The sequence below is a fragment of the Cupriavidus oxalaticus genome (assembly GCF_004768545.1).
GTDB classification, from domain to species: domain Bacteria; phylum Pseudomonadota; class Gammaproteobacteria; order Burkholderiales; family Burkholderiaceae; genus Cupriavidus; species Cupriavidus oxalaticus_A.
In genome coordinates this window covers 57,672-170,111 of sequence record NZ_CP038634.1, presented here as the reverse complement: position 1 = coordinate 170,111, position 112,440 = coordinate 57,672, and the positions used below count along the sequence as shown (strand labels likewise).

General features: G+C 67.4%; 104 protein-coding genes (2 of these 104 running past the window's edge). 57 read left to right on the top strand and 47 right to left on the bottom strand.

The features are described 5' to 3' along the window. The 5 genes from E0W60_RS00755 to E0W60_RS00735 all read right to left on the bottom strand — a co-directional run. A protein-coding gene (locus E0W60_RS00755; RefSeq protein ID WP_135703939.1) for an ABC transporter substrate-binding protein crosses the window boundary here: on the bottom strand, nt 1-1,114 show its 5' portion. 542 nt of this gene lie to the left of the window's left edge; only the first 1,114 of its 1,656 coding nucleotides appear in the window; the start codon lies at nt 1,112-1,114; the stop codon falls past the left edge of the window. Nucleotides 1,115-1,249: 135 nt separating this feature from the next. Beyond that, entirely contained in the window at nt 1,250-2,176 is a 927-nt protein-coding gene (locus tag E0W60_RS00750) for an ABC transporter permease (protein ID WP_135702684.1), read from the bottom strand. Further along, nucleotides 2,176-3,132, bottom strand: coding sequence for an ABC transporter permease (locus tag E0W60_RS00745; protein WP_135702682.1), 957 nt, complete (start codon nt 3,130-3,132; stop codon nt 2,176-2,178). The genes E0W60_RS00750 and E0W60_RS00745 overlap by 1 nt, the downstream gene beginning before the upstream one ends. A gap of 246 nt (nt 3,133-3,378) precedes the next feature. Further along, nucleotides 3,379-4,518 (bottom strand): acyl-CoA dehydrogenase family protein, encoded by a 1,140-nt coding sequence (locus E0W60_RS00740; protein ID WP_135702680.1) that lies wholly within the window; start codon nt 4,516-4,518, stop codon nt 3,379-3,381. A 45-nt stretch (nt 4,519-4,563) separates the two neighbouring features. Continuing rightward, the gene (locus E0W60_RS00735; RefSeq protein WP_135702678.1) at nt 4,564-5,748 is read right to left on the bottom strand and encodes an acyl-CoA dehydrogenase family protein; all 1,185 of its coding nucleotides are present in this window, start codon (nt 5,746-5,748) and stop codon (nt 4,564-4,566) included. Nucleotides 5,749-6,283: 535 nt separating this feature from the next. Here E0W60_RS00735 and E0W60_RS00730 point away from each other — a divergent pair. From E0W60_RS00730 to E0W60_RS00695, 8 genes are all read left to right on the top strand, one after another. After that, entirely contained in the window at nt 6,284-7,636 is a 1,353-nt protein-coding gene (locus tag E0W60_RS00730; RefSeq protein WP_135702676.1) for an MFS transporter, read from the top strand. Nucleotides 7,637-7,687: 51 nt separating this feature from the next. Beyond that, complete coding sequence (locus E0W60_RS00725; protein ID WP_135702674.1) at nt 7,688-9,769, top strand: 3-hydroxyacyl-CoA dehydrogenase NAD-binding domain-containing protein; 2,082 nt, start codon at nt 7,688-7,690, stop codon at nt 9,767-9,769. A gap of 185 nt (nt 9,770-9,954) precedes the next feature. Further along, nucleotides 9,955-10,809, top strand: a complete 855-nt coding sequence (locus tag E0W60_RS00720; RefSeq protein WP_135703938.1) for an STAS domain-containing protein — start codon at nt 9,955-9,957, stop codon at nt 10,807-10,809. Between the two features lie 14 nt (nt 10,810-10,823). Beyond that, nucleotides 10,824-11,192 (top strand): STAS domain-containing protein, encoded by a 369-nt coding sequence (locus E0W60_RS00715; protein ID WP_135702672.1) that lies wholly within the window; start codon nt 10,824-10,826, stop codon nt 11,190-11,192. Beyond that, complete coding sequence (locus tag E0W60_RS00710) at nt 11,189-11,602, top strand: anti-sigma regulatory factor (RefSeq protein WP_063239230.1); 414 nt, start codon at nt 11,189-11,191, stop codon at nt 11,600-11,602. The genes E0W60_RS00715 and E0W60_RS00710 overlap by 4 nt, the downstream gene beginning before the upstream one ends. 28 nt (nt 11,603-11,630) lie before the next feature. Continuing rightward, nucleotides 11,631-12,629: an ATP-binding SpoIIE family protein phosphatase gene (locus E0W60_RS00705; RefSeq protein WP_135702670.1), complete on the top strand. Its 999-nt coding sequence runs from the start codon at nt 11,631-11,633 to the stop codon at nt 12,627-12,629. 2 nt (nt 12,630-12,631) lie between these two features. Next, a complete protein-coding gene (locus E0W60_RS00700) occupies nt 12,632-13,540 on the top strand; it encodes a sensor histidine kinase (RefSeq protein WP_084254608.1) in 909 nt (302 codons plus the stop codon). 2 nt (nt 13,541-13,542) lie between these two features. Further along, a complete protein-coding gene (locus E0W60_RS00695; RefSeq protein ID WP_135702669.1) occupies nt 13,543-15,528 on the top strand; it encodes a hybrid sensor histidine kinase/response regulator in 1,986 nt (661 codons plus the stop codon). A 16-nt stretch (nt 15,529-15,544) separates the two neighbouring features. On the opposite strand, the gene E0W60_RS00690 is transcribed toward E0W60_RS00695, so the two are convergent. Further along, a complete protein-coding gene (locus E0W60_RS00690) occupies nt 15,545-16,075 on the bottom strand; it encodes a hypothetical protein (protein ID WP_135702668.1) in 531 nt (176 codons plus the stop codon). Nucleotides 16,076-16,450: 375 nt separating this feature from the next. Here E0W60_RS00690 and E0W60_RS00685 point away from each other — a divergent pair, with 375 nt between their 5' ends. The 5 genes from E0W60_RS00685 to E0W60_RS00665 all read left to right on the top strand — a co-directional run bounded on the left by E0W60_RS00685 (nt 16,451) and on the right by E0W60_RS00665 (nt 22,222). Next, nucleotides 16,451-16,756 (top strand): DUF485 domain-containing protein, encoded by a 306-nt coding sequence (locus E0W60_RS00685; protein ID WP_133094690.1) that lies wholly within the window; start codon nt 16,451-16,453, stop codon nt 16,754-16,756. Then, nucleotides 16,753-18,414: a cation acetate symporter gene (locus tag E0W60_RS00680; RefSeq protein ID WP_133094691.1), complete on the top strand. Its 1,662-nt coding sequence runs from the start codon at nt 16,753-16,755 to the stop codon at nt 18,412-18,414. Before E0W60_RS00685 ends, E0W60_RS00680 begins: the two co-directional genes overlap by 4 nt. A 302-nt stretch (nt 18,415-18,716) precedes the next feature. Further along, complete coding sequence (locus E0W60_RS00675) at nt 18,717-19,964, top strand: CaiB/BaiF CoA transferase family protein (protein ID WP_135702667.1); 1,248 nt, start codon at nt 18,717-18,719, stop codon at nt 19,962-19,964. Nucleotides 19,965-20,089: 125 nt separating this feature from the next. Next, entirely contained in the window at nt 20,090-21,067 is a 978-nt protein-coding gene (locus E0W60_RS00670) for a Bug family tripartite tricarboxylate transporter substrate binding protein (protein ID WP_133094693.1), read from the top strand. 213 nt (nt 21,068-21,280) lie between these two features. Continuing rightward, nucleotides 21,281-22,222 carry a GntR family transcriptional regulator gene (locus E0W60_RS00665; protein ID WP_135702666.1) on the top strand — a complete coding sequence of 314 codons (942 nt, stop codon included), beginning with the start codon at nt 21,281-21,283 and terminating at the stop codon, nt 22,220-22,222. A gap of 24 nt (nt 22,223-22,246) precedes the next feature. Here the strand turns inward: E0W60_RS00665 and E0W60_RS00660 are convergent, their stop codons facing one another. Then, nucleotides 22,247-23,077, bottom strand: a complete 831-nt coding sequence (locus tag E0W60_RS00660; RefSeq protein WP_135702664.1) for an alpha/beta fold hydrolase — start codon at nt 23,075-23,077, stop codon at nt 22,247-22,249. Between the two features lie 10 nt (nt 23,078-23,087). Then, a complete protein-coding gene (locus tag E0W60_RS00655; protein ID WP_135702662.1) occupies nt 23,088-24,329 on the bottom strand; it encodes an MFS transporter in 1,242 nt (413 codons plus the stop codon). A 102-nt stretch (nt 24,330-24,431) separates the two neighbouring features. On the opposite strand from E0W60_RS00655, the gene E0W60_RS00650 reads away from it, so the two are divergent. Next, the gene (locus tag E0W60_RS00650; protein ID WP_240745791.1) at nt 24,432-26,462 is read left to right on the top strand and encodes a BTAD domain-containing putative transcriptional regulator; all 2,031 of its coding nucleotides are present in this window, start codon (nt 24,432-24,434) and stop codon (nt 26,460-26,462) included. A 33-nt stretch (nt 26,463-26,495) separates the two neighbouring features. Here E0W60_RS00650 and E0W60_RS00645 read toward each other — a convergent pair whose 3' ends face one another. The 4 genes from E0W60_RS00645 to E0W60_RS00630 all read right to left on the bottom strand — a co-directional run bounded on the left by E0W60_RS00645 (nt 26,496) and on the right by E0W60_RS00630 (nt 28,914). Beyond that, a complete protein-coding gene (locus E0W60_RS00645; RefSeq protein ID WP_135702660.1) occupies nt 26,496-27,263 on the bottom strand; it encodes a ParA family protein in 768 nt (255 codons plus the stop codon). A gap of 96 nt (nt 27,264-27,359) precedes the next feature. Continuing rightward, nucleotides 27,360-27,788 (bottom strand): GNAT family N-acetyltransferase, encoded by a 429-nt coding sequence (locus E0W60_RS00640; protein WP_133094698.1) that lies wholly within the window; start codon nt 27,786-27,788, stop codon nt 27,360-27,362. 145 nt (nt 27,789-27,933) lie between these two features. Continuing rightward, nucleotides 27,934-28,305 (bottom strand): PHA-granule associated protein 4, encoded by a 372-nt coding sequence (locus tag E0W60_RS00635; RefSeq protein ID WP_133094699.1) that lies wholly within the window; start codon nt 28,303-28,305, stop codon nt 27,934-27,936. A 342-nt stretch (nt 28,306-28,647) separates the two neighbouring features. Then, a complete protein-coding gene (locus E0W60_RS00630) occupies nt 28,648-28,914 on the bottom strand; it encodes a hypothetical protein (RefSeq protein ID WP_135702658.1) in 267 nt (88 codons plus the stop codon). A gap of 180 nt (nt 28,915-29,094) precedes the next feature. On the opposite strand from E0W60_RS00630, the gene E0W60_RS00625 reads away from it, so the two are divergent. The 3 genes from E0W60_RS00625 (at nt 29,095) to E0W60_RS00615 (ending at nt 32,894) form a co-directional block, all read left to right on the top strand. Beyond that, entirely contained in the window at nt 29,095-29,682 is a 588-nt protein-coding gene (locus E0W60_RS00625; protein ID WP_135702656.1) for a hypothetical protein, read from the top strand. A gap of 217 nt (nt 29,683-29,899) precedes the next feature. After that, complete coding sequence (locus E0W60_RS00620; protein WP_431189861.1) at nt 29,900-31,402, top strand: ISNCY family transposase; 1,503 nt, start codon at nt 29,900-29,902, stop codon at nt 31,400-31,402. A gap of 415 nt (nt 31,403-31,817) precedes the next feature. Beyond that, nucleotides 31,818-32,894 carry a porin gene (locus E0W60_RS00615; protein ID WP_133094702.1) on the top strand — a complete coding sequence of 359 codons (1,077 nt, stop codon included), beginning with the start codon at nt 31,818-31,820 and terminating at the stop codon, nt 32,892-32,894. 53 nt (nt 32,895-32,947) lie between these two features. Here E0W60_RS00615 and E0W60_RS00610 read toward each other — a convergent pair whose 3' ends face one another. From E0W60_RS00610 to E0W60_RS00600, 3 genes are all read right to left on the bottom strand, one after another. Then, on the bottom strand, nt 32,948-33,424 hold the full coding sequence (locus tag E0W60_RS00610; protein WP_133094703.1) for an RES family NAD+ phosphorylase: 477 nt from the start codon (nt 33,422-33,424) through the stop codon (nt 32,948-32,950). Then, nucleotides 33,421-33,876 (bottom strand): antitoxin Xre/MbcA/ParS toxin-binding domain-containing protein, encoded by a 456-nt coding sequence (locus E0W60_RS00605; protein ID WP_135702652.1) that lies wholly within the window; start codon nt 33,874-33,876, stop codon nt 33,421-33,423. Before E0W60_RS00605 ends, E0W60_RS00610 begins: the two co-directional genes overlap by 4 nt. Nucleotides 33,877-33,979: 103 nt before the next feature. Beyond that, complete coding sequence (locus E0W60_RS00600) at nt 33,980-34,786, bottom strand: hypothetical protein (RefSeq protein ID WP_135702650.1); 807 nt, start codon at nt 34,784-34,786, stop codon at nt 33,980-33,982. Between the two features lie 452 nt (nt 34,787-35,238). On the opposite strand from E0W60_RS00600, the gene E0W60_RS00595 reads away from it, so the two are divergent. The 3 genes from E0W60_RS00595 (at nt 35,239) to E0W60_RS00585 (ending at nt 38,728) form a co-directional block, all read left to right on the top strand. Then, a complete protein-coding gene (locus E0W60_RS00595) occupies nt 35,239-36,765 on the top strand; it encodes a Fic family protein (RefSeq protein WP_135702648.1) in 1,527 nt (508 codons plus the stop codon). A gap of 119 nt (nt 36,766-36,884) precedes the next feature. Continuing rightward, nucleotides 36,885-37,328, top strand: coding sequence for a DUF305 domain-containing protein (locus E0W60_RS00590; RefSeq protein WP_135702646.1), 444 nt, complete (start codon nt 36,885-36,887; stop codon nt 37,326-37,328). Nucleotides 37,329-37,339: 11 nt separating this feature from the next. Further along, the gene (locus tag E0W60_RS00585; RefSeq protein WP_135702644.1) at nt 37,340-38,728 is read left to right on the top strand and encodes a hypothetical protein; all 1,389 of its coding nucleotides are present in this window, start codon (nt 37,340-37,342) and stop codon (nt 38,726-38,728) included. Nucleotides 38,729-38,736: 8 nt separating this feature from the next. Here the strand turns inward: E0W60_RS00585 and uraH are convergent, their stop codons facing one another. Genes uraH through E0W60_RS00570 form a run of 3 tightly spaced genes read right to left on the bottom strand, consistent with a single transcriptional unit; the run spans nt 38,737 to nt 40,963 of the window. Continuing rightward, nucleotides 38,737-39,072 carry a hydroxyisourate hydrolase gene (gene uraH / locus E0W60_RS00580; protein ID WP_135702642.1) on the bottom strand — a complete coding sequence of 112 codons (336 nt, stop codon included), beginning with the start codon at nt 39,070-39,072 and terminating at the stop codon, nt 38,737-38,739. Nucleotides 39,073-39,099: 27 nt separating this feature from the next. Beyond that, a complete protein-coding gene (locus E0W60_RS00575; protein ID WP_135702640.1) occupies nt 39,100-39,621 on the bottom strand; it encodes a hydroxyisourate hydrolase in 522 nt (173 codons plus the stop codon). A 1-nt stretch (nt 39,622) separates the two neighbouring features. Continuing rightward, nucleotides 39,623-40,963, bottom strand: a complete 1,341-nt coding sequence (locus tag E0W60_RS00570; protein ID WP_133094711.1) for an MFS transporter — start codon at nt 40,961-40,963, stop codon at nt 39,623-39,625. Nucleotides 40,964-41,374: 411 nt separating this feature from the next. Between E0W60_RS00570 and E0W60_RS00565 the strand changes: the two genes are divergently transcribed. The 3 genes from E0W60_RS00565 (at nt 41,375) to E0W60_RS00555 (ending at nt 44,715) form a co-directional block, all read left to right on the top strand. Next, nucleotides 41,375-42,331, top strand: coding sequence for a LysR family transcriptional regulator (locus E0W60_RS00565; protein ID WP_133094712.1), 957 nt, complete (start codon nt 41,375-41,377; stop codon nt 42,329-42,331). Between the two features lie 130 nt (nt 42,332-42,461). Next, complete coding sequence (gene uraD / locus E0W60_RS00560) at nt 42,462-42,986, top strand: 2-oxo-4-hydroxy-4-carboxy-5-ureidoimidazoline decarboxylase (RefSeq protein ID WP_135702638.1); 525 nt, start codon at nt 42,462-42,464, stop codon at nt 42,984-42,986. A gap of 349 nt (nt 42,987-43,335) precedes the next feature. Further along, nucleotides 43,336-44,715, top strand: coding sequence for an MFS transporter (locus E0W60_RS00555; RefSeq protein ID WP_135702636.1), 1,380 nt, complete (start codon nt 43,336-43,338; stop codon nt 44,713-44,715). Nucleotides 44,716-44,805: 90 nt separating this feature from the next. On the opposite strand, the gene E0W60_RS00550 is transcribed toward E0W60_RS00555, so the two are convergent. After that, entirely contained in the window at nt 44,806-45,198 is a 393-nt protein-coding gene (locus E0W60_RS00550) for a hypothetical protein (RefSeq protein ID WP_135702634.1), read from the bottom strand. A 318-nt stretch (nt 45,199-45,516) separates the two neighbouring features. Between E0W60_RS00550 and E0W60_RS00545 the strand changes: the two genes are divergently transcribed. From E0W60_RS00545 to E0W60_RS00535, 3 genes are all read left to right on the top strand, one after another. Beyond that, nucleotides 45,517-46,032: a MarR family winged helix-turn-helix transcriptional regulator gene (locus E0W60_RS00545; protein ID WP_135702632.1), complete on the top strand. Its 516-nt coding sequence runs from the start codon at nt 45,517-45,519 to the stop codon at nt 46,030-46,032. 201 nt (nt 46,033-46,233) lie between these two features. After that, nucleotides 46,234-47,169 (top strand): AraC family transcriptional regulator, encoded by a 936-nt coding sequence (locus E0W60_RS00540; RefSeq protein WP_135703936.1) that lies wholly within the window; start codon nt 46,234-46,236, stop codon nt 47,167-47,169. Nucleotides 47,170-47,398: 229 nt separating this feature from the next. Continuing rightward, the gene (locus E0W60_RS00535; RefSeq protein WP_135702630.1) at nt 47,399-49,183 is read left to right on the top strand and encodes an acyl-CoA dehydrogenase; all 1,785 of its coding nucleotides are present in this window, start codon (nt 47,399-47,401) and stop codon (nt 49,181-49,183) included. Nucleotides 49,184-49,258: 75 nt separating this feature from the next. Here the strand turns inward: E0W60_RS00535 and ampC are convergent, their stop codons facing one another. Both ampC and E0W60_RS00525 read right to left on the bottom strand, forming a co-directional pair. Beyond that, nucleotides 49,259-50,443 (bottom strand): class C beta-lactamase, encoded by a 1,185-nt coding sequence (ampC, locus tag E0W60_RS00530; RefSeq protein ID WP_135702628.1) that lies wholly within the window; start codon nt 50,441-50,443, stop codon nt 49,259-49,261. A gap of 101 nt (nt 50,444-50,544) precedes the next feature. Next, nucleotides 50,545-51,396, bottom strand: coding sequence for an IclR family transcriptional regulator (locus E0W60_RS00525; protein WP_133093174.1), 852 nt, complete (start codon nt 51,394-51,396; stop codon nt 50,545-50,547). 144 nt (nt 51,397-51,540) lie between these two features. On the opposite strand from E0W60_RS00525, the gene E0W60_RS00520 reads away from it, so the two are divergent. The 3 genes from E0W60_RS00520 to E0W60_RS00510 all read left to right on the top strand — a co-directional run bounded on the left by E0W60_RS00520 (nt 51,541) and on the right by E0W60_RS00510 (nt 55,655). Then, nucleotides 51,541-52,539 (top strand): Bug family tripartite tricarboxylate transporter substrate binding protein, encoded by a 999-nt coding sequence (locus E0W60_RS00520; protein WP_135702626.1) that lies wholly within the window; start codon nt 51,541-51,543, stop codon nt 52,537-52,539. 64 nt (nt 52,540-52,603) lie between these two features. Continuing rightward, a complete protein-coding gene (locus tag E0W60_RS00515) occupies nt 52,604-54,946 on the top strand; it encodes a cytochrome P450/oxidoreductase (protein WP_135702624.1) in 2,343 nt (780 codons plus the stop codon). Nucleotides 54,947-55,094: 148 nt separating this feature from the next. Next, nucleotides 55,095-55,655 carry a hypothetical protein gene (locus E0W60_RS00510; protein WP_135702622.1) on the top strand — a complete coding sequence of 187 codons (561 nt, stop codon included), beginning with the start codon at nt 55,095-55,097 and terminating at the stop codon, nt 55,653-55,655. Nucleotides 55,656-55,683: 28 nt separating this feature from the next. Here E0W60_RS00510 and E0W60_RS00505 read toward each other — a convergent pair whose 3' ends face one another. Beyond that, the gene (locus tag E0W60_RS00505) at nt 55,684-56,589 is read right to left on the bottom strand and encodes a LysR family transcriptional regulator (RefSeq protein WP_135702620.1); all 906 of its coding nucleotides are present in this window, start codon (nt 56,587-56,589) and stop codon (nt 55,684-55,686) included. A gap of 204 nt (nt 56,590-56,793) precedes the next feature. Here E0W60_RS00505 and E0W60_RS00500 point away from each other — a divergent pair, with 204 nt between their 5' ends. The 7 genes from E0W60_RS00500 to E0W60_RS00470 all read left to right on the top strand — a co-directional run bounded on the left by E0W60_RS00500 (nt 56,794) and on the right by E0W60_RS00470 (nt 62,670). Beyond that, nucleotides 56,794-58,773 (top strand): FUSC family protein, encoded by a 1,980-nt coding sequence (locus tag E0W60_RS00500; protein WP_135702618.1) that lies wholly within the window; start codon nt 56,794-56,796, stop codon nt 58,771-58,773. A 28-nt stretch (nt 58,774-58,801) separates the two neighbouring features. Next, nucleotides 58,802-59,020: a DUF1656 domain-containing protein gene (locus E0W60_RS00495; protein ID WP_135702616.1), complete on the top strand. Its 219-nt coding sequence runs from the start codon at nt 58,802-58,804 to the stop codon at nt 59,018-59,020. Then, a complete protein-coding gene (locus E0W60_RS00490; protein ID WP_135702614.1) occupies nt 59,017-59,907 on the top strand; it encodes an efflux RND transporter periplasmic adaptor subunit in 891 nt (296 codons plus the stop codon). The genes E0W60_RS00495 and E0W60_RS00490 overlap by 4 nt, the downstream gene beginning before the upstream one ends. Then, nucleotides 59,904-61,379, top strand: a complete 1,476-nt coding sequence (locus E0W60_RS00485) for an efflux transporter outer membrane subunit (protein ID WP_135702612.1) — start codon at nt 59,904-59,906, stop codon at nt 61,377-61,379. The genes E0W60_RS00490 and E0W60_RS00485 overlap by 4 nt, the downstream gene beginning before the upstream one ends. A 192-nt stretch (nt 61,380-61,571) precedes the next feature. Then, the gene (locus tag E0W60_RS00480; protein WP_135702610.1) at nt 61,572-61,913 is read left to right on the top strand and encodes a hypothetical protein; all 342 of its coding nucleotides are present in this window, start codon (nt 61,572-61,574) and stop codon (nt 61,911-61,913) included. Nucleotides 61,914-62,017: 104 nt separating this feature from the next. Then, complete coding sequence (locus E0W60_RS00475) at nt 62,018-62,212, top strand: hypothetical protein (RefSeq protein ID WP_135702608.1); 195 nt, start codon at nt 62,018-62,020, stop codon at nt 62,210-62,212. A 122-nt stretch (nt 62,213-62,334) separates the two neighbouring features. Further along, nucleotides 62,335-62,670 carry a cupin domain-containing protein gene (locus E0W60_RS00470; RefSeq protein ID WP_133093184.1) on the top strand — a complete coding sequence of 112 codons (336 nt, stop codon included), beginning with the start codon at nt 62,335-62,337 and terminating at the stop codon, nt 62,668-62,670. Between the two features lie 16 nt (nt 62,671-62,686). On the opposite strand, the gene E0W60_RS00465 is transcribed toward E0W60_RS00470, so the two are convergent. The 4 genes from E0W60_RS00465 to E0W60_RS00450 all read right to left on the bottom strand — a co-directional run bounded on the left by E0W60_RS00465 (nt 62,687) and on the right by E0W60_RS00450 (nt 70,682). After that, the gene (locus tag E0W60_RS00465; RefSeq protein WP_135702606.1) at nt 62,687-66,532 is read right to left on the bottom strand and encodes a response regulator; all 3,846 of its coding nucleotides are present in this window, start codon (nt 66,530-66,532) and stop codon (nt 62,687-62,689) included. 5 nt (nt 66,533-66,537) lie between these two features. Next, nucleotides 66,538-67,671, bottom strand: coding sequence for an HD-GYP domain-containing protein (locus E0W60_RS00460; RefSeq protein WP_135702604.1), 1,134 nt, complete (start codon nt 67,669-67,671; stop codon nt 66,538-66,540). Nucleotides 67,672-67,890: 219 nt separating this feature from the next. After that, entirely contained in the window at nt 67,891-68,214 is a 324-nt protein-coding gene (locus E0W60_RS00455; RefSeq protein ID WP_133093187.1) for a thioredoxin family protein, read from the bottom strand. A 146-nt stretch (nt 68,215-68,360) separates the two neighbouring features. After that, nucleotides 68,361-70,682 carry an ATP-dependent DNA helicase gene (locus tag E0W60_RS00450; protein ID WP_135702601.1) on the bottom strand — a complete coding sequence of 774 codons (2,322 nt, stop codon included), beginning with the start codon at nt 70,680-70,682 and terminating at the stop codon, nt 68,361-68,363. Between the two features lie 193 nt (nt 70,683-70,875). Here E0W60_RS00450 and E0W60_RS00445 point away from each other — a divergent pair, with 193 nt between their 5' ends. Then, nucleotides 70,876-72,462 (top strand): fatty acid--CoA ligase, encoded by a 1,587-nt coding sequence (locus tag E0W60_RS00445; protein WP_135702598.1) that lies wholly within the window; start codon nt 70,876-70,878, stop codon nt 72,460-72,462. A gap of 14 nt (nt 72,463-72,476) precedes the next feature. Here E0W60_RS00445 and E0W60_RS00440 read toward each other — a convergent pair whose 3' ends face one another. Next, entirely contained in the window at nt 72,477-73,442 is a 966-nt protein-coding gene (locus E0W60_RS00440; RefSeq protein WP_135702596.1) for a DNA-binding protein, read from the bottom strand. 101 nt (nt 73,443-73,543) lie between these two features. Between E0W60_RS00440 and E0W60_RS00435 the strand changes: the two genes are divergently transcribed. Further along, nucleotides 73,544-74,659: a site-specific integrase gene (locus tag E0W60_RS00435; RefSeq protein ID WP_135702594.1), complete on the top strand. Its 1,116-nt coding sequence runs from the start codon at nt 73,544-73,546 to the stop codon at nt 74,657-74,659. Between the two features lie 233 nt (nt 74,660-74,892). Further along, on the top strand, nt 74,893-75,318 hold the full coding sequence (locus E0W60_RS00430) for a hypothetical protein (protein WP_135702592.1): 426 nt from the start codon (nt 74,893-74,895) through the stop codon (nt 75,316-75,318). 202 nt (nt 75,319-75,520) lie between these two features. Here the strand turns inward: E0W60_RS00430 and E0W60_RS00425 are convergent, their stop codons facing one another. The 3 genes from E0W60_RS00425 to cls all read right to left on the bottom strand — a co-directional run bounded on the left by E0W60_RS00425 (nt 75,521) and on the right by cls (nt 78,362). Then, on the bottom strand, nt 75,521-75,844 hold the full coding sequence (locus E0W60_RS00425; RefSeq protein WP_135702590.1) for a hypothetical protein: 324 nt from the start codon (nt 75,842-75,844) through the stop codon (nt 75,521-75,523). 324 nt (nt 75,845-76,168) lie between these two features. Next, nucleotides 76,169-76,813: a TetR/AcrR family transcriptional regulator gene (locus E0W60_RS00420; RefSeq protein WP_135702588.1), complete on the bottom strand. Its 645-nt coding sequence runs from the start codon at nt 76,811-76,813 to the stop codon at nt 76,169-76,171. A gap of 112 nt (nt 76,814-76,925) precedes the next feature. After that, on the bottom strand, nt 76,926-78,362 hold the full coding sequence (cls, locus tag E0W60_RS00415) for a cardiolipin synthase (RefSeq protein WP_135702586.1): 1,437 nt from the start codon (nt 78,360-78,362) through the stop codon (nt 76,926-76,928). A 438-nt stretch (nt 78,363-78,800) separates the two neighbouring features. Between cls and E0W60_RS00410 the strand changes: the two genes are divergently transcribed. After that, nucleotides 78,801-79,556 (top strand): response regulator transcription factor, encoded by a 756-nt coding sequence (locus E0W60_RS00410; protein WP_133093332.1) that lies wholly within the window; start codon nt 78,801-78,803, stop codon nt 79,554-79,556. On the opposite strand, the gene E0W60_RS00405 is transcribed toward E0W60_RS00410, so the two are convergent. Then, nucleotides 79,553-81,391 carry an EAL domain-containing protein gene (locus E0W60_RS00405; RefSeq protein ID WP_135702584.1) on the bottom strand — a complete coding sequence of 613 codons (1,839 nt, stop codon included), beginning with the start codon at nt 81,389-81,391 and terminating at the stop codon, nt 79,553-79,555. The genes E0W60_RS00410 and E0W60_RS00405 overlap by 4 nt on opposite strands. Before the next feature lie 258 nt (nt 81,392-81,649). On the opposite strand from E0W60_RS00405, the gene E0W60_RS00400 reads away from it, so the two are divergent. The 3 genes from E0W60_RS00400 to E0W60_RS00390 all read left to right on the top strand — a co-directional run bounded on the left by E0W60_RS00400 (nt 81,650) and on the right by E0W60_RS00390 (nt 84,596). Next, nucleotides 81,650-83,269, top strand: coding sequence for a methyl-accepting chemotaxis protein (locus tag E0W60_RS00400; protein WP_135702582.1), 1,620 nt, complete (start codon nt 81,650-81,652; stop codon nt 83,267-83,269). 209 nt (nt 83,270-83,478) lie between these two features. Continuing rightward, nucleotides 83,479-84,075 carry an HAD domain-containing protein gene (locus E0W60_RS00395; RefSeq protein WP_135702580.1) on the top strand — a complete coding sequence of 199 codons (597 nt, stop codon included), beginning with the start codon at nt 83,479-83,481 and terminating at the stop codon, nt 84,073-84,075. A 152-nt stretch (nt 84,076-84,227) separates the two neighbouring features. Beyond that, nucleotides 84,228-84,596 carry a 5-carboxymethyl-2-hydroxymuconate Delta-isomerase gene (locus E0W60_RS00390; protein ID WP_133093198.1) on the top strand — a complete coding sequence of 123 codons (369 nt, stop codon included), beginning with the start codon at nt 84,228-84,230 and terminating at the stop codon, nt 84,594-84,596. Nucleotides 84,597-84,857: 261 nt separating this feature from the next. Here the strand turns inward: E0W60_RS00390 and E0W60_RS00385 are convergent, their stop codons facing one another. Both E0W60_RS00385 and E0W60_RS00380 read right to left on the bottom strand, forming a co-directional pair. Continuing rightward, nucleotides 84,858-85,316, bottom strand: coding sequence for an HU family DNA-binding protein (locus E0W60_RS00385; RefSeq protein ID WP_063241379.1), 459 nt, complete (start codon nt 85,314-85,316; stop codon nt 84,858-84,860). A 272-nt stretch (nt 85,317-85,588) separates the two neighbouring features. Further along, a complete protein-coding gene (locus tag E0W60_RS00380) occupies nt 85,589-85,834 on the bottom strand; it encodes a hypothetical protein (RefSeq protein WP_135702578.1) in 246 nt (81 codons plus the stop codon). Nucleotides 85,835-86,039: 205 nt separating this feature from the next. Between E0W60_RS00380 and E0W60_RS38005 the strand changes: the two genes are divergently transcribed. Both E0W60_RS38005 and E0W60_RS00370 read left to right on the top strand, forming a co-directional pair. After that, nucleotides 86,040-86,264, top strand: a complete 225-nt coding sequence (locus tag E0W60_RS38005; RefSeq protein WP_205751611.1) for a response regulator — start codon at nt 86,040-86,042, stop codon at nt 86,262-86,264. 75 nt (nt 86,265-86,339) lie between these two features. After that, complete coding sequence (locus E0W60_RS00370) at nt 86,340-86,642, top strand: ATP-binding protein (RefSeq protein WP_240745789.1); 303 nt, start codon at nt 86,340-86,342, stop codon at nt 86,640-86,642. 19 nt (nt 86,643-86,661) lie between these two features. On the opposite strand, the gene E0W60_RS00365 is transcribed toward E0W60_RS00370, so the two are convergent. Further along, complete coding sequence (locus E0W60_RS00365; protein ID WP_135702576.1) at nt 86,662-87,159, bottom strand: DUF962 domain-containing protein; 498 nt, start codon at nt 87,157-87,159, stop codon at nt 86,662-86,664. Between the two features lie 180 nt (nt 87,160-87,339). Here E0W60_RS00365 and E0W60_RS00360 point away from each other — a divergent pair, with 180 nt between their 5' ends. From E0W60_RS00360 to E0W60_RS00345, 4 genes are all read left to right on the top strand, one after another. Then, nucleotides 87,340-88,110 carry a Crp/Fnr family transcriptional regulator gene (locus tag E0W60_RS00360; RefSeq protein WP_135702574.1) on the top strand — a complete coding sequence of 257 codons (771 nt, stop codon included), beginning with the start codon at nt 87,340-87,342 and terminating at the stop codon, nt 88,108-88,110. Nucleotides 88,111-88,137: 27 nt separating this feature from the next. Continuing rightward, complete coding sequence (locus tag E0W60_RS00355) at nt 88,138-88,995, top strand: arylamine N-acetyltransferase family protein (RefSeq protein WP_135702572.1); 858 nt, start codon at nt 88,138-88,140, stop codon at nt 88,993-88,995. Nucleotides 88,996-89,263: 268 nt separating this feature from the next. Continuing rightward, complete coding sequence (locus tag E0W60_RS00350; RefSeq protein ID WP_135702570.1) at nt 89,264-90,028, top strand: SDR family oxidoreductase; 765 nt, start codon at nt 89,264-89,266, stop codon at nt 90,026-90,028. Between the two features lie 121 nt (nt 90,029-90,149). After that, the gene (locus E0W60_RS00345) at nt 90,150-91,898 is read left to right on the top strand and encodes a class I adenylate-forming enzyme family protein (RefSeq protein WP_135702568.1); all 1,749 of its coding nucleotides are present in this window, start codon (nt 90,150-90,152) and stop codon (nt 91,896-91,898) included. Nucleotides 91,899-91,931: 33 nt separating this feature from the next. Here E0W60_RS00345 and E0W60_RS00340 read toward each other — a convergent pair whose 3' ends face one another. From E0W60_RS00340 to E0W60_RS00330, 3 genes are all read right to left on the bottom strand, one after another. Continuing rightward, nucleotides 91,932-92,408: a CreA family protein gene (locus E0W60_RS00340; RefSeq protein WP_371702962.1), complete on the bottom strand. Its 477-nt coding sequence runs from the start codon at nt 92,406-92,408 to the stop codon at nt 91,932-91,934. A gap of 16 nt (nt 92,409-92,424) precedes the next feature. Continuing rightward, a complete protein-coding gene (locus E0W60_RS00335; protein WP_133093205.1) occupies nt 92,425-92,910 on the bottom strand; it encodes an acyl-CoA thioesterase in 486 nt (161 codons plus the stop codon). Between the two features lie 181 nt (nt 92,911-93,091). After that, nucleotides 93,092-93,373, bottom strand: a complete 282-nt coding sequence (locus E0W60_RS00330; RefSeq protein ID WP_029047409.1) for an HU family DNA-binding protein — start codon at nt 93,371-93,373, stop codon at nt 93,092-93,094. Nucleotides 93,374-93,866: 493 nt separating this feature from the next. Between E0W60_RS00330 and E0W60_RS00325 the strand changes: the two genes are divergently transcribed. Beyond that, a complete protein-coding gene (locus tag E0W60_RS00325; RefSeq protein WP_133093206.1) occupies nt 93,867-95,069 on the top strand; it encodes an ammonium transporter in 1,203 nt (400 codons plus the stop codon). A 172-nt stretch (nt 95,070-95,241) separates the two neighbouring features. Continuing rightward, the gene (locus tag E0W60_RS00320) at nt 95,242-96,084 is read left to right on the top strand and encodes a mechanosensitive ion channel family protein (RefSeq protein WP_135702566.1); all 843 of its coding nucleotides are present in this window, start codon (nt 95,242-95,244) and stop codon (nt 96,082-96,084) included. A gap of 4 nt (nt 96,085-96,088) precedes the next feature. Here E0W60_RS00320 and E0W60_RS00315 read toward each other — a convergent pair whose 3' ends face one another. Further along, complete coding sequence (locus tag E0W60_RS00315) at nt 96,089-97,306, bottom strand: Bcr/CflA family multidrug efflux MFS transporter (RefSeq protein WP_133093208.1); 1,218 nt, start codon at nt 97,304-97,306, stop codon at nt 96,089-96,091. A 406-nt stretch (nt 97,307-97,712) separates the two neighbouring features. Between E0W60_RS00315 and E0W60_RS00310 the strand changes: the two genes are divergently transcribed. Further along, nucleotides 97,713-98,309 (top strand): hypothetical protein, encoded by a 597-nt coding sequence (locus E0W60_RS00310; RefSeq protein WP_135702564.1) that lies wholly within the window; start codon nt 97,713-97,715, stop codon nt 98,307-98,309. Between the two features lie 152 nt (nt 98,310-98,461). Here the strand turns inward: E0W60_RS00310 and mdoH are convergent, their stop codons facing one another. From mdoH to E0W60_RS00295, 3 genes are all read right to left on the bottom strand, one after another. After that, nucleotides 98,462-101,080 carry a glucans biosynthesis glucosyltransferase MdoH gene (gene mdoH, locus E0W60_RS00305; RefSeq protein ID WP_135702563.1) on the bottom strand — a complete coding sequence of 873 codons (2,619 nt, stop codon included), beginning with the start codon at nt 101,078-101,080 and terminating at the stop codon, nt 98,462-98,464. After that, nucleotides 101,053-102,648 carry a glucan biosynthesis protein G gene (locus E0W60_RS00300; protein WP_133093210.1) on the bottom strand — a complete coding sequence of 532 codons (1,596 nt, stop codon included), beginning with the start codon at nt 102,646-102,648 and terminating at the stop codon, nt 101,053-101,055. Before E0W60_RS00300 ends, mdoH begins: the two co-directional genes overlap by 28 nt. Nucleotides 102,649-103,049: 401 nt before the next feature. Continuing rightward, a complete protein-coding gene (locus tag E0W60_RS00295) occupies nt 103,050-103,415 on the bottom strand; it encodes a hypothetical protein (RefSeq protein ID WP_133093211.1) in 366 nt (121 codons plus the stop codon). Nucleotides 103,416-103,687: 272 nt separating this feature from the next. On the opposite strand from E0W60_RS00295, the gene E0W60_RS00290 reads away from it, so the two are divergent. Next, the gene (locus E0W60_RS00290) at nt 103,688-104,122 is read left to right on the top strand and encodes an RT0821/Lpp0805 family surface protein (protein ID WP_135702561.1); all 435 of its coding nucleotides are present in this window, start codon (nt 103,688-103,690) and stop codon (nt 104,120-104,122) included. 42 nt (nt 104,123-104,164) lie between these two features. Here the strand turns inward: E0W60_RS00290 and E0W60_RS00285 are convergent, their stop codons facing one another. From E0W60_RS00285 to E0W60_RS00275, 3 genes are all read right to left on the bottom strand, one after another. After that, a complete protein-coding gene (locus tag E0W60_RS00285) occupies nt 104,165-105,886 on the bottom strand; it encodes a mechanosensitive ion channel family protein (RefSeq protein ID WP_135702559.1) in 1,722 nt (573 codons plus the stop codon). A 359-nt stretch (nt 105,887-106,245) separates the two neighbouring features. Further along, nucleotides 106,246-106,479, bottom strand: coding sequence for a hypothetical protein (locus tag E0W60_RS00280; RefSeq protein ID WP_135702556.1), 234 nt, complete (start codon nt 106,477-106,479; stop codon nt 106,246-106,248). A gap of 169 nt (nt 106,480-106,648) precedes the next feature. Then, nucleotides 106,649-107,212: a surface-adhesin E family protein gene (locus tag E0W60_RS00275; RefSeq protein WP_135702554.1), complete on the bottom strand. Its 564-nt coding sequence runs from the start codon at nt 107,210-107,212 to the stop codon at nt 106,649-106,651. Between the two features lie 367 nt (nt 107,213-107,579). Here E0W60_RS00275 and E0W60_RS00270 point away from each other — a divergent pair, with 367 nt between their 5' ends. Continuing rightward, nucleotides 107,580-108,128, top strand: a complete 549-nt coding sequence (locus E0W60_RS00270) for an acyloxyacyl hydrolase (protein WP_240745788.1) — start codon at nt 107,580-107,582, stop codon at nt 108,126-108,128. Here the strand turns inward: E0W60_RS00270 and E0W60_RS00265 are convergent. Further along, entirely contained in the window at nt 108,103-109,026 is a 924-nt protein-coding gene (locus E0W60_RS00265) for a helix-turn-helix domain-containing protein (protein ID WP_135702552.1), read from the bottom strand. The genes E0W60_RS00270 and E0W60_RS00265 overlap by 26 nt on opposite strands. Nucleotides 109,027-109,209: 183 nt before the next feature. On the opposite strand from E0W60_RS00265, the gene E0W60_RS00260 reads away from it, so the two are divergent. The 3 genes from E0W60_RS00260 to E0W60_RS00250 all read left to right on the top strand — a co-directional run bounded on the left by E0W60_RS00260 (nt 109,210) and on the right by E0W60_RS00250 (nt 111,622). Continuing rightward, on the top strand, nt 109,210-110,526 hold the full coding sequence (locus tag E0W60_RS00260) for a hemolysin family protein (protein WP_135702550.1): 1,317 nt from the start codon (nt 109,210-109,212) through the stop codon (nt 110,524-110,526). 417 nt (nt 110,527-110,943) lie between these two features. Beyond that, the gene (locus E0W60_RS00255) at nt 110,944-111,474 is read left to right on the top strand and encodes an EAL domain-containing protein (RefSeq protein WP_240745787.1); all 531 of its coding nucleotides are present in this window, start codon (nt 110,944-110,946) and stop codon (nt 111,472-111,474) included. 16 nt (nt 111,475-111,490) lie between these two features. Next, the gene (locus tag E0W60_RS00250) at nt 111,491-111,622 is read left to right on the top strand and encodes an entericidin A/B family lipoprotein (RefSeq protein ID WP_010814145.1); all 132 of its coding nucleotides are present in this window, start codon (nt 111,491-111,493) and stop codon (nt 111,620-111,622) included. A gap of 90 nt (nt 111,623-111,712) precedes the next feature. Here E0W60_RS00250 and E0W60_RS00245 read toward each other — a convergent pair whose 3' ends face one another. Both E0W60_RS00245 and E0W60_RS00240 read right to left on the bottom strand, forming a co-directional pair. After that, complete coding sequence (locus tag E0W60_RS00245) at nt 111,713-112,357, bottom strand: bifunctional 4-hydroxy-2-oxoglutarate aldolase/2-dehydro-3-deoxy-phosphogluconate aldolase (protein ID WP_135702546.1); 645 nt, start codon at nt 112,355-112,357, stop codon at nt 111,713-111,715. Nucleotides 112,358-112,421: 64 nt separating this feature from the next. After that, on the bottom strand, nt 112,422-112,440 hold the 3' portion of the coding sequence (locus tag E0W60_RS00240) for a sugar kinase (protein ID WP_135702544.1). The gene runs 920 nt beyond the window's last position; 19 of the gene's 939 nt are visible here — the last part of the coding sequence; its start codon lies beyond the right edge, outside the window; its stop codon occupies nt 112,422-112,424.

Genomic DNA, 112,440 nt, shown 5'->3' with positions numbered 1-112,440 from the left:
GCTTCTTCGCCTTCTCCGGGTTGTAGGTGAACAGCTCCTTGACCGATTCCGGCATCGCGCTCAGCGGCTCGAAATAGCCGGTGTAGTCCGGGTGCTGCGGATAGGCGAACAACTCGGCATTGCCGCCGTAGTACTGCTTGACGATCTCCTGCTTGTTCACCGCCATGTTCAGCGCGCGGCGCACGCGGATATCGTTGAACGGCCTGGTGTCGACGCGCAGGGCCAGGTACTGCCCGGTGTAGGACAGCCAGCGGGACCACTTGAGTTGCGGCGCGCTCTTCTTCAGTTCATCGACGGCGGTCCAGCGCACCATTTCCAGCACGTCGAGCTTGCCGGTGCGCAGCATGGTGTTGCGGGTGGCCTCGTCCTTGACGGTGCGCAGCACGACCTTGTCGGCAAAGGGCAGCTTGTAGTCCTTGCCACCGATCTTTTCGGTGTCCCAGTACTGCGCGTTTTTCGCATACGTGCTGGAATTGCCCTGCACGAACTGGGTCAGCGTGAACGGGCCGGAGCCGGTGACGTTCTTCCAGTTCGCGGCGCCCGCGGTGGCGACCTCCTTGGGCATGATGCCGGAGTAGTAGCCCCAGCCGAAGCGGTAGTCCCATTCCGCATTGAATTCCTTGAAGCGGAACACGACCGTATGCTTGTCGACGGCCTCGACCTTGCTCAGGTGGTCGAAGTAGGTGGGAATCTTCTTGGCGCTGGCGTTCTGGCGGCTGTAGCTGAACACCACGTCTTCTGCCGTCAGCTCGCGCTCTTCCATCACGCCAGGCTTGGCCGGGAAGCGTACGTTCTTGCGCAGCTTGACCTCGAGCGTAAGCGGGTCGGTCCATTTCCAGCTTTCGGCGAGTTCGCCGCGGATGGCATCCTCGGGCAGCCAGGCGTCGGCCTGGAAGGCGTACTTGCCGCCGTTGCGGCGGGCCTTGGACAGGTCGGCGGCGAAGAGCTGCTCGTAGACCTGGCCGGTGTCGTAGTTCTGCTTCCAGTTCCAGTCGCCCAGGTCCCACGACAATGCCGAGATGGTGGGGTAGACCGAGCCGACTTCAATGGTGCCGCCATATTTCGGCGCTTCCGCCTGCGCGGCCGCCGTGCCGCAGGCGAAGGCCGCGGCCATTGCCGTCGCCATCGCCACCAGGGAAGCCCCCCTCGTCATCCTGTCGTCCGTCTTCACGCTGCGCACCATCGTCTGCTCCTTTGGGGATCATGATGTGCCGGCTCGTCATGCCGGCCGCTCGTCAATCTGCTGTTCTCAGCGGCTGCCCCGCATGCGCGGGTCGAGCAGGTCGCGCAGCGCATCGCCATACACGTTGATCGCATAGACGACGATCGTCAGGCAGGCGCCCGGCGCCAGCGCCAGCCACGGGCCCTGGAACATAAAGGTGCGGCCGTCGCCTGACAGCATGCCGCCCCAGGTCGGGGCCGGCGGCGGCACGCCGAGGCCGAGGAAGGACAGGCCCGACTCCGCCAGGATCGCGGTGCCCACGCGCGTGGTGAACAGCACGATCACCGGCGGCAGCACGTTGGGCAGGATGTGGCGCCACAGGATGCGGCCCGTCGACGCCCCCATCGACTGCGCCGCATGCACGTACATGTTCTCGCGCACCGACACCACCGCGCTGCGCACGATGCGCGAGCCGCCGATGCCGAGCAGCAGGCCCAGCGTGCAGACGATCTGCCAGCTGCCCGGGCCCAGCACCGACACCACCACGATCAGGATCACCAGGTCGGGAAAGCTCATCCAGGCATCGACCATGCGCTGCACCACCAGGTCGAACTTGCCGCCCAGGTAGCCGGTCAGGATGCCCAGCGCGAGCGAGATCGCCGTGGCCAGCGTTGCCGCCGAGAGCCCTATCACTACCGACAGCCGGGCGCCGTACAGGCAGCGCGAGAACATGTCGCGGCCGAGATTGTCGGTGCCGAACGGATGCGCCCACGAGGGCGGCTGCAGCCGCGCCATCATGTTGATCTCGTTCATGCCATATGGCGCCAGCAGGTCGGCGAACACGCCGCAGAACAGGAACACCGCGCAGATCACCGCGCCGGCGGCGCCCAGGGGCTTGTCGCGGAACAGCCGCCGCAGCAGCGCGAAGCGAGGCTGGCGTTGCCGGCCGGAGCGGGGCAGGGCGCCAGGCAGGGTGGCGGAAGCGGCGTGCGGATCGACGGTCGGGGGTGCCATCAGCGGTGCCTCACTTTGGGGTCGAACAGGCCATAGCTCAGGTCGACGAGCAGGTTGATCAGCATCACCGCGACGCCGACCACGAGGAAGATGCCGGTGATCAGCGGATAGTCGCGCTGGTGCACGGCATCGAGCAGCAGCAAGCCCATGCCCGGCACCACGAAGATCTGCTCGATCACCACCGCGCCGCCGATCAGCAGCGGCGCCTGCAGGCCGACCAGCGTCACCACCGGGATCAGCGCATTGCGCAGCGCATGCCGCAGGATCACCAGCGGCTCGTTCAGGCCCTTGGCCCACGCGGTGCGGATATAGTCCTGGCGCAGCACCTCCAGCATCATGGTGCGCGTCATGCGCATGGTGATCGCCGACAGCGCCATGCCGAGCACGATGGCCGGCACCAGCATCTGCCTGACATGCTGCACCGGGTCCTCCAGGAAGGGGACGTAGCGCACTTCGGGCGACCAGCCCCACCAGACCGACGGGAACACCATCACCATCGTGCCCAGCCAGAAGCTGGGCACTGCCAGCATCAGGATCGAGAAGGAACGCGCCACATAGTCCGCCGCGGTGTCCTGGCGGATCGCCGACAGCACGCCGATCGGCAGCGCCACCGTCAGCGCCACGGCCAGTGCCAGCACACCCAGCGAGAAGGTCGCGGGAATGCGCGCCATCACCATCCTCAGCACCGGCTCGCCTTGCCACAGCGACTGCCCCAGGTCGCCATGCAGCACGATATTGCCGACCCAGTGCAGGTACTGCTCCCACATCGGGCGGTCGAGGCCGAGCGCATTGACCAGGTCTTCGCGGGTGCGCGTATCGGCGCTGATGTCGTTCTGGCTCAGCATCAGGTCGACCACGTCGCCCGGCACCAGCCGCACGATGGCGAACACGATGATGCTGGCGAAGACCAGCGTCGGCAGCAGCGCCAGCAGGCGGCGCAGGAGATAGGCGCTCATGGCCGGCCTCCGTGCATGGGCCGGCATGGTGGCGTGCCGCCAGCCATTGCGGTCGCTAGCGTGAATGCGGGGAATGCTGGTGCCCGGGGACTTGCCGACATGCTGCCTCCTTGCTGGCGGTCGGGCCGGTGCGGGCGCGTGGCGCCGCAACCGGGGCGTCCGTTGCCGCCTCAATGTTGCGTGATGTCCTGCAGGCCCCTGCGGATGGGGCCGAATCTCTCAGCTTCTCAGCCGCTCAGTAGCCGCTCAGTAGCCGCGCAGCGTGGCCCAGCGGTCGAGCTGCCAGTTCGCGTCGCCCAGCCATTCCTGCGCGGTGCGGGCGCGCTTCATGAAGAAGCCGATATCGAATTCGTCGGTCATGCCGATGCCGCCGTGCATCTGCACGCCTTCCTGCACCGCCAGCGTGGCGGTATCGCCGGCCTTGGCCTTGGCCACGCAGACCAGCGGCTCGGGACCGTCGGCGTTGCCTTCGTCGAGCCGCTGCTGGCAACGCAGCACCGCGGCGCGCGCCAGTTCGATCTGGGCAAAGAGATGCGCGGCGCGGTGCTGCAGCGCCTGGAATTCGCCGATGGCCTTGCCGAACTGCCTGCGTTCCTTCAGGTACGCCAGCGTGCGCGCGAACGAGGAATCCGCGATGCCGAGCAGTTCCGACGACAGCACCGCGCGGGCGATGTCCAGCACGCGCTCCAGCATTTGCGCCCCGGCACCCTCGTCGCCCAGCAGGGCGTCGGCCGGCACCCGCGCGGCGTCGAAGACGATGCGCGCGGCATTGGTGGCATCGGCCAGCACGGACCGTTCCACCTGTACGCCGGCGTGGTCGCGCGGGACCAGGAACAGCGAGACGCCGTCGCTCGCGCCGGCGGCGCCCGTGCGCGCGGCGACCACCAGCGTATCGGCCACATGGCCATCGACCACGAAGGCCTTGCTGCCATCAAGCACATAGCCGTCCGCGTCGCGCCGCACCTGCGTGGCGATGCGCTCGGGCCGGTGCCGGGCGGTTTCATCCAGCGCCAAAGCCATCAGGTGCCGCCCCGCGGCGAGCGCCGGCAGCAGCGCGCTGCGCTGGCTGTCGTTGCCATACAGGCCGACCAGCGATGCGCCAAGCACGGCGGTGGACAGGAAGGGCAGCGGCGCGAGCGTGGTGCCGATCGCTTCCGCGATCACGCCGGCCTCGACCGCGCCGAGACCGCTGCCGCCGTAGGCCTCGTCGATCATTACCCCGGCAAAGCCCAGCGCGGCGCAGCGCTGCCACAGCTCGCGCGAGAAGCCGACGGGGTCGCGGGTGTCGCGCAGCTTGCGCAGCGCGGAGATCGGGGCGTTCTCTTGCAGGAACGTCATGGCGCTGTCGCGCAGCATCTCCTGCGTGTCGGTCAATACGATGGGCATGGCGGCGTCTGGCAGATGTTGGGTCGTGGAGGATGGCGCGGCGGCTCAGGCGCCGGGCAGGCCGAGCAGGCGCTTGGCGACGATATTGAGCTGGACCTCGCTGGTGCCGCCCTCGATCGAATTCGCCTTGGTGCGCAGCCATGCCCGCGCCAGCGCGCCTTCCTGGCTGCGCGGGCCTTCCCATTCGAGTGCATCGGTGCCGCCGACCGACATCAGCAGCTCGTAGCGCCGCTTGTTCAGTTCCGCGCCGTAGTACTTCAGCACGGACGAGAACGCGGCCATGCCTTCGCCTTGCCGCGCCAGGTCGCGGGCGCGCTCGCCGGCCGCGGCGAAGGCGGCCTCGTCGACCTCGAAGCGGGCGATCTGCGCGCGCAGCACCGGGTCGTCGAGCCGGTGGCGCTCGTCCACGCCAATTGCCTTGGCGGCATGGCGCCCCAGCGGCTGGCGGAAGCCGCGGCTGCCGATCGCGCTGATCATCTCGCGCTCATGCGTCAGCAGGTACTTGGCGATGGCCCAGCCACCGTTGAGCTCGCCGACCAGCTGGTGGCGCGGCACCTTGACGTCGTCGAAGAAGGTCTCGCAGAAGGGCGACTTGCCGGAGATCAGCACGATCGGGCGGGTCGAGACGCCCGGCGACGCCATGTCGAACAGCAGGAAGCTGATGCCGGTGTGCTTCTGCGCCGCGAAATCGGTGCGCACCAGGCAGAAGATCCAGTCGGCCTTGTCGGCATACGAGGTCCAGATCTTCTGGCCGTTGACCACAAAATGGTCGCCGTGCTCTTCGGCGCGCGTCTGCAGCGCGGCCAGGTCGGAGCCGGCGTTGGGTTCGGAATAGCCCTGGCACCAGCGGATTTCGCCGCGCGCAATCCTGGGCAGGTGTTCGCGCTTCTGCGCCTCGGTGCCGTATTTCAGCAGCGCGGGCCCGAGCATGGAGATGCCGAAGCTCTGCAGCGGCACGCGGCAGTGCAGCCGCTGCATCTCGGCGCGCAGCACCCGTGCCTCGGCCGCGCTCAATCCGGCGCCGCCATACTCGCGCGGCCATTCCGGCACGGTCCAGCCCTGTTCAGCCATCCGCTGCAGCCACAGCCGCTGCGCCTCGGACTGGTAGCGGAACTTGCGGCCGCCCCAGCAGATGTCGTCCTCGTCCTGCATCGGCAGGCGCATCTCAGGGGGGCAATTGGCCTCCAGCCAGGCGTGTGCCTGCTGCCGGAACGTTTCCAGTGCGTCCAAGCTCGTCTCCTAGTTGTGCGCCTGTGGGCCCGTGTCCTGCGCTGTTGCCTGGCGGCCGGCAGAATCAGGGGCACTGCAACAGCAGTCTTGGTTTTCGAAAAACGGTCGACAGCTACGCAGCGGCAGGAACTTTTATACAAGCGGCTTCTGGCATCGTCAATACTCCAAAACCTAAAATGGACGGCAGAGCGCTGTCATCAGGAAATGGAGGGAAGAGCCACGATGGGACTGGAAGCAGCCACGGCAAAGGCATCGCCGCGCTAATGCCGTGCAGCAAACGTGCACGAGCATGCGGAATTTTCATGGCATGTATGGCCAAAATCGCGGGACTCGTGCCGCATTGCGACCGCCTTGGAAGGGCTCGCCTCCCCGCTTTCGATGCCAGCTCGCCGCCTCGATTCCCTAGTTTCGAAACTGCTCAAGGTCGCCATGCTCGAAAAACGAACGCATGTGCTAGCATTTATCGCAGCCATACCAAAAATACGAAAAAACATCCGGCATCGACCATTGGGCCGGACCCACAGCGGGAGACAACGTGACAACGCAGGCCGGCATAAGCGGCGCGCTGCTGGGCGAAGCCGCGGAGGCGGAGCAGCAGCGCGCCGAACAGCATTTCCGCGACCATGTCGACCGCCACCTGCCGCGCAACGCGAAGGCGTTCCTGATTCATGGGATGCTTGGCATGACCGGTTTCCGGCTGGTGACCGCGCCCACCTTCGTGCCCGCTTACCTGTACCTGCTGTCGGGTTCGAAACTCACCGTCGGCCTCGTGCTCGCGGCCCAGTATGCCGGCATGGCAGCCTCGTCGATCTGGGGCGCGACGCTGATCGAGCATCGCCAGCGCGTGATGCCGCTGATCTATCTGGTGGGCTGGCTGGTGCGCGGCCAGATCCTGGGGCTGGGGCTGTCGGCGCTGCTGCTGAGCGGGCGCGGCGCGCTGGTGGCCGCGGCGGCTTTCCTGCTGCTGTTCGGGCTGCTCAACGGCGTGCAGAACGTCAGCTTCAACTACCTGACCTCCAAGATCATCCCGCTGGCACGGCGCGGGCGGCTGACTGCGCTGCGCAATTTCTTCGGCGGCCTCACCGCGGCGGCGGTGGCGTGGATGGGCGGGCGCTACCTGGTCGGCAACGATGTGTTCGGCAACGGCTATGCCGCCACCTTCCTGGCCGCCTTCGTGCTGACCAGCCTGGGGATCTCGGCGCTGGCGGGCATGCGCGAGCCGGCGCTGCACGACGTGCGCGTGCGCGCGGGCTTCGGCCGGCGCGTGCGTGAGTTGCCGGCGCTGCTGGCAGCCGACCGGGATTTCGTGCGCTTTTTCCTGGCGCGGGCACTGGTGGCACTGGGCATGATGGCGATGCCGTTCTATGCGATCTACGCCGGCCGGCTGCTGGGGCTGGATGGCGCCACGCTCGGGTACCTGAGCCTGGCCTACCTGCTGGCGCAGACGGGCAGCAATCTCGCCTGGGGCCGCGTCGCAGACAGGCATGGCTACCGGGTGGTGTTCCTGGCCAGTATCGCCACGTGGGTCGCCGCCACGGCGTGGCTGCTGGAGTGCGCCACGCTGCCGGGCTTCCTGCTGGCGTTCTGCGGGCTGGGCGCGGGCTTCGGCGGCCTCTTTATCTCGGCGGACAACCTGGTGATGGAGTTCGGGGCGCGCAAGGACCGGCCGATGCTGCTCGCGGTTTCCGACACGGCCACGTTCAGCATGATGGCCGTCGGTCCGGTGATCGGCGGGCTGCTAGCCCAGTCGGTGCACTTCCCGCTGGTCTTCGTCGTGGCCATCGCGGTCAAGCTGGCCGCCTTCGTACTGGCATTTCGCATTGCCGATCCGCGCTCGCGCCGGAACCGGCCGGACCACACCGACGACGTGGCCGGGCTGCGTGACTGAGGCATGCCTGGCCAGCCGATTCCCCTTTCCCCGAAAGTTCAAGGAGCTTGCATGACCGCCATCAACGCAGTCACCAGCCTGGCCGTGGACGGCAATATCGCCGTGCTGACCGTCGATTCGCCGCCCGTCAACGCGCTGTCCGCCGCGGTGCGCGCCGGCGTCCTGCAGGGAATCGAGCGCTGCATCGCCGATCCGGCTGTGCAGGGCATCGTGCTGGCCTGTGCCGGCAAGACCTTCATTGCCGGCGCCGATATCACCGAGTTCGGCAAGCCGTTCGTGCCGCCCGGGCTGCCCGAGGTGCAGGCTGCCATCGAGAACAGCCCCAAGCCCGTGGTCGCCGCCATCCACGGCACCGCGCTCGGCGGCGGGCTGGAGGTGGCGCTGGTATGCCATTACCGCATTGCCGCGCGCAGCGCGAAATGCGGCCTGCCCGAAGTCCATCTCGGGCTGTTGCCAGGCGCAGGCGGCACGCAGCGGCTGCCCCGGCTGGTCGGCGCGGAAAGGGCGCTGGAAATGGTCGCCTACGGCACCCATGTGCCCGCGCCCGAGGCCGCCGAGATGGGCCTGCTCGACACGCTTGCCGACGATGCCACGCTGCGCGCCGATGCGATCGCCTTCGCGCGCCGGATCGTCGAGGAGCAGCGGCCGCTGCGCAAGGTGCGCGACCTTGACGACAGGATCGCCCCCGCGCGCGGCCAGGGCGAACTGTTCGCCGCCTTCCGCAAGGCCAACGCGCGCCGCTTCCGCGGCTTCGAGGCGCCCGAGGCCAATATCCGCTGCATCGAGGCGGCGGTCGAACTGCCCTTTGACGAAGGGCTGCGGCGCGAGCGCGAGCTGTTCCAGGCGTTGATGGGGGGCACGCAGTCCGCCGCGCAGCGCTACGTCTTCTTTGCCTCGCGCCAGGTCTGGAACGTGCCCGACATCGGCGCCGATGTGCCGGCTACCCCCGTGGCCAGGGTCGGCATCGTCGGCGCAGGCACCATGGGCGGCGGCATCGCCATGAACTTCCTCAACGCAGGCATGCCGGTCACCATCGTCGAGACCACGCAGCAGGCGCTCGACCGCGGGCTGCGCACCATCCGCGCGAACTACGACAACACCATGAAGAAGGGGCGCCTGGGCGCCGCCGAGGTCGAGGCACGCATGGCGCTGCTGACGCCCACGCTGGACCTGCAGCAACTGGCCGAAGCCGACCTGGTGATCGAAGCCGTGTTCGAGAACATGGAAGTCAAGAAGGAGCTGTTCGGCCGGCTCGACCGGATCGTGAAGCCGGGCGCCATCCTGGCCACCAATACCTCGGCGCTGGATGTCGACGAGATCGCCGCGGCCACGTCGCGTCCCGAAGCCGTGATCGGGCTGCATTTCTTCTCGCCGGCCAATGTGATGAAGCTGCTGGAAGTGGTGCGCGGCGAGAAGACCGCGAAGCCCGTGGTGCGCACGTCGATGGAACTGGCCCGCAAGATCTGCAAGGTCGCGGCGCTGGTGGGCGTCTGCCCCGGCTTCGTCGGCAACCGGATGCTGGCGCAGCGGCAGCGCGAGGCGCAACGGCTGGCGCTGGAGGGTGCGCTGCCGTGGGACATCGACCGCGTGCTGTATGACTTCGGCTTCCCGATGGGCCCGTTCGCGATGAGCGACCTGGCGGGACTGGACCTGGGCTGGGTGCGCGAGCGTTCGACCGGATCGACGCTGCGCGAGATCCTTTGCGAGATGGACCGGCGCGGCCAGAAGACCGGCGCGGGCTACTATGACTACGACGCGCAGCGCAACGCGCGGCCGTCGCCGGTGGTGGAGCGGGTGATCCGCGACTTTGCCACGCGCCAGGGCCGCACCCGCCGCGCGGTATCCGACCAGGAAATCCTGGAGCGCTGCGTTTTCCCGATGATCAACGAGGGCGCGAAGATCCTGCAGGAGGGCAAGGCGCTGCGGGCGTCCGATATCGATGTGATCTGGAACAACGGCTATGGCTGGCCGGTATACCGGGGCGGCCCGATGTTCTATGCCGACACCATCGGGCTGGACAAGGTGGTGCGCACGCTGCGGCAGTACGAGGAAATGCTCGGCGAGGAGTTCCGGCCCGCGCCGTTGCTGGCGGACCTGGCGGCGCGCGGCAAGCGGTTTGCCGATCTGAAGTAGCCATCAGCCATCGGGCATAGGACAGGCCCGGACGGGCGCAGCCGTGCACGGCAGTGCACACGGCTGCGCCCGTCTTTGTTTTGCAGGGCGCGATGTAACGTGGAGTGAGCTATCAATCCCTCCTAGAATGCACTGACACCGAGTCCTTTGTCTCCTGTGCATCGCTTACAACTTTCGCCATGCCCATGCGTCCAGAAAACCAGCGCCTTGCCGACCTGTTGCACGCCGAAGCCGAGAACCTGGCCGATAGCTGGGCTACCGAATACCAGTCGTTGTCCGGCGGCCGCGGCTTCACCGGCAATCTTGCCAGCGAGCAGCGCTCCATCCTGCGAAGCCTCCAGGCAGCCTTGCACGCCAATGGCGATGCGGGCGGCTTCGAGCAGGCGCCGTTCGCCGACCTGCGCAAGGCGCTCGCCGACCTGTCGGCCTCGCGTGCCGCGCAAGGCGAGACCGCGGACGTGACCAGCGGCTTCGTGCTGTCGCTCAAACGGCCGATCTTCGAGGCGCTGCAGCGCGACCGCAGCAACCTGGAAGCGCAGATCGAAGTGATCTGGGCAGCGTCCGCCATCGTCGATCGGATGGCGCAGTGGACCATGTCCACCTACCAGCGCAGCCGCGAGGACATGATCCGGCGCCAGCAGCAGGAACTGCTCGAGCTGTCGACGCCGGTGATCAAGCTGTGGGAAGGGGTGCTGGCGATACCGCTGATCGGCACGCTGGACAGCAGCCGTGCCCAGCTGGTGCTGGAAACCCTGCTGCAGCGCATCGTCGAAACCGGCTCCACGCTGGCCATCATCGACATCACCGGCGTGCCGACGGTCGACACGCTGGTGGCCCAGCACCTGCTGAAGACGGTGACCGCGATCCGGCTGATGGGCGCGGAGAGCATCATCAGCGGGATCCGGCCGCAGATTGCGCAGACCATCGTGCATCTGGGCATCGACCTGCAGGACATCGTGACCAAGGCGACGCTGGCCGACGCGCTGGCCACCGCCATGCGGCTGACGGGGCACACCGTGTCCCGCCAGCCGGTCCCCTGACCGGAGGCACACGCATGGAGCGCATTCCGATCCTGCGGATGGGGTCCTACCTGCTGGTCACGATCCAGATCGACATGCAGGACCAGACCGCGCTGCGGCTGCAGGAAGACCTGGCGGCCAGCATCGAGCAGAACACGGCGCGCGGCGTGCTGATCGACGTGTCGGCGCTGGAAATGGTCGATTCGTTTATCGGCCGCATGTTCATCGGCATTTCCGACATCGCCCGCATCCTGGGCGCGGCCACGGTCGTGGTTGGCATCCGCCCGGCCGTGGCGATCACGCTGGTGGAACTGGGACTGCCCCTGAGCGGCGTCAGGACCGCGCTCAACGTCGAGCGCGGCATGGCGTTGCTGGAAAAGGCGCAGCGAGGTGAGCTCAGGTGACGCAATCCGCGCTCGGCACCACCGGAACGATCCCGCTGCGCGACGAGCGCGATGTCGTGCAGGCCCGTTCCGTCGTGCGTACGCTGACCGGCCAGTTGCAGTTCTCGCTGGTCGAGCAGACTAAGATGATTACGGCGGCCAGCGAACTGGCCCGCAATGCCGTGGTGCACGGCCATGGCGGCGAAATGCGCTGGGAATTCATCGACGAAGGCGGTCGCCGCGGCCTGCGGCTGCATTTCGAGGACAAGGGCCCCGGCATCCGTGACGTAGACCTGGCGCTGACCGATGGCTGGACCACCGGCAATGGCCTGGGCATGGGCCTGTCCGGCAGCCGCCGGCTGGTCAACGATTTCTCCATCCGCACCCAAGTCGGGGAGGGAACCTGTGTCAGTGTCACTCGGTGGAAGTAGCGAACAGGGTCCCGCCGCCGTGCTGCCCATGGACGACGCCAGCCGGGTTGGCGAAGCCCGCCGGCTCGCGGCCGACCTGTGCGCGCGGCTGGCCTTCGACAGCGTGCTGGCGGGCCGGATCGCCGTGGTGGCGAACGAGCTTTGCAGCAACCTGGTACGCCATGCCGTCGGCGGCCGGATGTTCATTGGCGCCCGCGCCGCTGGCGACGGCATGCTGATCGAGCTGATCTCGCTGGACAACGGGCCCGGCATGCACGATCCGCAGGCCTGCATGCGCGACGGCTATTCCAGCGCGGGCAGCGCCGGGCAGGGGCTGGGCGCCGTCCAGCGCATGGCCGACGACTTCGATATCGTCAGCCGCTTCGGCCAGGGCAGTGTCATCCTGGCGCGGTTCTACCGCGACCGCGAGCCGGGCGGGTGCCCGGTGCGCGCGGTGCCGGTGGGCGGCTGCATGATCGGGGCGGTGTGCCTGGCCGCACCCGGCGAGCAGGTCAGCGGCGACGGCTGGGCCATCGCACAGCACGATGGCGGCGCCGACGTGGTGCTGGCCGACGGCCTCGGTCATGGCCCGCTGGCCGCCGACGCAGCCAGGGCCGCGCTGGCGGCGTTTGCCGAAATGCCCTGCGCCAGCCCGTCCCAGGTCATCGAACACGCCCACACGGCACTGCGCAGCACGCGCGGCGCGGCGGTCAGCGCGGCGCGGCTGGACCTGCGCGGCAACCAGATCCATTTCGCCGGGGCCGGCAATGTGATGGGCCGCGTTATTTCCGGCACGGCAGACCGCACGCTGCTGCCGCAGCATGGCACCGCCGGAATCCAGGTGCATACCATCCAGGAGCAGGTGCTGGATTGGCCGGCCCATGCACTGGTGATCCTGTTCTCGGATGGCGTGCAGTCGCGCTGGCAACTGGACGATGCCAGCCTGTTGCGGCACGACCCCACGCTGATCGCCGCGTTTATCGTGTGGAAGTTCGGCCGGGGCCGGGATGACGCCACCGTGCTCGTGATCCGCCGCGCCGAGGATTAAGCATGGCCAGCCACGACTACTCCCGCTTGCCGCCGGACACCCCGCTGAGCCCCGACGAACTGCGCGAGGCACTGGACGTCAAGACCCGCGAATGCGAGGGCCTGCGCGCGGAACTGGAGGAAACCAACCGCGGCGTGCTGGCGCTGTATGCGGAACTGGACATCCAGGCGGAACAGCTGCGCCAGGCAACCGAACTGAAAAGCCGCTTCCTGGCCTACATGAGCCATGAGTTCCGCACCCCCATCGTCGCGATCCAGAGCATCACCCGCCTGCTGATCGATCGCGTGGACGGTCCGCTCACCACCGAGCAGGAACGGCAGGTGATGTTCGTGCGCGAGACCGCCGCGGAGTTTGCCGACATGGTCAACGACCTGCTCGACCTGGCCAAGCTCGAAGCGGGCAGGGTCGACGTGTCGCCGGCATGGTTCGACATGGTCGCGCTGTTCGATACGCTGCGCGGCATGTTCAAGCCGGTGCTGACCAATCCCGAGGTGTCGCTGATCTTCGAAGAACCGCACGAGGTGCCGACCCTCTACAGCGACGACCGCAAGCTGTCGCAGATCCTGCGCAACTTCATCTCCAACGCGCTCAAGTTCACGCCGCGCGGCGAAGTCCGCGTTTCCGCGAGGCTGGTGGGCGAGGGCGAGGTCATGTTCTCGGTCAAGGACACCGGCATCGGCATCCCGGCGGCGATGCACGGCGCGGTCTTCCAGGATTTCATCCAGATCGATTCGCCGCTGCAGCGCCGCCTGCGCGGCTCCGGGCTTGGCCTTGCGCTCAGCAAGCGGCTGGCCGAGGTGCTCGGGGGGCGGGTCGGTTTCGAGAGCGAAGTCGATGTGGGCTCGCGCTTCTATGTCACGCTGCCGCTCACCTATCCGGCGGCACCGGCGGCGGGCGCGGCAAAGGCATGATCATGGACCCGCTATCCACGCAGCAGGCAGCACCCTCCGCGTCGCCTCCGCGCGTACTGGTCGTCGACGACAATCCGGTCACTCGCTATTCAACCGTACGCGTGCTCAAGAACGCCGGGTTCCACACAATCGAGGCCGATTGCGGGCTGGACGCATTGCGCCTGGCGCGGACGCCGGGCATTTCCGTGATGGTGCTCGACGTCAACCTGCCCGATATCGACGGCATCCAGGTGTGCGAACAGCTGCGTGCCGACCCGGATACCGCGACGCTGCCGGTGATCCATTTGTCAGCCACCTACGTGCAGGATTACGACAAGGCGCGCGGGCTGAATGCCGGCGCCACGGCCTACCTGATCCATCCCGCCGAGCCGGAGGTGCTGATTGCCACGGTCTCGGCGCTGGCCCGCGCCGCCGCGGCCGAGCGCTCGTTGCGCGAGAGCGAGGCACGCCTGCGCGCGATCTACCAGCAGGCCACCAGCGGCATCTGCGTGCTTGACTCTCGCGGCCAGCTGGTCGACGTCAATCCCGCCATGCTGACGCTCCTGCGCAGGCCCGCCTCTGACCTGCTCGGGCGGCCCGTCACCGCGCTCGCGCCCGGCGACTTCGCCGCGCGCGCCGCCGAAGCCACTGTGTCCGCGGACGAGGGCTGGCAGGGATCGTTCCCGCTGCTCGACGCGGAGGGCGCGCCGGTCCACCTCGACTGGAGCATTTCCCCTACCACGCCATCGGGCGACCGGGTCGCGGTCGTGGCTGATGCTACCGCTCGGCTGCACCTTGAACGCCAGCAGGAGCAGCTGATCGAGCGCGAACAGGCGGCGCGTGCCGGCGTCGAACGCGTGAACCGCATGAAGGACGAGTTCATCGCCATCCTCTCGCACGAGCTGCGCAACCCGCTCAATGTGATCTCCGTCTGGACCCATGTGCTGGGCCGCCACGTGAGCACGGACGAAGGACGCCGCGGGCTGGCCGCGATCGAGCGCAATGTCGCCATCCAGCAGCGGCTGGTGGCCGACCTGGTCGACGTGTCGCTGCTCAATGTCGGCAAGATGAAGCTGGAACGCGAGATGGCGAACCCGGCCACCCTCATCCGCGCCGCACTCGACAGCATGCAACTGATGGCCAGCGAGAAGCTGTTGTCGCTGGAGGCGCAGATCGCCCCGGACCTGGCGCAGGCTGCGTGGCTCGATCCGGCGCGCTTCCAGCAGATCCTGTGGAACCTCATCTCCAACGCGATCAAGTTCTCGCCTGAAGGCGCCACCGTCCGCGTGATCGCGAAGTCCGATGCGGAAACGCTGAGCGTGTCCGTGGTCGACGCGGGCCGCGGCATCGATCCGGAATTCCTGCCGTTCCTGTTCGACCGCTTTACCCAGAGCGACGGCCCCGATCGTCGCGTGCAGGGCGGGCTGGGCCTCGGGCTGGCGATCGTCAAGCGCCTGGCCGAGATGCATGGCGGCATCGTGCAGGCCTGCAGCGAGGGGGTCGGCCGCGGCGCCACCTTTGAAATTGCCATCCCGCTGCTGGCGCCGGGCACCGAGCCAGTGGAGGCAGAAGCTGCCGGCGGCACTGACCACGGCGCACCCGAGAGCGCAACGCGGCTGGACGGACTCGATATCGTGCTGGTGGAAGACGACAGCGATGCGGCCGCCGCCCTCACTGCCATCCTGGCCGGCTTTGGCGCCCATGTCCGCAGCGCGCGCGACAGCGACGACGCCCTGGCGCAGATGGCGAACGCCACGCCGGACCTGATCATCAGCGACATCGGCTTGCCTGGCCGCGACGGCAATGAACTGATCCGCGAAGTGCGCGCGCAGGAGGTGATCGGCTCGCGTGCGCGCGTGCCGGCCATCGCCCTGACTGCCTTCACGCGCCAGCAGGACCGGCGCCTGGCAATGGAAAGCGGCTTCGATGCGGTGTGCGCGAAGCCGCTGCGCCTGCAGGAACTGATCAGCGCAATCGAGATGGCGCTGCCGGGCGGAAAGTACGGCTAGGCCATACTGGCATTGCTTACGCCAATGCCCCATCGGAATAGATGTTGAACTTGCGCGCCGGGTCAGCCGATACACCACTGCGGTCCATGCCTGCCAGTGCACCGTCGGAATAGACGTCGAACTTGCGCGCCGGGTCAGCAGATACACCGCTGCGGTCCATGCCTGCCAGTGCACCGTCGGAATGGACGTCGAACTTGCGCGCCGGGTCAGCAGATACACCGCTGCGGTCCATGCCTGCCAGTGCACCGTCGGAATGGACGTCGAACTTGCGCGCCGGATCAGCAGATACACCGCTGCGGTCCATGCCATAGAGAGACTGCGCATTGGCGGACGGAGCCTCGGTGCTGGCGCCTTCGGCGAACACGTCGAAGCGGCCGGCGCGTGCGCTGTCGCTATATGCATCACGCATGTCGACCCGGAAGGAATAGCCGTACTTGTCGCCGGCGTGCCCGCTGTCGCGCGGCGTGGCGGCATGGGCGATGCTGGCGGTGCAGGCCACTGCGATCGCGGCGGTGGCAAGGAACGTGTGAGCGAACTGTCGAATCATGGCGGTACTCCGATGAACGGTAACAAGAGGGCAGAACGCTGCAGCGTCCGCTTGCATTTACGCAGGAGCCATGCCACCGGATGCAGCGGGAAGAAAATGCCGCCGACGTCCCGCTACCCGGGGAAATGCCGTTCGTCCATGACAAGAGTGTTGGGCGCGGCCCGACTTGCGGCGCATGCTTCGCCCATGCCAACCAACAACCTGCATCGCCACGGAGCCTCCTGTCCCGCGCCTCACTCAGCGTTTACCCGGTGCCGATTTCCGTCCCGTGTAAGAAGCAGGTAAGGGGCGGCCATTACCTTATGCAGCACGGACTCGCGGCGTCCCGCCGCGGGTGCGTCCGGCAAGACCACGCATAGATGGCAGGAGACAGGAATGCATGAAGATCTGGTCAGGCGACTGAAGGCCAATCCCAATTATCTGCAGCTGGTGCGCAGGCGTTCGCGCCTAGGCTGGCTGCTGACCGCGGCAATGCTGGTGATCTACTACGGCTACGTGCTGTTGATCGCCTTCGACAAGGAACTGCTGGCCAGGAAGATGGGCGAGGGCGTGATGACGTGGGGCATGCCGATCGGGCTGTTCGTGATCGTGTTCACGGTGCTCATCACCGGGCTGTATGTGCAGCATGCCAACCGCACCTACGACGAGCTGACCGAACGTATCAAGCGGGAGGTCGCATGAACGCCCGCCACGCAATTCTCGGCGCCGCGGCGCTGCTGCTGTCGGCGGGCGTGTTCGCCGCCGGCGGCGACATGGGGCAGGCCGTGCGCCAGCCGACCAACTGGACCGCCATCGGCATGTTCGTGGTGTTCGTGCTCGGCACGCTGTACATCACCAAGTGGGCCGCGTCCAAGACCAAGTCGGCCGCTGCGTTCTACACGGGCGGCGGCGGCATCACCGGCTTCCAGAACGGCCTGGCGATCGCCGGCGACTTCATGTCGGCGGCGTCGTTCCTGGGCATCTCCGCTGCGGTGTATGCCAACGGCTATGACGGCCTGATCTATTCGATCGGCTTCCTGGTGGGCTGGCCGGTGATTACGTTCCTGATGGCCGAACGGCTGCGCAACCTGGGCCGCTTCACCTTTGCCGACGTCGCCGCATACCGCTTCAAGCAGGCGCCGGTGCGCGCGTTCGCGGCATCGGGCACGCTGGTGGTGGTGGCGTTCTACCTGATCGCGCAGATGGTCGGCGCGGGGCAGCTGATCAAGCTGCTGTTCGGGCTGGAATACTGGGTCGCCGTGGTCATCGTCGGCGCGCTGATGATGGTGTACGTGCTGTTCGGCGGCATGACCGCGACCACCTGGGTGCAGATCATCAAGGCGTGCCTGCTGCTGGGCGGGGCCTCGTTCATGGCATTCATGGTGCTGGCGCAGTATCACTTCAGCCCCGAGGCGCTGTTCGCCAAGGCGGTGGAGGTCCATGCCAAGCAGGAATCGATCATGAGCCCGGGCAACTTTATCAAGGACCCGATCTCCGCGATCTCGTTCGGCATTGCGCTGATGTTCGGCACCGCCGGCCTGCCGCACGTGCTGATGCGCTTCTTTACCGTGCCCAATGCCAAGGAGGCGCGCAAGTCGGTGTTCTGGGCCACCACGTGGATCGGATACTTCTACATCCTGACCTTTATCATCGGCTTCGGCGCGATCGTGCTGGTGGGCACCAACGCGAGCTTCCAGGACGGCAGTGGCAAGTTGCTGGGCGGCATCAACATGGCGGCGGTGCACCTGGCCAGCGCGGTGGGCGGCAACGTGTTCCTCGGCTTCATCTCCGCCGTGGCCTTTGCCACCATCCTCGCGGTGGTCGCGGGCCTGACGCTTGCCGGCGCCTCGGCCGTCTCGCACGATCTCTATGCCACGGTCTTCAAGAAGGGACAGGCAACGAGTTCGGTCGAACTGCGCGTGTCGCGCATCACCACCATCATCCTCGGCCTGGTCGCGGTGGTGCTTGGCATCGTGTTCGAGAAGCAGAACATCGCCTTCATGGTGTCGCTGGCGTTTGCCGTGGCGGCGTCGGCCAACTTCCCGGTGCTGTTCATGTCGGTGCTGTGGAGGGGCTGCACCACGCGCGGCGCCACGGTTGGCGGCTTTATCGGGCTGTTGTCGGCGGTGGTGCTGACCATCCTGTCGCAGGCGGTGTGGGTGGACGTGTTCCACTTCAGCAGCGCGCCGTTCCCGTACACGTCGCCGGCGCTGTTCTCGATGACGGCCGGTTTCCTGGGGATCTGGTTCTTCTCGGTGACCGACAAGTCCACGCGGGCCCGCGTGGACAAGGCCGGCTTCGAGGCGCAGGAGCTGCGCTCCGAGACCGGCATCGGCGCGGTGGAGGGAGCCAGCCACTGAAGCAGGCAGGTAACTACCGGCAAATGTGAAGCAAGCATGGCGCCCGGGCATTCGACCATCGTCGGATGCCCGGGCGCCATGCATTTGGGACCCTGGCTCGGCGCGTTGTCAAATTCCATTGAACATTTTGTCAATGTCGATTGGGATTGTATAGGCTATTTATCCAAGCAAGAATGATGGGCTGACCGCGCCACACCATGGCGCCACACCACGGCCACGCCTGCCATGCGTGCCGCCAGCCCGGCATGGGCTACGATTTCCCAAAGACGGCTCGTACCCCGAAACAGCCCAAGGAGACAGACTTGCAGACGCCCGAATCATCCCAAGGCATCGACTTCCCGCTTGAGGGCGTGCGCGTACTCGATCTGTCGCGTGTGTTCGCCGGCCCGCTGTGCGGCCAGGTCCTGGCCGACTTCGGCGCCGAAGTCGTCAAGGTCGAGCACCCGGGCCGCGGCGACGATACGCGCGACTGGGGCATGCGCATCGGCAAGACCGAGACCACGTACTTCAACAGCATGAACCGCAACAAGCGGTCGATCACGCTGGACCTGCAGAGCAAGGAAGGCGTGCAGATCGTCTATGACCTGTTGCCGCAGTTCGACGTGGTCATCCACAACTTCAAGACCGGCGGCGCCGAGAAGCTGGGCCTGGGCTACGAGCAGCTCAAGGCCATCAAACCCGAGCTGATCTATTGCGCGGTCTCCGGCTACAACAGCAGCGGCCCCGAGGCCAAGCGCCCCGGCTACGACCTGGTGATCCAGGGCGAAGCCGGGCTGATGGCGCTCAACGGCGAAGCGGACACGCCGCCACTGAAGTTTGGCGTGGCCGTGGTGGACCTGATGACCGGCATGTACGCCGCGCAGGCCGTGCTGGCGGCACTGTTCCGCCGCGAACGCAAGGGCAAGGGCCAGCTGATCGAGATGGCGCTCTACGACTGCGGCCTGATGGTGACCGGCTACTACGGCCTGGACGCCATGCTGCTGGGCCGCGATCCGGCCCGCTACGGCAATGCCCACCCGTCGATCGTGCCCTACGGCATGTTCGAGGCCGCCGATGGCCCGCTGATCATTGCGGTCGGCAACAACAGCCAGTTCGACAAGTTCTGCCGCCAGGTGATCGAGCGTCCGGACATCGTCGAGGATCCGCGCTATGCCACCAATGTGGAGCGCGCCAGGAACCGCGAGACGCTGACCCCGCTGATCACGGGCCTGATCCGCAGCTTTGCGCGCGACCTGCTGCTCGAACGCATGAGCGCCTGCGGCATTCCGTGCGGCAAGGTGGCCGGGCTGCACGAGGCCCTCACCAGCGAGCGCACGCGCCAGGGCGGCCTGCTGCGCGAGATGCCGCACCCGGTCGCCGGCACCACCCATGTGTTCGCGCCGCCTTACCGGCTCGATGGCCAGCGCCTGCCGATCCGCAGCGCGCCGCCCACGCTGGGCGAAGGCACGCGTGCCGTGCTGCAAAACCTGCTGCAGATGAGCGATGAGCAGCTGCAGGCGCTGCAGGCCAGCGGCGTGCTGACGCTGCCGGACGCGCCCGCGTCCGCCTGAGCATTCGCGCCGCGCGTCGTGCCATGCAGGCCATGGCCCACGCGCAGCGCGCCCGGCAAGGGGGCTGGATTGCCTTGCGCTGATTCAACTGGAACATGAAAGTGCGTATTCGAGACATTACCCGTATGGTTCACTCCCGCCGCCGCGCGCTCCTGGCGCTGGCCGCCGCACCGCTGCTGGCCAGCGGCGCCTTCGCCCAATCGTGGCCGGCCAAGCCCATCAAGCTGGTCGTGCCGTTCCCGCCGGGCGGGCCCACGGATACCGCATCGCGCATCGTCGGCCAGAAGCTGGGCGAAGCCCTCAAGCAGCCGGTGGTGGTGGAAAACCGCGCCGGCGCGTCGGGCTCCATCGCCGCGGCCCAGGTCGCCAAGAGCGCGCCGGACGGCTACACGCTGATGATGCTGGCCACGCCGACGCTGCTGGCGCCGTTCCTGTACAAGAAGGCGGGATACGACACCACCAAGGATTTCACGCCGGTGGCCACGGTCTATGACCTGCCCATCGTAGTGGTGGTCAACCCGACGCTGCTGCCCAACGTGACCGACCTGTCCAAGCTGATCGCGCAGGCCAAGGCGCAGCCGGGCAAGCTCAACTACACCAGTTCGGGCGCCGGCAGCTTCGGCCACCTGAGCATGGAACTGCTCAAGCAGATGGGCGGCTTCGAGATGCAGCACGTGCCCTATAAGGGCGGCGTGCCGGCGATCAGCGACACCATCGGCGGGCAAGTGCCCATCATGTATGCCGACCTGGTCGCGGCGCTGCCGCACATCCAGGCCGGCAAGCTGCGCGCCATCGCCGTCGGCTCGCCGCAGCGCGTCGCCATGCTGCCCGACGTCAAGACCATTGCGGAGCAGGGCTTCAAGGGTTATGACGCAGTGTCCTGGGGCGGCCTGCTGGCGCCCCCGGGCACGCCCAAGGACGTGGTCGACCGCATCTCCGGCGAAGTCGGCAAGATCCTGGCCGACAAGGACGTGCAGGACAAACTGCTGAAGGCGGGCGCCATCGCCAGCTACCAGGCGCCGGCGCAGATGAGCCAGCGCATCCGCGCGGACTATGCCAAGTGGGGCAAGGTCATCCGCGACAAGGGTATCGCGGTCGAATAACGGCCGGGCAGTGCCCGCAGGCCGGAACCGCCGCGATGGCGCGCCCGGCCTGAATCACCGGTGCCATCCACGCAAAGTGTTCGTACACCCACATGAAAGCCCACGTAGCCAGGCACCATGTGCGCTTGTGCAGCCTTGCGAAAACCGACACTTGTATGACCCACCAACTAGCGACTAGCTTGAAAGCCTTGGGCCGATTCACGATGGGGCAACATGATGGAAAGGATCCTTGGGCGCCTGGTTTCGGTGGTTGCAGCAGGTGTTGCTGCGTGCCTTTTCGGCGTCGGCGGTGCATGGGCCTCCGACATCGCATGCAAGTCGCCGCCGGGCGAATCCACGGTCCGCTGCTTCAATCCGGACGGTTCCGGCGTGCGATGCACGATTGTTGCCACTGACGAGCCCAGGCCGCGCCAGCGCCACGGGCTGATCTGCGATTCGTCCCGGTTGTCCGACCGCTACGAGAAAATCTACGCCGAGCAGCAGCGGATGTTGCGCAAGGGCAGGATCGACGATGGCGACATCTCGGCGTGGCGTGCGCGGCGTGATGCGTGCGACTCGGCGCGCTGCCTGGAAAGCCTGTTCGCAAAGTTCTGGCGGGAACGGGACTCGATGAAAACTGCTTCGGAGCGGCCTGTCCCCACGCCGCCCCGGGCCAAGGTGCCGAAGGCCTCGTCCACACCAGCTACGCCGGCCACCGCAGTCATCTCGCCTATCTCGCCTATCTCGCCTATCCCGCCGACCCCGGTGCCGCCCCAGGCACTGACCGCCGCTCATGAAGAGACGACTGCGCAGCCCGTGCCGGATCCATCACCGGCGGCAGCATTGCCTGCTCCGCAAGCGGTCCTGATCGCGCAGGTGATGGCACAGCCGGCTCCCGCGGCTGCGCCAGCGCCGGCAGCCCGGGAAATGGAATCGCTTCCGTTCATCGAAAGCTTCAACACCACCCCCGCCGTGTCCTACCCGGCCGCACTGACCGCGGAGAGCGTGTTTTCCGGGCTGGCGGTGCTCGGCATGGGGGCAGGTTTCCTGTGGACACGGCGAACGGCGGGACCAGGGCGCGCACGGTCACGCAGCATCTCCGCAGCCATCGCGATCCTTTTCTTCGGCTTGCTGCTGGTGAATGCACTGTTGCTGCCGTTTACGCTCGCCTTGTAGCCGCGATGGATGAACGGACGAGGCTCATTGCCGGTGGCGTTCGAGGAACTCCGCGATCACCGGGTTGACCGTCTCCGGATGCGTCAACGGGCCCATGTGCCCGAGCTGCGCGAACTCCACCACTTCCACCCGCGGCAATGCCGCCGCCAGCAGCCGCGCCACGGCATGCGCTGACCGCGTCGAGCGCTTGCCCACCAGGCAGAGCACCGGTACGTCGAGTGACCGGAATGCCTGCAGCGGCGTGGGCTCGGTGAACAGCGCGTGCGCCCAGCGGCGGACATTCTTCACCGACGCGGCAATCGGTGCCTTGCGTTGCGCGGGGGTCTGCCGCCACGCTCCCGCTCCCATCCAGTAGTCGATAAAGTGTTCGGCGGCGGCGTCCTCGTTGCCGGCGTCGAGCGCGGCCGCCGCGGCGGCGACGGTATGGCGAATGCCATCGGCGTCATTCGGCGCGGGCTGCTGCGCATCGAGCAGCGAGAACAGCGTGGGCTCGTACAGCACGAGCGCGCGCACGCGGCCGGGCTGCGCCAGCGCGGCGACCACTGCCACCGCGGCGCCATACGAATGCCCCACCAGCGCCGGCGATGCGCCAGCCTTGCCAAGCACCGGCTCGATCAGCGCCACCTCGTCGCGCAGCGAAATGACCCGGTCCGAGGGCCAGCGCGGACCCTGGCCCGCGTCATAGGAATCCGGCGCCAGCACGTGGAAGCGCGGAGCGAGCTGTTCCATCAACGCACGCCATTGTCCGGAGGTGCCGGCATTGGCATGGATACAGACGACGCCGGGTCCGGCTCCGGCCTCGCGGCAGAAGGTCTGGGAGGGCACAGGCAAGGATGCCGAGTGGAATGAACGCATGACAGTCTCCTCAGGTGGGTTGGATCTGCGCGGCAGCGAGGGGCAGGGGGCGTGCCTCGCGGATCGGCAGATGCAGCATGGCGGCAAGCAGACAAAGCGCGATGTCGGCGAGCCACATCCAGTCGTAGCCGCCGGTCATCTCGAAGGCCTTGCCACCAAGCCAGGCGCCCAGGAATCCACCAAGCTGGTGCGACAGCATGACGACGCCGAACAGCGTGGCCAGGTAGCGGGCACCTCGCAACCTGGCGACCAGCCCAACGGTCGGCGGGACCGTCGACAGGTACGTGAAGCCGAGTCCGGCAGCGAACAGCGCGAAGGTCACCGGCGTCTTGGGCGCCATGAAGAACGCCAGGATCAGCAGCCCCCGTGCGAAGTAAAGGGCGGTCAGCGCGTATTTCATCGACACGGTCTGGATGGCCTTGCCGATGAACAGGCTCCCCAGGATGTTGCACAGGCCGATCAGCGACAGCGACCACGCGCTGACTGTGGCGGGCATTCCACAAAGCGCCACCACGCCGGGCAGGTGCGTCGAAATGAACGCAATGTGGAAGCCGCAGGCGAAAAAGCCCGCGTTGAGCAGCAGGAAGCTGGGATCGCGCACCGCGCCTTTCAGTGCCGTGCCAACCGAGCCGCCGGCAGCGGTTCCGGTGTGGGCGACGGCATGGGCCGGCGCCGCGCGCGTGATGGCCCGGATTGCCGGGATCGCGGCCAGGCCCGCCGCCCCGAGCAGCACCAGGGCCGGCTGCCAGCCCGCGGAGCCGATCAGCAACTGGGTCAGGGGCAGGATCGTGAACTGGCCGACCGAGCCACCCGCGTTGACAATGCCGCTCGCCAGGGCGCGATGTGCCTCGGGGATCAGCCGGTTCGCCGCCGACATCAGCATGGCCGGCCCGATCGCGCCGGACCCGGCGGCCGCGGCGACCCCGATCAGCAGCATCAGCGCGATGGCACTGTCCGCGGCCGGCGTGGCCGCGACCGCGGCGGCAAACAGCGTGGCGCCGGCGATCATCACCGGCCGCGGCCCCCAGCGGTCCGCGATCGCGCCCGCCACCGGCTGCGCCACCCCCCACATCAGCTGCGACACGCCGAAGGCCAGGCTGACGGTGGCATAGCCGACGCCGGTATGAGAGTTGAGTAAGCTGATGAAGAGCGGCAGCGACTGGCGCAGGCCCAGCCCCAGCGCGAAAACCGCTCCGGCCGCGAGCGCGATGGTGAGATGACCGCGGCTGCGCACATGCACGGTGGTGTCCATGATCCCGTCTCCTTTCCTGTGTTCAGGTCGTTCAGGTCGTTCAGGTGCCGATCTTTTGCCGCGTGCGTGGAAGATGGCGTGGTAGCCGCCGTGGAAATTGCCGTGGAATCGAACCTGCCGCCCGCAGCCGGCGTCCCGCCTGTGCAGATCCAGCTACTTGGTCCGGTCCGCGTCCGGCAGCAGGGCGTTGCGCTATCGCTGCCGGCGTCGAGGAAAGTTCGCGCGCTGCTCGCGTACCTGTCGCTTGCGCCGCGGCCTGTGTTGCGCAGCCAGCTCTGCGAGCTGCTGTGGGAGGTGCCCAACGATCCACGTGGCGAACTGCGCTGGTGCCTGAGCCGGATCCGCAAGCTGGTCGATTCCGCAGCACGGCAGCGGCTGCGCACCAGCGGCGACACGATCTGGCTGGACCTGGCAGACGGGTTTGTCGATGCGCTGGCGGTCTCGCAGGCCATGGAGGCAGGCGTCGCCGCCCTCGCGCCGGAGCGGCAGCGCGCCCTGGCGATGCTGTTCGAAGGGGATTTTCTCGAAGGCCTCGAGCTTGCGCGGTGCCCGGCGTTCAGCACGTGGCTCACCGCGCAACGGCGGCGCTTCCGGGCCTGCCACGCCGCGCTGCTGGAGCAGCTCGCGCAGGGCGCTGCCGAGGAGGAGACGTTCGGCTACCTGGACAAGTGGCGCGAGCTGGCGCCATTCGACCAGCAGGTGCACGCCACCATCCTCGCTGCGCTCGCCCGCCAGGGCCGCCTTCGCGAAGGGGAAGAGCACGTCGCCGCAACCACCAGGCTGTTCGAGGCCGAAGGGTTGGACAGCCGGCCGATCCGCAATGCCTGGCGCGCGGCCATGGCCACGCCGGCGGGCGGGGCAGTGGGGCGCAATGCGGTGGTCGAAGTCACCGCGGTCGCAAGCGCCTCTGAGGCCGCTGAGGCCCCCGAGGCCTCGCCGGCAGGTCCCCGGCACGGCTCCATCGCGGTGATGCCTTTCGTCGACCCGTCCACCGCGGTGCCGGCGCGCGGCGGCGCTGCCGATGCACTGGCGCACGACATCATCACGCGGCTTGCCAAGCTGCGCAGCCTGTTTGTCATCGCGCAGGGCACCGTGTTCGCGCTGCATGAGCGCCATGTCGGCGCGGAAGCCGCAGGCCGGACGCTGAATGTCGACTACGTCGTGGGCGGCACCGTCAGCACGCGGGAAGGGCGCCTGACCGTGACTGTCGAACTGGCCGAGACACGCAGCGCCCGGATCGTCTGGGCGGATACCTTCCACCACAAGCTGGACGATGCCTTCCTTGTGCTGGAGGAAGTCGGCAACCGCATCGTGGCCTCCATCGCCGGCGAGATCGAGACTCTGGAGCGCAACCGCGCCATCCTGAAGCCACCGGGTTCGCTCGATGCGTGGGAAGCCTACCACTGCGGCCTGTGGCACATGTACCGGTATCGCCGCGCCGACAACGAGATGGCCCGGCATTTCTTCCAGGCGGCGCTGCGGCTGGACCCCACCTTCTCGCGCGCCTACGCCGGCCTGTCCTTCACGCATTTCCAGGACGCGTTCCAGAACTGGGAGAAGCGCGGCCCGGAAATCGACAAGGCCTACGAAGCCGCGGTACAGGGCATGATGGCGGATGACCGTGACCCCGCGGTGCACTGGGCGATGGGTCGGGCGCTGTGGCTGCGGGGGCGTCCGGAAGAGTCCGTCGGCGAGCTGGAGCAATCCATCGACCTGAGTCCCAACTTCGCGCTGGGGCACTACAACCTGTCGTTCGTCCGCTCGATCTCCGGCGACCCGCAGGCGGCGATCGATTCATCGGACCTGTCGCGCCAGTTGAGTCCGTTCGACCCGATGCTGTTCGGCATGCTGGCCACGCGGGCGATGGCGCTGGTCCGGCTCGGGCGCTTCGAGGAAGCCGCCGGCTGGGCCGTCAAGGCCGCCACGCGGCCCAACGTCTTCCCGCATATCCACGCCATCGCCGCCTGCACGCTGGCGCTCGCCGACTCGCTGGAGCAGGCGCGGGCCCAGGCCGCGGCGATCTACAAGGTCGCGCCGCGCTACTCGCTCGAGGATTTCCTGCTGACGTTCCCGTTCGATGCCGACGGGGAGGCGCTGTTCCGGGAGGGAGCGCGGCGCATCGGGTTCCGGTGACGGGTTCCGGTGCAGGTGCTGGAATGACGGCCTTCAGCCCGCCAGTTCCCGGTGCAGCGCCAGGTACTCCTGCGACAGCTTGTGCCGCGGGTCAAGGTGGATCATCGGCATGGCGTGCTGATGCGATTCCCGGATCTTTACCGACGAAGACAGCCGCGACTCGAGTACCGGCAGTCCCTCGGTGACCAGTTCTTCCACCAGCTTTGCCGGCAAGCTGGCACGCGGCTGGAACTGGTTGATGACGATGCCCTCGACCTCCAGCGCATCGTTATGGTCTTGCTGGATTTCCTTCACGTTATCGAGCAGCGTGTAAAGCGCTCGCCGCGAAAAATCATCGCAGTCGAACGGGATCAGGCAGCGCTCCACGGCAATCAGCGCCGAACGGGTATAGAAATTCAGGGCTGGCGGAGTATCGATGTAAATCGCGTCGTAGGTTGCCTCCAGCTCGACCAGGGCATCGCGCAGCTTGTAGATCTTGTAGCGGGATTCAAGCTTGCCATGCAGCGCGTCGAGGTCGGCATGCGCGGGCATCACATCGAGATTCTCAAAAGGCGTCGGGTGGATAAATGACGCCAGGTCCACCGGCTTGAAGCTGTAGGTCAGGGACGCCTCGAAGAAGTTTGCCGCGCTCGGGCTTGCGTCGCCGGCGCGCGCGCCCATCAGGTACTGGGTCGAATTGCCCTGGCCATCCAGGTCAACGACCAAAGTGCGCAAGCCTTCGCTGGCGCTGATCGCCGCGAGATTGCATACGATTGTTGACTTGCCAACTCCGCCTTTTTGATTGAATACGACGCGCCGCATTTCTTCCCCTGCCGAAGACCGTTTTGAAGGCGAAAGCATACCTTAGCGAGGGAGGGCGCGGCCACGGCACAGGTGGCGATTTTCACAGCGCTATGTTCACAGCGCGATTTGCATCAGTGTCCCGGCTTCGACCTGGTCGCGGCGCATGGCCGGGGAGGCAAGAACCGCCGGAGCGAGTTCCGCGTAGCTGATAGGCGTAAAGCCCATTCGCGCGAAGTAGCCGGAGGCATTGCTGGTCTGCAGCACGATAGATTCGACGCCGTCGCGACGCACGTCCGCGACAATGGCGGAAATGAGGAGTTCGCCGAGGCCGGATGAGCGGGCGCGCTGTGCAACGGCGAGGCCCCTTAGGACGCCCGTATTCTCATAGCGCTCCAGCCCTGCGCAGCCGAGCAGGCCGGCGTTATCCCGGATTACCATATATTGGCCGATCCGGTCCTGAACCCCCGCCACGGATAATGATGAGGCGTGCAGGAGCGCCTTAATGTCCGGCCAGTCCGCCTCGGTAGCATAGTGAGGACGCATAGCGGAAACCCTCGCATAGTTCGTCCTCTTATCCTACTTTCGAGGGGACATAATGCCTGTAGGGATTGATCCTTAGGTGAATTTGCCTATCGCCACCTCAGGCCACGACGCCACACTGCAGGGCGCAGTGATCCCGCGGATATTACTAGCGCCAGACCAGGGTGGTTTCCCCGAGCAAATGGCCGGGCAAGATGTAGTCGCCATGCTCGATGGCAAGCGACTCGAGTTCGCACAGGATCGTCTCAGGCAGTGCAACCATGTCGAACCTGCAATAGAGGTATCGCTGCCGGAAGGTCCGCTTCTCTTCACGCAGTCCGCGTGTCAGGGCGTCGGCAGATTCGACGCAGATATGCTCGACTGTCCGGTACTGGACATCGACGCCCAGCTTCTGGCCCAGCCGCCCGAGCTCGATCGCATCCTCCCACGCTGTCTCATAGTCCAGCTCGACAGTACCTTTCGCGCAGGCGTTGATGTACGCCACTGCGCTGGCCCGGCTGCGTGCAATGAAGGCGCTCATCGGCAAGTCTCCGCGATGGAGTCATCGCGGGTGACTATACCTATGAGGCGGGGCATGACGCAAGCGGATGCGAAGCGCATGGCGTGGCCATCTTGCCTGGCACCCGACTGGAGACGACATGAGGCCGGGCGTCCCCGTGTCGGTGTCATTTGAAGAGGAGGGCGCTACCGATTATCAATACCGTCAACAGCGCCCCCAGCCACACTGCGTCCAACGCGCTTGCGCGCCGCGCCGCGCGGCAGGCCCCGGATTCGGACTTGTGGAATTCGGCCAGGCCGCCTGAGTAGAGTTTCTCCCAACGCATTTCCATCGTCAGCCTCCCGTGGTCCATGACTGAATTCTTCAGCGCAAACCAGGACTTGGCAACGAGGAGAAGGTATATATGCAGCTAATCCTTTTGGCCGATAGCGGGAAAAATGATTGCGAGTATGCTGTGCGCCGTCCGATGTTTTCACTCCACCCAGCGAAGCTGCAGGTCATGAACCGGCTTTCGCGTCGCGAGACCGCACCGGACCATTTGCAGTACAGCAGGAACCGGTTTCGCAATTGCCAAACGAAACAAGCCAATGCCGCCGCCACCAGAATGGCGGGAAAGAAGGTTGCTTCCATGTCTCCTCCCTTACCGCGCGCTATGTTTGCCGCTGTCCATTAGTCTAGGTGAACAAGACAGCCTGGTAGGGTCCTGTGGCTTCGCGCCCCCAAGTCCAGGTTTGCAGCGCGGCTTGTACTTTGGCGTGGATGAACTAAACCTCACGTAACCGAAAGTTTCTCCGCGCCATGGAGGCGAGCATGCATTTCAACAAGCTACTCGTAGCCTGCGCGCTGGCCGCAGCCAGTGGTGCAACGCCAGCCCAGCCAGAATCCAGCGTGCACGTCGCGTCCGGCGTCGGGGCAATGATGGCGACCGAGACAGTCAAGACCACCGCGACCGTGGTGGCCATCGACAGTGCCACGCGCACAGTCTCGTTAAAGGACAAGCAAGGCAAGGTTACCGAGTTGCAGGTCGGCGACGACGTGCGGAACTTCGACCAGGTCCGCATTGGCGACGTGGTGGTCGTCGAGTACAAGCGAGCGCTGTCCGTCAGCATGACCCGTCAGACCGGCATGCGCTCGGCCATCGAGCGCGAGACGATCGAACGCGCGCCGCCCGGAGCCAAGCCCGGCGGCAGCATAGGCCGCGAGGTGACCGTGACCGCGGATGTCGTGAACGTCGACCGCAAGACCGGCATGGTGACGCTCAAGGGCCCAAAGGGGAAAACGGTCGACGTGCATGTCAGCGATGCGCAGCAGCTCAAGGCCATCCATCGCGGCGACCAGGTGCAGGCGGTCTACACAGAAGCGATTGCCGTGTCGATGGCGCCGAAGACGAGCCGCTGAAGGGCGGACATGGCCGGGAAATCAAGGCACCTGAGGCATGTCAGGCTCACCTGCATTTAACATAAGGTTTATTATGCGAAACCAATCTGTTGGGGATTATTAGTAATGTCACCTTTGGGATGATTAGAGATGTCACCTCATGCTGCGGCCCCGTATTCTCACCGTTCGGCGGTGGATGCTACGGGAGGCAGCCATGCACGACCAAGGATTGGTGACCATGAGCATGCGCGAAGTTGACCGCATGAAGGTGATCCAGGCAGTGGCCGATGGCCATTTGGCGCGTTGGCGCGCCGCGGAGCGGCTTGGCATCAGTGCTCGGCACGTTAGGCGGCTGGTCTTGCGGCTTCAGGAGGACGGGCCAAGCGGCCTGGTCTCGCGCAAACGCGATCGCCCGAGCAACCGCCAGTTGCCGCCCGGTCTGGAGTCGCGGATTCGCGGCCTGATCCGCGACAGCTACGCCGACTTCGGCCCGACCCTGGCCTGCGAGAAGCTGCGCGAGCGCCACGGCATCGAGATTTCCAAGGCCTGCGTGCGCCGGATCATGATCGACGCCGGCTTCTGGATCCCGCGCAAGCTGCGCCCGCCCAAGGTGCACCAGCCGCGCAACCGCCGCGCCTGCCTGGGCGAGCTGGTGCAGATCGACGGCAGCGACCACGCCTGGTTCGAGGACCGGGCGCCGGCGTGCACGCTGCTGGTCTACGTCGATGACGCCACCGGCCAGCTGATGCAACTGCGGTTCGTGCCAACCGAATCGACGCCAGCGTATTTCACCGCCACGCGCGCCTACATTGAGCGCCACGGCAAGCCGATGGCGTTCTATTCGGACAAGGCCGGCATCTTCCGCGTCAACGCCAGGGACAATGCCGAAGGGCGCGGCTACACCCAGTTCGGGCGCGCGCTGTTCGAGCTCAATATCGATAGCCTGTGCGCCAATTCGAGCCCGGCCAAGGGCCGGGTCGAGCGGATGAACGGCACGCTGCAGGACCGGCTGGTGAAGGAGCTGCGCCTGCGCGGAATCTCCAGCATGGACGCCGCCAACGCCTTTGCGCCGCGGTTCATGGCCGACTTCAACACGCGCTTTGCCAAGGTGCCGCGCAGCGACTTCGACGCGCACCGGCCGCTGCGTGGCGACGAGGACCTGGCACGGATCTTCAGCTGGCGCGAATGGCGCAAGGTGTCCCGGAGCCTCACCTTGCAGTACGACAAGGTGATGTACCTGCTCGAGGACCGGCCCGAGCACCGGCGGCTGATCCACCGCTATGTCGAGGTCGCCGAGTACCCGGACGGCAGGATCGAGCTGTGGGCCGATGGCACTGCCCTGCCCTACACCACCTATGACCGGCTCGGCGAGATCGACCAGGGCGCGATCGTCGAGCACAAGCGGCTGGGGCACGTGCTGGCCATCACGGCGCAGGTGCAGGCGCAGCGCGACAGTCGCCAGCAGGCGGGGCCGTCGCGCACGCTGCAGGGCGAACCAGCTCGGCTCCATCGCGCGCCGCTGAACGTCAAGCGGCAGCGGCTGATCAACCGGCTCGATCTGGAGCGCGCGATGACGGCCGCGCCGCTTACACAGAACGCGGACCTTTTAACTGTGCCCACGGTGAATCCACCGCTCCACCCTGAGCTGAACTCAGTCACGTCAGGCCAGCACCACCGCCCCACTACCACCCCACAAAAGCATTCAACCCCGCACAAAAAGCACGCTCGCACCGACATTTGAATTTAGCGGGCGCTGCGACCTTTCAAAACCGGCTGGACACAATCGCGGGGCGCATTATGGTGAAACCGCATAGCGCCTGAGCCCTGAACGCGACTGCACGAGCGGGAGCAATTTTGCTTTTCGGTTCATGTCCCTTCCTTCCCATATTGACCTGTGGCTCCGGGCACTCGGACGATATGTCCATCGAGTGACATGTTTGTGAACTGGCCGTTTATGGCGGGCGTACCGGCCGGGTTCTGCGCCAGCAAGTCGAGGGCGGCCAGTTCGGCGGCGCACCTTCCCTCTTCGACCGTCAGGTCTCGCACCGTGCCCAGGTGCGAGGGCATGGCCTATGCTTGCCTTAGCAGGCCTGCTTCGTTCCGCCTGCCGTCGGGGCGGAGGGACCCGTGAGTAAAAACAGAAAACCGGAGGAGCCATGAAACAGACAATCGCCCTGCTTGCCGCATCCTTGGCTGCCGGCACTGCCCACGCCCAATCCAGCGTGGCCCTGTTTGGCATTGCCGATATTGGCGTCGAATACAACAACCACGTTGGTCCCGAGGGCGACAACCTGTTCAGGCTGAGCTCCGGCAACCAGTCCGGCTCACGCTGGGGCCTGCGCGGCACCGAGGACCTGGGCACGGGCCTGAAGGCAGTCTTCCTGCTGGAAAGCGGTTTCGACCTGGACACCGGCAACTCGGCCCAGGGCGGGCGCCTGTTCGGGCGCAATGCATACGTCGGAGTGGAAAGCCGATATGGCGCACTTCTGTTCGGTCGGCAACAGACCGCCCTGCGCGACTTCAATGCCTTTTATGATCCCGCCGCGACTGCCGACCGCTACGGCATCCTGGGGATCGCGCCGGAGTTTGGCGCGCGCGCGGACAACGCCGTGAAATATGCAGGCACCTTTGGCGCGTTATCCGGCGCAGCCTTTTATTCGTTCCAGAACAATGGCAATGAGGTGGCGGGCAGCAACGTCTTCGGCCGCGATTACGGCGCCTACCTGAGCTACGCCAGCGGTCCCGTTGCGGTGGGCGTGGGCTATGACGATGTGCACGTCGGCACGCCGGCCAACCAGGCGCCCTCGCTGCGGCGCTATGCGATCGCCGGCACGTACACGGCGGGCGCGGCCAAGATCTTTGCCGGGTATCGCCTGGCCAAGGCTTTCGACGGCGCCATGCTGCCAGGTGCGCAAGCTCCCAATGCCGGTGCGAACCTCTACTGGCTTGGCCTGACTTACAAGCTGACCCCCGCTTTCTCGCTGATGGGTGCAACCTATTACCAGGACTTCCGCCACACCGGGTCGGACCCGTGGCAGTTCGTTGTGACGGGCGACTATACGTTCAGCAAGCGCACCGATCTGTACGCGTCCGTGGCCTACGCCCTGAACAAGGACCAGTCGTACCTGGGCGTCAACGGCTACAACAGCGGCAGCGGGTCGACAGCGGTCATTAACGTCCAGCCCGGCCAGAACCAGCTGGGTGCGGTGATGGGCATCCGCCACCGGTTCTGACTCCCTGCCTGTAGTGCCGGGAACCGCCGGGCGCGTTGCTTGTGCCCTGGCTTCTAGCCCTGCGCTTTCGGCTCCGTCAGCAGCGACAGAATCCTGGGATCGTGATCGACGCGCGTGGCCAGGACAATCCTGACGGCGGTCGCATCCGGATGTTCGGGATTGAGGACGTAGTTGGAGGCGTATGGCACCAGCACGCTCGGCACCTTCAGCAGCAAGCTGGTGCGAGCGGCAAGCCATTCCGTGCCGGCGCTTCTGGACCACTGGCTGTCGGTTTTCCAGTCTTCGGGCAATGCCGCAATTTCGGCCACGGCCACCGACTCGGGGACTTCTACCTGGAGCAGCTGGTATTGCTTCGGCAGGTCCTCGATCCTCGCCACCTCGTGATGGACGAGGATCTCCAGGAATGCCAGCGCCGGATGCTCGGCGAGGTAGACGACTGGCTGGCCTGGAAAATGCCACCGGCCGCCCGCCCGAAGTCCGCCCAACCCTTTCAGGTCGGCGTAATTGCTGATCCGCCACAGGTACATCAGGCGAAATACCCTTCATCGATCTGAAGCAGTTCTTCCTCGACCAGGCGTGCGCCCTGTTCCGTGCCCGCCAGTTCAAGCGGCGACTTGCCGGCAAAGCGTTGCTGGCCGGCTCTCAGCCAGGCCAGTGCCCGATCGGCTTCGCCGAAGGTGGAGATGGCTTGCGCGAGAATCCGCGCCAGCCGAATGGCCTTGTCCGATTCGTCCACCGTGAGCGACTCGCCGCGCTCGCGCCTGTGGCTGAGCGTGCGGCGCGGGATAATGAAGCTGATCTCGTCCCACACCAGGCCTGCATGCAGTAAACGCTCCATGGTGTCGGCGGGCAGCCGCTCCACGGCGAGCGCGACAAGATCGGCGCCTGAGCGAATGTCTGCGTTGAGAACGTCACTCAGGCTGTCAAGATAGCGGTTCCGCGGCGCCACGCTACCCGAGGGCTTGAACTCTATCGTCTGCATATCTGTACCTTGGCAATTTGCCATTCGATTATAGGCATTTTGCCAAAGTCGTGCCGCGACACGCAATATCGTCCTTGAGGCACATAGACAGGCGCCCCGCAGGTTACTGCTTGGTGAAGTCGACGATAGGCCTGAGCTGCGTGAAGTCGTTGGGATAGTACGGCGGCACGGCCTGGGGATTTTTCTTGCGCGCGAGATCGATGAACTTGCGGTCCGCTTCCAGGACGAGCATGACTTCGTGCCGGTGGATTCCGTTGGAGTGCGCTCGCTCGAGGTCGCGAACACTCTTGGCCCGATAGGCGATGGTCCGCATCAACAAGTCGTAGAGCGCCTTTGGCCGACGCGCTTCTGCCCTCTGCCGCGCCTCTTCTTCGTTCCGATGCAGGCGCGCCCACAGGGACGACGCGGTCAAGCCTGGTGCGTGCTCCGCCAGGGACGCGAGTTGAGCCTTGGGGGCGTCAGGGTCGAAAGAAATTCCCTCGGCGGCCAGGAATTCCCTGAGCTCGAATATCCTTAGCTCCAGCAGCTTGTCAGAAGTGCTTCGCGTGCCGAGTCTGGCGATTTGATCGACATCGATCCAGTTGGACGGGAAGGACCCCAGCCGCTCGAATGTGTCGCGCCATTCTTCATATTCGCCCCACTTCCACTGGCGGCCCTTGAAGAAGACTTCATAACCTTTCTCGAAGTAGCCTCCGAGATTGAGCCCATCGCTACCCGTCTCCGTCACCAGGTCCCGCAGTTGGGATTTCTCTTCAGCGGAAATGCCCTCGACCGTTTCCATGACTTGCGCGAAAACCCGGTCGTAAGCGCGCACAGGAACAAGCGCTGTCGGCGCAGACGGCATGCGCAGCGCTGCGGGCCGCGGCGCGATTGCCTTTTTCTTGGTGCGGAACAAATCCAGGAAAACCACTTTACTCCCCTACGAACAACGCAGCCCACAGCCTTCAGCTGTGCACTGTCCATCACTGCCTGTCAAAACATCATCATTTTACCGGGACGCGGCGGCATTCGCCGCTGCCCCCCGATTGCCTGCTCGGCCAGCCCGACGAGCGAGCGCTTGTAGTTTCGCCGAAACCAAACGATGCGGTTTCGGCGACCGTGGAGATCGTCCTGCTCGATCTTTTCCCGGGTACTGACGTGCACCGTCAATCGCAAAACGGCCGTTGATTATATGCAAACTGGTAACCATCATCGCGAAGGATAGTTGCATCGGTAAGTCGTATAGGCAAATTCGCAAACCGGGGTGCCCGGCCAGCATAGGCAATTTAGTAAGATGACCCAGCCAAAATAGACGAATCGGTAAGCGGCATATAAACTCTGGTAACCGCCCATGCATCCATTAATTCACACCGCAGTCCGTCTATGGCTCACGCTCCACTCGGCTACAGCGCCCTGATCGCGAAGTTCAGGCTTCGCGTACCGCCCCTGCATTCCACCTCCGAGCTTTCAGACAAGACGGGGGTCCTGAGCACGCATACCGGTGCGGACGGCAGCGTGAAGACGGTCTATCCCAGGAACCGCTACCGCGGCGGCGACACGACAGTTGACCACCTCACCTTTGCGTTGCGCAAGGAGCCGTTGAACCTGACCGTGCTCGCCGCCCTGTTCGAGCACCAGCCGGCGATTGACGAGGTCGCCCAGTGGCTGGCGTCCTCGCCCGGGTCGCGCTATGCACGGCTGGGTGGCTTCTACGCGAAGTGGCTTGCCGGCGCTGAATTCGACTACAAGCTGCCAGCCGGAACCGCGCGGGTTCCAGCGCTTGACGAAGCGGACTATGTAACCGGCACAAGCCAGCTCGACGCACAGTTCGGGATCCTGAACAACCACCTCGGCCCGGCGGCATTCTGCCCCCTGGTACGCCGCACCGAGCGCCTTGAGGCATTGATCGGCGCCGACCTGCCGGGAAAAATCGCCGCCGCGATCAACCGGCTCGAACCGGAAGTGCTCGCCCGCGCGGTGGACTATCTCTATCTCGCTGAAACCCGATCGACGTATTCGATCGAGAAGGAGCTGCCCGACAACCAGCGTGTCGCCAGGTTCAGGCGCCTGCTGGAATTTGCCGGCGCCCCGGTGCGGCTCGACGAGGCGCAGTTCTGCGAATGGCAGAACGAGATCATTGCATCGATCCGGGCGGAGTACGCCTATCGCGACCGCCAGAACTGGCTCTCGCGCGGCGGACGGCTGCGCAACATTGCCGACTACATCCCCCCGCCCCCGCAGCAGGTCGAGCCGATGATGGAAGGCCTGGCACAGGTTGCGGACCTGATCAGGACGAAGGCGGCGCACCCGCTGATCATCGCGGCATGCGTTTCGTTCGGCTTTGTCTATATCCACCCGTTCTATGACGGCAACGGGCGGATCCACCGCTTCCTGATCCACCATCTGTTGCGCCAGGCCGGCGTGACGCCGGAGGGTGTCGTATTGCCGGTTTCGGCGAGCATGCTGAAGAACCTGCAGGTCTATGCCGGCTTGCTCAAGGACTACTCGGCGCCCCGCACGGGGCTGCTGAACTATGTCCTGGACTCGGACAGCGACACCATCCTGATCAAGTCGCCGCAGCCCAACTGGCTGTATGCGTCGTTCGATGCGACTGCCCTTTGCGAGTTTGTCTTTGAATGCATCCAGCAGTGCGTCGAGGAAGACCTCGCGCTGGAGATCCGGTACCTGAAGGCGTTCGACGCCAGCGTGGCGCGGATCGAAGGATGGCTGGACCTGCGCCAGCCGCGCCTCACCAACCTGATCGACCTGGTGGTCCAGAACCACGGCGAGCTGTCGAACCGCAAGCGCGCCAGATTCACGGAATTGTCCGATGAAGAAATCGCGCGGATCGAAGAGGTGGTGCGCGACGAATTCGCCGACTACTTCGAAGCCACGGTGAAGGCGGACTGACCTCGGCTGAGGTGGTGTCTCGACGACGGCGAAAAAAAATCCGGCAACGTGGAATAAAGCCGGCTCCAGGTGTGTTTACTTCAACGTAGCCCGCCCAACGACAACCTGGAGAACGCCACATGAAGCTCCCCCTGCCCGCTTTCATGCTCGCCGCCCTTGCGGCGACGGCCGGATCGAACTGCCTGGCAGGCGGTGTCGAGGTGTCGCATAGTCATGGCCAGACACCAGTGGTGCGGCAGCCGGAACCCTTTGTCGCCAGCACCGCAAAGCCGTTCGCACAACGGATGGACGACGCAATGGCCGTCATGGATGCCGGCATGCGCGCCGCCGCCATGAACGGCGACCCCGACCACGACTTCGTCGCGATGATGATCCCGCATCACCAGGGCGCCATCGACATGGCCAAGGCGTTGCTGCTCGACACCAGGGATCCTGAACTGCGCAACCTGGCGCAGGGCATCATCACCGACCAGCAGAACGAGATCCGCCTGATGCAAGCCTGGCTTGCCCGCCATCCGAAGGCCGCGCCGAGCCTCAACCCGGCACCTGCCCATTCTCACTAAAGGAAGCCCACATGAAGCAGACCTCGCAGCTTGCGCTGGTCCTGGCCACGGCGTCGTCGCTTGCCGCCGCGGCACCGGCCGCCAGCGACCGCGTCTACACGGCGGACCAGAACAGCAACACCGTGTCGGTCATCAACCCTGCCACCAATACGCTGCTCGGCCAGATCCGCCTTGGCAACGCGCGGCCCGATATCCTTTCGCCGCTCTACAAGGGCGAGATCAACGTGCATGGCCTGGGCTTCTCGCCGGATCACAAGACGCTGCTTGTCGTCTCCAACGGCTCGAACTCGGCAACGTTCATCGATACCGCCACGAACCGGGTCAAGGGCGTTGCCTATATCGGCCGCTCGCCGCACGAGGGCTTCTTTACCGCCGACGGCAAGGAAGCGTGGGTGGTCGTGCGCGGCGAGGACTATATCTCGGTGATCGACCCGGCCAGCTACAAGGAGATCCGCCGCATCCCGACCGCACCGGGGCCCGGCATGGTGCTGTTCCATCCCGACGGCAAGCTCGCCTTTGCCGTGTCCAGCTTTACGCCCGAGGTCGATGTGATCGACGTCGCCACGCACCAGGTGGTCAAGCGCATTCCGGTCGCCAGCCCGTTTTCGCCCTTCCTGCAGTTCACCCCGGACTTCAGCGAAGTGTGGATGACGCACAAGGACGTGGGCAAGGTCACCCGCATCGACACGAAAAACCTCAGCGTCAGGGGCGTGTTCGATACCGGCTTTATCACCAACCATCTCGGCTTCGCCAGGACCGCGCGCGGCACGCTCGCCTACGTGACGGTCGGCGGCGAGAATGCGGTCAAGGTCTACACCACCGACGCCGAGCCGCGCCTCGTCGCGACCATCCCCGTCGGCGCGCTGCCGCATGGCATCTGGCCGTCCGATGACGGCAGCCGCATGTATGTCGGCCTGGAAAACGGCGACGGCGTCGACGTGATCGACACCGCCACCCAGCGCGTCATCGCCCGCACCCCGGTGGGACAGGCACCGCAGGCCCTGGTCTATGTCTCCAACGCCGTGCCGGCCGGCGATGGCAAGGCAAACCTCACGCCGCGGGCAAACAGCGATCCCATCAACATTCCGCTCAAGGCTACCGCCGGCTCGGGGCGCGGCTTCGTCGTGGCACGCAACCTCGGCCTGGTCGATGCGCTGGAAGTGTTCCTGTTCCAGCTCAAGCCGCAGACTGTCTACGACGTCTACGTGTCCGGCCACCGGACGCCCGTTGCAAGCTTCAGGACCAATGCCGCAGGCGCCGCCAATGGCACGGCCATCGGGCCGTTGCGCGAGGTGGTGCCCGCCTTGTCCGGGAAGCAGCCCGACGCCGCCACGCTGCTGGTGGTCGAGGGCAACGCGCCGCCGACCACCTCCCATGCGGTGCTGACGGGCACGCAGTAGCTTGCGCTTCAGCTGCCCCGGTAGGTGCCGAAGCTCCACGGCGAGCACAGCAGCGGCACGTGGTAGTGCTGCGCGGCGTCCGCGATGGTGAAGCGCACGGGCACGATGTCGGCGAACGTGTCCGGCGTCTTGAAATAGTCCGCCACCCAGAAACGCAGCTCGAAGTCGCCGGTGCGGGCCTGGGCGGCGGGCAGCATGGGCGAGTCAGTGCGGCCGTCGTTGTTGGTGCGCGCCTTTGCGATCAGTTTCGGGGGCTGCGTGCCGACGTCGAACAGTTCGATGTGCATGCCGGCAATCGGCTTGCCGAGCGATACGTCGAGCACGTGGGTGCTGATGCCTGCCATGGTCTGTCTCCTTTCAGTGCGACGGCATCAGCTGCCGCGGTAGTAGTTGTAACTCCACGGCCCGAACAGCACGGGCAGGTGGATGCGCTGGCTGGCGTCGGTCACGCGCAGGCGCAGCGGGATCTTCGACAGGAACAGCGGCTGCGGCAGGCTGGCCTTGCGGGCCGCGAAATACTCGTCCACGTGCAGCACCAGTTCGTAGGTGCCGGTGCGGTAGGCATCGCCGAGCAGCAACGGCGGTTCGCTGCGGCCGTTGGCGGCGAGCGTCACCGTCTGCAGCAGGCGTGGCTGTCCGTTCTCGACGCGGTACATGTCCACGCGCATGCCGGAGGCGGGCGTGCCGTGCCAGGTGTCGAGCGCGTGCATGGTCAGCCGGGGGCCGAGGCCGCCCTGCTGCACCGGGCCCGCGGTCTGGTTGGGTGCGGGCGCCGTTGCCGGGCCGGTGGCCAGTGCGTTGCCGGCCAGCAGCGCACTGCCTCCCAGCGTGATCGATTGCAGGCCAAAGCGGCGGCGGGCGGCATTGAAGCCGGGATCGTGATCGTCGTGCATGTCAGGCCTCGCGCTTGTGATGGAGACGGCGGATGCCGAACACAACCAGCACCGCAGCCAGGATTTCGATGGCGGCCACCAGGTACAGGCCGCTGCTGACCGTGCCGGTCGCGGTCTTGATCAGGCCCATCACATAGGGCGCGCCAAAGCCGGCGAGGTTAGAGACGGAGTTGATCAGGGCCACGCCCACCGCGGCGGCGCTGCCCGCCAGGTAGCGGTTGGGCAGTTGCCAGAACACGGGGATGGCGCTCATGGTGCCGACCAGCGCGGCGGTCATGGCCAGCAAGGTGATCACCGGCGACAGCGCCTGCGCGCCCAGCATCACGGCCAGCACGGCCATCGCTGCCCCGCCGGTCAGCGCGGCGCCGCTGAAGTGCCAGCGCACCTCGTTGCGGCGGTCGGAGTGGGCGCCGTTGGCGATCATGCCGATCGCGCCGCAGAGGTAGGCCACCGCCGCGATCCAGCCCACCGCCATGGGCGTGGTGAAGCCCACTTCCTTGATGATGGTCGGGATCCAGAAGGTCAGCGTGGAATTGGCGCACAGCAGGCAGAAGAAGATGGCGATCAGCAGCCACACCTTGCGGTTGGTGAACAGCGTGCGCCAGTCGTGCCCACGCTCGCCCATGGCGGCGTTGTCGCGCTTCAGGGCATCGAGCACCACGCGCTTCTCGTGGTCGCTCAGCCAGCTGGCCTGCTCCGGCTTGTCGGTCATGTAGAACCACGCAAAGATGCCGGCCAGCACGGACGGGATGCCTTCGAGGATAAACAGCCATTGCCAGCCATGCATGCCGTGCACGCCGCCCATCGAGGTCATGATCCAGCCGGCCAGCGGGCCGCCGAGCACACCAGCGATGGCCGATGCCGACATGAAGGTGCCGAAGGCGCGGGCGCGCCGCTCGGACGGATACCAGTAGGTCAGGTAGAGGATCACGCCGGGATAGAAGCCCGCCTCGAACGCCCCCAGCAGGAAGCGCAGGATATAGAACTGCGTTGGCGTGGTGACATAGGTCTGCAGCATGCAGATCACGCCCCAGCAGATGGTGATGCGCATGATGGTCTTCTTGGCGCCGATCTTCTGCAGCAGCATGTTCGACGGCACTTCGAAGAAGAAATACCCGAGGAAGAAGATGCCGGCGCCCAGGCCATACACCGCTTCGCTGAATCGCAGCGAATCCAGCATCTGCAGCTTGGCGAAGCCGATGTTGACGCGGTCCAGCCACGCCAGCACCCACAGCACGCCAAGAAATGGCAGCAGGCGCCACGACACCTTGCGGAAGACGCTGGCTTCCGCATCGTCCGCCGTGCCGGCGAACAGCGGAACGCCCTGTTTTGTAATGGACATGGAGTCTCCTGTCTTGTCGGTTTGTGTGGTGCGGCCGCTGCCGCGGGGATGCTGCGGCGTCGGCCTTCCGTCTGGATTGGGTGCAAGTATAGGAACGGGCCCGGAATGCGGAACGGGGGGGCTGGTATAGGCCCTATATCAGCTTGGATATGGCCCGGAAAGCCTTGCCTGGCGCGGGTTTCCGGTCATTTGTCGGGTCCCTTGGCAGACCTATGGATTACCCTAGGGCGCCGGCTTTGCCACCCTGCGCGGGGCACCGGTGGGCAGCACTCCCGCCCGCGTGCGGGTTCGACCGCGTTGCCGTGCGGTGCGCAAAAGGCTACAAAGCCGCCATGGGCAGCACGTAACATGCGACGGTTGCGCCGCCGGCTGCCCACGCCTACTTACCGACCAGAACGCCCGAGACTCCGCATGATCCGCGCCGACGACCCCTTTGATACCTACCTGCTGCGCGTGCTGTGCATCCTGATTGCCGAGCAGAGCGTCTCGCGCACCGCCATCCGCCTGAACCAGTCGCAGCCGGCCATCAGCTCGGCGCTCAAGCGGCTGCGCGCAATCTTCAACGACCCGCTGCTCACGCGTGAGAAGAACGTGATGGTGCCGACCGAGCGCGCCCTGCAGATCGCCCGCAACGCGCAGGCGGCGCTGAGCGCGCTGGACAACCTGCTGGTGTCGGACGACCGCTTCGACCCCGCCACCACCGAGCAGAGCTTTACCGTAGCCATGCCGGACTACCTCGCGCCGCCGTTCTTTGCCCACGTGGTGCGGGAGTTCCGCCGCGTGGCGCCGCACGCGCGGCTCGCGGCGATTCCGCTGACCGCCACTTTCGACTATGAGCAGGCGCTGTCCGAGGGCGCCATCGATATCGTGATCGGCAACTGGCCTAATCCGCCGGAACACCTGCACCTGTCGGTATTGCTGGAAGACGAAGTGGTCTGCATGGTGGCGCGGGACAGCGTGCATAACCAGCCGGGCAAGTTCACCGCGCAGGCCTACCTGGGCGCTGCGCATATCGTGCCCACGCCCTACTCGCGCGACCAGCGCGGGCTGGTCGACACGGGCCTGAGCACAATGCGCGTGCACCGCGACAACCGCGTGAGCTGCCCCTACTTCAACCTCGCGCCGAGCCTGATCCCGGATACTGACCTGATCCTGACCACGGGCCGCCACTTTGCCAACTATCACGCGCAGCACGTGCCGGTGGCGGTGCTCAGGCCGCCGATCGAGTTCCCGTTCATGCGCTTCTACCAGCTGTGGCATCCCGCGCGCCACCGCTCGGCCGCGCATGCGTGGCTGCGCGGCATGCTGACGGCGGCGTCGCAGGCGCTGCGTGACCTGCGTGACCTGGGCGCTGCCGGACGCGCCTAGCGGTATCGGATTCTGTTATGCGTCCTATACGGCCGGGCCCCTCGCCGCGGCCATGCCTGCTTTCTATACTCGGCCCGTATTCGGTTTCCATGCCCGGCCCACTGCGGCGGGCCTTACGGGAGAGCAGTCCATGTCACAGTCACTCGATCTGGCGCCGGTCAATGCGCTGGACCAGTCCGGCTTTACGCAAGCGTTCGGCAGTGTGTTCGAACATTTTCCGCTGGCCGCCGAACGCGCCTGGGCGCAGCGGCCCTTTGCCTCGGCCAGCGCGCTGCACGATGCGATGATGGATGTCATCCGCAAGCTGGATGCGAAAGCCCAGTGCGATTTCCTGAACCTGCACCCGATGCTGTCCGCCGGCAATATCCGCTCCGGCACCATGACGGCGGATTCCAATGCCGAGCAGAAGAGCGCGGGGCTGGACGCGATGTCGGCGCAGCAGGAAGCCACGCTCGACCGCATGAATGCCGCTTACCACGCGCGGCACGGCTTTCCGTTCATCATCTGCGTGCGGCACTACACGCGCGACGGCATCTTCGCCGCGCTGGAACGCCGTATCGACCGCAGCACGCAGCTGGAGCTGGACGAGGCGCTGGCGCAGATCGGCGCGATCACGCGCGGGCGGCTGCAGGCACGGCTCAGTACGCTGGCCTGAATGCCGTGACGGGTGCGGGACGCAGGCCATCAGGCGATCCAGGCCAGCCGCGCGTCCCGGCTTTCAGCGCTGCGCGCCGGGCCCTTGCAGGTGCGCGCATTGCATCAATCGGCGACCGGACCTATTGGCGTCCACCCGCATACCTTGATAAATCAACTTATTGACCGAATAACCGACAATTCCGCACTTTTTTACCGGAATTACCCTAGGTTTTCGTCTATATATAAGTAATGATCTTGACGTATAACCTCGCTTCAACCATATTCCGTCCAGCCCAGGCCGGGAGCCGGCTTCAAGGCCCTCGCCGCTTGTTGAGCATTCAAAAGAAGATTGGTGAAGGAGACATACAATGCAGCACATTGATGTACAAAAGCTGGCCGACAACGCCCGCTTTAACCGATTCCATGCGCGCGTCCTGGCCTGGTGCCTGCTGGTGATCATCATCGACGGCTATGACATCGCCGTTGCGGGTGCCGCGTTGCCTTCGATCATGAAGGAGATGGGCGTCACCGCGTCGACGGCCGGCTTCATGGCGAGCTCGGCGCTGTTCGGCATGATGTTCGGCGCCATCTTCCTGGGCGCCCTGTCAGACCGGATCGGCCGGCGCTGGACGATCTCGCTGTGCGTGTTCCTGTTCAGCGTGTTCACCGCGGCCGCAGGCCTGACCAGCGATCCGGTCACGTTCAGCGTGATGCGGTTTATCGCCGGCCTTGGCATCGGCGGCGTCATGCCGAATATCGTCGCGCAGATGACGGAATACTCGCCGCGCAGGATCCGCAGCTTCATGACCACGGTGATGTTCTCCGGCTACGCCATCGGCGGCATCCTGGCCGCGGTGATCGGCAAGCAGTTCATTGCCGGATTTGGCTGGCAGATCGTGTTCTTCGCGGCCGGCGTGCCGGTGCTCCTGATCCCGTTCATCCTGAAGACGATGCCGGAGTCGCTGTCGTTCCTGGTGTCGCGCCAGAACGAAAAGGACCTGCGCACCCTCGCGCAGCGCATCGACCCGCAACTGCGTCTGGATGCCGGCGCTACCTTCCGCGTACCGCAGCAGGACCGCGCCACCGGTGTGCCGGTGGCCCGCCTGTTCCAGGACGGGCGCGGCTTCAGCACGGTCATGTTCTGGATCGCCTTCTTCACCGGCCTGTTCATGGTCTATGCGCTCAGCACCTGGCTGACCAAGCTGATGGCGATGTCGGGCTACAGCCTGGGCTCGGCGCTCAGCTTCGTGATCGCGCTGAACGTGGGCGCGGTGGTCGGTGCGATCGGCGGCGGCTGGCTGGCCGACCGGTTCCATATCAAGTGGGTGCTGGTGGTGATGTACCTGCTGGGCGGCGGGTTCCTGTACCTGATGACGTTCAAGACCTCGACCGAGATGCTCTACCTGCTGATCGGCGCGGTGGGTGCCTGCACTACCGGCGCGCAAATCGTCGCCTATGCATATAGCGGCCAGTTCTATCCGGTGTCGATCCGTTCGACCGGCGTAGGCATGGCCTCGGGCATCGGACGGCTCGGCGCCATCGCGGCGCCGGTGCTGATCGGGCTGATCGTTTCGCTGCAGCTGCCGCTGGCGCAGAACTTCCTGGTCATCGGCGCCGCGGGGATCGTGGGTGCGCTGGCCCTGGCGTGCATCAACCATCGGCTGTCGGCATCGGCGCAGCATGCCGATGCGGCGGCAAGCGTGGCCCCGGCATCGGTGGTGCCGGGCGTGGCTGAAGCGCGAACCTGAGAAAGTCTTGCTGGCGAGCGGCGCGACGGTGCGCCGCTGGAAATAGAGGGCGGGCCCGGCACAATGCCAGGGCCCGCTTCTTCTTTGAGGTCAGTCGACCGCGTCGACGATAAAACGGCGGGTAATAGTTACGCCGGCCCGCACGCGGCGATGCCGGACCGCCCAGACGACCGCACGCATGGCCTTGCCACCGTGGGACTCGACCATGCGCGTACACCGCTCCAGCGCCGCATCGTCCGGGAAATAGCGAAGCTCGGCGGCACTGCCCAGGATCACCGCAATGTCCAGCGCGGATTGCTGGCGCATGGCCAGCGACAGCAGTCGGCTGAGGCGGCGTGTCACCGCATTGGCGTCGCCGGGCCATTGGCGCCTTGCCTCGGCCGGGATGGTCCGGGCCGCGGCGCGGATGCGATGGAGCATGTCGGCGATGCCCATTTCCGGTTGGGTGGACCGGTGGGTTCGCGCGGCTTGTGCCACTTCCATGTCTTGTGTTCCAGCGAGCCTTTGTAGCAAGAGTCCGAAGAATACTAGGTATGCGCCGGCTATACGTCAATATCATTACTCATATTTACTGAAATATCCGATACCAGGCCAGGTTCTGCCTGTCAAACGGCAGAAATAATAATCAAGATCCTTGCGCAAATGCAGAAGAAGAGGACGACAACACACATCCGGACCGATTGAGGTAGGACCAGGCCCGCGCCGCCCCACCCTTCGCCCCGCGCACGTGTGTGCTCCCCGCCGCCTTAGAATAGGCACACCCATGGCAAGCGCACGGCGCGCCAGTGTCCAACCCACACCATGACCAAACCAGATTCCACGTACGACCCGTCCGACGCATCCGTCCATAACCGGCTGTTCTTCCGGCTGTTCCAGGCCGGCAATACGCTGGACCGGCAGACCAGCAAGTCGCTCGGCATCACTACCGTGCAGTGGTCCGTGCTGGGGGCGCTGTCGCGGCCGCAGGTATCGGAAGGCATGTCGTTCTCCGAGCTGACGGAATACCTTGTGGTGAGCCGGCAAAGCCTCGATGGCGTGCTCAAGCGGCTGGAGCGGGAAAAGCATGTCCAGCGTGTGGCCGACACGGTGGACCGCCGCGCCAAGAAGGTTGTGCTGACGCCAAAGGGGCGGGAGTTCTGGAACGGCCTGCAACCCAGGATCTATGAGTTCTACCGCCAGGCACTGGCGAGTTTCGGCTTCGACGACAAGGTTTCGCTGGTCCATTTCCTGAACCAGCTCAACGCCGGCCTGGCCAGCGTACATATGGAGGCGGACCCCGGCGCGCGCGCGCCGGAGGAACCGGCACGGTCCGCGTAGGACCGGCCACAGTCGCGACGCTCGACACGGCCAGCAACGACATCCGTAGCGCCGCCGACACCCGCCGGGCTATGACAAAATAAGCCACGCACCGCCCCGCTTCCGTACCGCCTTGCCCGTCCCGCGACATTGACCCAGTTCACCGCCACCGTCCCGATTTCACTGGTCAACGGCTTCCTGTCCGGTGCCGACCCTGCCGCCATGGCGCGGCTGGCGGAGCGCGCCGGGATCCCGCGTGGCCTGTTGCAGGCCCCCGCCGCGCGCGTGACCGAGGAACAGTTTTCCACGCTCTACCGCGAACTCGCGATGGAGCTGGACGACGAGATGCCCGGCATCTTCAGCCGGCCGCTGCGCAACGGCACGCTCAAGTTCCTGTGCCTGAGCCTGCTCGATGCGCCGCGGCTGGAGGTGGCGCTGCACCGCTTCGGCCAGTTCTTCCACCTGATCCTGGACGATTTCCGGCTCGAGTCCGGGCGCGAGGACGGCTTCGGCGAGGTCGTGCTGCAGGCCGACCCGGCCGGCCCCGGCGTCAGCGCGCTGGGCAGCGAGCTGATGCTCAAGCTGGTCCACGGCGTCGCCTCCTGGCTGATCGGCAAGCGCATCCCGCTGGCCCGGGTGGAGTTCGATTTCCCGCGGCCGCCGCGCGCCAGCGATTCGCTTTACCTGTTTCCCGGCCCCGTGCAGTTCGGCGGCCGCCAGACGCTGCTCAGGTTCGACCACGCCTACCTGGACATGCCGGTGCGCCGACGCAAGGCCGACCTGCAGAAGTTCCTGGCGCGCGCGCCGGAGGACTGGATCTTCGTCTCGTTCGAGGAACAGATGGTGTGCCACCATGTGCGCCAGTACCTGGCCGACTGCCTGCCGGCGACGCCGACCATCGAAGCGGTGGCGCAGGACCTGCACTTCTCCGTGCGCACGCTATGCCGGCGGCTTACCGCCGAGGGCACCACCTTCCAGGCGATCAAGGACGAGGTCCGCCGGGACATCGCCATCCAGCGGCTGACGCGCACCACGGACGCGATCGCGGAGATCGCCTTCGATATCGGCTTTGACAACCCGACCGCCTTCCATCGCGCCTTCCGCAACTGGACCGGCAGCACGCCCAAGGCCTACCGGACCATGCCCGCGAGCGCCTGACAAATCCTGCCACCCGGCCGGGGCCCGCCGGCCAGCGCGCATTCCCGCGCGCCGGTTTGCATAGGGCGGCAGGTTTCGTCAATGAATGGGCAGCTTTGGATAGCCGCGGCCGGCGCTTCCCGCGTTACGATCTCGTTAATCACCCATCACGGCCCGCATTGCGGCCAGGCGCCATGGCTTGCGCGCCACCCAGGAACAAAGACGTACTACGTACAGACAGGAGACATCCATGACCTACCGTGCCCCGCTCAAAGACATGCTGTTCGTGATGAACGAGCTCGCAGGTCTTGAAGCTGTCAGCCAGCTGCCCGGCTTCGAGGAAGCCACGCCGGAAACGGCCGGGGCCGTGCTCGACGAAGCCGCCAAGTTCAACGAACAGGTATTGGCGCCGCTCAACCGCACCGGCGACCTGGATCCGAGCAGCTGGAAGGATGGCGTGGTCACCACGACCCCCGGCTTCAAGGATGCCTTCCGCCAGTTCGGCGAAGGCGGCTGGCAAGGCGTGCTGCATCCGCAGGAATTTGGCGGCCAGGGCCTGCCCAAGCTGATTTCTACCGCCTGCATCGAAATGCTGAACAGCGCCAACCTGTCGTTCGCGCTGTGCCCGCTGCTGACCGACGGCGCCATCGAAGCGCTGCTGACCGCCGGCTCGGACGAACAGAAGGCCACCATCCTGCCCAGGCTGATCAGCGGCGAGTGGACCGGCACCATGAACCTGACCGAGCCGCAGGCGGGCTCGGACCTGGCCGCGGTGCGCACCCGCGCCGAGCCGCAGGGCGACGGCACCTACAAGGTCTTCGGCACCAAGATCTTCATCACCTACGGCGAGCACGACATGGCGAAGAACATCGTCCATCTGGTGCTGGCCCGCACGCCCGACGCGCCCGAAGGCGTCAAGGGCATCTCGCTGTTCATCGTGCCCAAGTACCTGGTCAACGCCGACGGCAGCCTGGGCGAGCGCAATGACGTGCACTGCGTGTCGATCGAACACAAGCTCGGCATCAAGGCCAGCCCGACCGCCGTGCTGCAGTTCGGCGACCACGGCGGCGCCATCGGCACGCTGGTGGGCGAAGAGAACCGTGGCCTGGAGTACATGTTCATCATGATGAACTCGGCCCGCTTCGCCGTCGGCATGCAGGGCGTCGCGGTGTCCGAGCGCGCCTACCAGCAGGCCGTGGCGTATGCGCGCGAGCGCGTGCAGAGCCGCCCGGTCGACGGCTCGGCGCGTGAAGGCGTCACCATCATCCATCACCCCGACGTCAAGCGCATGCTGATGACGATGCGCGCGCTGACCGAAGGCGCCCGCGCCGTCGCCTATGTGGCCGCGGCCGCCAGCGACACCGCGCACCAGCATCCGGACGCAGCCGTGCGCAAGCAGAACCAGGCGTTCTATGAATTCCTGGTGCCGGTGGTCAAGGGCTGGAGCACGGAGCTGTCGATCGACGTCACCAGCCTCGGCGTGCAGGTGCACGGCGGCATGGGCTTTATCGAGGAAACCGGCGCCGCGCAGCATTATCGCGACGCCCGCATCCTGCCGATCTACGAAGGCACCACGGCCATCCAGGCCAACGACCTGGTCGGCCGCAAGACCCTGCGCGACGGCGGCGCGGTGGCGCGCGCGATCTGCGCGCAGATCGCCGAGACCGAGGCCGAGCTGGGCAAGCATGGCGGCGCGGCCTTTACCGCGGTCCAGGCGCAGCTGGCCAATGGCCGCGCGGCGCTGGAAGCGGTGGTCGAGTTTGTGGTGGCCAATGCCAAGTCGGACCCGAATGCCGTGTTCGCCGGCAGCGTGCCGTACCTGAAGCTGTGCGGCATCGTGTTCTCGGGCTGGCAGCTGGGCCGGGCCATGCTGGCCGCGGATGCGAAGCGCGCCGAGGATCCGAACTTCCACGACGCCAAGATCGCCACGGCGCATTTCTTCGCACAGCACATCCTGTCGCAGGCAACGGCGCTGCGCGATGCCGTCGTCGGCGGTGCCGCGCCGGTCAATGCGTTGACGCCGGAGCAGTTCTGACCGCGCTTCAGCGCGTAGTAGACACAGGCGGCCTTCGGGCCGCTTTTTTTATGGCGCGACTGGAGGGTCGTTCCCCTAGCGCTTTGCTGCCAGCTCGCCGTCCAGCACTGTCAGGATGTGGTACGCGGCCTCCACCCGCGCCGGCACCGGCATGTTCTTGTTGCCGAGCATGACCAGTCCGATGCGCTTTGCCGGCACGAACACGACGTATGCGCCAAACCCGTTGGTCGACCCGGTCTTGTTGACGAGCACATCGGCGCCCGGCGCCTGCGGCGGCTCCAGCCTGTCGACCTTGTTGGCCTCGAACACCATCTGCGGCGAGCTGCCCGCCAGGATGGCGCTGACCGGCGTCGGATAGGCATACATCTCCCATCCCAGCCCCTGCACCATGCCGCCGACCTTGAAGTAGCCGGTACGCGTGGTGGCAATGGCGCGCTGCATGCTGCCGTCAAGCCCCGCCGGCGCCATGTTGGCCTCGACGAAGCGGATCATGTCGGCAGACGTGGTCTTCACGCCGTAGGCCTCGGAATCCAGCACGCCCGGCGTCACGCGCATCGGCTTGTCGTCCTTGGTATAGCCCCACGCGTAGTCCGCCATCAGCGGCTTCGGCACCCGGATATAGGTGCGCTTCAGGCCGAACGCCGGAAACAGGGTCTTCTCCATCAGGTCGTCGAACGGCTCGCCCAGGCTGCGCGCGGCGAGGTAGCCGAACAGGCCGATGCTGGGGTTCGAGTAACGCCGGTGGGTACCGGCCGCGTATGCCGGTCGCCAGGCCTTGAAGTAATCGGTCATTGCCTGCGGGCTGTTGACCGTCTCCGGAAACTGCAGCGGCAGGCCGCCGGCCGCATAGGTGCCAAGGTCGAGCAGGCTGGTGGTGCCCAGCGCGCTGCCGGCAAGCGCAGGCAGGTACTTGCCGGCGGGATCCGACAGCGACATGGCGCCGCGCGCCTGCGCGTAGCCCGCCAGCGTCGCCGTGAAGGTCTTGCTGACCGAGCCGATCTCGAACAGGGTCGACTCGGTGACGGGCTTGCCGCCCCGCTTCGCCGTCACGCCATAGTTGAAGAAGTACTGCTTGCCGCCGGCCGTCACCGCGATGGCCATGCCCGGCACGTTGTGCGCCTTCATCATCGGCGCGATCGCCTCGTTGACGGCGCGTTCGAGCTGGCGCGGGTCGGCCTTGTCGGCGGCGTACGTGGCTGGCGTGCACAGGAGGCCGCCGGCGGCAAGCGCCGCGAGGCGCGTGGGGGCAAGGGTCTTCATGTCAGGCAGTGGCAGGAATGTCGGCAATCCGCGAGGAATATACGCGTTTGAGCGCGGACCGCACAATGCCGTGCAGGCTGGTCCGGCGCTTAAGCCGGACGTTAGGACGCCGCTTCGGGGTTGAAGCCGAGCGCGGCGCTGACCACGCGGGCCTCGTGCCGCACGGCGGTGCCGACCGGCCCGTCGATCGACGGATCGAAGCCGCCGGTGGCGCCCAGCGCTGTCAGCACCGCGCACACGCGGCCGGTGTAGTCGCGTACCGGCGCGGCCACGGCGCTGATGCCGGTCAGGTTGGTGTCGCGCACCCAGGCGCAGTCGTCGGCCTGCACGGCGCGGCGCAGCGCGCCGATCGGGTCGTCCCGGTCGAGCGATGCCAGCCGCGCCGGGCTAGCCTCTGCCAGTTCTTCCGCCGCTTGCGCCTGCACCCGGGTTTCGTCGAGCAGGCCCAGGAATACGCGCCCGGTGGCTGACCACAGCAGCGGCATCACCGACCCCGCGCGCACGTTCACCGTGACCGGCAAGCCCGGTTCTTCAAAACGCATGATGGTCGGGCCCTTGTTGCCCATCACCGCGACAAAGCACGTCACTTCCAGCGCCTCGCGCAGCCGCACCAGCGAGGCTTCGGCCAGCCGGATCGGGTCGGCCTGGCGCATCGCCGCCATGCCGATCTGCAGCGCCTCGTAGCCCAGGTGGTACTGCTGCGTGCCGGATTCCTGCGCAACCAGCCCCTCTTCCAGCAGGCTGACCAGGTAGCGATGCACCTTGGCCGGGCTTTCGTCGATATGCGCGGCCAGCGCGGTCAGGCTGGCGCGCCCGCCCAGTCTGGCCAGCCCCTTGAGCACCGCCATGCCCGTGACAGCGGACTGCACGCGCTGGCGGCGCTCCCGTGCGCGGGGCGAGGCGGCGTCGGCAGGCGTTTCGGGGGCGGCGGGCTTGGAGCGGGATGCGGGCATGGCAGTGGTGTTGGCATAGGCAGGCGATTAGGCCACGCCTCGTCTGGCGGCGGTAGGGCGGTCGCTTGCAGGTTAACCCTCATTCAATGATTACGCAATGCGTATAAGATTTACGCAAAACAGAAATTCATCGGAGACAACCACATGCCCCGCCCCCTGCTGCCGCGCCTGGCTATCGCCGCTTTCGGCGCGCTCGTCCTGCCCCTGCTGTCCACGCTGCCGGCGCACGCCGCCGACAGCTACCCGGCCAAGCCGATCCGCTGGATCGTGCCGTACGCCGCCGGCGGCGGCTCCGACTTCCTCGCGCGCACCATCGGCCAGGGCCTGTCGGCCAAGGTCGGGCAGCCGGTCGTGGTGGACAACAAGCCCGGCGGCAACACGGCGATCGGCGCGGCCGAGACGGCGCGCTCGGCCGCAGACGGCTATACCGTGCTGTCCGCCGACAACGGCACACTGGTGTTCAACCCGGTCCTGTACAAGACGCTTTCCTACCACCCGGGCAAGGACCTCGCGCCGGTCACGCTGCTGGGCCGCTTCCCGATGATCCTGGTGGTCGGCGCCAACAGCCCGGTGAAAAGCGCCAGGGAATTCATCGCGCAGGCGAAGTCCACGCAAGGCGGCGTCAACTATGGCTCCGCCGGCGCCGGCAGCCCGCACCACCTGGCGATGGAACTGCTGAAGGTCGAAGCCGGTGGCCTGCCGATGACGCACGCGCCGTACCGCGGCGCCGCGCCCGCGCTGTCCGACGTGGCCGCCGGCCAGGTCGCCGCGATGATGGTGGACTACGCCGCCGGCGCCGGCTTTATCAAGGGCGGCAAGGTGCGGCCGCTGGCAGTGGCCAATGCCACCCGGCTGCCGCAGCTGCCCGACGTGCCGACCTTCGCCGAACTGGGCTATCCGCGCGTCGAAGCTGCCGCGCTGGTCGGCATGGTGGTGCCGGCCGCCACGCCGCCGGAGGTCATCAACACGCTGAACAAGGACGTGGTCGCGGCGATCCGCGAGCCGGCGGTGAACAAGCGGCTGGTGGACTTCGGCGTGGAGCCGGTGGGCAATACGCCGGCGCAGTTCAGCGAACTGCTGCGCACCGAGTCGGCACGCTGGACCAAGCTGATCCGCGACCTGAAGATCACGCTGGACAACTGAGCGGGTATCGTTTTGAGGCCGTCCGGCCCGCCCGGACGGCAATGTTTTTGCAGGAGTACGCAGCATGGCCATCCCCTCCCCCGATACCGCGCGCGGCGGCTGTCCCGTCGACCATTCCGCCTTCACCGCCCCCAATGGCTGCCCGGTCAGCCACAAGGCGGCTGAGTTCGATCCGTTCGGCGACGGCTACCAGCAGGATCCGCCCGAATACGTGCGCTGGTCGCGCGAGCAGGAACCGGTGTTCTACAGCCCCAAACTGGGCTACTGGGTGGTCACGCGCTACGACGACATCAAGGCGATCTTCCGCGACAACATCACCTTCAGCCCGTCGATCGCCCTGGAGAAGATCACGCCCACCGGCGATGAAGCCAACGCGGTGCTGGCCTCGTACGGCTATGCCATGAACCGCACGCTGGTCAACGAGGACGAGCCGGCCCACATGCCGCGCCGGCGCGCGCTGATGGATCCGTTCACGCCTGCCGAGCTGGCGCATCACGAGCCGATGGTGCGGCGCCTGGCGCGCGAATACGTCGACCAATTTATCGACGACGGCCGCGCCGACCTGGTCGACCAGATGCTGTGGGAAGTGCCGCTGGCGGTGGCACTGCATTTCCTCGGCGTGCCCGAAGAAGACATGGACCTGCTGCGCCAGTACTCCATTGCCCATACCGTCAACACGTGGGGACGGCCCCGGCCAGATGAACAGGTCGCGGTCGCGCATGCGGTCGGCAACTTCTGGCAGCTGGCGGGGCGCATCCTCGACAAGATGCGCGAGGACCCGTCGGGTCCGGGCTGGATGCAGTACGGCCTGCGCAAGCAGAAGGCACTGCCCGAGGTCGTCACCGACTCCTACCTGCATTCGATGATGATGGCCGGCATCGTCGCCGCGCACGAGACCACCGCCAATGCCTCGGCCAACGCGATCAAGCTGCTGCTGCAGCATCCCGACACATGGCGTGAGATCTGCGAGGATCCGTCGCTGATCCCCAACGCGGTGGAAGAATGCCTGCGCCACAACGGCTCGGTGGCGGCGTGGCGCCGGCTGGTCACGCGCGATACGGAGGTAGGCGGCATCAGCCTGGCCACCGGCAGCAAGCTGCTGATCGTGACCTCTTCGGCCAACCATGACGAGCGCCACTTCGCCGATGCCGACCTGTTCGACATCCGCCGCGACAACGCCAGCGAGCAGCTGACCTTCGGCTACGGCTCGCACCAGTGCATGGGCAAGAACCTGGCGCGCATGGAGATGCAGATCTTCCTGGAAGAGCTGACGCGCCGGCTCCCGCATATGCGGCTGGCGGAACAGTCCTTCACCTACGTGCCCAACACGTCGTTCCGCGGCCCCGAGCACCTGCTGGTCGAATGGGACCCGGCGCAGAACCCGGAGCGCCGCGACCCCGCGCTGCTGGCGCAGCGCCAGCCCGTGCGCATTGGCGAGCCGTCGGCGCACACCAGCGCGCGCACCGTGGTGGTGGAAAGCATCGCCCCCGCCGCCGCCGGCGTGGTACGGCTGCGGCTGGCGGCGCCGGACGGCAAGCCGCTGCCGCGCTGGGCACCGGGCTCGCATATCGACGTGGAGTGTGGCGATACTGGGCTGTCGCGCCAGTATTCGCTGTGCGGCGACCCCGACGATGCCGCCGCGCTGGAAATCGCCGTGCTGCGCGAGCCCGACAGCCGCGGCGGCTCGGCCTGGGTGCACGGCAGCGTTACGGCGGGCGACCGCTTGCGCATCCGCGGCCCGCGCAACCATTTCCGCTTCGACGAGGGCTGCGCGCGCGCCATCTTCATCGCCGGCGGCATCGGCATCACGCCGGTCAGCGCGATGGCGCGCCGCGCGCGCCAGCTCGGCATCGATTACGAGATCCATTACTGCGGCCGTTCGCGCGGCTCGATGGCGATGCTGGACGCGCTGCAGGCCCTGCATGGCGCGCGCCTGCATGTCTACGCCGGCGACGAAGGCCGCCGCGCCGACTTCGCCGCCATGCTGGCCACGCCGCAGCCGCGCACCCACGTCTACGCCTGCGGCCCGCAACGGCTGCTCGATGCGCTCGCCGATGCCTGCGCGGCGTGGCCGGAGGACGCGCTGCGGGTCGAGCATTTCGTGTCGCGGCTGGGCACGCTGGACGCGTCGAAGGAACAGCCTTTCACCGTCGAGCTGAAGGACTCCGGACTGGTCATGGAGGTGCCCGCCGGCCAGACCCTGCTGGCGGCGCTGCGCGGCGCCAATATCGACGTGCAGAGCGATTGCGAGGAAGGCCTGTGCGGCTCGTGCGAAGTGCGCGTGCTGGCCGGCCAGGTCGATCACCGCGACGTGGTCCTGACCCGCACCGAGCGCGACGCCAACGACCGGATGATGGCGTGCTGCTCGCGTGCGGCCGGCGGATGCCGGCTGGTGCTGGAGCTGTGACGGCGGCGACCGCATCGGCACAAAGTGCTTCCGACAGCCCGTCGCACGACGCCAACGCCGTGGCGCGTAGGACAATGCCTGACAACGGCAACAGGGGGCAGGGGCTAAAGTAGCAGGCTACAAAAAAACTAACCCACCCTGCCCCTTTATGCGCTTTACCCCAGCCGCCTCGACGGCGACGCCCCACCGCTCCCTGCCGGTCCTTGTTTCCGTGGCCGCCGCGTTGGCCACATTCCTGGCCACATCCCTGGCCGCCACCGCCGCGCCGGCAGCGCCGCCGGTGGAGGGCCAGCAGCTTTCCGGCCTCGCCACCCTGCTGCTCGGCACCGTGCGCGGCAAGCCGACCGGCATGACCGGCGTCACGCGGCTGACGGCCGGCAATGCCGACCGCGAATTGCGGATGGCCTGCCAGGAGCTGATGCGCGCCGGCCCGCTGGACCTGGACGACACCACGCGCTTCGAGGGCTGCGTGACCCGGCCTGGCAAGATCGTCGAGTTCCAGCTCAAGGTGTCGGGCGTGGATGCCACGCGCGACGGCACGCGCGAATACATGGCATCGGCCAAGCCGATCCTTGAGCGCGGTATCTGCCGCAATCCGGACGTGCCGGTGCTGGGCAAGCTTGGCGTGACGCTGCTGTACCACTACACCGCGGGGCGGCAGTCGCTGGTGCGGCTGAATATCGCGCCGGACCAGTGCCGGCGCAAATAGGCGCGCACTGAGGCACACACTGGCGCCGCTACCGCTTTCCTCCTTCCCCGAGGACTTCATCGCAGACCGCCAGCCACGCGCGCGCCGCGTGCGACAGGTAGCGTCCCGGCGACCAGATGTGCGCCATGGTCCAGTCCATCGCCGGTTCAGTCAGGCGCGCCATGGCGAGCGTGTCCTGGCCCTGCAGCCGCTCGGCGAGCGGCTGCGGCAGGAAGGTGGTGCCAAGTCCTGCCGCCGCCATCGACGCCAGGAAATCCCAGTGGCCGCTGCGCGCCACGATGCGCGGCTCGATGCGCGCTTCCACAAAGGCCTGTTTGAGCTTGCGCGTCAGCGAAAAGTCGTCGGTCAGCATCACCAGCGGCTCGTCGCGCAGCGCGCCCAGCGTGACCGTGCGCCCGCGCGCCCACTTCGCCTTGCGCGGCCCGACCGCCCAGATCGGGTGCCGGCCGAACTGCCTTGTCTCCAGCGCGAGGCCGCTGTCTCCGGGCAGCACCGTGGCGCCGACCTCCAGTTCGCCGCTGGCGACCAGTTGCTCGACCACCTGCCCGCCGTGCTCGTCCAGCGTCAGCTGCAGGTTGGGATAGCGCTGCCGGAACGCGCTGACCGCCGGCGAAAAAAACAGGTTGACCATCGGCGGGATGCCGACCGTCAGCTGTCCGCGGCCCAGCGATGACAGGTCGGCCACCTCCAGCGTCAGCCGGTGGACCACGCCGAGCGCTTCCTGCCCGCGTTCGTAGACCACGCGCCCCACGTCGGTCAGGCGCACGCTCTTGCCTTCGCGGATCAGCAGCGGCTGCCCGACCTCGTCCTCGAGCTGCTTCACCATCTTGCTGATGGTCGACTGGGTGACGAACAGCGAACCCGCCGCCTGCGTGAAGCTGTGCAGGCGCGCGGTCTCGACGAAATAGCGCAGCGCGCGGATATCGATAGGCATGTGGATCTGAGGCTGGACCGTGGCGGCACCGCATCCATGAACAAAGCGAATGGTGAAGCCAATATTAAATCATGAATGGAATGCCAAGGGTTTGGCTACACTTCGCTTCCACACATCGCCCCTGCCCGACTGCGCCGCCATGAAGCGTGGAGTGGCAGGCGGCGCTGCGCGCCCCCAAACTCCTTGTCTTCAAGACCCTGTTCCATGGCTAGCTGGCCGAATGCACGACAGTGGCTGTTCTCGCTGAAGGCATTCGCCGCCGCGATGCTGGCGCTCTATATCGCGCTGGCGCTGGGCCTGCCGCGCCCGTACTGGGCCATGGCCACGGTGTATTTCGTCTCGCACCCGCTGACCGGCGCGACCCGCTCGAAGGCTGCCTATCGCGTCGCCGGCACGGTGCTCGGCGCGACCGCCGCGGTCGCGACCGTGCCGCAGCTGGTCAACATGCCGATCGTGCTGATGGGTGCGATCGCACTGTGGATCACCGTGCTGGTGTACCTGTCGCTGCTGCAGCGCTCGCCGCGCAGCTATGTGTTCCTGCTGGCGGCGTACACGCTGCCGATCGTGGCGCTGCCGGCTGTCAGCCAGCCGGCCGGGATCTTCGATATTGCCGTGGCGCGCATCGAGGAGATCGTGATCGGCATCGTCTGCGCCGGGCTGGTCGGGTCGATCGTGTTCCCGGCCAAGGTGGCGCGGGCGCTGCGCGCGCGTGCGCAGAGCTGGCTTGCCGACGCCAGCGGCTGGGCCGCGGCGATCCTGCGCGGCAGTCCGCGCGCCGACGATGGCCGCCATCGGCTTGCGAGCGACATCCTGGCGCTGGACCTGCTGATCACCCAGCTCGCCTATGACACCGAAGGCAGCCGCACGCTGCGCCATGCGCGCGCGCTGCGCCAGCGCATGACCATGCTGATGCCGTTGCTGTCGTCGCTGGAAAGCGTGCTGCAGGCGTTGCGCGGCCTGCCCGGCGGCCTGCCGGCGCCGCTGCGGCAGGCACTGGATGCGACCGCCGCGTGGCTGGACAGCGGTGCCGCGCAGCCGGCTCCGACACTGCACGACTGGCGCCTGGACGCAGGGGACGGCGGCTGGCCCGCGCAACTCGCCACGACCGCCGCCGGCCAGCTGCAACGCCTGTGCCCGCTGTACGCGGAATGCCTGGCGCTGCAACGCGGCATTGGAGAACGCGGCCCCGAGGCGCCGGCCGCCACCAGCTGTCCGGCACCTGAGGCACCCGACGGCGCCGGCCATCACCATGACCACGGCATGCTGCTGTTCGGCGCCGCGTCCAGCGGGCTGGCGGTGTTCTGTGCCGGATTGCTGTGGATTTTCTCGGGCTGGGAAGACGGCGCCGGCGCGGTGGCGGTGGCGTCGATCGCGTGCTGCTTCTTTGCCGCCATCGACGAACCGCGCCGCATGGCTGCACCCTTCCTGCGCTGGAGCCTGGTGTGCCTGCTGGTGGCCTCGGGCTACCTCTTCGTGGTGGTCCCGCACGCGCATACCTTCGAGGTGCTGGCGGCGATGCTGGCGCTGCCCTACCTCGGCATCGGCCTGCTGGTGGCGCGGCCGGGCTTCCAGCTGATCGCGATGCTGCTGTCGGTCAACACCGCCTCGTTCGCCAATGTGCAGGCAGTCTTCGACGCGGATTTCCTCGGCACCTTCAATGCCTGCCTGGCGAGTGCCGCCTCGATGCTGTTCGCACCGCTGTGGGCGATGGCGGTGCGCCCGTTCGGCGCGCGCGCGGCAGCGCACCGGCTGGTGCGCGCGAGCTGGCAGGACCTGGCGCGGGCGGCCACGCTGCGCGCGGCTGATGGCGACGCAGGGCTCGGCGCACGCATGCTCGACCGGCTCGGCCAGCTGGTGCCGCGCCTGGGGGTCGCTGGCGACCCGCTCTCTGCCGACGGCTTCCATGCGCTGCAGGTCGGCTATTGCGCGCTGGCGCTGCACAAGGCGCTGCCGAACCTCCCGCTTGCGGCACGCAAGCCGGTGCGCCGGGTGCTGGCGGCAGTCGCGCGGCATTACCGGTCACGGCTGCGCAGCGGCCATGCCGTGGCGGCGCCGGCGGCGCTGCAGCGCTGGGTCGCCGATGCCATCGCCGCGCTGCCACGCCAGGACAGCGGTGCGCTGGGCGCGCTGGTGGTGCTGCAGGTAACGCTGCAGCCCGCGTGCCCGCCGGCGCGCGCAGCCTGATCCCACTCATCGCTTTTGCCGCTCCCCGATGCTCAGTGAAATCGATCTCTATGGCGTGTTCGTGCCAGGCGTGCTGGTGCTGATGGTGCTGGCCTTCGCCGTCGCCACCGCGATCCGCATGGCGCTGGCGTCGCTGGGCTGCTACCGGCATATCTGGCACCGCTCGCTGTTCAACCTTTCCCTCTATGTGATCGTCCTGGGCGCCGTGGCGGCAGTCTTCGCCGCGGTGCCGGGACTGCCGTCATGAAACTCCGACTCCGCCCCCTGCTTCCCTTGCTGCCGACGCTGCTGGCCGTGCTGGCCGCCGTGCTGGTGCTGCGCCACCTGTGGGACTACTACACGGCCGCCCCGTGGACCCGCGACGGCCATGTGCGCGCCGATATCGTCCAGGTCGCGCCCGACGTTTCCGGGCTGGTCACGCGCGTGCTGGTGCGCGACAACCAGTACGTGCGGCGCGGCGAGGTGCTGTTCGAGATCGACCGCGACCGCTACGCGCTGGCGCTGCAGCAGTCGCTGGCCACCGCCGCCACGCTGCGCGCGACGCTGGCCCAGGCGCGGCGCGAAGCCACGCGCAACCGGGCGCTCGACGGGCTGGTGGCGGGCGAAGTCGCCGAACAGGGCCGCGCCCGCGTGGAGCAAGGCGAGGCCGCGCTGGCGCAGGCCGAGGCCACGGTGCGGCTGGCGCGGCTGAACCTGGAGCGCACCAGCGTGCGCAGCCCGGTGGCCGGCTACCTCAACGACCGCCTGCCGCGGCTGGGCGACTACGTCTCCACCGGCCGCCCGGTGCTGTCGATGGTCGACGCAGCGTCGTTCCATGTGGAAGGTTATTTCGAGGAAACCAGGCTGCACCGCATCCATATCGGCAGCCCGGTGGACGTCCATATCATGGGCGAGCCGCGGCACCTGCGCGGGCATGTGCAGAGCATCGCCGCCGGCATCGAGGACCGCAACCGCAGCGCCGGCTCCAACCTGCTGCCCAACGTCAACCCGACCTTCAACTGGGTGCGGCTGGCGCAGCGCGTGCCGGTGCGGATCGTGCTGGAAGACGTTCCGGCCGACGTCAGGCTGGTGTCGGGCCGTACCGCGACGGTGTCGGTGCGCGAACCCCGGCGCCAGGCCGCCGCACGATCATGAGCGCGCGCCGTCGCTGGCTAGCGTGCGCGGCCGCGTGCCTGTGCGCCTGCACCACCGTGGGCCCCGACTACCACGTGCCCGGGCAGGCCGCGTTCAAGGCGCCGCAGGCCAACGGCGCGCTGCAAGGCGGCAATGCGCATGGCGTCGACATCGGCCCGGTCCCGGACGACTGGTGGCGCCTCTATGACGACGCGCGGCTCGACCAGCTGGTGCGGCAGGCGCTGGCGGCCAACACCGACATCCGCGCCGCCTCGGCCAACCTGCGGCGCGCGGTGGCGCTGCTGCATGAAGTCGAGTCCGAGAACCTGCCGCAAGGCGGCGTCGACGCCAGCGTGGCGCGCGCGCAGCTGTCGGCCCAGAGCTTCCTGCAGACGGTCAAGCCGCCGGTGTTCAACCTGGGCGATTTCGGCTTCGGCGTGTCTTACATGGTCGATTTCTTCGGCAAGCTGGCGCGTGCCGACGAGGCCGCGCTCGCCAGCGCCGAAGCCAGCGAAGCCACCCTCGACCTGGTGCGCGTCAGCGTTGCCGCGCAGACCGTGCGCGCCTACGTGCAGGGTTGCGCCGCCACTCATGAACTGGCCGTGGCCACGCAGCAGCTTGCGGTGCAGGAGCAAACACTGGACGCTACCCGCCGGCTGGTCGCCGCCGGCCGCGCGCAGCCGCCCCACGTGGCACGCGAACGCGCCCGCACCGAAGCGCTGCGCGCCGCCTTGCCGGCCTTCGCGGCGGAGCGCGCCGCCGCACATCACCGCCTGGCGCTGCTGCTGGGCAAGGCGCCGTCGGCGCTGGCGCCGGACGAGGTCGAGTGCCATGCCGAGCCGGAACTGCACGCGCCGCTGCCAGTAGGCGACGGTGCCGCGCTGCTGCGGCGCCGTCCCGATATCCGCCAGGCCGAGCGCGAACTGGCCGCGGCGACCGCGCGCATCGGCGTCGCCACCGCGGACCTGTATCCGTCGATCCGCATCGGCGCCAGCGCCGGCCTGACCGGCGTGCTCAGCGACCTCGGCAGCGGCCCGACGGCGCGCTGGAGCCTGGGTCCGCTGCTGAGCTGGTCGCTGCCGACCAACGGCGTGCGCCACCGCATCCACGGCCATGAGGCGGCCGCCGACGCCGCGCTGGCCCGCTTCGACGGCACAGTGCTGCGCGCGCTGCAGGAAACGGAGACGGCGCTGTCCGCCTATATCCGCGCGCTGGAGCGGCGCGAGGCGCTGCATGCCGCGCGCGAGCAGGCCGGCGAAGCCGCGCGCCAGCAGGTGCGGCTGCAGCAGGCCGGGCGCATCCCCTTCCTCGACCGCCTCGACGCCGAGCTGGCGCTGGCCGATGCCGAGGCCGCGCTGGCCGCGGCCGAAGCACAGGTGTCATACCGCCAGGTGGACCTGTTCCTCGCGTTGGGCGGCGGCTGGCAGGCCGGCCGCAAAGCCTCGCCAGGACCGTCGGAAGGCGCTTCGCATAACGATGAAAAAAGCGACTGACTTTTGTCCTTTTAAATCATCACCGGAATGGATCGGCGTGACTACACTTCGTCCCGTGCCCCGCGCGTTGCGCGCCCGGCACCGCCCACAAGGCGAAACGGACGGCGTGCGGGCAGGCAGATCCGCCCACCCCGCACGGACCGCAGCAAGCTGCGTAAACCGTGCCGTCCCCTTACCCAAGACACAGCAGACATGCATAACAACGATCTCAAAGCCCTCCTTGCCACGACACTCTCCATCGCCGCCCTCGGCGCCGGCATGCTCGCCTGCGGCCCGGCCGCAGCGCAAGGCCTGAGCGACCACGGCACCGACGAAGCCGCCCGCTACGGCTACAACCTGCAGCACAACGGCAAGCGCGATCCCTTCACCGAGGGTGCGCACGTCAACGGCAAGCGCGATCCGTTCACCGACGGCGCGCATGTCAACGGCAGGCGCGACCCGTTCACCGACGGCGCCAACCAGCCGGCCGCCGGCATGGACCTGGCGGGCATGGACCGCACCGGCGTCTCGGCGCCGCCGGCACACGCCGCCTGAAACTTGCTTCCGTCCGCCGCGGCGCTCGCCGTGGCGGCACTGCTGGCCGGAAGGACCTTTTCGGCCAGCCCCCCAAGCCTCCCACTCGCTTCGACGACATCCCCATGAAAGCCATCCTGATCGCCATGCTCGCCCTTGGCGCCCTTGCCGCATCCCTGCCCGCCAGCGCGGGCCCGGACTGGTCCGTGATCGAGCGCGCCCGCGCCGAAGCACGCGCCCGCCATGCGATTCCGTGCGCACAAAACGCCCACGCGGCGCCCGCATCGGCGGCCCCGGCTTCGCCGACTGCGGCACGCTGAACGCTACTGAGGCGCGCGCTCCGGTGCTAGATTGGAAAGGCGTGCTGGCGGCAAAAGCCAGCAGCGCCTGACAACGCACATAGCACACGACCCCACGACCCCACTTCAGCGAGGAGCCGCGCATGTCCCTCCCTCACCTAGCTTCCGGACAGATCGCCAGCGTGCTGCCCCTGGGCACGCGCCTGGACCAGACTGTCACCCAAGCCCTGTTCAAGGAAGGCCCGCTTGAAGTGATGCGGCTGGTGCTGAAGGCGGGCAAGCATGTGCCGCCCCATGCGGTGGACGGCCCGATGACGGTGCAGTGCCTGGAAGGCGAAGTCCGCCTGCGCGTGGACGGCGCCGAACGCGGACTGCGCCAGGGCGACCTGCTCTACGTCGGCCCGTGCGTGCGCTATGACCTGACCGCCGACACCGATGCATCGGTGCTGGTGACGATGGTGCTGCCGGCCGGCCGCTGACGGCCTGGGCCGGGTATCAGCCCTGGCCAGATGCCGTGACGGGCAGCACGTCGTCGAGGATCGCGAGCGCAGTGGCGTAGTCGTACGCTCCGATCGCGCCTTCCAGTTCGGCCAGCATGCCGGCAGGCACCACCGCGTCCAGTGCGGCGCGCTGCGCGGCGAGGGTCGATCCGGCTTCGCTGGCGCCTTCGCGCAGCTGCCGCCGCAGCCGGATCAGCGCCCGCGCAGCGGATCCGGCGGAAGGCTGGACCGTGGATGGCGGCGCAGGCGTTACATCCGGCAGGTGCAGGCGCAGTGCCGCCAGGAGATCCGACATCGCCGCTTGCAACGCGGCAGCCTGCAGCGCGACGCCGCCCTCATCACCGCCGCCGTCGCGCAGCGTGCTTTCCAACGCCGCGGCGGCGCGCGACACTGCCATCGCGCCCAGGTTGCCCGCCACGCCGGCCAGCTCGTGCACAAGCTGCGCGGCTTCGCCGGTATGGCCATGCGTGAGCTTCGTGAGCTGCGTGCCGGCATCGGCGTATCGGTCGCGCAGCCGCGCCAGCAGACCCCGGTAAGTCTCCGGCTGCCCGCCGGCGCGCTCGAGCGCATCCCCGATATCCAGCACACCCGTCGCGGCGAGCGCGCCAAGCCATGCCGGCCACTTCGGCGCCACGGCCGGCACCTCGCCGTCGCGGGTCAGCCAGCGATGCACGGTGGCAAAGAACACCGGCGGGCTGATCGGCTTGGCGATATGGTCGTCCATGCCGGCCGCCAGGCAGCGTTCGCGGTCCTCGGGCAAGGCGTTGGCAGTCATGGCGACCACCGGCAGCGCGGCAAGCCGCGCATCGGCGCGAATTCGCCGCGTGGCCTCGACGCCGTCCATCACCGGCATCTGCATGTCCATCAGCACCAGGTCATACGCATGCGTGGCCAGCCGCTCGAGTGCGGCCCGCCCGTTGCCGGCGGTGTCCGGCGTAATGCCGGCCTGCTGCAGCAGGTGTACCGCGACCTCGCGATTGATTTCGTTGTCCTCGACCAGCAGCACGCGCCGCTGCGGCAGCGACCAGCCCGGGCCGGGCGCCGCGCGCTCCGGCTCGGCCCGCGGCGGCATGCCGGGTTCGGCGGCGAGCACCCGCAGCGTGGCATCGAACAGCACCGACGGGCTGACCGGCTTGAGCAGCAGCGCGTCGAAGCCGCCCTGCTCGCCGGCGCGCAACACCGCCTCGCTGCCGTTGGCCGTCACCATCAGCGGCCGCGGGCGCGGCCCGCGCAGCGCCAGTCCGGCCAGCCGGCGCGCGGTCTCGATGCCGTCCAGGCCGGGCATGCGCCAGTCGATAAAGGCGGCGTGGTAAGGATCGCCCTCGGCATCCGCGGCCTGGATCGCCGCCAGCGCCGCTTCGCCCGAGGCGGCCTGGTCGGCGCGGAAGCCGAAGCGGCGCAGCATCGCGGCGATGACCTGGCGCGCGTAGCCGTGGTCGTCGACCACCAGCAGGCGGCGTCCGGCCAGTTCTGGCCGCACCAGCAGCGCCGGGGCGCGCTGGCTGCCCGGCCGCAGCGACAGCTCGAACCAGAACGTGCTGCCCTCGCCAGGCGTGCTGTCCGCGCCCAGCGTGCCCCCCATCAGATGCACCAGCCGCTGGCTGATCGCCAGGCCCAGGCCGCTGCCGCCGTAACGGCGCGTGGTCGAGCTGTCGGCCTGCTCGAAGTTCCGGAACAACCGCCCGATCGCCGCGGGCGCGATGCCGACGCCGGTGTCGCGCACCGCGAAATGCAGCCGCACCCGCGGCGGGTTGCCGTCGCCATTGCTGTCGCCGTCGCCGGCACAGGGCGCCACGCGCACCACGCGCACCACGATCTCGCCGCGCTCGGTGAACTTGACCGCGTTGGTGGTGAAATTGATCAGCACCTGGCGGATGCGCAGCGGATCGCCGCGCAGCGCGTCGGGCACGTCGGGGGCGACCTCGACGATCAGCTCGAGCTGCTTTGCCGCGGCCCGCTCCGACACGAGGTCGCCCACGGTGCGCAGCACGCGCTCCAGCGAGAAGTCGATCTCTTCCACTTCCAGCTTGCCGGCCTCGATCTTGGACAGGTCGAGGATGTCGTTGAGGATGCCAAGCAGGTGCTGGCCCGAGCGCTCGATCTTCCCGACATAGTCGCGCTGCCTGGGATCGAGCTGCGTGCCCAGCGCCAGATGGGCCATGCCGATCACCGCGTTCATCGGCGTGCGGATCTCATGGCTCATGTTGGCCAGGAAGCTGGCCTTGGCCTGCGCCGCCGATTCCGCGGCGTGCTTGGCCTCGGCCAGCTCGGCGTTGGCGATGGCGAGTTCGCGGGTGCGCTCGGACACCTTGTGCTCCAGCGTCTGCGACAGCTCCTTCAGCTCGCGATGCGCCCGCACCTGGCTGGTGATGTCGATGCCGACCGAACCCACGCCGACCACTTCGTTGGTGGCCGGATTGCGCACCGGGAAGCGCATCACCTGCAGTTCGCGCGCGCCCTCCGCCGCCTGCATCGTGTAGATGTGTTCCTCCGCCTGCCCGCTCGCCATCACCCGCTCTTCGATATCCCAGCGCTCCTGCGTGCCATCGGGCATCGCCGGCAATTCGCGGTCGGTGCGGCCTAGCGCCGCGCGCTCGGGCTGTCCGATCAATGCCTGCGTGGCCGGGTTCAGCGCCAGGAAGGCGTGGTTGCGGTCCTTCAGGTGCATGATGGCGGGCGAATGGTCGAGCATGGCGCGCAGCCGCTCCTCGCTGTGCGCCAGGCGCAGCTGGCCGCGGCGCAGCGCCCACGCGGCCAGGCCGATCAGCAGGAGGATCGCCAGTGCCATGCCGATGACCACGGTGCGGGTCGACAAGTACGAATGGAAGGCCTCCTCCATGTCCTGCTCGACGATCAGCCCGCTCGCCAGCGCCGGCACCCACAGCCCGGCGCCGGCCACGCGCCGGCCGCGGTAGTCGCGGTAGCCGAAGGCAAGCTGCAGGGTCTGGTGCGACAGCACCTGCTGCGCCAGCCGGGTCAGCGGCGCTCCCGGCGGCAGGCGGTAGGTGCCGTTGCCGTCAGCCGCGGGAATCCGCGCCACGGTATGGAACATCGACGCCATGCCGGGCGCCAGCAGCCCCTGCGCGGCCAGTTCTTCATCGAAGCGCGCGGGCGACACCAGGCGGCCCTGGCCGTCGATCATGTACAGGTCGCCGCTGCGGCCATAGCGCGCCGCCATGACGATCTGCAGCATGACCACATGCGGGTCGATGCGCAGGCACAGGGTGCCGGCCGCGCGCCTGGCATCCTGTCCGGCAAGATCCGACAGCCGCGCGCATACCACCTGGAATGTCGGGACGCCGGCACGACCGCTGGCATTGGGGATCGGCTGCGGGCCGGGATACGGCGCGGACACCGCGGCGCCGTCGTGGCGCGCACGCTGCGCGGTGCGGGCGGACTCGGGCAACAGCAGCTGGCCGGTGCGGTCGGCCAGTTCGGAGGCCACGATGCGGTCGTCCGCGTTCACCAGCGCAAAGCCGATATAGCCGTGCGAACGCATCAGCGGCGCGATCCAGCGGGCAAATTCGGCAGCCTGCGCCGGGGTGGCGCCGCCATGGCTGGCCAGCAGCGGCAGCGCCAGCCGCACGGTGTGGTCCATTGCGGCGATCGACACGGCGCGGCGGCGCTGCTCGCCCGCCCAGACCTCCAGCAGCCGCGCGGTGGTGTTGACGGTGGCGCCCAGGCGCGCGCCCACGCTGGCCTGCTCGTTCTCGCGCACCACCGACGCTGCACCGAGCGCGAGCAGCCATACCGCCACCGCCAGCAGCGCGGCATAGGCGAGCAGCGGGCCGAACGGCCGCACGCCGGCGCGGCGGCGCAGTGCCATGCGCAGCGATGGCATGCCGGTCAGCCCTGCGCGGGGGCCGGCACCGGCTCGGCGCCGGACGGATCGGCATATTCCAGCGCGATCGCATGGAATTCGCCGGTGATCGCCAGGAAGGCGTCGATCACGCGCGGGTCGAAATGGCGGCCGCGGCCCTCGCCGATGATGCGCACCGCGTCATCGTGCGCAAACGCGGGCTTGTAGACGCGGCGCGAGATCAGCGCGTCATAGACATCGGCTACCGCCATCAGCCGCGCCGACAGCGGGATCGCTTCGCCGGCCAGGCCGTCGGGATAGCCGCTGCCGTCCCATTTCTCGTGGTGGTGATGCGCGATCTCGCGCGCGTAGCGCAGGAAGGAGCTGGTGGTGCCGCACTGCGCCTCGGCATCGGCAATGGCATCGCGGCCCAGCGTGGTATGGGTCTTCATGACCTCGAATTCTTCCGCGGTGAGCTTGCCGGGCTTGAGCAGGATGCGGTCGGGGATGCCGACCTTGCCGATATCGTGCAGCGGCGCGGACTTGAACATCAGGTCGATGGCCTTGTCGTCGAGCCTGCCGGCGAAATGCGGCTCGTGCTGCAGCTTGCGCGCCAGTGCGCGCACATAGTGCTGGGTGCGGCGGATATGGTTGCCGGTCTCGTTATCGCGGGTCTCGGCCAGCGCCGCCAGCGCGATGATGGTGGCGTCCTCGATCTGCTCGATCTCGCGCGTGCGGCGCTGCACCTCGGCCTCGAGCCAGGCCGAGCGGTCGCGCAGGAAATCGTGCGCCTGCTTGAGCGCCAGCTGGCTGGCAATGCGCGCGCGCGCCACCGGCGCGCTGACCGGCTTCATGATGTAGTCGACCGCGCCGACCTCGAAGCCGAGCGCCTCGTCATGGGCCTCGGCCCGTGCGGTCAGGAAGATCACCGGCACGCACGCGGTGCGCGCATCGGCCTTGAGCTGGCGGCATGCCTCGTAGCCGTCCATGCCAGGCATCGACACATCCATCAGGATCAGGTCGGGTGGCGCTTCGCGCGCCAGTTGCAGCGCGGTGGCCGCCCGGGTCGCCACCTTGACGCGGTATGGGTCCTGCAGCAGCGCGACCATGGCCGCAATGTTTTCGGGAACGTCGTCGACGACCAGGACTGTCGGCCGCCGGTCGGTGCTTAGGGCGCTCATCTGTCGAAATTGGCGGTTGAGACCGTCTTGTTTCGTGCGCGCCGGGCGCGCGGGCCGTTGCCGGGCTGGCCGCCCCGCACAGCCAGCAGGGCCATTGCGCGGAGGCGACTTCTGCACAAACGGCAGAAATGCTCCGGCTTGTCCCCTCCCAAAGCAGGGTTGAGCGCCCTGCGCTGGCAGAAAATTGCCGCAATGTTAAGTATTAGCTACCCGACATGATCAACTGATGCGCCGCATGGCCTCCCGGATCGGATCCGCCTCGGTCGGCCTTACCAGCCTGGCCACTTCCTGCCCGTCGCGCAGGAACACCAGAGTCGGCCACAGCTTGATGCGGAACGAGCGGCCGAGCGGGCGTCCGCTGCCGTCCTCGACCTTGATATGGCGCAGCGCGGGATGCACCGCGAACGCTTCGGCGAGCGCCGGTTGCGCGCGCTGGCAGTAGCCGCACCATGGAGCGCCGAATTCGAGCACGGTGCCGCCGTTCAGCGCATCCACTTCGGTACGGGGCGGCTCGGTGGCCGCGTAATGCTGGGTCATGGGCATGGTCGGGTCCTTGATTCGATGACGACGGTTTGCGGTCGGCACGCATGGTCGCATTGCTGCCGGATTCGTGCCAGATCCGCACCGCCCCGGCAAGGCCGGCAAGCGGTCGGCAAGGGTCAGGCCAAAGCCCGCGCGCCGTGTAATTTCTACGCCGCCGGGCCGATTTGCCACCATTCCGGCAGCAGCCGGCGCACCTCCGGCGCGGCAAAGCGGTCGTCGATCAGGTAGACCACGCCTTCGTCCTGCTGCGTGCGGATCACCCTGCCCGCGGCCTGCACCACCTTGCGCAAGCCCGGATAGAGATAGGCATAGTCGTAGCCCTGGCCGAAGGCCGTCTGCATGCGCGCGCGGAACTGCTCGTTGACGGCGTTGAACTGCGGCAGCCCCAGCGTGGCGACGAAGGCGCCGATCAGGCGCTCGCCGGGCAGGTCCACGCCCTCGGCAAAGGCGCCGCCCAGCACCGCAAAGCCGATGCCTGCGCCGCCCGCGACAAAGGCTGACAGGAAAGCGGCCTGCGCCGCTTCGTCCATGCCGCGCGACTGGACCCAGTGCGGAATGTCGGGATGCGCCTGCGTGAAGTTCGACACGGCCTGCTGCAGGTATTCGTGGCTGCTGAAGAACGCGAGGTAGTTGCCGCGGCGCGCGCGGAACTGGTCCGCCATCAGCGCGGCAATGGCCGGCAGCGACTGGCCGCGCCGCGCATAGCGGGTCGAAATCCGGCTGGCGATGCGTACCGACAGTTGTTCCGCCCGGAATGGCGACGGCACCGCCACGCGCGCACAGTCGGCGGGCAAACCCAGCGTATCGAGGTAGTAGGCGGCCGGGTCCAGCGTGGCCGAGAACAGCGTGACGGAATGGGCCGCGGCAAAGCGCGGCCGCAGGAACGGCGCAGGGATGACGTTGCGCAGGCACAGGAGCGCATGGTTGCCGCGTCCGGCCTTTGCGGCGGCGGTTGGCCGCTGGATATCGAACAGCGAATTCGCATCGAGCTGCTCCGCCAGCCGGCCGAAATGCAAGGCATCGAAATAGAACCGCTGCAACGCCGGGTCGACCGACGCGGGCTGCTCGGTCATGTGCGCCAGCACTGCCGCGCAGCAATCATCGAGCGCGCGCAGCAGGGGCGCGGGCACTTCCGGCAAGACTTCATAGGCAACGTCGGCTTGCCGCGCCAGTGCCCCCCAGTGTCGCGCCAGCCGGGCCAGCGGCCTGGCCACCGCCGCGGGCGCGCCGCGCCGGGCGTCGCGCAGCGCCTGCGGATCCAGCTCGGCGGTGTACATGGCGCGGCCGCGCTCGACCAGGTTGTGCGCCTCGTCGACCAGCACGCCCGCGCGCCAGCCGTTGGCGACGGTCAGCGCGTACAGCAGCGCGCTGCGGTCGAAGTAATAGTTGTAGTCCGCCACCACCACATCGCTCCAGCGCACCAGTTCCTGGGCCAGGTAGTACGGGCAGATGCCATGCGCCAGCGCCAGTGTGCGCACCGCGGCACGGTCGCGCACCGGCACCTCGCGGGCGGCTTCGCGCGCGGCGGGCAGGCGATCGTAGAAGCCGCGCGCGAGCGGGCAGGATTCGCCGTGGCAGGCCAGCTCCGGATGCTCGCAGGCCTTGTCGCGCGCCACCAGTTCGATCACCCGCAGCGGCTGCGCGCCGTGGCTGCGCAGCGCCTGCGCCGCGTGCAAGGCGACGCCGCGGCCGGTGGAGCGCGCCGACAGGAAGAACGCCTTGTCGATAGCCTGCCCCGGCATCGCCTTGAGCAGCGGGAACAGTGTGCCGATCGACTTGCCGATGCCTGTCGGCGCCTGGGCCAGCAGGGTGCGCCCGGCGCGGTTGGCGTTGTAGACGGCCTGCGCCAGCTCGCGCTGGCCGGTGCGGAATACCGGATGCGGGAAGGCCAGCTGTGTCAGCGCAGCATCGCGGGCCTGCCGGTGTGCCAGTTCGGCTTGTGCCCATTGCAAAAAGCGTTCGCAGGTCTGGACGAAGAACGCATCGAGATCGTCCGCGCTGAAGTGCTGCACCACCGGGTGCTCGCGCTGCCCCACGATGTCGAAATAGACCACGGCCACGTCGATCCCGGGTAGCCCGAGCTTGCGGCACATCAGGCAGCCATAGATCTTTGCCTGCGCCCAGTGCAGGTGGCGGTGGTTGTCCGGCACGGCGGCCTCGCCGCGCACGGTCTTGATTTCTTCCAGGCGGTTGGCGTGCGGATCATAACCATCGGCCCGGCCGCGGACATGCAAGGGGCCGAAATCCGCGAACAGCGGCACTTCCGCCTGGTAGCCCGGTCCGCGCCTGCCGGTCACCAGCGCATGGCCGGCGACGCCCTCCTGCGCGGTTGGCGTCGGCACGAAGCGCAGGTCGAGGTCGCCCGCCTTGGCGGTGAAATCGCACAACGCGCGCACGGCGACGACGTAGGCAGGGGCCTGCTCTGGGGCTGGGACCGGAACGGGGGCGGCGGGTGTATCGACGGACACTGGGGTGGAACGGCTTGAGACTGTATGAATATACAGTATCAGGACCGATTCTCAGGCTCTGCGCGGCAACGGCGGGCATAAGGAAAGAGCAAATCGTTATTTCCATGTGCCCCGTACTGCGCCCTATAGTCTCCGGCTCACACAAGAATATCGGCTGGCCTGTTTTACCCGGCGGCCGGCACACGACTGGAGCATGACCTTGAACCGCGGCCTCACCCTTGGCGATACCCTTTCCTGGCCGGCACGCTACCTGCCCCGCAAGACCGCGCTGGTCAGCGGCATCGGCGCCGCGCGGCGGTCCTGGTCGTATGCGGAGTTCGATGCCGAGGTCAACCGCCACGCCCACGGACTGCAGGCGCTGGGCATCGGCAAGGGCGACGTCGTGGCCGCCTTCCTCTACAACACGCCGGCCTTCGTCTTCACGCTGCTGGCCACGGCGCGGCTGGGTGCGGTGTTCAACCCCGTCAACTACCGGCTGGCGGCGCAGGAACTGGCCTACATCCTGAACGACGGGGCTGCCAGGGCGGTGCTGTTCGAGCAGGAAGGCGCCGCCGTCGTGGAAAAGGCGACGGAACTGGCCCCCGGCACCGCGCTGCGCATCTATGCCGACGCGGACCCGGCTCCGGCTCTTGCCACGCACCGCCTCGACACGCTCGCCGCCGGCCAGCCGGCCACGCTGCCAGCGGCCGACGTCCACGAGGACGACCCCTGCATCCTGATGTACACCAGCGGCACCACGGGCCGCCCCAAGGGCGTGGTGCACACCCATCGCAGCAAGCTCCAGCATAACGCGATCATGCACCAGGCCATGACGCTGTCGCGCGAAGACGTGGGCCTGTCGGTGGCGCCGCTGAACCATACCGCCGAGCTGCACACCAGCTTCCTGCCGCGGCTGCAGGTCGGCGCCACGCAGGTGCTGCAGCGCCGCTTCGATGCGGGCGAAGCCTGGCAACTGGTGGAAAGCGAGCGCGTGACCCACTTCTTCGCCGCACCGACCATGGTCGGCATGCTGCTGAACCACCCCGGGGCGGAAACGCGCGACCTCTCGTCGCTGCGGCTGGTCGAATACGGCGGCGCCTCGATGGCGCCGCACCTGATCCGCGAATGGGACCGCAAGATCGGCGCCGGCCTGGTACAGGTGTATGGCACCACCGAGATGGGGCCGTGCATGTCAGTGCTCTACCCGCACGAACAGCTGACCCGTGCCGGCTCGGCGGGCCTGCCCGCGCTCGGCCATGACCTGGTGGTGGCGAAACTGCGCGACGATGGCGCGCCGACCGATCCCGCGCAACCGTGCGCGCCCGGCGAAGTCGGCGAGGTGCTGGTGCGCGGCGCCTGCATGATGCAGGGCTACCTGAACCGGCCCGACGCCAATGCGCGGGCGCTGGCACATGGCTGGTACCACACCGGCGACCTCGGCAGCCTCGACGCCGACGGCTACCTGTGGATCCGCGACCGCATCGACTACATGATCAACTCCGGCGCGGAGAACGTGTATCCGCGCGAAGTCGAGGACGCGCTGATCGAGCACCCGGCGGTGCTGGAAGTCGCGGTACTCGGCGAGCCCGACCCGACCTGGGGCCAGGTGGTGGGTGCGTACGTGGTGGCGCGCGGCGATGCGCCGGTCAGTGCCGAGCAGCTAGATGCCTTCCTGCTGCAGGGCGACCGGCTGGCCGCTTACAAGCGGCCGCGCCGCTATCACTTCCTGGACGCGCTGCCCAAGACCACCAGCGGCAAGATCCAGAAGCACATGCTGCGCGCCGGCGCGCAGGCGGCGTAGCGCTGCGCCGCAGCTCAGCCGCCCGGCACCGCGCGGATACGCAGCAGGCCGCTGGCGCCGCCGGCCAATGTGCCCCGGGCCGGGCGCCCACGCCGGCCCACGGCGGCCACGCCCGCGCTGGCTGCCTCCTTCTTCTGTTCGCGATATTCGGCAAGCATCGCCTCGCGCTGTCGGACGCGTTCCTCCAGTACGGCAATCGACTGGCTCAGGCGCGTCATTTCGCTGCCCTGGCGTGAAGCCGCTTCGGCAGCGTGCGCAAGCCGCTCCAGCGCGGCCTTGCGCTCTGTTTCCAGCAACTTCTGCGCATCCTTGCCCGCCACGCGGGCCGCATCCAGTTCCAGCGCCAGCCGGCGTTCGCTGGCCGTGGCGCGGGCGGTCATGGTTTCGCGCTCCTGGTCCCACGCGGCGCGTTCCGCGGCGAATTCACGCTGCAACGAGACCCGGGCCTCCAGCGCGGCGCCCGCCTCGGCGCGCAGCGTCTCGACCTGCTGCTGCAAGGCGGTAGCGCGGGCTTCGGCCTGCGCGCCGCGCTCCAGCGTCTCGTCCCGCGCGCGCGTCATTTCCGCCATGGCCGCTTCAGCACCGTCCAGCCGCGCCTGCATGACCAGCCGCTCCTGCTCCAGCACTTCCCGTTCCCTGGCCAATGTCGCCTGCGCCTCGGCCAGCGCCGTTTCCCGCTGGGCCAGCGCGGCTTCCGCCTGCGCCCGGGCGACCTGCAACGCGGCTTCCCACAGGTAGCGCGCCGCTTCAGTGACGGGTTCGGGGCAACCCGGCTTGGGCGCGAAGCCTTGCGGATCCTCCAATCGCCCGCCGAGCGCGGCAAACCAGGCGTCGAGGTGCGGACTGACCGTGTTGGGCGAACCGCGGCCCAGATGCAAGCGGATGCGTTCGATGGTCGGACGCTGGCCTGCCTTGAGCAGGCTGTCGGCGGCAGCCCAGACGTCGTCGCGGGTGATGCCTCGGGAGCGGAGTGTTTCCATGGTCAGGTCCGGGAAAGCCAAAATAAGGTTCGATAATGGAGACTTATCGAGCGCTATTCGTTGTCTCTGTATGATATGATACAGCATACGTCATATTTATTATGATATCAGCCAACCCATCCCAGCTTGCCTCCGATGTCGAACTCCCGGCGCCGCTTCGCCCGTCTGAACTGGATCCCCTCGCCGAGCAGGCCGCAGACGCGCTTCGCCGCGAAGGCGAGTCGCCCAACACCGTGGCGAGCTACCGCTCAGCCCTGCGCTACTGGGCTGCCTGGCACGGGTTGCGTTACCGCCAGCCGGTCCGCCTTCCGCTTGCTCCTGCCGTCGTGGTTCAGTTCATCGTCGACCACGCTACGCGGCAGACGCCGCACGGGCCTGTTTGCGAGCTGCCCCCGGCGATCGACCAGGCGCTGGTCGCTGATGGATACAAGGCACGACCCGGCGCGCCCGCGCTGTCCACGCTGACGCACCGCCTTGCGGTGCTGGCCAAGGCCCACCGCTTGCAGCAGTTGCCCAATCCGTGTGCCGACGCGTCGGTGCGCGAGCTGATGTCCGGCATCCGGCGCGCCTATGCGCGCCGCGGACAACGCCAGGCGCGCAAGGCCGCGCTGACGCGCGACCCGCTGCTGCGGCTGCTCGCTACCTGCGACGACTCGCTGCGCGGCATGCGCGACCGCGCGCTACTGCTGTTCGCATGGGCCAGCGGCGGCCGCCGCCGTTCCGAGGTCGCGCGCGCGACGGTGGAGAACCTGACGCGCATCGCACCGGGTGAATTTGTCTACGTGCTGGGCTGGTCCAAGACCAACCAGTCAGGCCGCGATCATGCCGATGCCGCCAAGCCCGTGAGCGGTGCAGCGGGGCAGGCGCTGGAGGCATGGCTGGCCGCATCGGGCATTGCGAGCGGACCGCTGTTCCGGCGCATCCGGCGCGGGGGCCATGTGGGTGAAGGGCTGTCCGACGGATTGTCCGACGCTGCCGTGAGCCGCATCGTCAAGGCGCGCTGCGCACAGGCGGGACTGGAGGGCGACTACTCAGCGCATTCGCTGCGCGCGGGTTTCGTCACCGAAGCGGCATCGCAACAGGTGCCGCTGGCCGAGACCATGGCAATGACAGGCCACGCCAGCGTCGCCACGGTGGTGCGTTATTTCCGCGCGGCGGACATGCAGCGCTCGCGCGCGGCGGACCTGCTCGGGGAAGCGGAAGAGAAAAACGGCTAGCGGGCGCAGAACGCGCCGCAAATGCGGGTATTTCGCTATCCCCGTGCGCTGGCCCGGGATGCGCCCGGTGCCTATACTGGCAGGCGCGCCGGCAATGCCAGATGCGATGGCCGGCAGCACCCTGAGATCCGGGCCACGTGATGGCGACCCGCCCGGACAAGCCCGCGATGTGCGCCGCAAGCGTGCCGGAGCGACCGAGCCGGCTGCCGGGCCATACCAGTGGAAACACGGAGATGGGCATGCCCAATGAACAATTCCTCGCCACCCAGGAAACTCGCCGCTCGGGGCTGCAAGCCTTGCGGGCGGCCTTGCTGCAAGTTCACAAGGAAGTCATCGGCTACGACCGCAGCCAGTACGAAAGGCTGAACGGCCCGATCCCTGCCGGACTGTTTGTCCAGCTGGTCACGGAGGACAACTTCTTTCGCTGGCTCGATCCGCTGTCGCGGCTGATCATCGAGGTCGATGAGGAACTTGAATCGAGGGAACATCACGACGACACCTGCCGCGCCGTGGCGCGCGCTGCCGAAAAGCTCTTTAGCGACGGCGCCGATCCGGGTTTTCGCAAGCGCTACCAGGAAGCATTGCAGGATGAGTCGGGCGTGATCGTGGCGCACGGGCGCCTGATGTCCGTGATCGGCCAGTTGCGGCAGCTGCCTTAGCTGCCTTAGCTGCCTTAGCTGCCTTAGCTGCCTTAGCTGCCTGGCTGCCTTAGCTGCCTGGCTGCCGTAGCTGCCTGGCTGCCGTAGCGTCTGGTCCGGACACAGCGTCAGGCGCCCGGCGGTAGCGCCCCTCGTCTTCAAACGGGATGGCCGGGAGCCGTGCGCCCTGGTCATCCCCGCAGCCATCCTTGCCGGACATCTGTCACCGGCCCCTGCCTCCGCCACGTCCGCCAGCGGCCCAGCCGCCTCTGCCACGACCGCCGCCGCCATGCCAGCCGTGGTGTCCATGGTGTCCGTGCTTCCAGCCGTGACCGCCGCCATAGATAAATGCAAAGCTGCCGTAGTAGCTGCCATATCCGGGGCCGTAATAGGGGTAGCCGGGCGTGACCGGGTAGCCGCTGTAGTACGGCGAGCTGACCGGGTATGCGGGATAGGCCAGGTAGTCGTCGCCGGCATAGGGGTAGGGATAGGCCACGCACCCGCTGACCAGCGCCGCCGCAAGCAACACTCCATAACCGTAACGCATAGGTCCTCCTTGCATCGCCAGCCTGGATTGCGGGCACAGGGTTAGACCGCAGCGGCTGGCATGCAATTCAACCGGCTTGCACCGGCGCCCGGCCCGCGATTTGCGATGACTTGGCAAGCACTGCGCCCAGCACAATGCGAGTAACGACAATTCAGGGACATATTTAGGAATTGTCCGATATTCGCATGAGAAAGCCCGTATTACATTGCCCTTGCACCCGGCCCGCGGGTGCCCCGACAGAGCCAGGTTGCCCCCCTTCCTGGTTCCTTTCACTGCCACGATGGTCCCCGCCATCGTGGCAATTTTTTTGGCCGCGACGCGGGCTTACAGGCCCTTCTCGACCATTTCCAGCAACCGTTGCCCGAGCGGCTCCGCCATTTCGCGCGCGCGGCTGCGTAACGGGCCGTCGATCAGCAGGATCGCCAGGCCGTGCACGGCGGACCAGGCCAGGTACTCGGCGCCGGGCCGCCGCTCGGGTGGCAAGGCACCGGCCTCCACCAGCTTGTCGAGCGCGGCGCCAAGAAGCTGGAACGGATTGAGTCCGCTGTTGCCCGCCTTAGCGGGGTCGGCGTCATCCTCGACTTCATCTGGCACGGAGAATGCCGTGCGGAACAGGCCGGTTTCCGCCAGCGCGAAGCGAAGGTACCCCGTGCCGACCGCGCGCAGGCATGCGCGCGCATGGGCAGCCGCGCCACGGCCCGGGCGCAGTCCGCCGATCTCGGCCTCCATGGCGATCGCCAGCGACGACAAGGCCGACGCCCGCACCGCCTGCAGCAGGTCCTGCCGGCTGGCAAAGTGCCGGTACGCCGCATTGGGAACGACGCCGGCGCGGCGCGTGGCTTCGCGCAGCACGATGGCGTCGGGGCCGCCTTCGCGGGCCAGGTCGATGCCGGCGTCAAGCAAGGCTCGGCGCAGGTCGCCATGGCGGTAAGTGGCGCGCGCCGGCGGCGCGGGGACGGCCGGCTTCATGCGGTTCCCCTGTGATGCTGGATTCGGTTCATTATCTGTAGGCGCTTATAGTGAACAGTGTACACAAGCAAAGCGCCACCGGCTTGCCGCAGGCCGGCATCCGCAGCCGGAATCAGAGGATGGGGGCGAACAACTTGGCCACGTGCATGGCCACGCGCAGCGGCGCGGGCGCGCCCAGGAACTCTTCCAGCCCGACCCGTCTGGCGTTGGCAAAATCGGTTTCCAGCATGGCCGCCACGTCGGCAGCGAAGCCCTTGTCCGCCGTCATCACCATCAGCTCGAAGTTGAGCCGGAACGAACGGTTGTCGAGGTTTGCCGTGCCCACCGCGGCGGCTTCATCGTCGATCAGAATCACCTTCTGGTGCAGGAAGCCCGGCTGGTAGCGATACAGCTTTATTCCGGCGGCGACTGCCTGATATGCATAGATGGTCGACGCGGCGTAGACGACCAGGTGATCGGGACGCGCCGGTATCAGGATGCGGACATCGACGCCGCGCAGCACCGCCAGCCGCAGCACGGCGAACACCGCCTCATCCGGCACGAAATACGGCGACGTGATCCACAGCCGGTGCCGCGCCGACTGGATCGCCTCGACAAAGAACAGCGAACACGTTTCCTGCGAGTCCGCGGGACCGGTTGGCACCACCTGGCAGGTCATGCGGCCGCCCACCTCGGGTGGCGGCATCAGCAGATGCGGGACTTCGCGCGCGGCCCAGTACCAGTCTTCGGCAAAGGACATCTGCAGGTCCAGCACGGCACTGCCGCGCAATGCGATATGGGTGTCGCGCCACGGCGCCAGCGGCGGACGCTCTCCCAGGTATTCCACGCCGACATTGTGGCCACCGATAAACGCCTCGCGCCCGTCCACGACGACCAGCTTGCGATGGTTGCGGAAGTTGAGCTGGAAGCGGTTGACGAAGCCGCGATGCGTGGAAAACGGCCGCGCATCGACGCCCGCCTCGAGCAGCGTGCGCACGTAGCGGCGCGGCAGCGCATGGCAGCCGATGCTGTCGAACAGGAAGTAGACCTCGACGCCGGCCCGCGCGCGCTCGCACAGCAGCGCCTGCAGGCGCCGGCCCAGCGCATCGTCGTGGACGATGAAGAACTGCACGATCAACACCTGCCGGGCCTGGGCGATCGCGGCAAAGATGGCATCGAAGGTCTGCGTGCCGTTGACCAGCAGGCGCACGTCGTTGTTGGCCAGGCATGGCATGCCGGTCAGCCGCGGCAGCGCGCGCATGCAGAGTTGCGTCGGCGCGTGCACCACGCAGGCGCTGCGGGCCTCGCGTTCGCGCGGGGTCATGCCGTGGCGGATCTCGCGCAGCCGGTCGTCATTGAAGCGCCGCGCATCGACATAGCCGGCAAAGGTGCTGCGCCCGAAGATCAGGTACGGGACCAGCGTGAAGTACGGCATCATCACCAGCGACCCCGCCCAGGCGATCGCGCCAGGCGCGGTGCGCACCGTCATGACGGCGTGCAGCGCCGCCATCACGCCGACGACGTGAAAGGCCAGGAGGATGAAGGCGATGACACTCGGGCTCTGCAGCATCGGTGGCTTGAGTCCCCGGACCGGAACACGATGCGCGCTATTTTGGCACACCGCGGGCCGGATGTTGATGCCGCGTCGCACGCCTGCCTTCTTTTTTGGCACGCCGACGGGATGACGGTGCCATGCGGCCGCCAGGCATGGTGCAGGCCCGTTGTCCACAGGATCTGTGGACAACTTCTGCGCTCTCGCTCCCCCCAGGCCATCATTGGCTGCCCCTTACCGCGCCGGAACAAAAAGGGCAAAAACGGCGAACTGTTCGGAAAGGTCCGATTGATCCACGGCATCAGGCTTTTTACCCTTTGAGGCCGCAAGGTGCTCCGTCATTCGCAGCCTGGCATGCGCCGCGCTTCGGTTCCGATCCCGTTCAACGCTGTCCGATAGCCGCCTCCTTCCTGCCGTTCTCACACCCCGTCACGCTCGCTTCGTATGCCGTCGCCGATCACTATTGCGCTGCTGCTGGGCAGGTCGCCCCAGTTGCAGGACGTTCCCGACCTGCTGGTGCGCTCGGGTTTTCGCTGCAGCGTCTTCGACGCGGGCCGCGACCTGATCCACAGCGCCCTGCAGCAGACCTACGACATGCTGCTGGTTCCCGACGAAGTCGCCGACATCCCGGCCATCGACGTGATCCGCGCGGTGCGCAGCGCACGCTCGCGCGATGTGCCGATCATGATACTGGGCAGCGACAGCAGCGAAGACCGCCTGGTCGACGCGCTGGATGCCGGTGCTGACGACTACATGTGCCGTCCGCTCAGCCACCGCGTGCTGCTGGCGCGCATCGCCGCGCTGCGCCGCCGCGTGACCGGCGAGCGTTTGCGCCAGGGGTTGGTGGTGCGGGCCGGCCCGTACCAGCTCAACAGCGTCGGGCGCTTCGCCACGCTGCGCGACGAGCGCATCGAACTGACGCCGAAGGAATTCGACCTGGCCATGCTGCTGTTTTCCAACGCCGGCCGGGTGCTGCCCAACAGCCGCATCGAGCAGACGGTATGGCGCCATGAACTGCCGCCGCTGTCGCGGGCGCTGGCGGGCCTGATGTCGCGGCTGCGCAAGACGCTGCGGCTTGGCATCGAGAACGGCATCATCGTCACCGTCGTCTACGCCCATGGCTATCGCCTCGATGTGCTGGAGGAAAGCAGCCTGCCGCGGCTGCCGGTAACAGGTCGTGAGCTGGCCGCGCGCAAGCCCTCTGGTTGCTAGGCCTGCAGCGCTGGCGCCAGCGACAGGAACTCGAGCACCGCCATGCCCGTGGCCGAACGCTTGGCCTCGCGCTTGGCGACTGCCGCGGCGGCGCCGATATGCTGGCTGCCCAGGCGCTGCAGCGCAGCCACGCCCTCCCCGCTGACGCACACCACGCCCGCCGCCATCGATACCGGCGGAAAGAACACCGGCAGGCCGCGCCGGTCTTCGCCCTGCATGCCGCCTGCGGCACGATCCCCCGGCGCATACATGGCGAGTGCCGCATCGTTGAAGCGCCGGATCGCCTCTCGCATCCGCGCCGGCCAGTCGCTGCTCTGGAACAGCACCAGGAAGTCGTCGCCGCCGACATGGCCAATGAAATCGCGCGCGGGGTCGCACGCCTCGGCCAGGATCGCGGCGGCGCCCTTGAGCATTTCGTCGCCCTTCCAGTAGCCGTACTTGTCGTTGAACGGCTTGAAGTGGTTCAGGTCGACATAGCACGCGTGGAACTCGCTGGCGGCGTCGATCAGGCGCTCGATATGCTGGTTGAGCGGGATATTGCCGGGCAGGAACGTCAGCGGATTGGCATAGCGTGCCGCCTCCATGCGCACTTCGGTGATCGCGCGGATCAGGTCGGCACCGGTGCCCAGCCCGATATAGCGGCCTTGCTCGGTGATCAGGAAGCCATCGGCCAGCGAGCGTGTGTTCTCTCCGGACAGGATCTGCGCCATTTCCTCCAGCGTCGCGCTGCGCTCAAAGCAGGCCGGCTCGCGGTTGGCCATGGCAATGCAGGCCTTCTTGCCATACAGCTCGCGGTGGAACGGCGCGGCGTAGCGGTCGATAAAGCCCTGGCGGCCGATGATGGCAAGCGGCCGTCCATCGTCATGGACCACCGCCACGGCATCCAGCTCGGGCTGGTTCTGGAACATGCGCAGCACCGCGTCATTGCTGGCGGCGGGCGACACGGTCGGTGCCGGACGCAACAGCCGCCCGGCGGTCATGCCGGACCAGCCCGAGCGCACCACCTGCGGAAACACCGCGATATGCCGGGACGCCAGCGTGCGCAGCACCTGCGGTGCCACCTGCGTATCCGGGCGCGCCGACGGCCTGCCGATGTAGTAGCCCTGCGCACCGGTCACGCCGAGGTCGCGCACCACCGCAAGCTCATCCTCATGCTCGATGCCCTCGGCAATGACGCGCCCGCCAAAGGCGCTCATCATGCGCATCACCGCACGCAATATCTCCAGCCGCCGCGAGCACGAGCCGATGCCGCGTATCAGCGACTTGTCGATCTTGACGAACTGCGGCGACAGTTGCGCCAGCAGGTCCAGGTTGGCATGGCCGGAGCCGAAGTCGTCCAGCGCATACTGCATGCCCAGCTCGCGCAGCAGCGACGTGGCCGTGCCGAAGCTCGCGGCATCGCCGATCGGGGTCTGCTCGGTGACCTCGATCACCAGCCGCGACGGTGCGATACCGGCGCGCAGCAATGCCCCCGACAAGCGCTCTCGATCGGCCAGCAGATGCCGCAACGTCATCGGGCTGAAATTCAGGAACAGCTTGCCCGGCAGTTCCAAACCGCGCCAGGCGGCCAGCGCGGTGCGCGCCGTCTCGATTTCCAGCGCGATGGTGTTCTCCACGCCCTGCGCCAGGCGGAACAGGGCTTCCGGCAATGCGTAAGGCGATCCCGCGGGGCCGCGGACCAGTGCTTCGTAGCCGAGCAGTTCGGCATTGCCGGCGTGCACGATCGGCTGGAACACCGCATGCAGCGGCGGGATCTGCGCGCGTGGCACCACCGGCCCGGCCGGTACGCCCGGGATGAGGAGGAACTGTGGCTGTGCGGCGTCGTGGCCGGGCATGAGTCGATCCGGGAGGCGAACAGATGGGCAGGGCAGCACGGCCCTGAGGGCGGGCCACATTGCATGACATTGATATGACAGCACGATGACAGTCCCATGCTTGTCATGTCACGGTTTCGTCACATTGATCGTTCACCATCCGTGCGCCGCCAGCGACCCTCCCGCACGAGGAAGGCGCGACGGCAAACCGGGTCAAGCCCGGGCTGCGCTGCCGCCCGCTGCGGTTGGCTGGACGCGCGCCCGTCAGGAGTCATCTCCGTGTTGCACGTCATCAAGTCAAGCCTGCCGGGCCGCCGCCCGGCTTTTGCCGCGCTGGGCCGGGCGGCCTCGCGCCTGAACCGCCTGCCGCTGGTCGCACGCCTGTGCGCCGCCTTTGCCCTGGTCTACCTGTTCGGGGCCGCGGTCGGGCTGACCGGTATCGCCAACCTGGTGTCGATCAAGGCGCGCACCGATACCCTCTACCAGCAGGACATGCATGGCGCCATGTCGGCCGAGCGCGCGCATTCGGCGCTGGCCGCACTCGGCCGCGCCCAGCTGGCGCTGACCATGGCCACCAGCGGCGCCGAGCGCGACACCGCCGCCGCCGAGATCGACCAGGCGCTGGCGCGGCTCGACACGGCGCTGGCCGGCGTGCGCCAGGCCAATGCCACGCAGGCCGGACCGCTGCTCGAGGCGCGGCAGCGCGCCGCCGAGCTGGTGCAGGGCTATGTCGCGCTGCTGCGCAAGCAGCCGCTCGATCCGCTCCAGTTTGACAGCGCGGTCTCGGTCGAGGGCCACTTTGTCACCGAGCAATTGCAGGCACTGAGCCAGCGTATCGAGGCGGTGCGCGTGCGGCAGGAGCGGCAGGCCGCCGCCACCGTGGCAAGCGTCGCCAGCAGCCAGCTGCGCGCGCAGGCGTGGATGGTGGCCCTGCTCGGCGCCAGCCTGCTGGCCGCGGCAGGGCTCGCGTGGATCGCCGCGCGCAGCCTGCGGGCCGAGCTGGGCGGCGAGCCGCGCGACGCGGCCGAGATTGCGCGGCGCATTGCCGCCGGCGACCTGACCGCCACGATCGCGCTGCATCCCGCGGATCGCAGCAGCATGCTGCACCACGTGGCGGGCATGCGCGACCAGCTCGCCGGCGTGCTGGCCCGCATTCATGGCTCCGCGCAGGAGATCGCCGCGGCCAGCCAGCAGATCGCCGCCGACAACCACGCCTTGTCGGCCCGCACACAGCTGCAGGCCAGCGCACTCGATGCCGCGGGTGCCAGCATGGAGGCGCTGGCGGGCCGCGTTGCCGACGCACACGCCCAGGCGACCGAATCGAGCCTGCTGGCCGACCAGGCGCGCACCGCCACCGATGCCGGCGCGGATGTGGTGCGGCAGATGCGCGGCGCCATGGACGCGCTGCACGGCCACTCGCGCCATATCGCGGAGATTGTCAGCGTGATCGAGGGCATCGCGTTCCAGACCAATATCCTGGCGCTCAACGCCGCCGTCGAGGCCGCCCGCGCGGGTGCGGCCGGGCGCGGCTTTGCCGTGGTCGCGCAGGAAGTGCGCGCGTTGGCCCAGCGCAGCGCCGATGCCGCGCGCGAGATCGGCGGCATCATCGGCACGGCCACGCATGAAATCGGCCTGGGCGCGCGCCTGAGCGGCGACGTGGTGGCAGCCATGGAGCGTATCGCCACCGCGGTCCAGCACAGCCATGCGCTGGCCGGAACCCTGTGCACGCTGGCCGACCAGCAGGCCGCCAGTGTGCAGGCGGCTGCCGGATCCGTCACGCAGCTGCGCCAGACCGCCCAGCAGAACGCCGCGCTGGTGGATGAGCTGGGCGGACAGGCCGGGCGCCTCGATCACCAGGCCGCGGTTCTGGCCGAGGATGTGGCGCGTTTCCGCTTCTGAACAGCCCTTTGTCGCGCGCCGTTATCGGCGATGCGTCGGACAGATGTGTCTGTCCGAAACATTTGACATGGGGAAGTAACCGGCATTTACGACTTCCTCGACAAAGTTACAGAACTGTTTCAACTGAAGCGGTGCCGGTTACGTGCAGGGCGCTGGCTGCCTAGTAATCTTGCCTCACACCAACTGAACTGGCATCCGCCCAGGAAACCATGGCTGAACGACTGATCATGCTGGACGTGCCCGGCGTCCTGTACTCCGACCGCTCCCGCGCCCGCCTCGGCGGCATTCCGGATTCGGGCACGCTGCGCGATGTCAGGTTCTTCGACCCGATCGCGCTCGGCTTCGTCCGCCGCCTGTTCGGTGTCGCCGGTGCGCGCGTGGTGGTGTCCGATGCCTGGCGTCGCGGCACGCCGGCGGCGATCCTGCAGCAGCTGGACCTGCAGATCGAGGCCATGACCCCGGCCGCCACCGGCGGCCACGGCGCAGAGATCGCCGCTTATTTTGCGCAGGCTGCGGCGCCCGTCCACTACGCGATCCTGTCATGCGCCGCGCCCGAGTCCATGCCGGAAGCCATGCGCGATCACCTGGTCAGCGTCGATCCGGCGCTCGGCCTGACGCTTGAGAACTTCCAGCAGGCGCTCAGCATCCTTGGGGTGGCCTGCCCGTCCACGGTGATGCCCGCGCCCAAGCTCGATGCCGGGCTGAAGGCCAAGCTGGAGCAGCTGCAGCAACTGGCGCGCGAGAACCCGGCGCGCTTCGCCACGGAGCAGGCTGCGCAAGTCATGCGTGAGTACGTCCACGCCTGATCCGCAGCCACCTTCGCGGCAAGCCAAGCGGGGCGCCTTCGGGCGCCCCGTTGCATTCCACGTGGCGCGCGATCCCCGCTTGTTCCCGTATCATGCTCGCTCTCGCCGGCATTCCCGCCGGCCCCATCGCCAGGATCATCCAGGATACCGCCATGCCCCACCTCGTCATCGAACTCACGGAAAACACCCGCCTGAACTGCTCGCAGGAAGAGTTGCTCGACGAAGCCAACGCCGCGCTGCTGGCATCGGGGCAGTTCCAGGAGGCCGATATCAAGTCGCGCTGCATCACGCTGTCGACTTACCGCCAGGGCGTGGATGCCGCGGAACGCGCGTTCGTCCATGCGCGCCTGTCGATCCTCGATGGCCGCGACACTGCCGTGCGCCAGGCGCTGGGCCAGGCCGTCTGCGACGTGATCGCCGACGCCGTGCGCACGGGCGTGGACGGTGGCCAGTCGGTGCAGGTATCGGTGGAAGTGTGCGAGATGCAGCGCGCCACCTTCGCCAAGCAGGTCATTGGCTGAGCCACGGCAACGCGCCGGCAATCGCCGGCCAGTAATTCCCGGCCAACAAAAAACCCGCGGCCCTCTCAGGCCGCGGGCACCAGCTTCGGGGAAGACGCCGAAGCCTGTCATGGGGAGCGCCCCCGCACCCATGACGTCTGGGATTCTAGGGGGACGCCCGCGCTGGCGGATTGACCTGGATTAAATGGCCCACATTGTCCCAGCCATGAAAAAAGGAGCCGCGAGCGGCTCCTTTTTCATTGGGACAGGCTGTGGCGCAGATCAGGCCGCGGCGTCCTTCAGCTTCTTCAGCGGGCGCACCTTCACCTTGACGCTGGCCGGCTTGGCCGGGAACCAACGCTCTTCACCGGTGAACGGGTCCTTGCCGAAGCGCTTCTTCTTGGCCGGGACTTGCTGTGCCGTCACCTTCAGCAGGCCCGGCAGCGTGAATTCACCAGCGCCCTTCTTGTTCAGCGCGCTGACGATGGTGTTTTCCAGATGGGCCAGGACCGTCTTCACGGTCTTGGCTTCCAGTTCCGTCTGGGCTACCAGGTGAGCGACCAGGCTCGACTTGTTGAAGGTGTCCTTCAGCGGGCGCGCAACGGGCGCAGCGGCGGAAGCAGCCTTCTTGGCCGGCGCGGCCTTCTTGGCGGCAGCCTTCACGGGTGCCTTGGTTGCCGCGGCCTTCTTGGCAGCGGGCTTGGTTGCAGTCTTCGCGGTCGGTTTCGCTTTGGTCGCCATATCGATATACGTAAGTTGAACGATGGATGCCGGCTTCATCGTTTTGCATCGCTCAGCAGCGCTGCGCAAAACGCCTTGTCGGCGCCCACTGAATCATAGCGGAAACAACCGTAAGTCAAGGGGTTTTCGTGCATGCGAAGCGCAAAACCCCGTGAAAACCCCGGGTTTTGTCGTAGCTTTGCCTCAGTGAAAACGCGAAGAGGGCCTACGTACCCCCGTTTTGGCGCTTGCACACGCTGCGCGACGCGAACATGCGGACCGGATTGCGTGCCTCAGCCGCGCACCGGAAGCGCAAGCAGCGGGCCTGCAAACAGCGCGCCGAGCGCGAGCAGCGGCAGCGGCAGCGATGCATCAGCTTGCGCCCATGCGTGCGACAGTGCCGGCAGACTGGCCTGCATGCCGAACACGCTGGCCACGCACAGCAGCGAAACCGGTGCAACGGCCGCAAGCGCCAGCGTGCGCAGAGGCCTGTTGCCAAGGGGCGGCGAATCGCTGGCGAGGGTCTCGGGTGGGGACATGTCCGGTTCCTTGGATGGGATGCGGGGCATTGTCGGCGGCGCTGGCTGAACCCTGCCTGAGCGTTTCGTTCAGCCCGCGTTCAGGCTTTTTGTTGCAAGCTTCGGGCCATGAAGCGCTTTTCCGCGCCGCTGCGGCGCCCCGCCCGCATGCTGTCCGCTGCCGCACTGGCAGCGCTGCTGGCGCTCGCGGCCATGCCTGCCGCACATGCCGATTCTGATCCTGACCGCGCGCGACAACTGGACCGAGAAGGTCGAAGGCATCGACGCTGGCGCCGACGACTACGTGGCCAAGCCCTTCCGCATGGAAGACCTGCCGGCGCGCGCACGGCATGGCTGTGCCGGAGCTGCAATGCGGCCCGGTTCGGATGAATCCGCGCGCCGGCACTGTCACCGTCAACGGCGGGACGGTGGTGCTGACCTCGCTCGCTAGAAAGCCGGGCGCGAACTGGCGCTGGAAGTCGAAGGCAACGGCCATTTTGCCGGCGACCGCCAGGACCTCGTCGAGATGCTCGGCAACCTGCTCGACAACGCCGGCCAGTGGGCGCGCACGCGCGTGCGCGTCACGCTGCGCGAGGCTGGCGGCGAACTGGAAATAGCGGTCGAGGACGATGGGCCGGGCATGCCGCCCGAGGCGCGCGAACTGGCCACCGCCCGCTTCGGCAGGCTGGACGAGGCGGCTGCCGGCAGCGGGCTGGGCCTGGTGATCGCCACCGAGATCGCTGCGATGTACGAAGGCAGCCTGACGCTGGCAACCAGCCCTTTGGGCGGGCTGTCGGCACGTCTGCGCTTGCCGGCAGGCCTGCCCTGATCCGCTTCACAATGCCCTGTCAGTGCGCGCGTGCCGCCATCGCGTCGCGCGTGTCGCGCGCCAGCCCCAGCGCGAAAGCGGTTTCGGCAACCAGGAACAGCGGGCCGATCAGCAGGCCCACCAGGTCGTCGACAAACGCCGGCTTGCGCCCTTCGTAGTAATGGCCGATGAACTGGATAATCCACCCCGCCACGAACAGGCCGGCCCCGGTGGCCAGCCACGCAGCGGTCGGCATGGCGGCAATGTGCGCGCCGGCATAGAGGAAGAGCGCCAGGATCGACGCCATCGCCACGCCGAAGCCCAGCGACAGGCGCAGGTAGAACAGGCACGACAGGATATACACCAGCATCGCCGGGGTCAGGTGGGCGGAGCCGTCGCCCAGCGGCATGGCCGGCCGCGCCAGCAGCGTGGTCACCGCCAGCACGATCATCGGGATGCCGATGAAATGGGTGACGATATTGCGCGAATCTCGGTGGTAGGCGGCGTAGTTGGCCAGGTACTCGATCAGGGTTTTCACGGGGCGTCTCCTTGTGTGCGCAGGCGTGCGCGGAAGCTGCCGCCTGCTGCTGTCCGCGCTCGGGTCGCGATGTGGATTTATAGTAGTGGGCGCATACCGGCGGGTCTGTCTGGTTTTTGACAATCTGCCGGCACACCGGTTTTGACGACCTTTCGCCCCAACAGGAAACAGGAGACCGGCATGGGATCCGCGCCCCCGCCGCACCGCCACGCCCCGCTGCCGGCCCGTGCCGCGCCAGCGCGCGCGCGGCCGCACAACTCGCTGCCGGAGGACGACCCGCTGGCCGCGGTGCGCGCCGGCGCCTGGTTCAGCCACTTGCCGCCGGGGTTGCGCCAGGCACTGCTCGACGACGGCTGCCTGCGCCGGCTGGTGCCCGGCGAGACCTTGTTTGCCCGAGGCGACCGCTTCGACGGCCTGTACTGCGTGGCCAGCGGCACCGTGCAGATCCATGCCAGCGGCGAATCGGGCAAGGCGGCGCTGCTGGGACTGCTCGAGCCCGGCAGCTGGTTCGGCGAGATCTGCCTGTTCGACGGCCTGCCGCGCACGCACGACGCGCGCGCGGTCAGCGCCGCCGCGCTGTGGCACGTGCCGCGCGCGCCGCTGGAGCGGCGCCTGGCGCAGCATCCGGCATGGTGGCAGGCGTTCGGGCGGCTGCTTGCCGCAAGGACGCGCCTGGCCTTCGACTATGTCGAGGAGACACAGCTGCTGCTGCCCGCGGCACGCATTGCCCGGCGCCTGGCCGCGATCGCGCACGGCTACGGCAACCTGCCGGCGCGTGCCGATGCGGTGCTGCGCGTGCGCATCCCGCAGGAACAGCTCGCGCAGATGCTGGGACTGTCGCGCCAGACCGTCAACCACGCCCTGCGCGAACTCGAAGCCCGCGGCCTGCTGCGGCTGGAATACGGCGGTATCGAGCTGCTCGACCTGGCCGCGCTGGAAGTGCTCAACTGAATCCGCCACCGTGGAGGCCTGCCTGCCATGATCACGCTAGAAGCCGCCCAACTCGACGCCTATTGCGCGCGGCTGGGCATCGCCGCCCCGCCCTCGCCCACGCTGGAGGCGCTCGACGCCGTGCTCGGCGCGCAGCTGGCCAGCATTCCGTTCGAGAACATCGACCCGCTGCTGCGGCGGCCGGTCAGCATCGATGTCGACGCCGTTTTCGACAAGCTGGTCACGCGCGGGCGCGGCGGCTACTGCTTCGAACTCAACACGCTGCTGGCGGCGGCGCTGGCAGCGTTCGGCTTCAGCGTGACGCCGCTGGCCGCGCGCGTGCGTTGGGGCGTGCCCGATGCGGTCGAGACCGTGGCGTCGCACATGCTGCTGCGCGTGGAAGTGGCGCATCGCAGCTATGTCGCCGATGTCGGCTTCGGCGGACCCACGCCGTTTCGCGCGATGGCGCTGTCCGCGCCTGCCGACGACGACTTCCCCTACCGGCTCGCCAGCTCCCCGCCGGAAGCGGCCGGCAGCGCGTTCCATAGCTTCGACCTGGAGGCGCGTGGCGATACGGGCTGGCTCAAGGTCTACCGCTTCGACCTGACGCCGCAGCCATGGATCGATTTCGGGCCGCGCAACTGGTATGTCTCGACGCATCCGGACAGTGTGTTCCTGCGCCGGCTGATGGCCGCGCGCACCGACGGCGGCACGCGCGTGACGCTGGCCGATGGCGATCTGGCCGAACGCGCGCCGGACGGCAGCGTGCGGCGCCAGCGGCTGGAAACGCCTGAGGCCGTGGTGCAGGTCCTGGACGAACGCTTCGGCATACGGCTCGACGATGCCCTGCGGCACGAACTGATGGCGGCGCTGCCGCTCTTGCTCGCGGCTAACGCGCACGCATGACCGCATGAAATGCGCGGCGTGCGCGCCACCTTGCAGCGTTGCCGTGCCGCGCTGCACCAGACCTTCATGCACGCCGCGCATTGCCCGCAGAAAGAATGCTGATATGGCCGTCATCCGGGCCGTTGCGCTGTGGACTCGGCTGGCGCGCCACCACCATAATGATCCGTCGATGCAGCGTTTGCGCCGCATCGCCAGGACCACAGCGCGGCAGACCCGCCGCCTGCATGAAGCCGGCCGCTGACGCCGGCGCAGCTATACAGGAGACTCCATGTCATTGTTCGATCTGACGGGCAAGGTTGCCATCGTCACCGGCTCCTCGCGCGGCATCGGCCGCGCCATCGCCGAGCAGATGGCCGTCCAGGGCGCCAAGGTAGTGATTTCTTCGCGCAAGGCAGAGGCCTGCCAGGAAGTGGTTGACGCGCTCAATGCACGCCATGGCGCCGGCACGGCCATCGCGGTGCCCGCCAATATCTCGTCGAAGGAAGACCTGCAGCACCTGGTCGACGAAACCAACCGGACCTTCGGCAAGATCGACGTACTGGTTTGCAATGCCGCGTCCAACCCGTACTACGGGCCGATGGGCGGCGTCTCGGACGACCAGTTCCGCAAGGTGCTGGACAACAACGTCATTTCCAACCACTGGCTGATCCAGATGGTCGCGCCGCAGATGATCGACCGCAAGGACGGCTCGATCATCATCGTGTCGTCGATCGGCGGCCTGCGCGGCTCGCCGACCATCGGCGTGTACAACATCTCCAAGGCCGCGGATTTCCAGCTGGCGCGCAACCTCGCGGTGGAATTCGGGCCGCACAACGTGCGCGTCAACTGCATCGCGCCGGGCCTGATCAAGACCGACTTCGCGCGCGCGCTGTGGGAAGATCCGGAGCGCTACAAGCAGTCCACGCAGGGCGCCCCGCTGCGCCGCATCGGCGAGCCGATCGAGATTGCCGGCGCGGCCGTGTACCTGGCCTCCGCCGCGAGCAGCTTCATGACCGGCCAGGCGCTGGTGGTCGATGGCGGCGTGACGATCTGACCGGTATCCTGAGTTGTACCTGAGCTTCTGACGCAAGCGTTGCGCGTGCGCCGGCCTGTCCGGGCGCACGCCGCTTTCTTTGCATTGCCCTCAACCTGCAGCGCAGTTACGGGAGGCAGTCATGTCAAGCAATCCGCAAGCGGCCGGCAACTGGCCGGTCATGTCCCTGGCCGAGGCCCATGCCCGGCTGACCGCGCCCGGCTCGCCGTTCGAGACCGAGTCGCGCGTGATCCGCGGCATCCCCACCACAGTCTGGAAGCACGCACCCGCGACGCTGTGCGACCTGTTCCGCGCGACCAGTGCCTTCGGCGACCGCACCTTCGTGGTCTACGAGGACGAGCGCGTTTCCTACGATGCCTTCCGACGCGCCGCCATCGCGCTGGCGCATGCGCTGGTGCGCGACGGCGTGCGCAAGGGCGACCGCGTGGCGCTGGCGATGCGCAACCTGCCGGAGTGGCCGGTGGCGTTCTACGGCGCGCTGCTCGCGGGCGCGATCGTGACGCCGCTGAACGCGTGGTGGACCGGCGCCGAGCTGGAATACGGCTTGGCCGACTCCGGCAGCCGCGTGGCCATCGTCGATGCCGAGCGGCTCGACCGCATCCTCGAGCATCTGCCCGGCTGCCCGTCGCTGGAACGCGTCTACGTCTCGCGCACCGGCGCTGCGACCGGCGATCCTCGCGTCGCCGCACTGGAAAGCGTGATCGGCACCAGCGCCGACTGGGCCGCGCTGCCGCAGCAATCGCCGCCGCAGGTCGGTATCGACCCCGAGGACGATGCCACCATCTTCTATACCTCCGGCACCACCGGCAAACCCAAGGGGGCACTGGGCACGCACCGCAACTCCGCCACGGTCGCGGCCGCTGGCAGCTTCAGCCCGCTGCGCAACCTGCTGCGCCGCGGCGAGCCGATTCCGGCGCCGGATCCCGCGGCCCCGCAGAAGGCCATGCTGCTGGCGGTGCCGTTCTTCCATGTCACCGGCTGCATGGCGGTGCTCAACGGCGCGCTCGCCACCGGCGGCAAGATCGTGCTGATGCACCGCTGGGACGCGCTGCGCGGCATGGAGCTGATCGAGCGCGAGCGCTGCACCGCCGCCGGCGGCGTGCCCACCATCGCCTGGCAGATCCTCGAGCATCCGGAGCGCGCGCGCTTCGACCTGTCTTCGCTGGAGAACGTCAACTACGGCGGCGCGCCGGCGTCGCCGGAACTGGTGCGGCGCATCGGCGACGTGTTCCCGACGGCCGCGCCCGGCATCGGCTGGGGCATGACCGAAACCTCTTCGACCTTCACCAGCCACAGCGCCGAGGAATACGTGCTGCGGCCCGACAGCAGCGGTCCGGCGCTGCCGATCGGCGAAATGAAGGTGGTCGACGGACGCGGCCAGGCGCTGCCGCCGGGCGAGACCGGCGAACTGCTGGTACGCGGCGCCAACGTCGTGCGCGGCTACTGGAACAAGCCCGAAGCCACGGCGCAGACCTTTGTCGACGGCTGGCTGCGCACCGGCGACATCGCGCGGCTGGACGAGGAAGGCTATGTCTATATCGTCGACCGCATGAAAGACATGCTGATCCGCGGCGGCGAGAACATCTACTGCATCGAGGTGGAAAGCACGCTGTACGAACATCCCGCGGTGATGGACGCAGCGGTGGTCGGCATCGCGCACAAGACGCTGGGCGAGGAACCGGCGGCCGTGGTCAGCCTCAAGCCAGGCATGCACGCAACCGAAGCCGAATTGCAGGAGTTCGTGCGCGAGCGGCTGGCGGCGTTCAAGGTGCCGGTGCGCATCCTGCTCTACCGGGAGATGCTGCCGCGCAATGCCAATGGCAAGATCCTCAAGTCGAACCTGCGCAAGCTGTTCGACCAGGCAGCCTGACCAGCCGGCGGCAAACCACCAGCCGGCGGCGCTCTACTTGACGGGAATCGTCGTGCCGGCCGGAACCGGCACGGCGGTCACGCTGTTCTGCGGGCTGCCGCTGACGATGCGGTCCGAATAGGTCAGGTAGACCAGCGTATTGCGCTTGCGATCGACCGCGCGCACCACATGCAGGGTCTTGAACAGCACCGACATGCGCTCGGAAAAGACGTTGTCCTGCTGCTTCAGCGGCCCCTTGAAGGCGATGGTCCCCACCTGCCGGCACGCGATCGAGGCTTCCGGCGGGTCTTCTGCCATGCCCAGCTGGCCCTTGATGCCGCCGGTGCGGGCCCGCGACACGTAGCAGGTGATGCCCTCGACCTGTGGGTCGTCATAGGCTTCGATGACGACCTTGTCGGAGCCGGTCACGCGGAAATTGGTGCTGACGCTGCCGATCTCCTCGGCATGCGCGCCGCCCGTGGCCGCCGCGCAGGCGGCCAGGGCCAGGATCGTGCAGGATCGCTTCATCATGGTGGATGGCAACGTGTCAGGTCACCGACGACTTGATGTCGCCGTGGCGCTTTTCCATTTCCTGGCGCAGTGCACGGCGCTGCTGGGCGGCGGCAAAGCGCTGGCGCTCGACTTCATCGCGCGGCTCAAGCGGCGGCACTTCCGCCGGGGCGCCGTTGTCGTCGACCGCCACCATGGTGAAGTAGCAGCTGTTGGTGTGGCGCACCAGCTTGCTGCGGATATTCTCGGTCACGACCTTGATGCCGATCTCCATCGAGCTGCGGCCGGTAAAGTTGACCGAGGCCAGGAAGGTCACCAGCTCGCCCACGTGGATGGGCTGGCGGAACACCACCTGGTCAACCGACAGCGTCACCACGTAGCGGCCCGCATAGCGGCTGGCGCAGGCATACGCGACCATGTCCAGGTACTTCAGGATGGTACCGCCGTGGACGTTGCCGGAGAAATTGGCCATGTCCGGCGTCATCAGCACGGTCATGGAAAGCTGGTGGGACAGGTCGTTCATGATGCGGGGAGTTCGGATCGGGGGTGCGGATTGCGGGGGCGGTCGCCCGGGCCGGCTGGCGGCATCCAGGCGCCGGCAGTTTAACCCGGATCGGCCCCGCCGTTGCCGGTCATCGCGCACGGCGCGCAAAACAAAAAAGCGGCCTGCCTGGCCGCTCTTTCACGCTGTGGACGCAAACTGCTTACTTCTTCTTGTTCACCGCGTCCTTGAAACCCTGTCCGGCGGAAAACTTGACCGTCTTGGCGGCCGGGATCTTGATGGTTTCGCCGGTGCGCGGATTGCGTCCGGTGCGCGCGGCGCGCTTGCCGGCGCTGAAGCTGCCAAAACCTACGAGCGTGACCGAATCACCCTTTGCCACTGCCTTCTTGATGCTGTCCAGCGCTGCGTTGAGCGCGCGCTCAGCGGCGGCGTTGCTCAGTTCTGCTTCCGTGGCGATGGCCGATACCAGTTCACCTTTATTCATGGCTGATTTCCCTTGTTGGTCGTCGTCACCGATGTGCTTGCCTGGCGGCAAAACATCGATCGGCGCAGTCTAATCTGCCCCTTGTGCGTTGAGCAATCCCCAGTGGCACCAATGCAACGAAAAAACCCGCAAATCCTTGCTTGAGGCCGGTTAGCGGGCAATTTCCCGCTCTTTTCGCGCTTGTCACGGGCCCGCTTCGGCTGGCTGCGGCGTTGCGCCGCAAGGCAACGCTGTCACGGGCCCGGACCCGGCAAACGCCCGGAATTGGGGCGTCGCACCAAAACGGGTCAGCCGAACATGCCGGCGAAGCGCCATTCTGGCGCATATCAGGCACGGCCGCCGGCGCCCGGCTCCGACGTCCTGCGGGCCCGGTTCCCTGCGCGCGGCATTCCGGTGCGGATTCCGCCCACTCCGGTGCAGCCGGCACCAGGATGCAGCCGCAACTGGAATGCTTTTTGCATACCCATGCGCCCATTTTGAGCATGAGGTCACTATGGACAACTGGAAGACCGGCACCGACGCCATGTTTATCCTGCTTGGCGCCATCATGGTGCTGGCCATGCACGCCGGCTTTGCTTTCCTCGAGCTAGGCACGGTGCGCAAGAAAAACCAGGTCAATGCACTGGTAAAGATTCTGGTGGATTTCGCAGTTTCCACGATTGCCTATTTCTTTATCGGTTACACCATTGCCTACGGCGTGCAATTCATGTCCGGGGCAGAAACGCTGGCCCAGAAAAGCGGTTACGACCTGGTCAAGTTCTTTTTCCTGGCGACTTTTGCCGCCGCCATTCCGGCGATTATCTCGGGCGGTATTGCCGAACGTTCGCGCTTCAATCCGCAACTGGTCGCGACCTTCGTTCTGGTCGGTTTTGTCTATCCCTTCTTCGAAGGCATTGCGTGGAACCAGCGCTACGGGGTGCAGGACTGGATCACACAGGTTGCCGGCGCGCCGTTCCATGACTTTGCCGGCTCGGTGGTCGTGCATGCGCTGGGCGGCTGGATCGCGCTGCCGGCGGTGCTGCTGCTCGGCGCGCGGCGCGGGCGCTACCAGAAGGACGGGCGCATCAGCGCCCATCCGCCTTCCAATATCCCGTTCCTGGCGCTGGGTGCGTGGATCCTGGCAGTGGGCTGGTTCGGCTTCAACGTGATGAGCGCGCAGACCGTCGACAAGATCAGCGGCCTGGTTGCGATCAATTCGCTGATGGCGATGGCCGGTGGCACGCTGGCGGCGTGGGCCGCCGGGCGCAATGATCCCGGCTTTGCCTACAACGGCCCGCTGGCCGGGCTGGTGGCGGTATGCGCCGGTTCGGACCTGATGCACCCGCTGGGCGCACTGATCACGGGCGGAGTTGCGGGCGCCCTCTTCGTCTATATGTTTACGCTGGCGCAGAACAGGTGGCATATCGACGATGTGCTGGGCGTCTGGCCGCTGCACGGGCTGTGCGGCGCCTGGGGCGGCATCGCCGCGGGCATTTTCGGGGCCAGGGCACTGGGCGGGCTGGGCGGCGTGTCGCTCGGCGCGCAGCTGATCGGCACGGTGCTGGGGATCGTGGTGGCGCTGGCGGGTGGCACGCTGGTATACGGCGCGCTCAAGAAGCTGGTCGGCATCCGGCTCGATGCCGAAGGCGAGTTCAACGGCGCGGACCTGACGCTGCACCGCATCTCCGCCACGCCGGAGCGCGAAACCAACTGGTAAGGCGGTTGCGCCGCCCGGCGGCGCCTGGGCAAGCTGGCCTGCCGGCCAGCTTGTCTTGACAATTATTTGCTTGCACTTCGAGGCACGGCATTCCAATAATTGCCGTGCCCACGTATTGCGCCGCGTCAGCGCGCAGGGCTGCACCACTCACCCAAACCGAGAGGACACGCCAATGGATGCCACGACTTTCGACAACCTCAAGACCCTGGTGGTCGCCTATGCCACGCAGTTCGGGGTCAAGATCCTGGCAGCGCTAGCGTTCTGGGTCATCGGCCGATGGCTGATCCATTTTGTGGTACGGATGGTGCAGAACGCGCTCGGCAAGCAGAAGGTCGACCCGACGCTGCTGCGCTATGTGGGTTCGATCGTCACGGTCACGCTGAATGTGGTGCTGGTGATCGGCATCCTCGGCTACTTCGGCATCCAGACCACCACCTTCGCCGCGCTGATTGCCGCCGCCGGCGTGGCCATTGGCATGGCATGGTCGGGACTGATGTCGAATTTCGCGGCCGGCGCGTTCCTGGTGGTGCTGCGGCCGTTCAAGGTGGGTGACTTCGTTACCATTGGCGGCGTCACCGGCACGGTGCGCGAGATCGGGCTGTTCGCCACGTCGCTCGATACGCCGGACAACGTGCAGACCGTGATCGGCAATAACAAGATCTTCAGCGATACGATCCAGAACTTCACCGCCAATCCGTACCGGCGCGTGGAACTGAAGGCCCAGCTCGCGGGCAGCACCGACGTGGCCGATGCGGCGGCGCTGCTCAAGTCGCGCATCGCGCAGATCCCGAACGTGCTGCCGGAACCCGCGGTCGACGTGGAGATCCTGGAATTCACGCTGGTCGGGCCGGTGCTGGCGGTACGCCCGCATTGCCACAACGACCATTACTGGCAGGTGTACTTCGACACAAACCGCATCATCCGCGAGTGCTTCGGCCAGGCCGGCTATGCCGCGCCCATGCCGGCACACATGGTGGTCGTACAGCAGGCCGCCGCCTTGCAGCAGGCCGCCTGATTCGTCAGGCAGCCGCCCGGCCAGCGCCGGAGCTGCCGTAGTAACGCATCAGCACCGCGCCAGCGCCGCATAGCGCCATCACCACGGCCAGCGGCAGCGCGGTGCCGTCGCGCCACACGCTCACGGCCGCGCCGCCGAGCGTGCCCAGCGAAAACTGCAGCGTACCCATCAGTGCCGAAGCCGTGCCGGCGCGATGCCCCTGGTGCGCCAGCGCCAGCGCCGAAGCATTGGGCGTGACGCAGCCCAGCGCACCGATAAAGACGAAGAATGCCGCCAGCAGCACCGGCAGCGTCGCCAGCCCGGCCAGCGCCGCCACGGCCAGCACCGCGCCCGCGGCGCAAGGCGCCAGCAGCGCCCGTCCCAGGACCTGGTCGAGCGTGCGACCGTGCACCAGCCGGCTGTTGAGCTGCGACATGACGATCAGGCCCAGCGCATTGGCGCCGAACACGAAACCATAGTGCGACGGCGCAATGCCGTGCAGCTCGATCAGCACGAACGGCGAACCGGAGATATACGCGAACATCCCCGCCGACCCGAAACCGGCCGACATCGAGTAGCCGACGAATTCACGGTCGCGCAGCAGCTCGCCGTAGCTCCTGGCTACGGTGCCAAGCCGCAGCGGCGCCGCCTGGCGCCGGTCCAGCGACTCCTCCATGCGCCAGTGCACCAGCAACAGGATGGCCAGGCCGGCCGCCGCCAGCACCCAGAAGATCGTGCGCCAGCCGGCCGCCGTAAGGATCGCGCCGCCGATGACCGGCGCGAGGATCGGCGCCAGCCCCATCACCAGCATCAGCGACGAAAACGCGCGCGCCGATTCATGGGCCTCGAGCCGGTCGCGGATCACGGCGCGCGCCATCACCATGCCGGCGCAGCCGCCCAGCGCCTGCAGGAAGCGCCACAGCATCAGCGTCTCGGCATTGCGCGCCAGTGCGCATCCGATCGCCGCAACCACATAGAGTCCCAGTCCCAGATACAGCGGCGGCTTGCGGCCAAAGCGGTCGCTGAACGGCCCGTAGAACGCCTGCCCCACGGCAAGGCCGACCAGGAACGTGCCGAGGGTCAGCTGTACCTGGCCGATATCGACGCCAAGGTCGCCCGCCAGCGCGGGAAAGCTCGGCAGGTACATGTCGATCGACAGCGGCGCGATCGCCATCAGCGAGCCGCATATCAAAAGCCAGGCGGGAAAGCGCGCGGTCGAGGCAGCGCTCGGGGAACGGGACATGGAAGAAATCCGGTGCATGCGGTTGCGTGGCGATCACCGCCGCGGGCGATGCCGGGGCGCGGCTGCAAGCCGTTGGAAAGGGGCAATTGTTGCACAACATAACGAAAGCGATGCCGCAGCGGGTTGCACAGGTTTGAAGCACTCGTTCCGGAATATTGCCCTGCCAAGGTCGGGTTCGATGAAGTTGGCAGGATTGGCAAACTTGCCAGATGCTGGAATCAAGCGAGCATCTGACCGGAATGCATGCCATGCGTGCACTGACGCCATGATGGCAGGCGTGGCGTGCCTTTCACGCCTGGCAAGGTGAAGGGTACAATGCCAGCCTGTCGGCGTGAGTGTCGCGTGACATGCGCGGCCGGCCTCGCAGAGACGGACGACAGTACCGCTCCCGGCAACGTTAGCCTGCATGAGAACACGACACACGCCGATTTCCGCTTCGCCTGGCCTGGCCACCCCTGCATGGGTGGCCGCGCTGCTGTTGCCGCTGGCGCTGCATGCGGCACCGGTGCCGGTGCCGGTGCGCAATGCCGCCGCGGCGTCGGCGCCGGCTGCCGCGGTCGACGAAGCCGAACCCCTGTCGCGCATGCTCAAGGGGGCGGCCACGGGCCAGAATACCGGCGCCGCCGGCGTGCCCGAACTGTTGCGCAATACCACGCGCCCCGACAACGTGCTGGCGCGCGCCTGCCGCCAGCTCAACGATGCCCTGCCGATCGAAATCGACGGCGAAACGCGGCTGCGCCGCTGCCAGTCGGTGCCCGGCAAGCACGTGCTGTTCCAGCTGGAACTGACCAATTACCGCGGGCCGATGCTGGATCTCGCCAGCTTCGAGGTCAACTATGCCGCGCCGCTGCAGCGCAATATCTGCGCCAACCGCGACGTGGAAATCCTGACCAAGCTCGGCGTCAGCCTGATGTTCCGCTACATGACCCGCAAGGACCGCGGAGAGCGCCGCATCGGCGATGTCTACATCAATGCGCCGATCTGCACGTCGGCGCTGCGCTGAAGCCGCAACCCGCCAGGAAACAAGAATCGATTGCAAATGACACCACGGTAATGCCGATGGGTGCCGGTTGGCGGTGGTTGGTGCCGGTACCGCCGCCAGCAAAAAAATGGCCCGCATCAGCAGGCCATTTCTTGTTCAGCAGGCAATCGGCGTCACGCCGCGCGCGGCCGCAATGGCAGCACGTTGGCCGCCCTGCGCACCAGCATGCGCGTATCTTTCCAGCCGGCATCGGCCAGCGGCGAACCCCACACCAGCTCATGCAGCCGGGCCAGCGCGAACGGGTTGCCCAGCAGCAGGTGCTTCTGCGCCGGTGTCAGCGCGCGCGGACCATGGGTCAGCGCATGCTCGACCAGCGTTTCGTGGCGCCGGCGTGCCGCTTCGGGCTGCACCGGCCGCGCCGTCGCGGTCGCGCACATCAGCGCATTGGTGACCGGGTCCACCACCGCATCGACAAAGTCAGGCGTGTCCGCGGCGTTCTCGACATGCTGCTGCGTCTCGACGATCTCGCGCGGCACCAGCGTTTCTTCCGGGATCATGAACAGGCCCGCATTGCGCGAGGCACGGCCCAGCGACACGCGCGACAGCATCACCGACAACGGGATCGACATTGCCAGCGACCCGACGATCGGCAGCAGCCACAGCACGTACGACGGGTTCAGCCAGTAGACCAGACCGCCCCACGCAAACCCCAGCGCGGTGTGCCAGCCGTGGCGGCGGAACGCCTCGCCCCAGGTGGTCTCGGCGTCTTCGCGCGGCGGCGATTTCCACGAGATGCCCCAGCCGCTGTAGGCGGCAATCACAAACTTGGTATGGAACAGCATCCGCGTAGGCGCCAGCAGCGCTGACAGCAGCACCTCGACCAGCATGCTGGCAAAGAGCTGCACCGCGCCGCCGTAGCGCCGCGCCTGCTTCATCAGCAGCACCACGCTGGCGAGCTTGGGCAGGAACAGCAGCGTGGCGGTCGCCGAGAACAGCGCCAGCGCCTTCTCCGGGTGCCACTCGGGCCAGGTCGGGAACAGCTGGTACTGCTGCGTGAAATACTCCGGCGGCACCAGCGCATGCTTGGCCAGCATCGCCGTGGACAGCAGCAGGAACAACAGCCACAGCGGCGCCGACAGGTAGGCCATGATGCCGGTCAGGAACACCGCGCGGTGCACCACGTGGAAGCCCTGCTTGAGCCACAGCCGGAAATTCATCAGGTTGCCCTGGCACCAGCGGCGGTCGCGCTTGACTTCGTCGAGCAGGTTCGGCGGCAGTTCTTCGTACGAGCCCTCGAGGTCGTACGCGATCCACACGCCCCAGCCGGCACGGCGCATCAGCGCGGCTTCGACGAAGTCGTGCGACAGGATTTCGCCGGACAGCGGACCGCGGCCCGGCAGCGGCGCCAGCGCGCAATGCTCGATGAACGGCTTGACGCGGATGATGGCGTTATGGCCCCAGTAGTGCGATTCGCCCAGCTGCCAGTAATGCAGGCCCGCAGTGAACAGCGGCCCGTACACGCGCGTGGCGAACTGCTGCACGCGCGCATACAGCGTCTCGCGGCCCACGGCCAGCGGCGCGGTCTGGATGATACCGGCACCGGGGTTGGCCTCCATCAGCCGCACCAGCGTGGCCAGGCATTCGCCGCTCATCACGCTGTCGGCATCGAGCACCACCATGTAGCGGTACTTGCTGCCCCAGCGGCGGCAGAAGTCGGCAACGTTGCCGGTCTTGCGCTTGACGCGGTGGCGGCGCCAGCGATAGAAGATGCGGCCGAAGCCGCCGACCGCGCGGCACAGTTCCATCCACGCGTCGTGCTCGGCGGTGCGCAGGTCCGGATTGCCGCTGTCGGACAGCACGATGAAATCGAAATTGGACAGGTGGCTGGTGCGTGCCAGCGATTCATAGGTCGCGCGCAAGCCCGCGAACACCCGCGTCACGTCCTCGTTGCAGATCGGCATGATGATCGCGGTGCGCGCCTCGGGCGCGAGCGGCCCTTCGGGTGCGGCGGAGCGCGAAATCAGATGCCGGTCGCCGCCCTTGGCCAGCACCAGGAAGCCCATCATCGCGGTCCAGAAGCCCGCCGACACCCAGGAGAACAGGATGGCGAACAGGCCCAGGATCGCGATCTCGAGCGGATCGGCCCCGTGGTATGGCAGCACGCTGGTCATGAAGTAGGTGGCCAGCACGGTCTGGATCAGGACCAGGCCCAGCAGGACCCAGCGCCGGTGCGAGCCGGCCGGATGCCACATGCCTTCGGCATCGGGGCCGTCGTGCAGCGTGTCCCAGGTCTCGGGCACGGGCGGGCGGCCCAGCATGCGGCGCCAGGCATTGCGCAGCCAGCCGGTGACGATATGCGGCGGCCACTGGCGCGGCACCATCGAGCTGCGCTCCGGCTCGGGGCCGGTGTCGACCTTGACGGTGCCATCGTCGCGGCGCTGCAGCAGCGGCTCGCCGCCAACCTGAGGGTTGCCGTAGGCGATGGTGAAACGGCGGCCGACCGACGCGTAGGCGCTGCCGCCCTGCGCGGCGGGCGCGTCCTTGGCGGCAAGGCGCGACTGCAGGCGCGAGATCGCTTCCTGCGCGTCGCGGCCGTCGCGGCCATCGCCGCCGACCGGCATGACCGTGCTGACCGGTGCCAGCGATGCCACCGGCGCCGCGGCCGCGGCGGGCATGTCGGCCAGCAGTTCGCTGCGGATTTCAGGCGATACGGGCAGGCGGTCGACATAGCGCTCGCATGCCGCTGCCTGGGCCGGTCGCTGCTTTAGCCTGGGGGTAAGATGTAGCTCCACGTCTCGGATAGGGTTGTATTGCCGTTGCGAAGATAGCCGCGCAACTCTACCGGCTTGGTTTCATCCTTGCGGCGCATCACCATGGTCATGCGCCAGCCGCCGGTCGCTTCATTGCGCTGTACCGACGTCTTCAGCAGTTCACCGTTGGCATCGGCCGAAACCACCGGGTCGATGCGAACGTCAGCGGGCAGCCTGCGGAAGCCCGGGCCTTCAAAGTCCACCACCAGCGAAAAGCTCGTGTCCTCCTTGCTGGCCGACTGGCCCCGGCCCAGCCGGGTCTGGCTCACCCATGACAGCGGCGGCAGCTGTTCGCCGTCCTTCTGCCACAGCAACCGGTACTCGTAGTCGAAGGCCTGCTTCGGCTTGGGCGGGTTGTCCGGCACCCAGTACGCGACGATGTTGTCGTTGGTCTCGTCCGGCGTCGGGATCTGCACCAGCTCGACCCGGCCCGAGCCCCAGTTGCCGCGCGGCTGCACCCAGCCGCTCGGGCGGCGTTCATACCATGCGCCCAGTTCCTGGTAGCTGTTGAAGCTGCGGTCGCGCTGCATCAGCCCGAAGCCCTGCGGGTTGGTCGCCGCGAAAGACGTCACCAGCAGGCGCTTGGGATTGACCAGCGGGCGCCAGACCCATTCGCCGGTACCCAGGTGGATCGACAGGCCGTCCGAGTCATGCACCTCGGGGCGGAAATCCTGCACCGGCGACGGCTGGTTCTCGCCGAACAGATACATGCTGGTCAGCGGCGCCAGGCCCAGCTTGGTCACGTTCTCGCGCAGGAACAGCCGCGACTTGACCTCCATCGCGGTCTCGGCGCCCGGCTTGATGGTGAAGCGGTAGGCGCCGCTCATGCGGCGCGAATCCATCAGTGCATAGACGATGAGCTCCTTGGCATTGGGGCCAGGCCGCTCGATCCAGTATTCGACGAAGCGCGGGAATTCCTCGCCGGAATTGAGCGCGGTGTCCACCGCCAGGCCACGCGCCGAGAGGCCATACCACTGGTCCTTGCCGAGCGCACGGAAATAGCTGGCACCAAGGAACGACGCCAGTTCGTCCTTGCGCTTGCCCTGGTTCAGCGGATACAGGATGCGGAAGCCGGCAAAGCCAAGCCCCTTGAGCTTGGCGGCGTCGACCTTGTGCGGTCCGTAGTTGAACGCGGCGGGATCGAAGCGGAATTCACGCACGCTGTTGCCCACCACTTCATGGATGCGCACCGGCTGGTCGAACACCATGCCCTCATGGAAGAACGACAGCTCGAACGGCGAGCGCGTGCCGCGCCAGGCGAAACGCTCGGGCTTGTACTCGATCTCGCGGTAGCGCTCGTAGGACAGTTCGCGCAGTTCGCGCGGCAGGTTCTGCAGCGGGGCCTTGTATGGCGATGCTGCCAGTTGCTTGGCGCGCGCGGCGACGGTATCGAAATCGAACGCCTGCGCCGTCATGGCGCACAGTGCCAGGATGCTGCCGCCCAGCCATGCCGCGATCCGTACCCCGGCGCGCGCGCTGCGGCGACGGGCCGGCCCGGGGGCGGGCGCGGAAAATATTGCGGACAAGCGTGGCGTGGCGATCTGTGACATGTATGCCAGGGGAACAGTTAAAACGGAATGACCGGCATCGGCGGTCGGGGCGAAGAGCCTTGCAGGCGGCGCCGCAAGGCACGACACAGCAAGAGGCGGGCCGGGTCCAATATGGCGTGGCCCGAACACGGGTCTCGGCGCCCGCGAGGCACTGTGTCCGGTTTGTTGCGATGCGCAATAAACCATAACAATTCGAGACGCCAAAGTCACGTTTCGACCACGCAAGGTTTGAAACAAAATGTTGGTGGGGTTGCCCGAAAGCCGCTCCGGGCAAGGCTTTGCGGGCGTTCAGGTCACACCGGCTCAAGCGCCGGCGAGCGCAAAGCTCGCCGGACCTCCGGACCAGCGTGATCGGCCGCGGTGCCGGCCGTCACCCCGCGCTCGACACTTTTAATACGGTGTTACTTTTTAGCGCCTTCGCTGTAGGGATCGAACTTGCCGCTCTTTGCGCCTTCGGAATAGGTATCGAACTTGCCGCTCTTCATCCCGCCCTGGCTGTATGAATCGAACTTCTGCGCCCCGCCCTCGATCGGCTCCATCTGGTCAGGCCGCGCCCCGGGGTTGAGCGAAGTCACGTTGTCGCTTTTTGCGCCATCGGTGTACGTGCTGAACTTGTCCTGCTTGGCCCCATCGGTGTACGTGCTGAATTTGTCCTGCTTGGCGCCGTCGGTGTAGGGATTGAACTTGTCGGCCTTGCCGGTCTGGGCGTGCAGTGTGCCGAAGGCACAGGCACCGGCCAGGCCAATGATGAGATAGCGCAGCTTCATGGAATCTCCTCTCGGGGGAAAGGCGCTTGCCTTTGCGGTGCGCACCGCTGACAGCCGCTGCGGAACAGGGGATGGCAAGCGTTGGGGCAGCAATCAACGCTAGGTCAGCGCTACGCCGGTGTCAACCGCACCGGCCCCGCCGCAATGCGGCAAAGTGGTCGTCGCCAGCCCGGCATTGCGCTTACAATGCCACCCAAACGACCCATCCGGCTTGCCCGCGCAATGCCTTCCGTCGGCTCGCGGCACGCCAACATGAAGCCAAAGGAATCGTCATGCTGCCTCGGCAAACAGACCGCACTGCCCGCCCGGCCACCCGCGCCGCCATCCGTGCCGCCATCGCCTGCGTGCTCGGCTCCACGCTGCTGCTGGCCGTGGCCGCGCCGGCCCAAGCGTACTTCGACAACTACCTGAGCGGTTCCATCATCGGCACGCTCAACGAGAAGGAAGGTGCCTCGCTGTCGCAATCGGTGCGCAAGGCGCTGAACGATACCGCCGACGGCCAGTCGGTGACGTGGACCTATCCGGCCAGCGGCCGGCGCCAGCAGGTGGATGGCACCATCACCCCTGTTGAAAGCAAGACCGACAAGGGCCAGCAGTGCCGGCGGCTGGAGTCGGAACTCAAGCGCGGCAGTTCGCAGGAGCACTGGAAAGGCTGGTTCTGCAAGCAGCCCAGCGGGCAATGGAAGGCCCGCCACGTCGACGGCTGAAGCAGGCGCCCCGCGCGCGCACGAGCAGTGCTTAGGCCACGCTCATGCGGCGCGCGACGGCGCCCGCTGCGGCCGCGCAGCCGGATCGATCTGCGCGCTACCCGGCCGCTCGAACCATTTTGCTTCAGGCACGTAGACAGTCTTCTCCGGCTGCGCCATGAAGTGCGGCGACATGATCTGCACGCCGTGCGTGTTGAACTGATCCTGGATCGCCGCGTGCAGCGCGGATAGCGCATAGAAGCGGTTGCGCGGGTCATCCAGCGCGGCAAACAGTTCGTATTCGACATAGAAGTCCGACAAGCCACGCTGCAGCACGAACGGCGTCGGCGACGCCGCCACGTGCTCGGCCTGCGCGGCCGCGGCCAGCAGCATGGCATGGACCTGCCGCCACGGCGTGTCGTAGCCGATGGTGACCGAGGTCGAAATCATCGCGGCCTGCCAGACCTCTTTCGTGCCGGTATCGCGCACGCTGCCGTGCCGGGTGTAGTTGTGGATCGCGCTGCCGACCACCACCGCATTCGGCAGCGTCACCTCTTCATTGCGCAGGTTGATGACCTTGACCGACAGCGCATCGAGCGAGGCCACCGTGCCGACGGTATCGCCGATGCATACCATGTCCCCGCGCCGCAGCGCGCGCGAGTACACCACCACCATGCCGCTCATCAGCTGGTTGACCACGTTGGCCGAGCCCAGCGTCACCATAAAGCCGAGCAGCACCGACAGGCCCTTGAACACATCGCTTTCCGAGCCCGGGATATACGGGTAGGCGAAGGTGAAGCCCAGCGCCCAGATCAACGCCGCGGCCAGGCGCCGCGTGGCGCCGGCGGTCTCGGCATGCAGCCCGGGCACCGAGATCTGGCCCTTCTGCACCGCCTTGAAGATATTCGATACCAGCCGCTGCACCGCGCGCGTGATTAGCAGGATCACCACTACCGTCACCAGCCCTGGCACCGCCCCAACCATCGACACGGCAATGCCTGACAGCAGGTGGAGGATGAACGCGCCCATGCGGTCGCCCATCGGCTGCGTCAGCGGAAACTGTTCGAGCGCGAAGTCCAGCCAGGCAAAGGCCAGCACCAGGACCACGCCGACGGCAACGATCTGCACCAGGCGCGCAACCAGCTGGTAGAGCGTGCCGGTCCAGTCGAACTGCCCGGCCCGGCGTTCGAGGTGCTGCGCCACGTGGCGCTGCAATGCCGAGCGCAGGCGCGCGCGCAGCGTCACGCTGGCGCGCGCGACGCCCCAGGCCAGCGCGGCCAGCACGCCCAGGCCGAGCAGGCTCAGCGCCCCGCCGCGGAACAGGTTGGGCCAGTGCAGGTGCGCACGCCGCGCGGCAATGGCCTGGCGCAGCGCCGCCGCCGCCTGCGCGCCGGCAGCTTCCAGCGTGAGGTTGTCTTCCGGGGAAAGGTCTTGCATGGCCAGGGCGAACAGCAACCGGTCGCCGAGCCGGAACGCGATCATCGGCGCGTCGCCGAGGGTGCCGCTGAGCTGCCCGAGCGGCTGGGCCAGTTCGGCTTCGGTGAGACCGTCGAACAACTGCTGGGCGCGCGCTACGCGCATGGCCGGCGTCGCGCCGCCGATGGCTGCGCGCAGCGTGGCGATGGGACGGTCCATCAGCCGCAGTTCCGCGACTTCGCCGCTGGGCACGGCGATCGGGACTGGTGCCGTTGCCGGTGCCAGCGTGGCCGCCCATGCCGGCAGGCACAGCAGCGCCAGCGTCCACAGGATTGCGATTCGCCGCCACCAAGCTGCAAGCGCTGCCATAGACGCTCCTGTCCGAGGGTTGCATTGCGCCGGCCCGGCACTGCAGGCCAGGCCGGCACGATGCCCGCTAGCATAGCGTGCACAGCTGCGCACGCAAAGCCGTCGCGCAGGAACGAAAAAAAGGAGGCCGTAGCCTCCTGTCTCGATCCGCCGCAACGACCCTGCCTTTCCCCCCGGAAGGCACGGCATGGCGTGCCACAGGGCTGTTGTTCACGCGGCAGGGTCATGTGGACATGGCCCCGCCGTCGTGCCACGCCATCGCAGCGCAGCGGCATGGCGGCACGGACGCCGGCCGCTTCCCCGCTTCCCCGCTTGCCGGGGAACCGGGCACCGGGCGCCCGCCGCCATCGGCAGCGCGCTCAGGCGCCTTTCTTCGTCATCGGGTCCTTGGTAGAGGGAGCGTGGCTCTTGTTTTTCTTGGCGCTGGTCTTCTTGGCCTTGGCCTTCTGCTTGCCGTCGGCCTTGGCCGGCGCAGCCTTGTCGGCAGCCGGTGCCGCCGGCGTGGCGGGGGTTGCCGGAGTGGCCGGCGTTGCCTGCGCCATCGCGCCCGCACCGAACATTGCCAGCGACAGCATGACGATCCACTTCTTCATTTCGGTCTCCTCGTGAGCCCTGCGTGTAGGAATGCCTGCAATGACCGGCACGCGATTCGCGCCGGGTCATTTGCATCAACGAGGACGGTTTGCACGCGGTTGACCGGGACAAACCCTGACAGGAGCATCGGCGCCGCCGGCGGGGTCCGGCTCAACTCAGCGCCTCAACTCAGCGGCACAGCCTGCGCAGCAGTTCACCCGCGATCGTGCCGGGGCCGGCAGGCTGGAAGGTGCCGTACCGCGGCGCGCGGATCGTATAGAGCGAATTGCCGCGCGCGTAGCGCTTGCTGTACAGCGTCTGCTCGACCACCGCGAACATCGACGTGGCACAGTCGAGCACCATGCGCTTGAGCGACGAGCGGATCGGTTCGCCGTTGGCGGTGCGGATCACCCCCGACGGTGAATTGCGCATCAGCACGACACCGACCTGCGTGCCCTGGCGCCGGGTCGCCGACTGGTCGAAGTACGAGACCACGCCGTTGGCCCCCATCAGCGGCAACCAGCGCTGCGGGTCGGGTGCACCAGGGTCGGGCGCTGCCACCAGACGGCAGCCTTCCCTGGGCGTGGAGCGGAACACGGTGCCGGCGTCCGGCGCCTGGCACTCGTAAAGGCCGGCGGCCGCGGCCGGACGCTGGGCCGGCATGGCGCTGCCTTCGGCATGAGCGGCCGGGACGGCCAGGCCGAACATGCAGCCCGCCAGCGCGGCCGCATGCCCAAAAACACGGAACATCATTGAATTGCCCTCGTATAGACGGGAAAAGCGAGCCGCATTGTCGCACACGAAAGGCACGATGTGGCCGCCATGCACCGGTTGCGCACACGCACGCAAATGTCGTCGCCCCGCCCTCCGGGCCAGCAATGTGCTAACTCGTGTACTACAAATAGGGTATGGAGGCCGGCCATGCGTGGCGACGCCCGTTGCGGCGCCGCCCCATGCGAGGTCCGACAGCAACGCAGCATCCCAAGCCTTGCTTCCCATGCCACGACAAGACCAAGAAGCCTGTCAGGACCGCCATGCAAGTTGTTGCGATCTCGCTCCCGCGCCCACAGCGCGTACCGGTCGTCGGGGGCACCGGCAGCGTCGCTTCGCCGCACGCTCAATGCCGCTGGTCGTCCGACACACCGCCGCGGCGAGCCTGCTGGCCCTCCCCCTTTGCCTCGGCACCGCCCACGCCGCGCCGGCCGTGCAGCTGGGCTACGGCTTCGACGAGACCCATCACGTGCAGAAGGTCGAAATGGCCATGCTGTGGGATTCAGGCTTTGCGTGGGGCAATCCGCAGGGCTGGCTGATCGACCTCCAATGGGAAGTCAATATCGCGCGCTGGAACAGCAGCAGCGACAACAATCCGCATGACCTGTGGGAGTTCGGCGCCTCGCCGGTGGTCCGCATCGGCTGGTGGAAGCACGCGTGGGCGCCGTTCCTCGAACTGTCGGTCGGTCCGCGCTTGCTGACGGGAACGCGCACCTCGGACGACCATGTCATTTCCACGGCGTTCCAGTTCTCGGAATACGCGGGCCTGGGCGTAACCTTCGGCTCGGACCGGCGCTTTACCGCGGGCTACCGCTTCCAGCACCTGTCCAATGCCGGCATCAAGGAGCCCAATCCTGGCACCAGCTTCCACGTCATCTATCTGCGCTACCGCTTCTGAGCGCCGCTGGCTGCGCGGCGCCCAGCGTTTCAAACAGGGCGCGCGTGGCTTCATCGGCGGGGAAGAAGGACTCGATGCGCAGCTCCTGCAGCGTGATGTCCTGCGGAATGCCAAGCGTGGTCAGCGTCGAGAACAGCGACGCACGGAACGCGCCCGCATGCAGCACGACCGGCAGCACCGGCGGCGGCGGTCCTTCGGCGCCGTCGTCATCGGGGAGCAGTGCGCCGCCGGGGCCGACCATGTCGGGATGCCACGCGGCGATGCGCCGGAAGATCTCGCGCGCGGTCTGGTCGTGGGCCTGGCTCTGCAACTCCTGCCAGACGCGCCGCAGCAGGTAGCGTCCGACCTGGCGCGCGTTCTCGATCACCGGCCACAATCCCTGTGGATCGAACACCGACAGCATCAGGTTGACCCGGCGCGGACCGCCGCCATGCCCGCCGCCCCGCCCGCCTTCGTCCTCCAGCGACGCGGGCGCGCGTCCGTCGAGCAGCGTATCGAGCATGCGCCGGTAAGCCTGGTTGGCGTCGACCAGGTTCCAGAACCGGTCCAGCACCACGGCCGGGTACGGCTCCTGCTTGGACAGGATCAACGCGATCGCCTGCTGCACCATCTGCAACGGCGGCGAGGCCAGCGCATGCTCGCTGTAGGCCGGGGCGAAGCCGCCCGCCAGCAGCATGCGGTTGCGCTGGCGCAGCGGCACGCCGAGTCGCTCGGCCAGCGCCAGCACCATTTCGCGGCTGGGGCGGGCGCGGCCGGATTCCAGGAAGGAGATGTGGCGCTGCGACACCCCGGCGGCCAGCGACAGCGCCAGCTGGCTGTAGCCGCGCTTGCTGCGCCAGTAGCGCAGCAGGCCGGGGAAGTCGAGAGTGGTTTCGGAGGCGGGGGTCAGCGTTTCCATGCACTTATTAGAGCATGGCCTGGTGCTGGGAGCGACTACCTGCCAGGTAATAGCAGCAATTCCCTGTCAGTGATTGCCTTGCCGCCGCTGCGACGCAGGCGTCACAGCGACGACTTCCTGTAATAGTCCGAATGGTATGCTTGCCCTCTTTGAACTCCCGGCGCGCAAAGGGCGCGCACTTTGATGGAAATTGCCATATTACTGGCGCTGATCTTGCTGAACGGCGTATTCGCGATGTCCGAGATCGCGCTGGTCACCGCGCGCAAGGCGCGCCTGCAGCGGCAGATCGAGAACGGCGACCGGGGCGCGATCGAAGCCGTCAAGCTGGGCGAGGATCCCACGCGCTTCCTTTCGACGGTGCAGATCGGCATCACGTCGATCGGCGTGCTCAACGGCGTGGTCGGCGAATCGACACTGGCGCAGCCCTTCGGCGACTGGCTGCACAGCAGTGTTGGCATGTCAGAGTCCACCGCCGGCTACGTCGCCACCGCGATCGTGGTGGCGGGCCTGACCTATTTTTCCATCGTGCTGGGCGAGCTGGTGCCCAAGCGCCTGGGCCAGATGGCCCCCGAAGCGATTGCGCGCCTGGTGGCGCGCCCGATCTCCTGGCTCGCGGTGGCGTCCACCCCCTTCGTCAAGCTGCTGTCGAGCTCCACCCGGCTGGTGCTGCGCCTGCTCGGCACCAAGACCGACAGCGGCCCGGGCGTGACCGAGGAAGAAATCCACGCCCTGCTGGTCGAAGGCTCCGAGGCCGGCGTGATCGAGCAGCACGAGCACACCATGGTGCGCAACGTGTTCCGCCTCGACGACCGCCAGCTGGCTTCGCTGATGGTGCCGCGCGGCGACGTCATCTACCTGGACGTGGACGCACCGCTGGAAGAAAACCTGCGCCGTATCGAGGAATCCGACCACTCCCGCTTCCCTGCGGTGCGCGGCGGCATGCACGACATCGTCGGCGTGGTCAGCGCGCGCCAGCTGCTGGCGCGCCGACTGCGCGGCGAAGAGGCCGACCTGATGGCAGTGATGCAGCCGGCGGTGTTCGTGCCCGAAAGCGTCACCGGGATGGAGCTGCTGGAAAACTTCCGCGCCTCGGGCGGCCAGGTGGCCTTTGTCATCGACGAATACGGCGAGGTGCTGGGGCTGGTGACGCTGCAGGACCTGATCGAAGCCATCACCGGCGAGTTCAAGGCCGAGGCCGCCGGCGAGGAATGGGCGGTGCAGCGCGACGATGGCTCGTGGCTCCTCGACGGCCTGATCCCCATCCCCGAACTGAAGGACCGCATCGGGCTGCGCCAGGTGCCTGAGGAAGAAAAGGAGCGCTACCACACGCTGTCGGGCATGCTGCTGCTGCTGCTCGGACGGCTGCCACAGATCGCCGACCGCGTCGAGTGGGGCGACTGGCGCTTCGAGATTGTCGACATGGATGGCAAGCGCATCGACAAGGTGCTGGCTTCGCGCCTGCCACCTGAAGACGGCCCGGAAGAAGAAACGACCGGCTGATGCCGCGCGGTGTTCAGGCAACCTCTTCGAGTGAAGCGCCAGCACCACATTGCCCCCCCGTCAAACGATAGGTGCGTAGTCCGCAACTTGTCGCAAATTGCAAGGTCTTGCCCCCGGCTTGGCTTAAGATCTGGCCTTGCAGCCCGTTGCGCTGCAGCAGGCGCGCGCAGTCACGCCTGACGAGAGCAGCCGGCCCGCGCCAGCGGTCCTGCCAGACGTGGACCACTGACAACGGGGAGACGCGGGACAGCGCCGCCAGCACGGCCTCCGCCCGCAGCACGATTCATGTATCCAGATGCCGACGATCCCGGCGGGACGCCATTGGGCGCATCGGGAAGCCCACAAGCGCCATCCGATGCGGACGCCCCGGCGCGGCCGGCCGGACTGCTGCGCTGGCGCAGCCCCGTGCTGGGGCGCGTGGCGCCGCAGGACTTCCTGCCGGCGCTGGAAACGCTCGGGCTGGTTGAACGCTTCGGCGGCTGGCTGCTCGACAGCGTGCTGCCGCTGGTGCGCAGCTCCGAAGCGTTTGCGCCGCTGCAATTTACGCTGCTGGCCTCAAGCGCGCAGCTGCACCGCCCGCAAATGGTCGGTGCCCTGGCACGGGCCATCGACACCGGCGGCATTGCCGCGGAGCGCCTGTGCATCGAGCTGCCCGCCAGCGCGGTGCCCCCGGTCGCCGGTATCCTCGATTGCTTTGCAGACTTGCGCCGGCTACCTGCTGGCGCAACCTTTCCCGGCGGCCTGGCTGGTGCAGACGCACGCCGCTATCCGGCGGCGCGCCCGCGAGCTGCTGTCGCCGGCAGGCTGAAGCGGCCAAGCCGGGCGGCGCCAGCGGCGCCAGCTGTTGTACCAGCTGTTGTACCGATTGCACGATTTACAAATTGGCACATACCAGATATCAACCGCGCTGACAGCGGCGGTAAAATCTGCCTCAAACCCTCAACCTAATGGAAAGGAGCCCGGCGTGAAGAAAGGTTGGATCTGGTGCGTTCTGTTTGCCACCCTGTTGGCTGGCTGCAACACGATGGCAGGACTCGGACAAGACATTCAGCGCGGCGGCCAGAAGCTGGAAAGCTCGGCGGACCGGCACAAGTAAGCCGGACCGCCACAACCGCGCAATGACGCGGCCTGGCCGCGTCTGCAGCAAAAACGGCACGCCCCGCGGCGTGCCGTTTTTGCATTGCGCTCAGCCCTTGCTGCGCAGCGCGCGTGCCTGCTCGGCCAGCGAACGGATACGGCCCCAGTCCTTGCCGGCAACCGCGTCCTTGGGCACCACCCACGACCCGCCCACGCACACCACGTTGGGCAAGGCCAGGTAGGTCGGCGCCAGCGCGGCATCGATGCCGCCGGTCGGGCAGAAGCGCAACTGCGGCAGCGGTCCGCCCAGCGACTTGAGCATCGGCACCCCGCCGGCCGCCTGCGCCGGGAAGAACTTCAGGAAGGTGAAGCCGGCCTCCAGCGCCAGCATGGCCTCGCTGGCCGTGGCCACGCCCGGCAACAGCGAGATCCCCGCGCCCTGCGCGCCCTGCGCCAGCGACGGGGTCAGGCCGGGCGACACGGCAAATTTGGCGCCGGCATCGCGCACGGCATGCAGCTGCTCGACCGTCAGGACCGTGCCGGCGCCCACGTACGCCTGCGGCAGCGCGACGGCCACGGCCTTGATGGCTTCCAGCGCGACCGGCGTGCGCAGCGTGATCTCAAGCAGCGGCAGGCCGCCGGTGACCAGCGCCTCGCTGACGTGCAGGGCCTCATCCACCGAATGGAATTCCAGCACGGGGATCACCGGCACATCGGCCAGCAGGGGGAGCAGCGGGGAAGTCTGGTTTTGCATGTCGGTCTCGGGATAAAGGGTTCAGGAAAGCAAAGTCAGGGAATGCAGCCGGCTTAGCCGCCGCTCAGCCGCCAATCACCGAA

Bases quoted from the DNA above. Each gene is read 5' to 3' on its own strand.
- E0W60_RS00680 (WP_133094691.1), top strand. From the start codon at position 16,753: ATGAACGCCCGCCACGCAATTCTCGGCGCCGCGGCGCTGCTGCTGTCG.
- E0W60_RS00475 (WP_135702608.1), top strand. From the start codon at position 62,018: ATGAAAGCCATCCTGATCGCCATGCTCGCCCTTGGCGCCCTTGCCGCA.
- ampC (WP_135702628.1), bottom strand. From the start codon at position 50,443: ATGAAGACCCTTGCCCCCACGCGCCTCGCGGCGCTTGCCGCCGGCGGC.
- E0W60_RS00685 (WP_133094690.1), top strand. From the start codon at position 16,451: ATGCATGAAGATCTGGTCAGGCGACTGAAGGCCAATCCCAATTATCTG.
- E0W60_RS00495 (WP_135702616.1), top strand. From the start codon at position 58,802: ATGCTCAGTGAAATCGATCTCTATGGCGTGTTCGTGCCAGGCGTGCTG.
- E0W60_RS00245 (WP_135702546.1), bottom strand. From the start codon at position 112,357: ATGCAAAACCAGACTTCCCCGCTGCTCCCCCTGCTGGCCGATGTGCCG.
- E0W60_RS00535 (WP_135702630.1), top strand. From the start codon at position 47,399: ATGACCTACCGTGCCCCGCTCAAAGACATGCTGTTCGTGATGAACGAG.
- E0W60_RS00470 (WP_133093184.1), top strand. From the start codon at position 62,335: ATGTCCCTCCCTCACCTAGCTTCCGGACAGATCGCCAGCGTGCTGCCC.
- E0W60_RS00665 (WP_135702666.1), top strand. From the start codon at position 21,281: ATGATGGAAAGGATCCTTGGGCGCCTGGTTTCGGTGGTTGCAGCAGGT.
- E0W60_RS00405 (WP_135702584.1), bottom strand. From the start codon at position 81,391: ATGCCCGGCCACGACGCCGCACAGCCACAGTTCCTCCTCATCCCGGGC.
- E0W60_RS00340 (WP_371702962.1), bottom strand. From the start codon at position 92,408: ATGATGAAGCGATCCTGCACGATCCTGGCCCTGGCCGCCTGCGCGGCG.
- E0W60_RS00300 (WP_133093210.1), bottom strand. From the start codon at position 102,648: ATGTCACAGATCGCCACGCCACGCTTGTCCGCAATATTTTCCGCGCCC.
- E0W60_RS00345 (WP_135702568.1), top strand. From the start codon at position 90,150: ATGTCAAGCAATCCGCAAGCGGCCGGCAACTGGCCGGTCATGTCCCTG.
- E0W60_RS00570 (WP_133094711.1), bottom strand. From the start codon at position 40,963: ATGTCCATTACAAAACAGGGCGTTCCGCTGTTCGCCGGCACGGCGGAC.
- E0W60_RS00460 (WP_135702604.1), bottom strand. From the start codon at position 67,671: ATGAGCGCCCTAAGCACCGACCGGCGGCCGACAGTCCTGGTCGTCGAC.
- E0W60_RS00520 (WP_135702626.1), top strand. From the start codon at position 51,541: ATGCCCCGCCCCCTGCTGCCGCGCCTGGCTATCGCCGCTTTCGGCGCG.
- E0W60_RS00740 (WP_135702680.1), bottom strand. From the start codon at position 4,518: ATGCCCATCGTATTGACCGACACGCAGGAGATGCTGCGCGACAGCGCC.
- E0W60_RS00555 (WP_135702636.1), top strand. From the start codon at position 43,336: ATGCAGCACATTGATGTACAAAAGCTGGCCGACAACGCCCGCTTTAAC.
- E0W60_RS00660 (WP_135702664.1), bottom strand. From the start codon at position 23,077: ATGCGTTCATTCCACTCGGCATCCTTGCCTGTGCCCTCCCAGACCTTC.
- E0W60_RS00455 (WP_133093187.1), bottom strand. From the start codon at position 68,214: ATGCCCATGACCCAGCATTACGCGGCCACCGAGCCGCCCCGTACCGAA.
- E0W60_RS00615 (WP_133094702.1), top strand. From the start codon at position 31,818: ATGAAACAGACAATCGCCCTGCTTGCCGCATCCTTGGCTGCCGGCACT.
- E0W60_RS00750 (WP_135702684.1), bottom strand. From the start codon at position 2,176: ATGGCACCCCCGACCGTCGATCCGCACGCCGCTTCCGCCACCCTGCCT.
- E0W60_RS00745 (WP_135702682.1), bottom strand. From the start codon at position 3,132: ATGAGCGCCTATCTCCTGCGCCGCCTGCTGGCGCTGCTGCCGACGCTG.
- E0W60_RS00640 (WP_133094698.1), bottom strand. From the start codon at position 27,788: ATGCGTCCTCACTATGCTACCGAGGCGGACTGGCCGGACATTAAGGCG.
- E0W60_RS00380 (WP_135702578.1), bottom strand. From the start codon at position 85,834: ATGTCCCCACCCGAGACCCTCGCCAGCGATTCGCCGCCCCTTGGCAAC.
- E0W60_RS00275 (WP_135702554.1), bottom strand. From the start codon at position 107,212: ATGATGTTCCGTGTTTTTGGGCATGCGGCCGCGCTGGCGGGCTGCATG.
- E0W60_RS00270 (WP_240745788.1), top strand. From the start codon at position 107,580: ATGCCGCTGGTCGTCCGACACACCGCCGCGGCGAGCCTGCTGGCCCTC.
- E0W60_RS00545 (WP_135702632.1), top strand. From the start codon at position 45,517: ATGACCAAACCAGATTCCACGTACGACCCGTCCGACGCATCCGTCCAT.
- E0W60_RS00280 (WP_135702556.1), bottom strand. From the start codon at position 106,479: ATGAAGAAGTGGATCGTCATGCTGTCGCTGGCAATGTTCGGTGCGGGC.
- uraH (WP_135702642.1), bottom strand. From the start codon at position 39,072: ATGGCAGGCATCAGCACCCACGTGCTCGACGTATCGCTCGGCAAGCCG.
- E0W60_RS00590 (WP_135702646.1), top strand. From the start codon at position 36,885: ATGAAGCTCCCCCTGCCCGCTTTCATGCTCGCCGCCCTTGCGGCGACG.
- E0W60_RS38005 (WP_205751611.1), top strand. From the start codon at position 86,040: ATGCCGATTCTGATCCTGACCGCGCGCGACAACTGGACCGAGAAGGTC.
- E0W60_RS00625 (WP_135702656.1), top strand. From the start codon at position 29,095: ATGCATTTCAACAAGCTACTCGTAGCCTGCGCGCTGGCCGCAGCCAGT.
- E0W60_RS00585 (WP_135702644.1), top strand. From the start codon at position 37,340: ATGAAGCAGACCTCGCAGCTTGCGCTGGTCCTGGCCACGGCGTCGTCG.
- E0W60_RS00290 (WP_135702561.1), top strand. From the start codon at position 103,688: ATGCTGCCTCGGCAAACAGACCGCACTGCCCGCCCGGCCACCCGCGCC.
- E0W60_RS00540 (WP_135703936.1), top strand. From the start codon at position 46,234: ATGGCGCGGCTGGCGGAGCGCGCCGGGATCCCGCGTGGCCTGTTGCAG.
- E0W60_RS00355 (WP_135702572.1), top strand. From the start codon at position 88,138: ATGATCACGCTAGAAGCCGCCCAACTCGACGCCTATTGCGCGCGGCTG.
- E0W60_RS00565 (WP_133094712.1), top strand. From the start codon at position 41,375: ATGATCCGCGCCGACGACCCCTTTGATACCTACCTGCTGCGCGTGCTG.
- E0W60_RS00605 (WP_135702652.1), bottom strand. From the start codon at position 33,876: ATGCAGACGATAGAGTTCAAGCCCTCGGGTAGCGTGGCGCCGCGGAAC.
- E0W60_RS00630 (WP_135702658.1), bottom strand. From the start codon at position 28,914: ATGGAAGCAACCTTCTTTCCCGCCATTCTGGTGGCGGCGGCATTGGCT.
- E0W60_RS00465 (WP_135702606.1), bottom strand. From the start codon at position 66,532: ATGCCATCGCTGCGCATGGCACTGCGCCGCCGCGCCGGCGTGCGGCCG.
- E0W60_RS00515 (WP_135702624.1), top strand. From the start codon at position 52,604: ATGGCCATCCCCTCCCCCGATACCGCGCGCGGCGGCTGTCCCGTCGAC.
- E0W60_RS00370 (WP_240745789.1), top strand. From the start codon at position 86,340: ATGCTCGGCAACCTGCTCGACAACGCCGGCCAGTGGGCGCGCACGCGC.
- E0W60_RS00285 (WP_135702559.1), bottom strand. From the start codon at position 105,886: ATGGCAGCGCTTGCAGCTTGGTGGCGGCGAATCGCAATCCTGTGGACG.
- E0W60_RS00715 (WP_135702672.1), top strand. From the start codon at position 10,824: ATGGAGCGCATTCCGATCCTGCGGATGGGGTCCTACCTGCTGGTCACG.
- E0W60_RS00550 (WP_135702634.1), bottom strand. From the start codon at position 45,198: ATGGAAGTGGCACAAGCCGCGCGAACCCACCGGTCCACCCAACCGGAA.
- E0W60_RS00425 (WP_135702590.1), bottom strand. From the start codon at position 75,844: ATGCGTTACGGTTATGGAGTGTTGCTTGCGGCGGCGCTGGTCAGCGGG.
- E0W60_RS00480 (WP_135702610.1), top strand. From the start codon at position 61,572: ATGCATAACAACGATCTCAAAGCCCTCCTTGCCACGACACTCTCCATC.
- E0W60_RS00510 (WP_135702622.1), top strand. From the start codon at position 55,095: ATGCGCTTTACCCCAGCCGCCTCGACGGCGACGCCCCACCGCTCCCTG.
- E0W60_RS00525 (WP_133093174.1), bottom strand. From the start codon at position 51,396: ATGCCCGCATCCCGCTCCAAGCCCGCCGCCCCCGAAACGCCTGCCGAC.
- E0W60_RS00420 (WP_135702588.1), bottom strand. From the start codon at position 76,813: ATGAAGCCGGCCGTCCCCGCGCCGCCGGCGCGCGCCACTTACCGCCAT.
- E0W60_RS00620 (WP_431189861.1), top strand. From the start codon at position 29,900: ATGAGCATGCGCGAAGTTGACCGCATGAAGGTGATCCAGGCAGTGGCC.
- E0W60_RS00690 (WP_135702668.1), bottom strand. From the start codon at position 16,075: ATGATTCGACAGTTCGCTCACACGTTCCTTGCCACCGCCGCGATCGCA.
- E0W60_RS00705 (WP_135702670.1), top strand. From the start codon at position 11,631: ATGGACGACGCCAGCCGGGTTGGCGAAGCCCGCCGGCTCGCGGCCGAC.
- E0W60_RS00695 (WP_135702669.1), top strand. From the start codon at position 13,543: ATGGACCCGCTATCCACGCAGCAGGCAGCACCCTCCGCGTCGCCTCCG.
- E0W60_RS00325 (WP_133093206.1), top strand. From the start codon at position 93,867: ATGGACAACTGGAAGACCGGCACCGACGCCATGTTTATCCTGCTTGGC.
- E0W60_RS00485 (WP_135702612.1), top strand. From the start codon at position 59,904: ATGAGCGCGCGCCGTCGCTGGCTAGCGTGCGCGGCCGCGTGCCTGTGC.
- cls (WP_135702586.1), bottom strand. From the start codon at position 78,362: ATGCTGCAGAGCCCGAGTGTCATCGCCTTCATCCTCCTGGCCTTTCAC.
- E0W60_RS00350 (WP_135702570.1), top strand. From the start codon at position 89,264: ATGTCATTGTTCGATCTGACGGGCAAGGTTGCCATCGTCACCGGCTCC.
- E0W60_RS00310 (WP_135702564.1), top strand. From the start codon at position 97,713: ATGAGAACACGACACACGCCGATTTCCGCTTCGCCTGGCCTGGCCACC.
- E0W60_RS00645 (WP_135702660.1), bottom strand. From the start codon at position 27,263: ATGCGGCGCGTCGTATTCAATCAAAAAGGCGGAGTTGGCAAGTCAACA.
- E0W60_RS00315 (WP_133093208.1), bottom strand. From the start codon at position 97,306: ATGTCCCGTTCCCCGAGCGCTGCCTCGACCGCGCGCTTTCCCGCCTGG.
- E0W60_RS00395 (WP_135702580.1), top strand. From the start codon at position 83,479: ATGGCTGAACGACTGATCATGCTGGACGTGCCCGGCGTCCTGTACTCC.
- E0W60_RS00725 (WP_135702674.1), top strand. From the start codon at position 7,688: ATGACCGCCATCAACGCAGTCACCAGCCTGGCCGTGGACGGCAATATC.
- E0W60_RS00440 (WP_135702596.1), bottom strand. From the start codon at position 73,442: ATGGAAACACTCCGCTCCCGAGGCATCACCCGCGACGACGTCTGGGCT.
- E0W60_RS00430 (WP_135702592.1), top strand. From the start codon at position 74,893: ATGGGCATGCCCAATGAACAATTCCTCGCCACCCAGGAAACTCGCCGC.
- E0W60_RS00265 (WP_135702552.1), bottom strand. From the start codon at position 109,026: ATGGAAACGCTGACCCCCGCCTCCGAAACCACTCTCGACTTCCCCGGC.
- E0W60_RS00720 (WP_135703938.1), top strand. From the start codon at position 9,955: ATGCGTCCAGAAAACCAGCGCCTTGCCGACCTGTTGCACGCCGAAGCC.
- E0W60_RS00435 (WP_135702594.1), top strand. From the start codon at position 73,544: ATGATATCAGCCAACCCATCCCAGCTTGCCTCCGATGTCGAACTCCCG.
- E0W60_RS00295 (WP_133093211.1), bottom strand. From the start codon at position 103,415: ATGAAGCTGCGCTATCTCATCATTGGCCTGGCCGGTGCCTGTGCCTTC.
- E0W60_RS00655 (WP_135702662.1), bottom strand. From the start codon at position 24,329: ATGGACACCACCGTGCATGTGCGCAGCCGCGGTCATCTCACCATCGCG.
- E0W60_RS00260 (WP_135702550.1), top strand. From the start codon at position 109,210: ATGGAAATTGCCATATTACTGGCGCTGATCTTGCTGAACGGCGTATTC.
- E0W60_RS00500 (WP_135702618.1), top strand. From the start codon at position 56,794: ATGGCTAGCTGGCCGAATGCACGACAGTGGCTGTTCTCGCTGAAGGCA.
- E0W60_RS00360 (WP_135702574.1), top strand. From the start codon at position 87,340: ATGGGATCCGCGCCCCCGCCGCACCGCCACGCCCCGCTGCCGGCCCGT.
- E0W60_RS00490 (WP_135702614.1), top strand. From the start codon at position 59,017: ATGAAACTCCGACTCCGCCCCCTGCTTCCCTTGCTGCCGACGCTGCTG.
- E0W60_RS00595 (WP_135702648.1), top strand. From the start codon at position 35,239: ATGGCTCACGCTCCACTCGGCTACAGCGCCCTGATCGCGAAGTTCAGG.
- E0W60_RS00635 (WP_133094699.1), bottom strand. From the start codon at position 28,305: ATGAGCGCCTTCATTGCACGCAGCCGGGCCAGCGCAGTGGCGTACATC.
- E0W60_RS00505 (WP_135702620.1), bottom strand. From the start codon at position 56,589: ATGCCTATCGATATCCGCGCGCTGCGCTATTTCGTCGAGACCGCGCGC.
- E0W60_RS00670 (WP_133094693.1), top strand. From the start codon at position 20,090: ATGGTTCACTCCCGCCGCCGCGCGCTCCTGGCGCTGGCCGCCGCACCG.
- E0W60_RS00385 (WP_063241379.1), bottom strand. From the start codon at position 85,316: ATGGCGACCAAAGCGAAACCGACCGCGAAGACTGCAACCAAGCCCGCT.
- E0W60_RS00330 (WP_029047409.1), bottom strand. From the start codon at position 93,373: ATGAATAAAGGTGAACTGGTATCGGCCATCGCCACGGAAGCAGAACTG.
- E0W60_RS00575 (WP_135702640.1), bottom strand. From the start codon at position 39,621: ATGCACGACGATCACGATCCCGGCTTCAATGCCGCCCGCCGCCGCTTT.
- E0W60_RS00390 (WP_133093198.1), top strand. From the start codon at position 84,228: ATGCCCCACCTCGTCATCGAACTCACGGAAAACACCCGCCTGAACTGC.
- E0W60_RS00335 (WP_133093205.1), bottom strand. From the start codon at position 92,910: ATGAACGACCTGTCCCACCAGCTTTCCATGACCGTGCTGATGACGCCG.
- E0W60_RS00700 (WP_084254608.1), top strand. From the start codon at position 12,632: ATGGCCAGCCACGACTACTCCCGCTTGCCGCCGGACACCCCGCTGAGC.
- E0W60_RS00445 (WP_135702598.1), top strand. From the start codon at position 70,876: ATGACCTTGAACCGCGGCCTCACCCTTGGCGATACCCTTTCCTGGCCG.
- E0W60_RS00320 (WP_135702566.1), top strand. From the start codon at position 95,242: ATGGATGCCACGACTTTCGACAACCTCAAGACCCTGGTGGTCGCCTAT.
- uraD (WP_135702638.1), top strand. From the start codon at position 42,462: ATGTCACAGTCACTCGATCTGGCGCCGGTCAATGCGCTGGACCAGTCC.